General features: G+C 63.7%; 78 protein-coding genes and 1 riboswitch. Of the genes, 37 read left to right on the forward strand and 41 right to left on the reverse strand.

Annotated elements, in window-relative coordinates; genetic code table 11:
- Window positions 1–234: 234 nt before the first annotated feature.
- A complete protein-coding gene (locus BMY91_RS15190) occupies window positions 235–1629 on the reverse strand; it encodes a PLP-dependent cysteine synthase family protein (RefSeq protein ID WP_090823327.1) in 1395 nt (464 codons plus the stop codon).
- 193 nt (window positions 1630–1822) lie between these two features.
- Between BMY91_RS15190 and BMY91_RS15195 the strand changes: the two genes are divergently transcribed.
- On the forward strand, window positions 1823–3358 hold the full coding sequence (locus tag BMY91_RS15195) for an MFS transporter (protein ID WP_090823329.1): 1536 nt from the start codon (window positions 1823–1825) through the stop codon (window positions 3356–3358).
- On the opposite strand, the gene BMY91_RS15200 is transcribed toward BMY91_RS15195, so the two are convergent.
- Together BMY91_RS15200 and BMY91_RS15205 are read right to left on the reverse strand one after the other, a co-directional pair.
- Window positions 3322–3774 (reverse strand): rhodanese-like domain-containing protein, encoded by a 453-nt coding sequence (locus tag BMY91_RS15200; protein ID WP_090823331.1) that lies wholly within the window; start codon window positions 3772–3774, stop codon window positions 3322–3324. The two genes, BMY91_RS15195 and BMY91_RS15200, sit on opposite strands and share 37 nt — an antisense overlap.
- Window positions 3775–3815: 41 nt before the next feature.
- The gene (locus BMY91_RS15205) at window positions 3816–4955 is read right to left on the reverse strand and encodes an LLM class flavin-dependent oxidoreductase (RefSeq protein WP_090823333.1); all 1140 of its coding nucleotides are present in this window, start codon (window positions 4953–4955) and stop codon (window positions 3816–3818) included.
- A 222-nt stretch (window positions 4956–5177) separates the two neighbouring features.
- Window positions 5178–5287: riboswitch (SAM riboswitch) on the forward strand.
- Between the two features lie 36 nt (window positions 5288–5323).
- Between BMY91_RS15205 and BMY91_RS15210 the strand changes: the two genes are divergently transcribed.
- The 6 genes from BMY91_RS15210 (at window position 5324) to BMY91_RS15235 (ending at window position 13118) form a co-directional block, all read left to right on the forward strand.
- A complete protein-coding gene (locus BMY91_RS15210) occupies window positions 5324–6421 on the forward strand; it encodes an LLM class flavin-dependent oxidoreductase (protein WP_090823335.1) in 1098 nt (365 codons plus the stop codon).
- Between the two features lie 64 nt (window positions 6422–6485).
- Entirely contained in the window at window positions 6486–7901 is a 1416-nt protein-coding gene (locus BMY91_RS15215; protein WP_090823337.1) for an NtaA/DmoA family FMN-dependent monooxygenase, read from the forward strand.
- Complete coding sequence (locus tag BMY91_RS15220; RefSeq protein WP_090823340.1) at window positions 7898–9535, forward strand: ABC transporter substrate-binding protein; 1638 nt, start codon at window positions 7898–7900, stop codon at window positions 9533–9535. The genes BMY91_RS15215 and BMY91_RS15220 overlap by 4 nt, the downstream gene beginning before the upstream one ends.
- 7 nt (window positions 9536–9542) lie before the next feature.
- Window positions 9543–10490 (forward strand): ABC transporter permease, encoded by a 948-nt coding sequence (locus BMY91_RS15225; RefSeq protein ID WP_090823343.1) that lies wholly within the window; start codon window positions 9543–9545, stop codon window positions 10488–10490.
- A 10-nt stretch (window positions 10491–10500) separates the two neighbouring features.
- On the forward strand, window positions 10501–11454 hold the full coding sequence (locus BMY91_RS15230; RefSeq protein WP_090823345.1) for an ABC transporter permease: 954 nt from the start codon (window positions 10501–10503) through the stop codon (window positions 11452–11454).
- Window positions 11451–13118, forward strand: a complete 1668-nt coding sequence (locus BMY91_RS15235; RefSeq protein ID WP_090823347.1) for a dipeptide ABC transporter ATP-binding protein — start codon at window positions 11451–11453, stop codon at window positions 13116–13118. The genes BMY91_RS15230 and BMY91_RS15235 overlap by 4 nt, the downstream gene beginning before the upstream one ends.
- Window positions 13119–13274: 156 nt before the next feature.
- Here BMY91_RS15235 and BMY91_RS15240 read toward each other — a convergent pair whose 3' ends face one another.
- Genes BMY91_RS15240 through BMY91_RS15250 form a run of 3 tightly spaced genes read right to left on the reverse strand, consistent with a single transcriptional unit; the run spans window position 13275 to window position 16418 of the window.
- Entirely contained in the window at window positions 13275–14516 is a 1242-nt protein-coding gene (locus BMY91_RS15240) for a metal-dependent hydrolase family protein (protein WP_090823349.1), read from the reverse strand.
- Between the two features lies 1 nt (window position 14517).
- Window positions 14518–15012, reverse strand: a complete 495-nt coding sequence (locus tag BMY91_RS15245; RefSeq protein ID WP_256212764.1) for a GAF domain-containing protein — start codon at window positions 15010–15012, stop codon at window positions 14518–14520.
- A gap of 11 nt (window positions 15013–15023) precedes the next feature.
- The gene (locus BMY91_RS15250; RefSeq protein ID WP_090823353.1) at window positions 15024–16418 is read right to left on the reverse strand and encodes an MFS transporter; all 1395 of its coding nucleotides are present in this window, start codon (window positions 16416–16418) and stop codon (window positions 15024–15026) included.
- Window positions 16419–16526: 108 nt separating this feature from the next.
- Between BMY91_RS15250 and BMY91_RS15255 the strand changes: the two genes are divergently transcribed.
- A complete protein-coding gene (locus BMY91_RS15255; protein ID WP_090823355.1) occupies window positions 16527–17405 on the forward strand; it encodes a MurR/RpiR family transcriptional regulator in 879 nt (292 codons plus the stop codon).
- Window positions 17406–17426: 21 nt separating this feature from the next.
- On the opposite strand, the gene BMY91_RS15260 is transcribed toward BMY91_RS15255, so the two are convergent.
- Window positions 17427–20084, reverse strand: coding sequence for an exo-rhamnogalacturonan lyase family protein (locus BMY91_RS15260; RefSeq protein WP_090823508.1), 2658 nt, complete (start codon window positions 20082–20084; stop codon window positions 17427–17429).
- Between the two features lie 147 nt (window positions 20085–20231).
- Here BMY91_RS15260 and BMY91_RS15265 point away from each other — a divergent pair, with 147 nt between their 5' ends.
- The 3 genes from BMY91_RS15265 (at window position 20232) to BMY91_RS15275 (ending at window position 21772) form a co-directional block, all read left to right on the forward strand.
- Window positions 20232–20597 (forward strand): ArsR/SmtB family transcription factor, encoded by a 366-nt coding sequence (locus BMY91_RS15265; RefSeq protein WP_090823357.1) that lies wholly within the window; start codon window positions 20232–20234, stop codon window positions 20595–20597.
- Entirely contained in the window at window positions 20594–21091 is a 498-nt protein-coding gene (locus tag BMY91_RS15270) for an SRPBCC family protein (RefSeq protein WP_090823359.1), read from the forward strand. Before BMY91_RS15265 ends, BMY91_RS15270 begins: the two co-directional genes overlap by 4 nt.
- A gap of 102 nt (window positions 21092–21193) precedes the next feature.
- Window positions 21194–21772 carry an adenylate kinase gene (locus tag BMY91_RS15275; RefSeq protein WP_090823361.1) on the forward strand — a complete coding sequence of 193 codons (579 nt, stop codon included), beginning with the start codon at window positions 21194–21196 and terminating at the stop codon, window positions 21770–21772.
- Here BMY91_RS15275 and BMY91_RS15280 read toward each other — a convergent pair.
- The 4 genes from BMY91_RS15280 to BMY91_RS15295 all read right to left on the reverse strand — a co-directional run bounded on the left by BMY91_RS15280 (window position 21769) and on the right by BMY91_RS15295 (window position 26244).
- Window positions 21769–22509 (reverse strand): glycosyltransferase family 2 protein, encoded by a 741-nt coding sequence (locus BMY91_RS15280; RefSeq protein WP_090823510.1) that lies wholly within the window; start codon window positions 22507–22509, stop codon window positions 21769–21771. The genes BMY91_RS15275 and BMY91_RS15280 overlap by 4 nt on opposite strands.
- A gap of 2 nt (window positions 22510–22511) precedes the next feature.
- Entirely contained in the window at window positions 22512–23870 is a 1359-nt protein-coding gene (locus BMY91_RS15285) for a bifunctional PIG-L family deacetylase/class I SAM-dependent methyltransferase (protein ID WP_090823363.1), read from the reverse strand.
- Window positions 23864–25000, reverse strand: a complete 1137-nt coding sequence (locus BMY91_RS15290; protein WP_090823365.1) for an acyl-CoA dehydrogenase family protein — start codon at window positions 24998–25000, stop codon at window positions 23864–23866. The genes BMY91_RS15285 and BMY91_RS15290 overlap by 7 nt, the downstream gene beginning before the upstream one ends.
- Window positions 25001–25182: 182 nt before the next feature.
- Window positions 25183–26244, reverse strand: a complete 1062-nt coding sequence (locus tag BMY91_RS15295; protein WP_090823367.1) for a glutathione S-transferase family protein — start codon at window positions 26242–26244, stop codon at window positions 25183–25185.
- Between the two features lie 212 nt (window positions 26245–26456).
- On the opposite strand from BMY91_RS15295, the gene BMY91_RS15300 reads away from it, so the two are divergent.
- Together BMY91_RS15300 and BMY91_RS15305 are read left to right on the forward strand one after the other, a co-directional pair.
- The gene (locus BMY91_RS15300) at window positions 26457–28754 is read left to right on the forward strand and encodes a SulP family inorganic anion transporter (RefSeq protein WP_090823370.1); all 2298 of its coding nucleotides are present in this window, start codon (window positions 26457–26459) and stop codon (window positions 28752–28754) included.
- Window positions 28755–29010: 256 nt separating this feature from the next.
- Window positions 29011–29607, forward strand: a complete 597-nt coding sequence (locus BMY91_RS15305) for a DnaJ family domain-containing protein (protein WP_090823372.1) — start codon at window positions 29011–29013, stop codon at window positions 29605–29607.
- Between the two features lie 166 nt (window positions 29608–29773).
- Here the strand turns inward: BMY91_RS15305 and BMY91_RS15310 are convergent, their stop codons facing one another.
- Together BMY91_RS15310 and BMY91_RS15315 are read right to left on the reverse strand one after the other, a co-directional pair.
- Window positions 29774–31114, reverse strand: a complete 1341-nt coding sequence (locus tag BMY91_RS15310) for an ammonium transporter (protein WP_090823374.1) — start codon at window positions 31112–31114, stop codon at window positions 29774–29776.
- 175 nt (window positions 31115–31289) lie between these two features.
- Window positions 31290–32516 carry an MFS transporter gene (locus BMY91_RS15315; protein ID WP_090823512.1) on the reverse strand — a complete coding sequence of 409 codons (1227 nt, stop codon included), beginning with the start codon at window positions 32514–32516 and terminating at the stop codon, window positions 31290–31292.
- 174 nt (window positions 32517–32690) lie between these two features.
- On the opposite strand from BMY91_RS15315, the gene BMY91_RS15320 reads away from it, so the two are divergent.
- Window positions 32691–33422 carry a glutamine amidotransferase gene (locus BMY91_RS15320; RefSeq protein ID WP_090823376.1) on the forward strand — a complete coding sequence of 244 codons (732 nt, stop codon included), beginning with the start codon at window positions 32691–32693 and terminating at the stop codon, window positions 33420–33422.
- 713 nt (window positions 33423–34135) lie between these two features.
- Here the strand turns inward: BMY91_RS15320 and BMY91_RS15325 are convergent.
- The 4 genes from BMY91_RS15325 to BMY91_RS15340 all read right to left on the reverse strand — a co-directional run bounded on the left by BMY91_RS15325 (window position 34136) and on the right by BMY91_RS15340 (window position 38160).
- Entirely contained in the window at window positions 34136–35764 is a 1629-nt protein-coding gene (locus tag BMY91_RS15325) for an FAD-dependent oxidoreductase (protein WP_090823379.1), read from the reverse strand.
- A complete protein-coding gene (locus tag BMY91_RS15330) occupies window positions 35761–36810 on the reverse strand; it encodes an alcohol dehydrogenase catalytic domain-containing protein (protein WP_090823381.1) in 1050 nt (349 codons plus the stop codon). Before BMY91_RS15330 ends, BMY91_RS15325 begins: the two co-directional genes overlap by 4 nt.
- A gap of 9 nt (window positions 36811–36819) precedes the next feature.
- Window positions 36820–37152 (reverse strand): YciI family protein, encoded by a 333-nt coding sequence (locus tag BMY91_RS15335; RefSeq protein ID WP_090823383.1) that lies wholly within the window; start codon window positions 37150–37152, stop codon window positions 36820–36822.
- 111 nt (window positions 37153–37263) lie between these two features.
- A complete protein-coding gene (locus BMY91_RS15340; protein WP_090823385.1) occupies window positions 37264–38160 on the reverse strand; it encodes a LysR family transcriptional regulator in 897 nt (298 codons plus the stop codon).
- Window positions 38161–38290: 130 nt separating this feature from the next.
- On the opposite strand from BMY91_RS15340, the gene BMY91_RS15345 reads away from it, so the two are divergent.
- The 6 genes from BMY91_RS15345 (at window position 38291) to BMY91_RS15370 (ending at window position 46856) form a co-directional block, all read left to right on the forward strand.
- Window positions 38291–39097, forward strand: a complete 807-nt coding sequence (locus tag BMY91_RS15345; RefSeq protein WP_090823387.1) for an IclR family transcriptional regulator — start codon at window positions 38291–38293, stop codon at window positions 39095–39097.
- A 234-nt stretch (window positions 39098–39331) separates the two neighbouring features.
- On the forward strand, window positions 39332–40696 hold the full coding sequence (locus tag BMY91_RS15350; RefSeq protein ID WP_090823389.1) for an MFS transporter: 1365 nt from the start codon (window positions 39332–39334) through the stop codon (window positions 40694–40696).
- Between the two features lie 169 nt (window positions 40697–40865).
- Window positions 40866–42005 (forward strand): Gfo/Idh/MocA family protein, encoded by a 1140-nt coding sequence (locus BMY91_RS15355; RefSeq protein WP_090823391.1) that lies wholly within the window; start codon window positions 40866–40868, stop codon window positions 42003–42005.
- Window positions 42006–42007: 2 nt separating this feature from the next.
- Complete coding sequence (locus tag BMY91_RS15360) at window positions 42008–44233, forward strand: oxidoreductase (RefSeq protein ID WP_090823393.1); 2226 nt, start codon at window positions 42008–42010, stop codon at window positions 44231–44233.
- The gene (locus tag BMY91_RS15365) at window positions 44230–45090 is read left to right on the forward strand and encodes a sugar phosphate isomerase/epimerase family protein (RefSeq protein WP_090823394.1); all 861 of its coding nucleotides are present in this window, start codon (window positions 44230–44232) and stop codon (window positions 45088–45090) included. The genes BMY91_RS15360 and BMY91_RS15365 overlap by 4 nt, the downstream gene beginning before the upstream one ends.
- Window positions 45087–46856 carry an FAD-dependent oxidoreductase gene (locus tag BMY91_RS15370; protein ID WP_090823396.1) on the forward strand — a complete coding sequence of 590 codons (1770 nt, stop codon included), beginning with the start codon at window positions 45087–45089 and terminating at the stop codon, window positions 46854–46856. Before BMY91_RS15365 ends, BMY91_RS15370 begins: the two co-directional genes overlap by 4 nt.
- Here BMY91_RS15370 and BMY91_RS15375 read toward each other — a convergent pair.
- From BMY91_RS15375 to BMY91_RS15415, 9 genes are all read right to left on the reverse strand, one after another.
- Window positions 46825–49011, reverse strand: coding sequence for a transglycosylase domain-containing protein (locus BMY91_RS15375; protein ID WP_090823398.1), 2187 nt, complete (start codon window positions 49009–49011; stop codon window positions 46825–46827). The genes BMY91_RS15370 and BMY91_RS15375 overlap by 32 nt on opposite strands.
- A gap of 106 nt (window positions 49012–49117) precedes the next feature.
- On the reverse strand, window positions 49118–49618 hold the full coding sequence (locus BMY91_RS15380; protein WP_254779823.1) for a sensor histidine kinase: 501 nt from the start codon (window positions 49616–49618) through the stop codon (window positions 49118–49120).
- A gap of 121 nt (window positions 49619–49739) precedes the next feature.
- The gene (locus tag BMY91_RS15385) at window positions 49740–50693 is read right to left on the reverse strand and encodes a family 43 glycosylhydrolase (protein WP_090823400.1); all 954 of its coding nucleotides are present in this window, start codon (window positions 50691–50693) and stop codon (window positions 49740–49742) included.
- Between the two features lie 200 nt (window positions 50694–50893).
- Entirely contained in the window at window positions 50894–52468 is a 1575-nt protein-coding gene (locus BMY91_RS15390; protein ID WP_090823402.1) for a carbohydrate-binding domain-containing protein, read from the reverse strand.
- A gap of 56 nt (window positions 52469–52524) precedes the next feature.
- The gene (locus BMY91_RS15395; RefSeq protein ID WP_090823404.1) at window positions 52525–53313 is read right to left on the reverse strand and encodes a polyphosphate polymerase domain-containing protein; all 789 of its coding nucleotides are present in this window, start codon (window positions 53311–53313) and stop codon (window positions 52525–52527) included.
- A complete protein-coding gene (locus tag BMY91_RS15400) occupies window positions 53310–54002 on the reverse strand; it encodes a DUF4956 domain-containing protein (RefSeq protein WP_090823406.1) in 693 nt (230 codons plus the stop codon). Before BMY91_RS15400 ends, BMY91_RS15395 begins: the two co-directional genes overlap by 4 nt.
- Window positions 54002–55165 (reverse strand): bifunctional glycosyltransferase family 2/GtrA family protein, encoded by a 1164-nt coding sequence (locus BMY91_RS15405; RefSeq protein ID WP_090823408.1) that lies wholly within the window; start codon window positions 55163–55165, stop codon window positions 54002–54004. The genes BMY91_RS15400 and BMY91_RS15405 overlap by 1 nt, the downstream gene beginning before the upstream one ends.
- Complete coding sequence (locus BMY91_RS15410) at window positions 55162–56142, reverse strand: phosphodiester glycosidase family protein (RefSeq protein ID WP_090823410.1); 981 nt, start codon at window positions 56140–56142, stop codon at window positions 55162–55164. The genes BMY91_RS15405 and BMY91_RS15410 overlap by 4 nt, the downstream gene beginning before the upstream one ends.
- A gap of 65 nt (window positions 56143–56207) precedes the next feature.
- Window positions 56208–56795 carry a DinB family protein gene (locus tag BMY91_RS15415; protein WP_090823412.1) on the reverse strand — a complete coding sequence of 196 codons (588 nt, stop codon included), beginning with the start codon at window positions 56793–56795 and terminating at the stop codon, window positions 56208–56210.
- A gap of 257 nt (window positions 56796–57052) precedes the next feature.
- Between BMY91_RS15415 and BMY91_RS15420 the strand changes: the two genes are divergently transcribed.
- Window positions 57053–59425: a polysaccharide lyase 8 family protein gene (locus BMY91_RS15420; RefSeq protein WP_090823414.1), complete on the forward strand. Its 2373-nt coding sequence runs from the start codon at window positions 57053–57055 to the stop codon at window positions 59423–59425.
- A 71-nt stretch (window positions 59426–59496) separates the two neighbouring features.
- Here the strand turns inward: BMY91_RS15420 and BMY91_RS15425 are convergent, their stop codons facing one another.
- A complete protein-coding gene (locus tag BMY91_RS15425) occupies window positions 59497–60699 on the reverse strand; it encodes a GntR family transcriptional regulator (protein WP_090823417.1) in 1203 nt (400 codons plus the stop codon).
- A 142-nt stretch (window positions 60700–60841) separates the two neighbouring features.
- Here BMY91_RS15425 and BMY91_RS15430 point away from each other — a divergent pair, with 142 nt between their 5' ends.
- Window positions 60842–62473, forward strand: a complete 1632-nt coding sequence (locus BMY91_RS15430) for a sulfatase family protein (RefSeq protein WP_256212765.1) — start codon at window positions 60842–60844, stop codon at window positions 62471–62473.
- Here the strand turns inward: BMY91_RS15430 and BMY91_RS15440 are convergent.
- Window positions 62470–63495 carry a Gfo/Idh/MocA family protein gene (locus BMY91_RS15440; protein WP_090823419.1) on the reverse strand — a complete coding sequence of 342 codons (1026 nt, stop codon included), beginning with the start codon at window positions 63493–63495 and terminating at the stop codon, window positions 62470–62472. The two genes, BMY91_RS15430 and BMY91_RS15440, sit on opposite strands and share 4 nt — an antisense overlap.
- A 258-nt stretch (window positions 63496–63753) precedes the next feature.
- Between BMY91_RS15440 and BMY91_RS15445 the strand changes: the two genes are divergently transcribed.
- Genes BMY91_RS15445 through BMY91_RS15455 form a run of 3 tightly spaced genes read left to right on the forward strand, consistent with a single transcriptional unit; the run spans window position 63754 to window position 67005 of the window.
- Complete coding sequence (locus tag BMY91_RS15445) at window positions 63754–65091, forward strand: ABC transporter substrate-binding protein (protein WP_090823421.1); 1338 nt, start codon at window positions 63754–63756, stop codon at window positions 65089–65091.
- Entirely contained in the window at window positions 65091–66089 is a 999-nt protein-coding gene (locus BMY91_RS15450) for a carbohydrate ABC transporter permease (protein ID WP_090823423.1), read from the forward strand. Before BMY91_RS15445 ends, BMY91_RS15450 begins: the two co-directional genes overlap by 1 nt.
- Before the next feature lie 10 nt (window positions 66090–66099).
- A complete protein-coding gene (locus BMY91_RS15455; protein WP_090823425.1) occupies window positions 66100–67005 on the forward strand; it encodes a carbohydrate ABC transporter permease in 906 nt (301 codons plus the stop codon).
- Window positions 67006–67020: 15 nt separating this feature from the next.
- Here BMY91_RS15455 and BMY91_RS15460 read toward each other — a convergent pair whose 3' ends face one another.
- Entirely contained in the window at window positions 67021–67380 is a 360-nt protein-coding gene (locus BMY91_RS15460) for a VOC family protein (RefSeq protein ID WP_090823428.1), read from the reverse strand.
- Window positions 67381–67450: 70 nt separating this feature from the next.
- Here BMY91_RS15460 and BMY91_RS15465 point away from each other — a divergent pair, with 70 nt between their 5' ends.
- Together BMY91_RS15465 and BMY91_RS15470 are read left to right on the forward strand one after the other, a co-directional pair.
- Complete coding sequence (locus tag BMY91_RS15465) at window positions 67451–67765, forward strand: MmcQ/YjbR family DNA-binding protein (protein ID WP_090823430.1); 315 nt, start codon at window positions 67451–67453, stop codon at window positions 67763–67765.
- A gap of 83 nt (window positions 67766–67848) precedes the next feature.
- Window positions 67849–68163, forward strand: a complete 315-nt coding sequence (locus tag BMY91_RS15470) for a hypothetical protein (RefSeq protein ID WP_090823432.1) — start codon at window positions 67849–67851, stop codon at window positions 68161–68163.
- Window positions 68164–68243: 80 nt separating this feature from the next.
- On the opposite strand, the gene BMY91_RS15475 is transcribed toward BMY91_RS15470, so the two are convergent.
- From BMY91_RS15475 to BMY91_RS15490, 4 genes are read right to left on the reverse strand one after another with little or no spacing between them, the layout of a single operon-like run.
- Window positions 68244–69056, reverse strand: coding sequence for a bifunctional allantoicase/(S)-ureidoglycine aminohydrolase (locus BMY91_RS15475; RefSeq protein ID WP_062071654.1), 813 nt, complete (start codon window positions 69054–69056; stop codon window positions 68244–68246).
- Window positions 69057–69070: 14 nt separating this feature from the next.
- Window positions 69071–70333, reverse strand: coding sequence for a DUF6986 family protein (locus BMY91_RS15480; protein ID WP_090823433.1), 1263 nt, complete (start codon window positions 70331–70333; stop codon window positions 69071–69073).
- 1 nt (window position 70334) lies between these two features.
- Window positions 70335–71948 (reverse strand): malate synthase A, encoded by a 1614-nt coding sequence (gene aceB, locus BMY91_RS15485; protein WP_090823435.1) that lies wholly within the window; start codon window positions 71946–71948, stop codon window positions 70335–70337.
- Between the two features lie 19 nt (window positions 71949–71967).
- Entirely contained in the window at window positions 71968–73368 is a 1401-nt protein-coding gene (locus tag BMY91_RS15490) for an NAD-dependent malic enzyme (protein ID WP_090823437.1), read from the reverse strand.
- Window positions 73369–73589: 221 nt separating this feature from the next.
- On the opposite strand from BMY91_RS15490, the gene BMY91_RS15495 reads away from it, so the two are divergent.
- Window positions 73590–74345, forward strand: coding sequence for an IclR family transcriptional regulator (locus tag BMY91_RS15495; protein WP_011776026.1), 756 nt, complete (start codon window positions 73590–73592; stop codon window positions 74343–74345).
- A 64-nt stretch (window positions 74346–74409) separates the two neighbouring features.
- Here BMY91_RS15495 and BMY91_RS15500 read toward each other — a convergent pair whose 3' ends face one another.
- The 3 genes from BMY91_RS15500 to pucL form a co-directional block, all read right to left on the reverse strand.
- On the reverse strand, window positions 74410–74892 hold the full coding sequence (locus tag BMY91_RS15500) for a DUF2867 domain-containing protein (protein ID WP_090823439.1): 483 nt from the start codon (window positions 74890–74892) through the stop codon (window positions 74410–74412).
- A 172-nt stretch (window positions 74893–75064) separates the two neighbouring features.
- Window positions 75065–76573, reverse strand: coding sequence for a nucleobase:cation symporter-2 family protein (locus tag BMY91_RS15505; RefSeq protein ID WP_090823441.1), 1509 nt, complete (start codon window positions 76571–76573; stop codon window positions 75065–75067).
- A 185-nt stretch (window positions 76574–76758) separates the two neighbouring features.
- Window positions 76759–77673 carry a factor-independent urate hydroxylase gene (pucL, locus tag BMY91_RS15510; RefSeq protein WP_174754456.1) on the reverse strand — a complete coding sequence of 305 codons (915 nt, stop codon included), beginning with the start codon at window positions 77671–77673 and terminating at the stop codon, window positions 76759–76761.
- Window positions 77674–78044: 371 nt separating this feature from the next.
- Between pucL and BMY91_RS23165 the strand changes: the two genes are divergently transcribed.
- Window positions 78045–78221 (forward strand): hypothetical protein, encoded by a 177-nt coding sequence (locus BMY91_RS23165; protein WP_175538651.1) that lies wholly within the window; start codon window positions 78045–78047, stop codon window positions 78219–78221.
- Between the two features lie 181 nt (window positions 78222–78402).
- Here BMY91_RS23165 and BMY91_RS15515 read toward each other — a convergent pair whose 3' ends face one another.
- Entirely contained in the window at window positions 78403–79338 is a 936-nt protein-coding gene (locus BMY91_RS15515; protein ID WP_090823443.1) for a type IV toxin-antitoxin system AbiEi family antitoxin domain-containing protein, read from the reverse strand.
- A gap of 489 nt (window positions 79339–79827) precedes the next feature.
- On the opposite strand from BMY91_RS15515, the gene BMY91_RS23505 reads away from it, so the two are divergent.
- Both BMY91_RS23505 and BMY91_RS15525 read left to right on the forward strand, forming a co-directional pair.
- Window positions 79828–79962, forward strand: coding sequence for a hypothetical protein (locus tag BMY91_RS23505; RefSeq protein WP_256212766.1), 135 nt, complete (start codon window positions 79828–79830; stop codon window positions 79960–79962).
- A 358-nt stretch (window positions 79963–80320) separates the two neighbouring features.
- On the forward strand, window positions 80321–81325 hold the full coding sequence (locus tag BMY91_RS15525) for a hypothetical protein (protein ID WP_256212767.1): 1005 nt from the start codon (window positions 80321–80323) through the stop codon (window positions 81323–81325).
- A gap of 90 nt (window positions 81326–81415) precedes the next feature.
- On the opposite strand, the gene BMY91_RS15530 is transcribed toward BMY91_RS15525, so the two are convergent.
- Window positions 81416–82759: an 8-oxoguanine deaminase gene (locus tag BMY91_RS15530; RefSeq protein WP_090823445.1), complete on the reverse strand. Its 1344-nt coding sequence runs from the start codon at window positions 82757–82759 to the stop codon at window positions 81416–81418.
- Between the two features lie 430 nt (window positions 82760–83189).
- Between BMY91_RS15530 and BMY91_RS15535 the strand changes: the two genes are divergently transcribed.
- The 5 genes from BMY91_RS15535 (at window position 83190) to BMY91_RS15555 (ending at window position 90669) form a co-directional block, all read left to right on the forward strand.
- The gene (locus BMY91_RS15535) at window positions 83190–83684 is read left to right on the forward strand and encodes a nucleoside deaminase (RefSeq protein ID WP_017200639.1); all 495 of its coding nucleotides are present in this window, start codon (window positions 83190–83192) and stop codon (window positions 83682–83684) included.
- Between the two features lie 6 nt (window positions 83685–83690).
- Complete coding sequence (locus BMY91_RS15540; protein ID WP_090823447.1) at window positions 83691–85265, forward strand: NCS2 family permease; 1575 nt, start codon at window positions 83691–83693, stop codon at window positions 85263–85265.
- Between the two features lie 331 nt (window positions 85266–85596).
- A complete protein-coding gene (locus BMY91_RS15545) occupies window positions 85597–86907 on the forward strand; it encodes an XdhC family protein (protein WP_090823449.1) in 1311 nt (436 codons plus the stop codon).
- Complete coding sequence (locus BMY91_RS15550; protein ID WP_090823451.1) at window positions 86898–87836, forward strand: FAD binding domain-containing protein; 939 nt, start codon at window positions 86898–86900, stop codon at window positions 87834–87836. Before BMY91_RS15545 ends, BMY91_RS15550 begins: the two co-directional genes overlap by 10 nt.
- Window positions 87826–90669 carry a molybdopterin-dependent oxidoreductase gene (locus tag BMY91_RS15555; protein WP_090823453.1) on the forward strand — a complete coding sequence of 948 codons (2844 nt, stop codon included), beginning with the start codon at window positions 87826–87828 and terminating at the stop codon, window positions 90667–90669. The genes BMY91_RS15550 and BMY91_RS15555 overlap by 11 nt, the downstream gene beginning before the upstream one ends.
- A gap of 48 nt (window positions 90670–90717) precedes the next feature.
- On the opposite strand, the gene BMY91_RS15560 is transcribed toward BMY91_RS15555, so the two are convergent.
- A complete protein-coding gene (locus BMY91_RS15560) occupies window positions 90718–91185 on the reverse strand; it encodes a GNAT family N-acetyltransferase (protein WP_090823455.1) in 468 nt (155 codons plus the stop codon).
- Between the two features lie 20 nt (window positions 91186–91205).
- Entirely contained in the window at window positions 91206–91844 is a 639-nt protein-coding gene (nboR, locus tag BMY91_RS15565) for a nicotine blue oxidoreductase (RefSeq protein ID WP_090823458.1), read from the reverse strand.
- Between the two features lie 159 nt (window positions 91845–92003).
- Between nboR and BMY91_RS15570 the strand changes: the two genes are divergently transcribed.
- Complete coding sequence (locus BMY91_RS15570) at window positions 92004–92195, forward strand: YegP family protein (RefSeq protein WP_090823460.1); 192 nt, start codon at window positions 92004–92006, stop codon at window positions 92193–92195.
- An 87-nt stretch (window positions 92196–92282) separates the two neighbouring features.
- Here the strand turns inward: BMY91_RS15570 and aceE are convergent.
- A partial coding sequence (gene aceE, locus BMY91_RS15575) for a pyruvate dehydrogenase (acetyl-transferring), homodimeric type (RefSeq protein WP_090823522.1) occupies window positions 92283–94553 on the reverse strand: 2271 nt, incomplete at its 5' end.

Below are 94553 nucleotides of genomic sequence, written 5' to 3' on the forward strand. Positions count from 1 at the left end.
TTGGTGTGTTTTTGGGTGATGCTCTCTCACCTTTGGTGTGTTTTTGGGTGATGCTCTCTCACCTTTGGTGTGTTTTTGGGTGATGCTCTCTCACCCCGGCATCTCAACCCGACCATTTGGTCGTTTGGTGAGAGAGGGTTTGGGTTTTGGGGGTGTTTGGTGAGAGAGGGTTTGGGTTTTGGGGGGTGTTTGGTGAGAGAGGGTTTGGGTTTGGGGGTGTTTGGTGAGAGAGGGTTACGGGATGGTGGCGGCGATTCGGCCGTCCACCAGGACCGCGACCACGTCCAGCTCGCCCACGCGCCTTCCGTCAGCTGTTTCCGACAACCCTAGCCCCGCGGACTGTGATGTCCTTTCCCCAACCGGCAGGCCCGCGGCCACCGTCCGGTAAGGAATACCCGCCGCAACTGCCAGCGAGGCAGGATCAACGGCTTCCAACGAACGCAGGGTTACCACTCCCACCACCTCGCGCGGGTGGACGGTGCCAAAGGTCTCTCCCCGGTCCAGGACCAGAAACACGGGTTCGTCCGGTGCCACGTCCCGGGAGTGAAGTTCGACGACGGCCTCCGCCGCTGTCAGGTCGCTCGCCAAAAGCTGCACTCCGGCAGGCGCACTGGTGAGCAACGAACGGACGGTTCCTTCCGGCGTCGTGGGTTCCAGGAAGCCGAGCGAGGTGAGCCAGTGGTCGTCGAAATAGGTGGACAGGTAGTTCCGGCCTGAGTCCGGCAGGATCACCACGATGGTGCGTTCCTCATCCAAGGTTTCGGCGAGGTTCAATGCGGCCGCCAGGGCCGTCCCGCCGGTGGCGCCGATGAGGAGCCCTTCCTCGCGGGCGGCACGGCGGGCGGTGAAGATGGCATCGCGATCGCTGACGCTGATGAACTTGTCCACCAACGCGGTGTCGAACGCCTCGGGCCAGATGTCCTCCGTCGACGCCGGGTGCAGGGGGTGGCCAGCGCCCTCTGTGTATTTGAGCGAACCGTTGCCCCCTCCGTAGCGGGAATGCTCGGGGTCAGCGGCGATGACCTGCACCCGTCCGTCGCTTGCCTGCTTCAAGTACCGGCCGGTTCCGCTGATGGTTCCGCCGGTTCCGACGCTGGCCACAAAGTGGGTAACCGACCCCGCGGTGTCGGCCCAGATCTCAGGCCCGGTGCTCTCCAGGTGGGCTTGCGGGTTGGCTGGGTTGTCGTACTGCAGCGCGAGCCAGGCACCGGGAGTAGAGGCCGCGAAGGCCGCGGCCTGGTTGGCCAGATGGCCGGGATCGGACCGCGGAACAAAATCGGCCACCAGGTGGACCTCGGCTCCGAAAGCGCGCAGGAGGCGGATCTTTTCAGCAGCCGTGGCCGCCGGAGCGAAGATCACCGAGCGATACCCCAATTGCGCGGCCACCAAACTCAGCCCGATGCCGGTGTTACCGCTGGTCCCTTCCACTACTGTTCCGCCAGGCTCCAACAAACCGGCCCGTTCCGCGGCCCGGATCATGGAAAGTGCGGCCCGGTCCTTCACGCTCCCGCCGATGTTCTGGAACTCGAGCTTCGCGTAGATGCGGGGCCGGACACCTTCGCCCAGCCGCTTCAGCCGAAGCAGGGGAGTGCCGCCGATTGCGTCCAGAATTGATTCATACACGGTCATCCGGCCCACGCTAGGACGCGGACATCGCCCCACAAAAAAGCGTTTCCCGCGGCGTCGCTCCGTGACTGCAGCGTGGTCGAACACGAACCAAAGAGTCATAAACAAGTCACCGGCGGTAACCCGGATTAACGCCCCTTAACCGGGTGTCGCGCGATGCCCGGCCCCCGGGACAATCCGCCTAGAGTCCACAAGCATGGGCCACAGACATCACGCTAAACGATCCGCCCTCTGGCTTTGCCTGGGCGCCGGATTCATCACGCTGCTGGACCAGTCGATGTTCGTGCTGGCGGTTCCTGCGATGTCGGTCTCCCTGCACGCAGATTCCGGGTCCGTGCAGTGGATCCTGGCGAGCTACTCGCTGGCGTTCGGCGTCGCGTTGGTTCCTGCCGGCAGGCTGGGCGACATCGTGGGCCGGCGCACGCTCTTTATCGGTGGTATCGCAGTCTTCGGGGCATCCAGCCTGGTGGGTGGCCTGGCCACCGACCCGTCGCTGGTCATCATCGCCAGGCTCCTGCAAGGACTCGGCGCGGGCACCCTGAACCCACAGGTTCTTGGCCTCCTGCAGGACATCTACAAGGGACACGACCGCGCGAAGGCCTTGGGCGCCTACGCCGCTGCCGGTGGTTCCGCCGCAGTATGCGGACCGCTGATCGGCGGACTCGTCCTCTCACTGGGCGACCCCGCGATCGGATGGCGGATCCTGTTCCTGGCGAACGTTCCCTTGGTGCTGATCCTGGTGCCACTCGCCTTCCGGCTCCTCCCGCGGCCGGCAGGCAAACACCCCGGAAACGCCAAGCCGTCCATCGACATCCTGGGCGCGCTGCTGCTAGGCGGAGTGGTGGTGGCATCACTCATTCCCACCATCTACGGCGCGGGCACCATTGCGGTGACGTCGCTGGCAGTCGGCGCCGGTGCGCTCCTCGCCTTCGCCGGCTGGGAGATCCTGTATCACCGGCGTGGCCGAACCCCGTTGCTCAGTGCCTCGCTGGCGAAATCCAAGGGTTATGCACTGGGCACAGTGGTGGCGCTCTGCCAATTTGGCGTCGGTGCCGGAATGGCGGCCGTGACCGCCTTCTATTTCCTCTCCGGAACCGGGATGGCTCCCTTGGCTGCCGCGGCGATCCTCGCGCCGCAAGCAGCGGGCATGCTGTTGGCGTCCAGTTTCAGTTGGCGTTTCGTGGCCCGGTATGGGCGGGCCGGGATCGTGTACGCGCTTCTCGGCAGTCTGGCTTGCCTGATTGCCAAGGACCTTTTTGTGCAGGGGCTCGACGGCGGAACAGCGGCTCTTGCGGTGGCCGCCGTCGGGCTTCTCCAAGGTGTGTCAACCGGCTTGGTGGTCGCGCCGAACCAGACACTCACCCTGGCCCATGCTCCCGTGGGCGCCGCCGGAGTGGCGGCAGGTTTCTACCAACTCAGCCAGCGGTTCGCTGCGGCGCTGTGCTCCGCCGCGGCAGCAGGAATGTTCCTTCAAGCGCATGGCGCCGCCACCGGCCAAGCGTCCAAGGATGCCTTCCACCTAGGCATCGTCATGTGCTGCATTTTGCTGGGCGTCGCCTTGCTGGCCGGCGGACTCGACTGGTTGCGCGAGGCGCGGGACCGCACAAAGACAAGTGCCGTCGTCGTGACTTCCGGAAGGGAAGCCGCGACGACGGCGGTGGTGCTGACGCCGGAAGGCCCGACGGCGGCAGGTAGTCAGCGCTCGGAAGTCACCGATTCGGTGGACGCCTGAGCCGTTGCGACGGGCGGGGCCGCTTCGACGGGCGGTGCTGCCGGCCCGGTGGTGGGGACGCCGGCGTCGCGGAGGGCCGGGAAGCCCCCGTCCACGTGGACAGCGTTGGCGTAGCCGAGGACCTGGAGCTTCTGCGCGACGGGGCGTGAGCCGTTCACGGACCCGCAGAACACCACGATCTTCTGGTCCGTGCCGGTGACCTGAGCCAGACGGTGGGAGGATTCGGGGCTGAAGTCCTCCTCCACATGCTCGCGGTTGACCACTACGGCACCGGGGACGGCTCCCGTGCTGGCGCGGCCGCCCTCGCTGCGGACGTCGATCAGCAGGGCGCCTTCTTCGATGAGCTTGGCGGCTTCCTCGGCGGTGATCAGCTGGGTGTCCTGGACCGGTTCCTGAACTGTGGTTTCGATGGACATAGTGCTCCCTTAGATAGGTGGTGGTTGGAAAATCGGAAAAGCTAGAGCCCCCATACCTCGGCCAGCAGTTGGTAAGAGTTCTGCCGGTCGGCGGGGTCATGGGCAATGGTGGTGATGAGCAGTTCCTGGGCACCCGTGGCCCGCTGCAAAGTGCGGAGTCCTTCGCTGACCTGGTGGGGGTCGCCCACGAACCGGGTGTCAAGGCGATCCTTGATGAGGTCCCGGGCTTCGGCGGCCAAGGAAAGCTCCAGCGCATCCTCCGGTGACGGGTACGGGATGGCACCCTGGCCGCTGCGGATCCCGTGAACCCACTGGCCGTAGCCGCGGGCCAAGCGCTGGGCCTGGCGTTCGTCCGGGGCTACCAACACGTCCGCTGAGACGATCACATGCGGTTCCCGCAAGGCCGCGGAGGGTACGAAGTGCGCCCTGTACTCGGCAATGGAATCCAGCACGCCCGCCGGTGCCACGTGATAGTTCGCCCCGAAGGGGAGGCCCAACTTGCCAGCCAAACGGGCGCTGGGTCCGGCTGTTGAGCCGTGGACCCAAAACTGGGGCGCCTGGCCGAGGGCGGGTGTAGCCGTGACTTGCTCACCATGTTTGGTCCTGTATTCGCCGGTGAAAAATCCGATGATGTCCTGGATGTCGTTCTCGAAGTTGTCCGTGTCGCCGGGGAAGCGGCCCAGCAGTTCACCCTGCAGCCGAAACTTCCTGGGCAGGACTGCGCCGAAGATGGGGCGCGGCGCAGGAATCAGCAAGCCATCCACCATGCGATCGGTGGGCCCGGAAGAGTCAGCGGGTACCACCCCGGGAGCCGGTTCGCCGGGCGACTTGGGCGGGCCGGAGCGGCCAAAGCCCAAGTCCACACGGTCCGGGAATACCGCAGCGAGCGTTCCGATGCTCTCCGCAATCTGGAGGGGCCGGTAGTTCCCCAACAGGGTGGCCGCAGTTCCCACCCTGATGGTCTTGGTGGCGGAGGCAACCAACCCGGCCAGAATGTGCGGGGCTGACCCGGCAACGCCGGTGTTGAGGTGGTGCTCGGCCAGCCAATACCGCGAGTAGCCGGAAGCCTCGGCAGCGGCGGCAAGGGCAAGGGTGCTCCGCAGGGCATCGCCGGGAGTCTGGCCGGCGGACACCGGGCTCAGGTCAAGAACGGACAGGGGAGTAGCTGGAGGCTTCGGCATGGCACGACACTACGGAGCCCCGTGCAGAGCCCAAAGCCGATTCGTCACCCCGCTCAACCGGACTAAATCCAACGAAATCCGGCGAAACGGGCCGTCACAACCGACCCTTCAGAAGCCCGAAAATGACGATTCCAGCAGCCCTTTGACGTGGTATTTCCCGCCTTGACGCCGCAAGTCCAGCGGTTTGTACATTCCTTGGACAGCCTCCTAGATTCAAGTTCAGGTCAAGAGTCAGCACGCCAAGGACCGGCTCGTGCTGCGGCAACCCTCAGGCATTACGTGGCGGGGTGCTCCGGAAACAGACCAGGCCGCATCTGCGGCAAGTGAATGTCGTCCCAGCCGCTGTGCGGCCTCTGAAAGAGAGAAACATGCCTTCCACACCTGTACCCGAATTCCGCTCCCGCGTCATCGCAGTGGAGCTCGACGGCGATGGCGCCCACCCCGCGTCCTGGCGCAAGGCCCACCATGATCCGCAGGCACTGTTGGGGGGCCAGCGGATCCGTGAAACCGTCCAGGCAGCGGACATCGCCGGCTTCCATGTAGCAACGTTCAAGGACACCCGCGTGGTGGATCCTGGAAGCACCGGGATTGCGGGCCGAATCGACGCGATCCAGCGCGCGGCCTTTGCAGCACCGATCACCCGGTCCATTGGGCTTGTGCCAGAGGCGGGAACGATCTTCACTGAGCCATTCCATGTGGCCACGCAGTTGGCCAGCCTGGACTACTCCTCCTTGGGGAGGGCGGGTTGGCTGGTTAGCGCGGAGAACCGGGAGAAGGAAGCCCGCTCCGTGGGGCGCACGCAGTTGCCGGAAGGCGAGGCCGTCAGCGAAGCCGCAGATGTGGTGCAAGCCAGCCGCCGGCTCTGGGACTCCTGGGAAGACGACGCCGTGATCCGTGACGTTGCCACGGGGCGGTATGTGGATCGGGACAAGCTGCACTATGCCGACTTTGACGGTGAGCGCTTCTCCGTCAAGGGCCCATCCATCATTCCGCGCCCACTCCAAGGGCAGCTCGTGGTGTTCGCGCCCGCTGAGCTGATCCCCGCCGTCGAGGCTGATGTTGCCCTGGTCTCCGCAGACACCACGGACGCCCTACCGCAAGCTGCCCAAGCAGCTGCCGCTGCCGGTGCGCCGAGGACCCTGGTGGAACTGGACGTCATCCTCGATTCCCGTGGACAGACTGCGGAGGACCGTCTGGCCGAGCTGGACTCGTATGAAGAGTGGACGGGCGGGGCTCGCTATGTGGGCAGCGCCGAAGGGCTGGTGGAACTGCTCACCACGCTGTTCGCAGCGGCCGACGGCGTCCGCCTCAAGCCAGCGGTACTGGATGTGGACCTTCCCGAATTGGCCAACAAGGTGCTCCCCGAACTGCACCGAAGCGGGTTGGTGGTGCCGCCGCTTCCGGGCGCCACCCTCCGTGAAACCTTCGGCCTTCCCCGTCCCGCCAACCGCTTTGCCGCGGCCTGACGCCGGCTGACCAACGCCCGCCGCCAAGAGCCCACTCACAGAGCCAGATTCAGAGAGCAGAACCATGACCAACCATCACCGCATCGCAGGCAACGGCCAGATCCAGTTCGGCGTGTTCTTCCAAGGCGTCAACCACACCACCGTGTGGAAGGACGCGCAGAGCGGCTCGCAAACCGACTTCGAGTCATTCCGCCGGGTGGCCCAGACAGCTGAACGGGGACTCTTCTCCGCCTTCTTCCTCGGAGAAGGACTCCGCCTCCGGGAACACCTCGGAAAGATCCACGATCTGGATGTTGTGGGCCGTCCCGACGCGCAGACCGCCCTCGCCGCGCTCGCAGCCATCACCACAAATATCGGGTTGGTTGCCACGCAGAACACTACGTACAACGATCCCGCGGACCTTGCCCACCGCTTGGCCAGCCTGGACCTGCTGTCCGGCGGCCGTGCGGCATGGAACATCGTCACCACGGACAACGCATGGACCGGTGCCAACTTCAGGCGCGGCGGGTTCCTCAAGCACGAGGACCGTTACGTCCGGGCCGAGGCGTTTGTTCAGACGGCCAAGGCCATTTGGGATTCCTGGGCTGACGGCGCAATCGCCGGGTCCCGGAATGATCCACGCTGGCTCCGCGAGGACGCCATCGCCACGGTCAAACGCCAGGATAAGAGTTTCGACGTCGAAATCACCGGCAGGCTGCCGCGCTCCAGCCAGCAGCACCCTGTCCTGTTCCAGGCCGGGGACTCGCCGGACGGCCGCGATTTCGCCGTGCGGAACGCCGACGTGATCTTCTCGGCACACCCGGAACTGGAGGACGCCAAGAAGTTCCGCGACGACATCGTGGCCCGCACCCTCAAGGTCGGACGCCCGGCAGATGATGTGAAGATCTTCCCCGGCCAGGAGTTCATCCTCGGTGCCACCGCGGCAGAGGCCGAGGAAAAGCACCAGTGGGTCCGCTCGCTGCAAGTGGGTCCGGAAACGGCCATCGCCTACTTGGAACAGTTCTGGGGACGCACGCTCACCGAATACGACCCCGACGGTCCGCTGCCGGACATCGACCCCCTGGTGGACGTCACCAACCCCACCCGCGGCAACGCCTTCCACGGGAAGAGCGCCAAGGACCTCGCCGCCCAGTGGCGCGCGGATGCCAAGGAAAACGGCCAGTCGATCCGCCAGTTCGTTGCTGCCCGTTCCCGGCTCAACGGCCGGGGTCTGGTGGGATCCTACGACGTCATTGCGGACAAACTCGCGGAGTACGCCCACACCGGCGCAGTTGATGGCTTCAACATCACCCCGTGGATTGTGCCCGGCGGGCTGGATGACATTGTCAACGAACTGGTTCCCCGCCTCCAGGACCGCGGCGTGTACCGCACCGAATACGAAGGCACCAACCTCCGAGAAAACCTCGGCCTCCGCGCCCCGCTGACCCGCCGCGGATCACTCACCAGCACCCAACTCACTGAAAGCGAAGAAGTCGCATGAGCGTCCCCAACCCAACCGCAGCGCGCAAGCTGCGGAAACCCGCCGCCGTCGTGTCCGTCCTGGGAGCCTTTGCGCTCCTGGCCTCAGCTTGCGCTGGAGGGGCCGACGCCGGCACCCAGCAAAGTGCCGATGCCACCCCGGTTTCCGGTGGCAACCTGAACTTCGCCGTGTCAGTTGACCGCGGCTGCATTGACCCGCAGCAGGTGGGCAACAACGATGCGATCGCGATTGCCCGCCAGACGGTGGCCTCGTTGACGTCGCAGGATCCGACGACGGGCGAGATCGTTCCGTGGCTGGCGGAGAAATTCGAAACCAATACGAACGCCACCAGCTTCACGTTTACCCTCCGCAGCGGTGCCACCTTCGCTGACGGCACTGCGATTGATGCTGCCTCGGTGAAGACCAACTTCGAGGCCATCAAGGCACTCGGTGCCAAAGCCACGCTGGGCTCCACCTACCTGAGCGACGTCAGCGCCATCACCGTGAAGGACCCGCAGACCGTGGTGGTGGACTTCTCCAAGCCGAACGCGCAGTTCCTCCAGGCAACGTCCACGTTCACACTCGGCCTGTTGTCCCCGGCCTCTGCAACTCTTTCCGAAGCTGACCGTTGCGCCGGGAAGTTCTCCGGCTCCGGGCCGTTCAGCGTGAAGAGCTACACCGTGGACAAGGAAGCAGTCCTGGAACGCCGTGCGGGCTATAAGTGGCCCGCCGCCACTAACAGCAACAAGGGCGAGGCCTACCTGGACACTGTCACCTTCAAGATCATTCCTGAGGCAGGGAACCGCACGGGCAGCCTGCAGTCCGGCCAGATCGATGCGACGGCGGCGATCTCCGCTGCTGACATCAGCCTGTTCAACGGCAACGGCTTCTGGAACGAAACCCGGGCCAACCCGGGCGTGGTCTACAACCTGTACGCCAACCAGTCCAACCCCAAGCTCAAGGAAACCGCCGTCCGCCAGGCCATCTCCAAAGCCATCAACCGCGAGGAAATTACCAAGACCCTCCTCACCGAAGCGGACCAGCCGGCCAAGGGCGTTCTCTCCCACACCACTCCGTACTTCAAGGACTACAGCGAACTGCTGAAGAACGATCCCGATGGCGCCAAGAAGCTCCTGGACGATGCCGGCTGGAAGGTTGGCACGGATGGGGTCCGCGAGAAGAACGGCGAGAAACTGTCCTTCAAGGTCACCTACTGGCAGTCACCCAAGGAAGTGCTGGAGCTCGTGCAGCAGCAGCTCAAGGTGATCGGCGTGGACCTGCAGCTGAAGTTCACCACCATCGCGGACGTGACGGCTGCCCAGGCTGACAAGACCTATGACTTCTCCTACGGCAACCTGACCCGCAGTGATCCGGATGTCCTGCGCACCGTCTTCGCCTCCACCACAGCCCGTGGCGGAAACAACCTGCGCGAGAAGCTGCCGGTGGACGATGTCCTGGCTGAGCAGGCCGCTGCGTTAGACAAGGATGCACGCCAGAAGCTGGTGGACGAAGCACAGGAAATCCTGATCAAGGACGCCCACTCCATCCCGCTGTATGAGCTGTCCACTACCATTTCCGCGAGCGACAAAGTCAAGGGCCTTACGTTCGAAGCTTCCAGCCGCCTGGACTTCTACGACGCCTGGCTGAGCAAGTAGGAATCCCATGATCCGCTACATCGGCCAACGGTTGCTGCAAGGCGCGTTCGTCCTCTGGGCCGCCTACACAGTGTCCTTCCTGATCCTGTACTTGCTGCCCGGCGACGCCGTGAGCATCATGGCCAGCGGGGACGAGCAGAACGCAGTGGACCCGGCTCTCGTGGAGAAACTTCGCGCGGAGTACGGATTGGACAGGCCTCTTTACGAGCAATACTTTATTGCCCTGTTCAAGGCGCTCCAGCTGGACTTCGGGCTGTCCATCAAGAATGGTGTCCCGGCAACCCAGACTGTGGCGGAAGTCCTGCCGGAGACCATCAAGTTGGCCGTGGCGGGATTCGCGCTCGCGGTGCTCCTGGGCAGCGCCCTGGCAGTGGTTGCGGCCTTCAGCCGCAACCGCTGGATCCGCCAGGCGTTCTCGTCGCTCCCTCCTTTGGGAATCGCGGTACCCACGTTCTGGATCGGCCTGTTGTTGCTGCAGTTCTTCTCGTTCCGGCTGCGCTTGTTCCCAGCGATAGGGAACGACGGCGGCCAGAGCCTTGTGCTTCCAGCCCTGACTCTGGCCATACCCACCTCAGCCGTGATCGCCCAGCTGCTGACGCGTAGTTTGCATCAGACGTTGGGCGAACCGTACATCGAACAGATCCGGGCCAAGGGAGCCAGCGAAGCGCTGATTAACTTTGGCCATGCCCTCCGGAACGCAGCCATTCCCACACTCACCATGCTGGGCATTCTGGTGGGAAACCTGCTGGCCGGGGCAGTGGTGAGTGAAACAGTGTTCTCCCGTGCAGGCATCGGGCGGCTCACCGTCACGGCCGTCAACAGCCGGGACATCCCCGTAGTTCAGACCCTGGTGGTCCTGGCCGCCGCCATCTTTGTGGTCACCAGCTTGATCGTTGACCTGATCTATCCGCTCGTGGACCCGCGCATCAACACTGCGCGCGGGGCCAAGGCCTAGGAGGGCCATCATGACGCAGCAACTTGTGAGGGAGACGCGCTCCGTAGACCCCGCGGCTGGGCACTCGGCCGCCGCACCCGAGGCGTCAGTTCCCGTCCCGCCAGCCGCCGACCAGGCTTCAGTTACTTGGGCGGGTGCCCGCTGGGCCGGCGCCCGAAGGTTCCTGGCCAAGCCCGGCTTAGTGCTGTCCGTGCTGGTCCTTGCGTTGGTGATCCTGTGGGCGTTGGTTCCCCAGGCCTTTACCCAGTGGCCTCCGGACACGGGTGTTCCGTCGTCGCGGCTCAAACCGCCGTTCGCGGAACACTGGTTCGGAACAGACAGCCTGGGCCGTGATCTCTTCTCCCGTGTGGTCCACGGTTCGGCAACCTCCTTGGCTGCCACGGCAGTGGCTGTCGCCGTCGGCCTGGTTGCGGGATCGGCGCTCGGTTTGCTGGCTGGCTCCATCAGGGGGTGGGTGGATGACGCCATCATGCGCGTCATGGATGTGCTGCTGGCCATTCCGAGCTTGCTGCTGTCCTTGGCTCTCATCACCGTGCTCGGCTTTGGAACCATCAACATTGCCATCGCGGTGGGCATTGCCAGTGTGGCCAACTTCGCCCGGATCATGCGTGCTGAAACCCTTCGGGTGAGCACTGCTGTGTACGTTGAGGCCGCACGGTCCTCGGGTGTCCGGTGGCACTCCATCCTCCTCCGACATGTCCTCCCCAACGCTGCGGGCCCGGTTCTGGCCTTGTCCGCGCTGGAGTTCGGTATGGCAGTCCTGTCGATTTCATCGCTGAGCTTCCTCGGGTTCGGCGCACCACCGCCCTCTGCGGAATGGGGTTCACTCGTGGCCGGAGGCCGCGATTACCTGGTGGCTGCGTGGTGGCTGGTGACGTTGCCGGGTGTGGTGATTGCCGCCGTCGTGCTGTCCACCAACCGAATTTCGCATGCATTCCAGGACTCTGAAAGGAACCGGCCATGAGCTCCCATGCTGAACCGCTGTTGAAGGTGGAGAACCTCCGCGTGGACTATGTGGTGGACGGATCGCCACGCAACGCGGTGGCGGGTGTCAGCTTTGAGGTCCGGGCCGGCGAGGTGGTGGCGATTGTGGGGGAGTCGGGCTCCGGCAAGACCACCACGGCGCACTCCATCATCAACCTGCTCCCCGGCAACGCCCAGATCTCTTCCGGCAGCGTGACCTTCGCCGGCACGGACCTGACGCAGCTGACGCGCAAGGAGTGGCAGGGGGTGCGGGGCAAGGACATCGGGCTGATTCCGCAGGACCCCACGGCGTCGCTGGATCCCCTCCAACGGGTGGGCGAACAGGTGGCGGAAGCGCTCACCATCCACCGAATCCAGCCCAGGAAGGCTGCACGCCAGAGTGCCGTCAGGTTGCTGGAGGAATCCGGGATCCGCGACGCTCCCTCCCGGGCGCGCCAGTTTCCCCATCAGTTCTCCGGTGGCATGCGCCAACGCGTGCTCATAGCCACAGCTCTCGCTGCCCAGCCGAAACTGGTCATCGCCGATGAGCCCACCAGTGCTCTTGATGTGACGGTCCAGCGGCAGATCCTGGACAACATCGCGGCCCTGACCACCGAGCGGGGGACATCCGTCCTGCTGATCACGCACGACCTCGGCGTCGCAGCTGACCGCGCCGACCGCATCATCGTGATGCGCGGCGGCGAAATTGTGGAGGAAGGGTCCGCGACAGCCGTGCTGGGCGACCCGCAGCACAGCTACACGCAGCAACTCATTGCGGCGGCTCCGGGACTCAGCCCGCGCAGACTGCGGCCATCCGTTTCGGTCCCGAGCCCAAGCACGACGCCGGGCGGCGGCGCCGTCCACGTTTCCCCTCTGGTGGAGGCCACGTCGCTCCGCAAGGTGTTCAGCCTGCCCCGGACAGCCGGGGGCGCGAGGACGCTGACCGCCGTCGACGATGTTTCGCTGGACATCCGGCGAGGAGAGACCCTGGCGTTGGTGGGGGAGTCCGGTTCCGGGAAGAGCACGGTTGCCCGCTTGTTGTTGAGGTTGGACAAGCCAACCTCAGGTTCGGTGACGTTCGACGGCGTGGACCTCGCCTCTGTTCGTGGCGAGCGGCTGCGCCAGCTCCGACGCCGGTTCCAAGTGGTGTTCCAGAGCCCTTATGCATCGCTGGATCCGAGGTTCTCTGTGGAGGACATCATCGCCGAGCCACTCAGGGCCTTTGCGGAGGGCACCCCGGCCGAACGAAAGAGCCGGGTGAAGGCGTTGCTTGAGGAAGTCCACCTTCCCGTGGACTACGGAACCCGGCGTCCGGCCGAACTCTCGGGTGGGCAACGGCAACGTATTGCCATCGCCCGTGCCTTGGCGTTGAAGCCCGAGCTCGTGGTGTTGGACGAAGCGGTCTCGGCCCTGGATGTTTCCGTACAGGCGCAGATCCTGACTCTCCTGGCTGAGCTGCAGGTTCAGGAGTCGTTGAGCTACCTCTTCATCTCGCATGACCTCGCAGTGGTGCAGCAGATCTCGGACCGCGTGGCCGTCATGCAGGCGGGGAAATTGGTGGAAATCGGGGAGGCCACCGCTGTCCTCGAAAACCCTGTGGAGGACTACACACGGCAGCTGATCACGGCCATCCCCGGCCGCCAACCCCAACGCTCTCTCACCTAACGGCCCCTTCCGCCCAACGCTCTCTCACCTAACGGCCCCTTCCGCCCAACGCTCTCTCACCCGGTGAGAGAGCGTTGGCGGAAATGGCGCGTTAGGTGAGAGAGCGTCGGCGGAAATGGCGCGTTAGGTGAGAGAGCGTCGGAAGGGAGGGGTGCGCTACTGCACCCCCGGCTGGGCCTGGGAGATCACCCGACCGTTCTGGATGAGGTATTCCAGGTGCTCGGAGATGTCGGCCAGCACAGAAATATCCGCCACGGGGTCAGCTCCAAGGACCAGGAGGTCCGCGTCAGCGCCGGGTGCGATCACGCCAAGTTCACCTTCGCGCTCAAGCAGCAGGGCCGCCGTCGTGGTTGCTGAACGGATGGCGTCGATAGCCGGCTGGACCTTGCCGAGCAGCCTGAACTGTTCATTCTGATGCCGGTGCATGCCGCCCAAGAGGTCCGAGCCGAAGGCCATTTTCACGCCGGCTTGGTGAGCGCGGGCGATCGCTTCGAGGCCACTGGTCAGCACCGAATCCACCTTGGCCCACATTTCCTCGGTGAGGCCGAACTCCTTGCCCTCTTCCTTCAGCGCCCAATACGTAACCAGCGTGGGGACCAGGAAGGCGTCCTTTTCGAGGAACAGCTTCAGGCTTTCGTCGTCCAGGAGGTTACCGTGTTCGATCGAGCGGACACCCGCTTCAAGAGCTCGGTTGATGGCCCGGGCAGTGTAGGCGTGGGCGGCAACGTAGCGATTGGCGGCTTGGGCCTCCTCCACCGCTGCGCGCATTTCCTCCATGGAGTACTGGGTGGAATCGATGCGGTCAGTGGGGGAGGAAACACCTCCGGACGCCATGATCTTGATGTGGTGGGCGCCCTTGCGGATCTCGTCGCGGGCAGCGGCGCGCACCGCGTCCACGCCGTCGGCTACACGCCCGATCCCACAGCATCCGCGACCATTGGGATCGTGATCCTCGCCGGGCAGGCGCATGTCTCCATGGCCGCCCGTCTGGCTCAGGGCATGACCGCAGAAGTGGATCTTCGGACCCTCCAGCAGCCCCTCTTCCTGTGCCATGGCCAGGCCAAAGTCGGCGCCGGAGAGGTCGCGGACAGTGGTGAAGCCACGGCGCAGCATCTCGCCCATGATCCGGGCCGTCTGGGCGTAGACATAGGAGGCCGGCGTGTAGGTGAGCGAGCGGAAGTCCGCGCTGGACGCCACCACGTGGACGTGGGCATCGATCAGGCCCGGGATGACAAACTTACCGGTGCCATCGATGACCCGTGCGTCGGAAGGCGCTTCGACGTCCGGACCGACGCTGCTGATCTTCCCGTCAACGCTCACGACGTCGGCGATCGCGTAGGTTCCCGCGTCAACGTCCAGGACGCTCGCGTTGCGGATGACAAGTGGGGTGGTGCTCATACTAAACAGTGTCCTTCGCAGGTGCTTCGGGTGATTCGGGTGCTTCGGTGGGATGGGCTTCAAAGGCCTGAACAAGGCTGGCGAGGTTCTGTTGAATGACGCCGACGGCGGTTTCCACACTCTGCTGCGTGTACTTGCCTTCTGCGTCCAGGAGGGCGAGGACGCCAACCACGTTTCCTTGAGCGTCGAGGACCGGCACGTTGATGACGGCCCCGCAGCCCAGCTGCTGGATGAGTTCGGAGTCTGTAAAGACTTCCCGGAGCGCTTTCAGGTCCGGGGCAAGGAACGGTTTCTTGTCCTCAATGACCGTGCCCAGCCAGCCTGGGGAGATCTCCACCGTTTTCTCGCCGCCCACCGGATATTCGGCCGGGTGACTGGTGAAAAGCCGCTTGAGGCTGGAGCGCTGCGGGATCCATTGCAGTGCCGTAAAGAGGATGACGCCGGGCTCTTGCTGCAGAGCGTCGAGCGCAGCTTGGAACGTGGTGTCGGTTTTCATGAAGTCTCCGCTCATTTGCTGGTGGTCCCTGCCGCTGCAGGATCGTGCTCTGCACGGGCGTTGATGTCCTCCAAGGACTTGCCTGCCGTGGACGCTCCGAAGATCACCACACCCAGGACTCCGATGGTCAGCACCACGGTGGTCATGGTGAACACTCCGCCGAAGCCGAGGGAAGCGGCGAAGATGCCGATGATGGACGGTGCCAGGATGCTGCCGATGCGGCCCACTGCGCTGGCCAGGCCAACACCCGTGGCACGCATCCAGGTGGGGAAGAGCTCCGGGGTGTAGGCGTAGACGCCGGCGTAGGTGCCGTTGAAGAAGAAGGACAACGTGGCGGCGGCCAGCAGGATCATGCCGGAATCGTTGGATTGGCTCAGCCAGAACGCGCTGATGGCCGATCCTGCGAGGTACAGCGCGATGGTGTTCTTGCGATCGATCCGGTCACACAACCACGCGGCGGAGAAGTAGCCGGGGATCTGCGCCAGGTAGATCAGGATGGAGAACTCGAAGCTCTTGGTGATGGTGATTCCACGGCCCACCAGGAGGGTGGGGATCCAGGAGAAGAAGCCGTAGTAGGAGAAGGTGATCACGAACCAGATCAGCCAGATCACCGCTGTCCGGCGGCGCATTGCCTTGGACCACATGAATTTCAGCGCATTCCAGACGCTGATCTTTTGTTCGTGCTTGGTGATCTCTTCCTCGGCGGCCGGCAGGGGTGCAAGGGGCTTTCCGGTGGCTTTGACGACGCTCTGCTCAAATCGATCCACCACTTCCGTGGCTTCCGCGATGCGGCCACGGCTGATGAGGTAGCGCGGTGATTCGGGCAGGCTTCGGCGCCACCAGAGCAGGAGGAGGATGGGAACTGCGGTGATGACCTGCGCCCAACGCCAGCCGTCCGCGCTCATGGGGACAACGAAGCGTCCGATCAGTGCGGCAGCCACGAAGCCAAAGGAGAAGAATCCTGCCAGGGTTCCGATGAACCAGCCGCGGCGCTTCGGGGGGATGAACTCGGACAGGAACGGTGCGATGATCACGCTTTCAGCGCCTGCTCCCAATCCTGCAAAGATCCGTGCAATCAGGAAGATTTCGAAGTTGGGGGCCATGGCCGCGACCACCGACATGAGGCAGTAGAAGGCCAGAGCCCACAGCATGACCTTCTTTCGGCCGAAGCGGTCGCCCATCCACCCTGCCAGGATTGCGCCGAAGAAGAAGCCGAACGGGGCCGCCGAGCCTACCAATCCCAGGCTGGCGGTGCTGAGGCCCCACAGTTCCTGGATGCGGGGGAGCAGGAAGGCGACCACTGCTCCGTCCATACCGTCGAACGAGTAGCCGAGGCCTCCAATGAGGAGAAGCTTGTAGTGTGGTCGACTGAGAGCCAGACGATCCAGGCGTGCTGTGAGAGACATGGTGATTCCTGCCAAAGTGGGCCAAGTTGTACATTTTGAGGAATATGCACAAGTCTGTGCAGATGCGATGTATTGAAGTTAAGGCCAAAGTGTGAGGTAGGTCAATAGGTGGAAGAAGATTTCAACTCGTCAACGTTGACTGAGTGGCTGGACAGCCGTGTCCAGGGACGGAAGCTCGCGGCGCGCCAAATGCAGGTGATTGGCATCCTCCGATCCCAGCCCCGGCTTGCGTCCTACGGCTCGGTCAGCGACATCGCTGCCGTGGCCGCATCCAACGCCTCCACCGTCACCAGAACCGCGCAAACACTGGGATTCAAGGGGTGGGCCGACTTCCAATTTGAGCTGCGTTCACGGTTCTTGGCATCACTGAGCGCTGTGGAAGTGGCAGCTGAACACAACGGCCACATCAGCAGTCCTGCACAGGCTGCGGTGTCCACGGACCGTGCCAATTTGGCCCATTTTGAGCGCACTTTGGACACCGACGCCGTCCACAATATTGCGACGGCGATTGCCGGTGCGCGGCAGACGTTCATCGTCGCGGCAGGCAGTTACGCCATCCCCGGAAAGGCGCTGGAGCACAACGCCATCATCGCCGGATACAACGTCCGGCTCCTTGATGCCGACGTCGCTGCCCTCACCAACGCCATTGCACGGCTTGGTGCAGAAGACCTGGTGATCGCCATCAGTCTCTGGCGGGTATACGACAGCACCATGCGCGCCGTGGAGATCGCCCACAACCTGGGCACGCCCATTGTGTCCATCACGGACAGCGCCGGCTCGCCCGTAGCAGTGCACGCTGAACACAGGATTGTGGTGCCCACAGAAGGCGCGGGTTTCTTCCCGTCCCTGACGGGTGCCGTTGCCGCGGTCCAGGCGATCGCCGTCGAGCTTGCTTCCCTGGACCGCGAACGCTCCAACCAAAACATTGCTGCCTCGGAGCGGACGTGGGACCAGATGCGGATCATGCACCCGCGTTCGACGTCCTAGAGGGTCACGAGGCAACGCAAATTACGACGCCGGCACCTCCTGGGTGGGCAAGTCACCGCCGATGAGGGCCAGGTTTTGGATGACGGCCAGGCCGAACTGGGCAGTGTCATTGGTGGACACTGTGGGAGCCTCGTCCACGGGCTGGAGCACATAGGGCGGCAGGATGGTCCTCACAGTGAAAGCCTCGGCGTGGTTCAGGTTTTCGCCACCTTCGGCAAAGCTTTCCCACGCCAAACCTGCAAGCTCCGGAGAACCCAGCCGGGCGGCAGCGTAGGCCGTGAGCCTGCTGTGCGCCTGGGTGAGGTAGATCCCCGCCAGCGGCTGCCCAACCTCCGCGATCTGTTCCGTCGGGGTGGCCAGGAACAGCCGGCAATACTGCATCCAGGCTTCTTCGAAGTGCTTGTCGTCCACCAAGCTGATGAGTTCGCTGCAGATTTCCACCAAGCCGAACACGGCGCTCAGGTGCGAGACGCTGATGACTTCCCTGCCGACGTCGAACCTTCCCTTATCCAGGTCGTAAAGCGCCTCGCCGGTGAGGAACCCGTACTTCAGCGCTCCAATGTCTGCCATGGTTCCCAGCAGCCGATCGCGGGAGCGGGGGTTGCCGGTGCGTTCCCAATCAGTGAGCCAGGTGGCAGCGAGCGAACCCCAGTCAGTACCGAGCCCCACACCCAAGGCGCCCCGGTCCGGACGGTAGGTGTCGGCGTCGGGACGTACCTTGCGGACGGGGTCCAGTCCCAGGAAGTTCTGGTCGCTGTCCACCAGCTCGGTGAGGAGATCGCCCGTGCGCTCATCCGCCGTGAGGTAATAGTAGAACCGCCGGTAGGCCGGGGTGCTGATGCGCAATTGCTTTGCACTGCAGCCCCAGTGCTGCACATTGTGTCGGGAACCCAGGCCGCGCCAGGGGCCCAGATGGTAGACGTCCACCTCTCCGGTGTGGCGGGTCATGGCCTCGGCATAGCGGAACACATCTGCGCGGCCGCTGCGCAGGTACATGTACCACAGCCAGAGGTCCGGCGAGAGTTCGGAGTTGTCCCACGCGTAGCCGCCAACGTCGTAGCGCCACACGTGCCGGTCGGTGTCGTAGGTGTGCATCACATCGCCGTAGTTCCAGAACCCGTACCAGCGGCGCTGCTCCGTTTGGCCTTGGTAGAAGTGGAACAGGAAGTCCAGCTTGTCTTCCAGCTCCGCCCGCGCGGGGGTGCTTCGGTCCACCGGAGCCCAATCGCCGAAGACTCCGGCCGCGTGCAGGTACTCCGGCGAGGGCTGCAGCAGCGGGGGAGTGGACGCAGCTTTCGCGTCCGCAGCGAGGCATTCCGTGCTGGGAGTGGCCTCGTAGGCGAACAGCGTCAGCTCATGCGTCCGCGCGATCCCGGTGGGGTTCCCGAAGCCCGGTTCGTAGTCCTCATACGTGATTTCCAGACCCTCAAGCTGGTCCTCGAACGTGTCCTGGCCCAGGCCGTCGTGGTAGAACCGGAGATCCATGGGCTGAGCTTCGGGGGAGTACAGCCACGCCGTCATTGTCGCTTCCGAGGTGGCTGCACCGCGGATGTCCAGCTGGCCGGGATGTGACTGCCAGAAATCCCGAATGCCAATGCCCAGCCCGCCTCCCAGATCACTCACCGAGCAGAAACCGGCCGATCTGGTGCCGCCGGAAATGCCTACCCAGCCGTGGCCCGGGGCGGTCCGTTTGCGCAGCTCAAAGCCGTCTGCGGTCAGTTGAGTGAGCGTGTAATCGTTCCAGCTGGGGATGAGGTGGAGGCGCTCGGAGACCAGCGGGCTCCATTCCTCGAGCGGCGGCGTGGGCCGGCCAGCGATCTGCGCCGCACGAACAGCATCGCCAGGGTCGCGCCGCAATCCGGTCAGCCCTCGAACAGCCTCAACCAGGAAGCCCCCGTCCGCGCCTGCGATCCGGACATGCCGATCATGCAACCCGCTGGCCAGTGGGACAGTGAATTGGACGCCCAGCCCTGCCAGGTAATCCTGTTCAGCGTCGCCATCCCAGATGAACGAGTGCATCATCCTCACGCTGCGGGCGCCGGCGAAGAAATAGAAGCGGACGGTGAAGGGAAGCCATTCGCGCTCGCCGGCGTCGGCTCGGTGGCGCCCTTCCACCCTGACCACCACGCGAACCGGGCCGCGCTGTTCCACGGTGACGCTGGAGATCCGGCTGGTGAACGCGTCACGGGTGGTGCTGCCGGCGCCCTCGGTCTGGCCGCGCTGCAGCAGGCTGACCAACCGGGCGTCCTTGGCCACCACGGAACCATCGCGGGTCAGTTTGCTGAACAGGTTTGCGCCCGAACGCTGCAGGACCATGTCCAGGGACCCGGTGGAGACAGTTACGGTTTGCTCCGTCTCGGTGACCGTCACTTCCGGGTGTTCGACGGCGGATGCTGGGCCGGCGTCGCGGGTTTCCGTTGCATGGGGCGTGACGGTATACGCCGACGCAGGCTGATCCGTAGCACCCAACGCGATGCCCGCCCACTTGAGGGAGCCATCCGGCCAGGTGGCGAGCGGCCAGGTCTGGGCGGGGACGGTGCTGCCGCTGGCGTCGTGGACTTTGAGGGCGGCTGCATCTGGAACGGTGCCGCGCTGGAACGGCATCCCCCATGTGGTGCCGCCGCTGAGTCCTGCGGGCGGTTCGCCATCGATCCACCTGATCGGGGCGTGCTGAGTCATGATCGAGTCCACCTAAGGAGTTGGGAAAACGCTTTCTTGAGACGTTTCAATAACCTACCCGCGTGTGCCGCGGCCCGCAAGGGGTGCTCGAACCCTGGTCCGAAAAGTCGTTGACACTCACCATGCCCAGCGGTATCGTACAACCAAATGGTTGTAGATCAGCTCAGTCGCTCACCCGAAAAAGACGTCGCCTTGGACCGCCTGTTCCAGGCGTTGGCCGACGCCACCCGCAGGGACATCGTTGCCCGGGTGACGGCAGGGGAGTACTCGGTCTCCGGGCTGGCTGCGCTCTACACCATGAGTTTCGCGGCCGTACAGAAGCATGTTGCGGTCCTGGAACGGGCCTCCCTGGTGACCAAGGAGAAGCGTGGGAGGGAACAGATCGTGCGGGGAAACCATGATGGATTGCAAAAAGCCCGGCATCTGTTGGACCACTTCGAAATGATCTGGCGGCAACGAGCCAGCCGGATCGCGGACATACTCGCTGAAGACGACGAAAGGGATCTGCCATGACTGTGGTCAGCGTAAACAAGGACGTTGCGGCACTGAGCTTCACCATTGTTGCTGAATTCGACGCAGACGTGAAGCGCGTCTGGAGGATCTGGGAAGACCCCCGGCAACTCGAACGCTGGTGGGGGCCACCCACCTGGCCCGCCACTTTTGAGACCCACGAGTTCAGCGCCGGTGGCAAGGCCGCCTATTACATGACAGGCCCAGATGGGACCAAGGCCCGTGGTTGGTGGAAATTCACCACCATCAATGCCCCGGACCACTTGGAGTTCGACGACGGTTTCGCCGACGAGCACGGCGAGCCCGTGGACGAGCTGGGCATCACCCACGCCATCGTGAAGCTCGAACCTGTTGGTGACCGCACCCGGATGACCCTCACCTCCAGCTTTGAGTCCGAGGAGCAGATGCAGAAGATGGCGGACATGGGCATGGAAGAAGGAATGCGCGAGGCGATCGAGCAGATCGATGCCGTACTTGCGGAGCCGGCCAACGCCTGACGACTGAACCAAAAGCAAAAAGAAGCCGACGACGGCGGGTGCCTCCCGCCGTCGTCGGCGTATGGTTTAAGTCCCGGCCGCCTCTCGAAACGGACCAGTGTCATGGCGCGATTGATCATCATGGGGCCTCCGGGTTCCGGCAAGGGCACCCAAGCCGAGCACATCGCGAGGCATTTCGGCATCCCCGCCATCTCCACGGGTGACCTGTTCCGCGCCCATGTGAGGGACAAAACGGAACTCGGCCTGGAAGCAGGCGAGTATATGGATCGCGGTGAGTTCGTGCCGGACCACGTCACCACGGACATGCTGAAGCAGCGCATGGAAGAAGCCGATGCCGCCGACGGGTTTCTGTTGGACGGCTATCCCCGGACGGTGATCCAGATCGGCGCCTTGGACGAGATGCTTGCGGTTCGCGGAAAGCCCCTGGAAGTTGTCCTCGCGCTGACTGCCTCGGATGACGAACTGGTTGCCCGGATGCTCCGGCGAGCCCGGGAACAAGGCAGGAGTGACGACAACGAGACCGTGATTCAGCGCAGGTTGGAGTTGTATCGGGACGAGACACAGCCCGTGGTGATGGCTTACTCCCAGCGCGGGATCCTGCTGACCGTGGAGGGGTCCGGCGAGAGGGAAGCGATCACCGCGGCTGCGATTGCGGCCGTCGAAAAAGTCTTGGCGCCCTAGCCGGTTGCTGCCGGAAGTTCGGCGCCCAAGGCGCGGAGATATGCCGCGAATCCCTCCGGTGCCCGGGCCTGCAGCCGCCCGGAGGTCACCACGCGGGTAGTGTCCGTTGCAGTGACGGCGAAACCGTGGCTACGTAGCCGATCCACCAGGACGTGGTCCTCATGGGCCCGCAATGTGGGAAAGCCACCCACAGCGAGATAGGCGGAGGCGCGGATGCCCAGGTTTGCCCCATAAATGTGGGGATGGTCCTCGACGAACGGGTGCAGTTCAAGCCACCTGCGCAGAATGGCAGGCTCCACGTCCCCGGGGTCGGGCTCAACGGATCCGAGGATGGCATCGGCTCCGGCGTTGGCGAGCTCCACCTGACGCACCAGCCACTGCTCCGGCACGGTGGAATCTGAGTCCGTGGTGGCCAGCCAGATCTTCGCGGTCTCCTCTGCGGGCAGGCCGTCCAGGGAGGCGCGAATGCCAAAGTCGCGGCTGGCGCCCGTGCTTCGCAGTTCCACATTGACGGCCCCGAACCGGGAGTCACCCGCGACGTAAGCGGCGGTGATGTCCGCCGAGCGGTCCGTGCAGCTGTCCAGGACTACTGAAACTGAAACCGGTACTTCCGGGTGCTCCTGCTGCAGGGCATCGGCGGCCGTCTTCAGTGCCACGAGTGCCGAGCCGATGTGCCGGTCCTCGTTGTGGGCCGGCATCACCACCGCAACGCTCATGATGGTGCGTGGATCCGGCATGGTCATGGTGCCTCGTCCGGAGCAACAAGGACCTCCAGGATGAAGTCCTTCTCCCGGTACAGTCCACGCGTGGGCCACGCGAGTTGCCTGCGGGCCATGGTGTGGACCGCCTCGGCATCGAGCGTCCAGCCGGAGATCGGGTGCCGCCAATGGCACAGCAGCAGCGTCCCTCCCGGACGGGTGGATGTTTGAATCCGTGCCAGGAGTTCGGTGAGTTCTTCCGGTGAAAGGTAGTAGCCCGTCTCGGACAACACCACGAGGTCGAAAGTGCCATCGGGCCACTCATGCGGCATCGTCAGATGTTGTACCTCTGCCGACGGGAACGTCGCGAGCCGCCGTTGCGCGTGAACCAGGGCCGCGGTGCTGGCATCCACTCCGAGGAAATGCCGGCAACGCTGGGCGAGTTCTTCGCTGAGTGTGCCGATGGAACAGCCCAGTTCCAGCCCTGACTCATAGGATTCGTCAGGGAGGGCCGCCAGGGTCAGTGCCCTTTTGCGTCGCTCGTACCAGCTGGTGGCATAGTTCCAAGGATCCTCTTCCCTGGAGTGGACCTCGTCAAAAATCCGCCCGGCATCTGCTGAGGTGTTGGAGCCAGCCTTTGGAGGATGCCAGGCGAACGTTTCCCAAGGCCTTTCGAAGTGCTGCAGGAACGTCTCCGACAACAGCGTTTCGTCGCCCGGATGCTCTGACAACGGCTCTGTTTGGGAGGCGTGCGCGCGCATGGCGGCCGCCTTGGCTTGCTGAACTTCCTGGCTCAGGGGCACGCGAACCCAGTCTTTCCACGTGTTGTCCCCCGGTCCTGCCCACAGCCAGTACCAAATGGGGTATTCCAGCAGGCCATGGCCGCCTTCTGTTGCGACTTCCGCGGCGACAGTGCCAAGGGCGTCGTGATCCGTGTGGCCATCCGAACGGTAGGGGGCCACGATCACCACGTCCTCGGCCCGCTGCCCCGACGCCGCCTCGCGCACCGCGTCAGCGATGCTCGCCGAATGTGCCGCCAGTTGCCCGTCCGGCAGTTCCAGGAAGCGCCACGTGGAGCCCGGAACCAGCCCGGACACTGCCGAGTGGAACTCCTCGAGCCGCACAGCGGCAAGTTGTTCCGGCGTCGTGGTTTTCGAGTCCGGGTGCGAGGCCTCACCTGCCGTGCACAGCAGCACTTTCACTGTGGCTCCGGCCGAGTTCAGCGTGGCGAGGAAGCCGCCGGCCCCCAGGGTCTCATCGTCGGGGTGTGCGGCCAGCACAACAAAGGTCATGGCACGCAGCTCGCTCGTGTCCAGCGGTAACTCCGGAAGGGCGGTCACGTCGGAAGCGGCCCATGCCGTCTCGGCCGTACCCGTGTCCGTGTGCGAGAACGTCACCATCTCCGGTCTCCCTTCAGAGTCAGCGCACCCAGTTGGGCGTCATCCCGCATGGCGTGGTGCTGCCGGATGTACAGCGACAGGTCAGCCATGCGTTTTCCGTACACCTCGTTGAAAGCCAGGGGTCCAGGACCCAGATTCCTGGTCACCACCGTTTGGACGCGCTCGACGGCGGCGGCAACAGTGCCGCGGACGCGCAGGGCTTCGCTCCAGGCGCTGGAGCTCTCCGGCGCTGATCCGTCCGGGCTGGAGCCGTCCACGCTGGAGCCGTCGACACTGGAGCTTTTCGCGCTGGAGCCGGACAGCTCCCCGGCGTCGATCCGTTCTGCTGTTTGGGCGAGATATCCGGCGACGGACGTGATGATCCTGTCCACCTCGCCGAGGGAAGCAAGGGCGATCTGGTCCGGTTCCCTGCCGTTTTCTGCAGCTTTCGCCAGCGCGGCCCTGAAGTCGCGTGCCACGGCCACGGCTCCGCCCAGCCAGCATGCTGCCACGCCCATGCCTCCCCATGCGAAGCCTGGGCGCTCAAAATACCAGGCGGCGCCGCCAACGGGTGTCGCTGGAACATGGTCGAAGTGAACGGTACCGCTGGGGATTTCCCGCAGCCCCCGGCTTGTCCATGGCGGAGTTTCGCAGGAGACCCCGGAGTCTTTCAGGTTGACGGCGAAAGCGGTCCTGCTGTTGTCCTCGGGCACGTGGGCCGTGATCACGGCACCCTGCAAATGTGAAGCGAGCGAGCACCACGGCTTGGACCCGTTGAGCAGGTAATTGCCGGCGTGGTCCCGCTTGGCTTCAAGTTTCAGCCCAGGGCCCTCCGCGGCGAAAACTCCCCAAGCCCCTTCTGGGTTCGTCCCTATGCCCGATTGGGCGAGAATCGCCACCGCGTCCAGATGTGGTTCAAGCACCCGTCCCGCGGCCACATCCACGGCCGTGACGGAGGCCAGGAGTTCCCAGAGCTTGCCGGTGCTGCCCTCGCCAGGATGCGGAGCTGTGTGGCCGATGTCCTCGGAGATGGCCAGCAGTGCCGGCACGTCGCCTACTGCTGCCCGCACTCTTTCAAGGACGGGCTCGAGCGCTTGCAGTTGGACGGGTTCGGAAGAGATGCGGACGGGCTGGGGTGCGGTGTCGCTCATGAAGCCAAGCCTAAACTAAGGAGCCTTAGTGTGTGCGCACCAATGGCGAACAGACGACGGCAGGAGGGGGCGTCGTCGTACCTTTTGGCTGTTCGCTGAAGCGGTGTGCGGCCGTTGTACCGGGCCTGCGGCCAGTGAGGCAGCGTGCGGCCGTTGTGCCGGGGGAGGTGCGGCTGGTTCTTTCAGGCAGCGCCGTGCCCGGCAGGTACTTCCTCTCCGGCCTTCACAGGTCCCGGCGGAGTGCCGTCGCCAAACGGTCTGCCGCCCAGTGATTCCCGCCCATGCGGGGTCAACCAGCCGGACAAATCCGGGCCGGCGGGGACAATCCGGGTGGGGTTAATATCCTCGTGCACCATATAGTAGTGCTGTTTGATCTGCACAAAATCGATGGTGTCCCCGAAGCCCGGCGTCTGGAACAAGTCCCTCGCGTAGCCCCACAGTTCCGGCATTTCGCTGAGCTTGTTGCGGTTGCACTTGAAGTGTCCGTGGTACACCGCGTCGAAGCGTGCCAGTGTGGTGAAGAGGCGGACGTCGGCTTCGGTGATGGAGTCGCCCACCAGGTAACGCTGCCCGCTGAGCCGTTCCTCAAGCCAGTCCAAGGCGTTCCAGAGCCGGGTGTAGGCGGCGTCGTAGGCTTCCTGTGATCCGGCGAAACCGCACCGGTAGACGCCGTTGTTGACCTCGGTGAAGACGCGCTTGTTAACCTGGTCGATCTCCTCGCGCAGGTGTTCCGGGTACAACTGCGGTGCCCCGGGGCGGTGGAATGCGGTCCATTCTGTAGAGAAATCCAGGGTGATCTGGGGGAAATTGTTGGTCACTACTGCCCCGCTGGGGACGTCTACGATTGCGGGAACCGTAATACCGCGCGGGTAGTCCGGGAACCGGCGGAAGAAGGCTTCCTGCAGCCGTTCGATGCCCAGCACGGGATCCTTGCCGTCGGCATCCAGATCAAAAGTCCAAGACCGTGCATCATGGGTGGGACCGGGCTGGCCCAGGCTGATGACGTCCTCCAGGCCAAGGAGCCTGCGGACAATAACGGTCCGGTTGGCCCACGGACATGCCCGGGCAGCGATCAGCCGGTAACGCCCGGCCTCCACCGGCCAGCCGGGCTCGCCCTGCGGTCCTGGTGTGCCGTCGCGGGTGATCCGGTCCTCGATGTAATTGGTGTCCCGGGTGAATTCACTGCCTGTGACGTAGGCGCCCCGGGTGCTGTGCTCTCCGGCCGTGCGGGTTTCCTGGTTCATGGGTTCAGCCTATGTTGCCGGTCCCGCGGACCGCGATCATTGTGGCGGAGCGCCTGTTCCCCAACGCGCTCCACCCCCATGAAAGTTCCCGTAGGTCTCAACATGAAGCGCATCTTCACAGCTTTTGTCATGCTTGTCACATCCTATTGTCATTAACGGTGACAAGTTTCGTAGCTTTGAAGGGTCAGCATTCCCGAGCCCAAGGATCACTCATGCCGCAACCCAATGATTCCGCTACCGTTCCCACCGACTCGCACAGCCCGCCGGGTAAGAACCCGGGAAAAGGTACCTCCAGGCCAAGCTTCCTCAGCAACCTCGGGGCGGACCTTCCCGCCTCCCTTGTAGTTTTCCTCGTCGCACTTCCCCTTTCCCTGGGCATCGCCGCTGCTTCCGGAGCCCCTGTCATGGCCGGGCTCATCGCCGCAGCCGTCGGCGGCATTGTTGCAGGCAGCCTGGGTGGCTCCCCACTGCAGGTGAGTGGCCCCGCCGCCGGCCTGACCGTCGTCGTTGCCGGTCTCGTCGACGAATTCGGCTGGGCGGTAACGTGCGCCATCACGGCCGCTGCCGGCGTCGTGCAATTACTGATGGGTGTCAGCCGCATAGGCCGGGCCGCGCTGGCAGTGTCGCCTGTGGTGGTCAAGGCGATGCTCGCGGGCATCGGTATCACCATCATCCTGCAGCAAATCCACGTGCTGCTCGGCGGCCAGGCTGCTGGGTCCGCCGTCGAAAACCTGACCGCCTTGCCAGCGGCCATTACCAACGTCGAGCTGCACTCGGCGCTGTTGGGCCTGGCCGTGGTGGCGATTCTTCTGGCGTGGAAGTACCTCCCTTCTGCGGTGCGGAAAGTCCCCGGACCGCTGGCCGCCGTCGTCGCGGTAACGGCTGTATCCGTTGCAGTGGCGCCGGGCGTGGAGCGCATCAGTTTCAGCGGCTCCATCTTCGACGCAATCGCCCTGCCAAGCCTGCCCGATGGCAACTGGCGTGCAGCGGGCATGGCCGTCATCACGGTGGCACTCATCGCGAGCATCGAATCGCTCCTGTCAGCGGTCGCCGTCGACAAAATGCACGGCAGCTCGCGCACCAACCTCAACCGTGAACTGGTGGGCCAGGGCTCGGCCAACATGGTATCCGGCATGCTCGGTGGCCTGCCGGTGACCGGCGTGATCGTCCGCAGCGCCACCAATGTTGAAGCGGGTGCCGCCAGCCGAACATCCGCCATCCTCCACGGCGTCTGGGTGCTGGTGTTCTCCGCTCTGTTCGCCGGGCTCATCCAGCTCATTCCCTTATCCGTGCTGGCCGGCCTTCTGCTGGTCATCGGGGCAAAGCTCATCAAGGTTGCCGATATCCGCACCAGCCTCCGCACCGGCGAGCTCCTGGTTTACAGCGTCACCCTGGTGTGCGTGGTGGTCCTGAACCTGCTGGAAGGCGTGATGATTGGCCTGGCGCTCGCGGCCCTCTGCGTGCTGTGGCGCGTGCTCCGGACGCAGATCCACGCGCATGCGCCCGCTGGCCCGGGTCTCCCGTGGCGCGTCACCATCGCCGGATCATGCAGCTTCTTCGCGCTGCCCCGGCTCAACCGCGTCCTCCACTCCGTTCCCGAAGGCCAGGACGCTGTAGTGGAACTCAACGCCGACTACCTTGACCATGCCTTCCGCGAAGCGTTGGTCGCCTGGCAGAAGCAGCACCGCAACACCGGCGCCTCGGTGGTTCTGGAAGAGCACGGAACCACCGCATTCACGGACGCCGAGGACAACACCCCGCAGCGACAGGACCCGCGCGAATTCCCGCTTCCGCCGCGCACGTCCTGGTTACCGTCCAGTGACCGCCCAACAGCGGACGACGACGGCGGGCAGCTGCCACTGCGCTCGATCCTCCTGGGCATCGACAAATACCATCGCCGGCACGCGGACAAGGTCCGCCCCCTGGTACAGGACCTCACCGAAAGCCAGAACCCGGACACGCTGTTCGTGGCCTGCGTCGACTCCCGGGTCAACCCAAACCTCATCACCAGCAGTGGCCCCGGTGATCTCCTGACCCTCAGGAACATCGGCAATGTGGTGTGCAGCGATGGCCGCGATGCGTCGATCGACTCTGCGCTGTCCTTTGCGGTCAAGGCACTGTCCGTGGATTCGATCGTGATCTGTGGCCACTCAAACTGCGGTGCGATGAAGGCCGTGATTGCTGACGCCCAAGGTTCTGCACCCGCCCTTGGTGCCGGCTTCGATTCCTGGCTTGAGCATGCGCGGCCAAGCCACTCCGCTTTGCTGGCAGGCCATCCTGTGGCTTTGGCCGCTGAAGCCCAGGGATACAGCAACCTGGATCAGCTCAGCATGGTGAATGTTGCGCTGCAGCTCCGGAAGCTGGAAGAGCACCCTGTCACGGGACCGGCCCTTGCCTCCGGTCGGGTACAGGCCACCGGTCTGTTCTACGACATCGCCTCGGCACGGGTGGTCCTGGTGACTCCGGAGGGCATCGAGCATTTGGATCCGAGCATGGCGCTTCGCTCCTAGTCCCGCCCGGGCCGCCGCCACCAACTGTGGGTGGCCGCCACCCACTGTGGGCGGCCGTCACCGACTGTGGGCCGCCGCCACCCACTATGGGGGGGACAACAGCCCCGACACTCCTCTTTGACGGCGTGTCGGGGCTGTTTCATTCTTAAAGTGGGTGGTGGAGGCCCGGGACCCACGTGGAGCAACGCGCGGATACCCGGATTCACAACCACGATGTCCGGCAGGCGCGTGCTGAGGTGCGAGGAGGTGGCGGAACATGAATGCCGGGAACAACGCCTTCAGGCGCAGGCTTGAACGCGGTGCCGAACTGCGGGCAGTGCGGTCTTGGGGCGGGAGTGCGGAAGAAGACGCTGAGCTTGAGGCCGCGGACGCCGAAGAGCGGGAAAAGCGCCGCAAAGTGGACGACGCCGCCCGTGTTGAATACCTGATCCGCGATGCCATGAACCAGGGCAAGTTCGACAACCTCAAATACGCCGGAAAACCCATCCCCGGGCTGGGGGAACACTACGACCCCGACTGGTGGGTCAAGGGCCTCATCCAGCGCGAACGCCTCAGCGGCATCGGCCCACCTGCCATCCTGCTCAGAATCGAAGACGCCGACCTCGATGCCAAGCTGGACCAGCAATACACCGATAAACAGGTCAGGGACATCCTTGAGGACTTCAACAAACGCGTGATCGAGGCGCGTCGGCAATTACAAGGCGGCCCACCCGTGATCACCAAACTTCGTGACGTGGACGCAGAGCTGGAACGGTGGCGCAATCGCAGGTCCGCCGCGGCTCCACCTGAGCCAGAAACCGGACCGGTGGCCAAGCGGACGTGGTGGCAGCGGATCTGGAACGGCACGGGATGACAAATTCTGCTGGATCATCGGCCACCTCGTCACCGGAAAACCCCGCCATCCAGAGGGTTGGAATTGCTGGGCGCGCGGATGATCCAGCAGAATTTGGCCGCAACATAACAGCAGCCGACGGTGGGACTATCGATCCACCGTCGGCTGCTCTGGTTTTGGGGTGATGTCAGGCGAAGCTGTCTTCCTTGGCGCTGGACCGGGCTTCCTCGGAAGTGGAAGGGGCAGGCTTCCTGCTGATCAGCGAGGAAAGGTGCGCCTGCTGCTGCCGGAAGTGCCCGTGGGCGGTGAGCCCGAACTCGTAGGCCGACTCCGCATGCTGGGTGAGGTCCACACCAGTGACTTCGTGCTCGTGAGTGACGCGGAAACCGATGGTCTTGTGGATGGCACGGCCTATGACCAGGGTGCCCAGGCCGGACAATGCGATGGTCACCAGCACGGCAACGGTCTGTGCGATGAGCTGCTGCGGGCCTCCACCGTAGAGAAGACCACCGGCAACACCCTCCTGGGGGAACGCGATGAAGCCGAGGGACAGCGTGCCGATGACGCCGGCGCCGAAGTGCACGCCCACCACATCCAGGGAATCGTCGAAACCGAACTTGTACTTGAGGTCCACGAACACTGCGCAGGCAGCGCCGGCAACCAGCCCCAGGCCCAGTGCGGCGAGCGGGGTGATGTTGGCGCAGGACGGAGTGATGGCAACCAGGCCGGCAACCACACCGGACGCTGCACCCAGCGACGTGGGGTGTCCGTGGCGGACCTTCTCCACCACCAGCCAGCTGAGCATGGCCGCTGCGGGAGTAACCAGGGTGTTGACCCAGATGAGGCCGGCCTGCTCAGCCGTTGTGGCGGCGCCACCGTTGAAACCGAACCAACCGAACCACAGGATTGCCGCGCCGATCATGATGAACGGGACATTATGCGGACGGTGGTTGGGGTCCTTGGCGAATCCGTGACGCTTTCCCACGATCAATGCGAGGACAAAAGCGGCGGTTCCGGAACTGACTTCAACCACAGCGCCACCGGCAAAGTCGATGACCTGTCCGAAGATCTCGGTGAGCGCGCCACCGGCACTCATGAGCCCGCCGCCCCAGACCATGTAGGCCAGCGGGCAGTAGACAACGGTGACCCAGATGGGGACGAACACTGCCCAGGCGCCGAACTTGGCGCGGTCGGCGATTGCGCCGCTGATCAGGGCAACGGTGATGATGGCGAACGTTGCCGCGAAGCCTGCCTTGATCAGGTCCGGTGAACCGATGAGATCCTGCAGGCCGAAGTGGGCAAAGGGGTTGCCGAACAGGCCGAGGAAGCCGTCGCCGGTGGTCATCGAGTAGCCCCACAGGACCCACACGACGCCGACGATGCCCGCCGAGATGAAGCTCATCATGATCATGTTGAGCGCAGCCTTGGCGCGGGTCATGCCGCCGTAGAACAGGCCGAGGCCCGGGGTCATGAATAGCACCATTGCCGATGACAACATCAGCCAGACGTGTTGCGCAGAGATCTCCACCTGCGTTCCCTTCTGATCAAGCCTGTCCGAAACGGGCCTGGATATGTCCGGCCCTCGCTAGCCCCCCGATCAATATTCGGTGAGCTATGTTTCCGACTCAGAAGAGCTAAGTTGCAGGAAAGTTACAGAAATCCCTGGTTCGTGAAGATCACGTCACTGGCGTGTTTCGGGAATGTTAACGGCGCTTCTCCCGGGGTCCAGCAGGGTAACCGCCGCGCCTGCTGGCAATGATGATCACCAGCGCGATCGCCGTGGGGATTGCGGCCGCCAGCGGCACCAGTTGTGCCCCGACTGTGGTGAGGGCAAAGGCACCGTACACTGCTCCGACAGCAATGCCCAGCTGGATGGTGACCACCGTGAGGCCATTGGCAGCATCCTTGTGCTCACCTCCGGCACGGAGAATGGCCGCTTGGTTGTAGATCCCCACGGCACCGAACGCGATTCCCCACAGGGTCATCAGCGCGAACGCGCCCACCCACGTGCCGCCCAGCGCGGGCAGCAGGGCAAAGGCAAGCGTCAAGAGCACGACGGCGGCAATCACCGACGCACGTGGACGGGAATCCGCGGTCATGCCCGCAATCCAGATGCCCACCAAGGAAGCGATGCCCACCACCGACAGGGAGATGCTGGTGGCGGATTCCGGCAACCCGGACGCGAGCAGGAACGGCGCTACGTAGGTGAACAGCGTGAAGTGGGCCAGCAGCAACAGCGGCCAGGCAATGGCCACAGCGATCACTCCGGGCAGCTTCATGGCTGCGCGCAGGGATGGAGTCTTCTGGCTGGCATGGTCGTGCGCTCCGGGCAGCAGCCAGAAAGCCAACACAGCCAGCAGCGCACCCACACCGGCAAGGACAAGGAACGATGCACGCCAGGTCATGAGGGAGCCCATCAACGTACCAATGGGCGCTCCCACGGCCAGTGCGATGCTGTTGCCGCTGAACACCACAGCCATGGCTTTGCCCACGGAGTGCGCGGGAACAATGCGTGCCACATAGGGTGCCATGCTGGACCACAACATGCCGTGAGCAATTCCGCCAAGGAGCCTTGCCCCAATCGCCCAGCCCAACGTGGGGCTCAGGGCAAGCAGGACGTTACTGAGGGCAAAGGCGAGCACCGTCGCGATCAGGAGCGTCTTCCGGGGAACCCGTCCGGCCAGGAAGCGGGACAACGGCAGGGCGGTGAAGACGATGATGGCCGCGTAGACCGCCGTCAGCGAACCCACCGCCGACTCTTCAACTCCAAGGTCACGGCTGATTTGTGGGAGCAGCCCCGAGGGCAGGAGCTCGGTGGTCACCGCAGTGAAGCCCGCGGCGGCCAGGACAAGAAGCCCGCCCCACGGGATCTTCTTCGGTTGCTGCGTTTGGGCAGGCGTCGCCTCGGGTGATGGTGTTCCGACGACCAAAGGGTCCGGCTTCAAAGATTGCTCCTCAGGGATGGGTCATGCTCGGGGGGTGCTGTTTAAGGGGGTTCATACAACGCTAAGTGGCCACGGCGGCGGGAGGGAGTCTCTGTCAGAAACCCCCTCCCGCTAGCAACACACTTTGTACGCCAGCCATTCCTCGCGCAGACTGGGCCTGTGAAGCCCTTCCTCTTGCTGGCCACCCGCGCCGAAGACGCCGCAGCCGATGACGAGTACCAGGCCTACCTCCGGTACTGCGGCCTGAAACCGGAGGAGCTGGTCCGTTTGCGGCTGGAATCCGAGCCTCTGCCGCCCCTTGAGCTGTCCGACTACTCCGGCGTGATCGTCGGCGGCAGCCCCTACACCTCCAGCGATCCTGTGGAGGAAAAGAGCGCAGACCAGATCCGCGTTGAGGCGGAACTCTCAGGGCTGCTGGACCGGATCGTGGCTCAGGACTTCCCGTTCCTGGGCGCCTGCTACGGCGTCGGGACCTTGGGCGTGCATCAGGGAGCGGTCATTGACCGCCGTTTTGGTGAGCCCGTGGGGGCAACCGACATCATGTTGACCTCGGACGGGCAGCGCGACCCGTTGCTGCAGGGCGTCCCGCCCACGTTCGAGGCCTTCGTCGGACACAAAGAGGCATGCAGCCAATTGCCCCCGAACGCGGTGCTGTTGGCGAGTTCGGCGGCATGCCCGGTTCACATGTTCCGGATCAAGGAGAACCTGTACGCAACACAGTTCCACCCCGAACTGGATGCCGACGGTCTCATCACGCGCATCAACATCTACAAGAACGCCGGCTACTTCCCTCCGCACACAGCTGACGACCTCATCGAGACCGCCCGTCAATCATCCGTGACGGAGCCCATGCGTGTGCTCAGGAACTTCACGGAACGCTACGCCCGCTAGCCCCCTCGTTGTGGGGCCCGCTTTGCGCGCCAGGCGCTCGAAATAGGGCGCAGAGTGGGCCTGGCATTGTGGGGGTGTGTGTTGTGGGGCCTGGTTTGCGCCCCTGGCGCTCGAAATAGGGCGCAGAGTGGGCCTGGCATTGTGGGGGTGTGTGTTGTGGGGCCTGGTTTGCGCCCCTGGCGCTCGAAATAGGGCGCAGAGTGGGCCTGGCATTGTGGGGGTGTGTGTTGTGGGGCCTGGTTTGCGCCCCTGGCGCTCGAAATAGGGCGCAGAGTGGGCCTGGCAACGTGGGGTGGGTTTGTTGTGGGGCCCGCTTTGCGCGCCAGGCGCTCGAAATAGGGCGCGGAGTGGGCCTGGCATTGTGGGGTGGGTTTGTTGTGGGGCCCGCTTTGCGCCCCCGGCGCTCGAAATAGGGCGCAGAGTGGGCCTGGCATTGTGGGGGTGGGTTTGTTGTGGGGCCTGGTGCGCGGGCCTGGTGCTTGAAATGGGGCGCGGAGTGGGCCTGGCATTGTGGGGTGGGTTTGTTGTGGGGCCTGGTGTGCGCGCCTGGTGCTTGAAATGGGGCGCGGAGTGGGCCTGGCATTGTGGGGGTGGGTTTGTTGTGGGGCCTGGTGTGCGGGCCTGGCGCTTGAATTAGGGCGCGGAGTGGGCCTGGCAACGCGAACGCCCGACGGCGGAAGTCGCCGTCGGGCGTTCGTGCCCGCAAGGTGCGGCTACGTGAGCCGGGCCGCCAGGTCCTCGCCCACCGCGAAGGCACGCGTGATCGCCGAGCCCAGGGTTGCGCCGCCGCCGGGATAGTTGTTGCGGAAGACCCCGGCTGAAACGTTGCCCGCCGCATAGAGTCCCGGAATCACCTGTTGCCGATGGTCCAGCACGCGCCCGTCGAAGTCCGTAGCCAGCCCGCCGGACGTGCCCAGCACCCCGGCATGGATGGGAACGGCGTAGAACGGTGCCGCCATCAGGGGCGCCAGGCAAGGGTTGGGGGTGTTCCCGGCATCGCCCAAGAAGCAGTCCTGCGGAGTGGCACCCCTGCCGAACTCGGTGTCCACGCCCACTGCGGCGTCGGCGTTGAACCGGGCAACCGTGCCAGCGAGTCCGGCCGGATTGATGCCCACTTCCTGGGCCAACAGCTCCAACGTGGGCGCGGACACCATCCACTCGGATGCCAAGCCCGGCGTCGAACCGGCCACCGGGTACTTGCCGAGGTACTTCGCGTCGAACACCAACCACGCAGGATTGTTCTGCTGCCTGCCGGTGTGTGGATTGATGGACGCGAAGACCCTGCTGGCATCGTGATAGTTGAGGGCCTCGTTCACAAAACGGCGCCCGTCGCTGTTCACTGTGATGGACCCAGGAAGCGTCATCTCCACGTTCCCCATACGGCCCGACCGCCGCTCGTCGTACTGATGGGCCGCCGTCGAAATAACGGGGACACCCCACACTGCGGACATGTCCTCCACAGCCGCGCCGGCTGTGAGTCCGAGTTCCAGGCCGTCGCCTTCGTTGGACGGTGCACTGATGGGCGTCACAGGGTGGGGGAGGAAAGCTTTGCGGAGCCGCGGGTTCCATTCGAAGCCGCCGGAGGAAATCACGACGGCGGTCGCGGCCACGTGCGCTCCGGCCGCGGTTCCGCCGAGGGTCAACTGCCATCCAGCATCCGTGCGCCACAATTCCTCCACAGGACTGGCCGCAACGATGTGAACGCCACGGTCCACAGCGCTCGCGAGGAGGCTCCCGACGAGTGCACCACCCATGGTCCGGATACCTGTGGAGGCCCGGCGTTCCAGCAACGATGGGTCGGCAGCGCGACCGTTGAGTTCATCGCGCTCGGTCATGGTGAGCAGCGGGAAATAGGACGATGGCCGGATCAGCTCAGAGAGGCCGGGGTATGCACGCGGATCGAACGCGCTATTGTCCAGACCCCTGCCACCGTTCGCGGCCCCCTTCCATTCCATGTGGTAGTCCGGCCGCGCGATGGGAATCATGGACACCTTGGTGTTCACGTTGAGGAACTCCACGGCCCGCGGCGCTGTGGACACGTACCATTCGATCTCCCCGGCGGTCATCACGTGCCCGGCCGCCTCCGAGAGGTAAGCGACGGCGTCGGCATGGCTGTCCTGGTACCCTGCAGCCTGGGCGAGGTGGTTGTTTGGTGCCCACATGACGCCGCCGCCGGCCGCCGTCGTGCCACCCAGCAGGGCCGCCTTTTCAACAACCAAGACGCTGAGTCCGGCATCAGCTGCGCGGACGGCAGCAACCAGCCCTGCTGCGCCACTGCCCATGATCACGACGTCGTAGCTCGCGTTGAGTTGCTCGGGTGCGGTGAGGATAGGGGTGCTCATGCGGTGGTTCCTGCCGGCATCCCGATGAGGATCTTGCCGATTTTCTCCGTGCGTCCTTGCATCAGACGGAAGGCCTGCTGAAGATCGGCGAAGGCGAAACGGTGGGTCATGAGAGCACGGGCCTGCCCGGGGTGGCGCGCCAGCAATGCGAGGCCGTCCGGGATGAGGTTCAGGCTCATGCGGCTGCCCATGATGTCCAGTTCCTTGTAAGGGATGTCCTTCATGGAAACGTTCGCCTGCCTGGGCGAAATGCCTACTTGGACGATCCTTCCCGCACTGGCCACCAGCCTGATGGCATTCTCCAACGAGGACGGAACGCCCGTGGCCTCGATGACCAGCTGGGGCCCGTAGCCATCGGTGAGTGCAGCCAACCGAGGTCCTTGATGTGTGTCCGGGAAGTCTGTGCCAGGGGTGACCAGCAGGGTCTCAGTGGCGCCGAATTCGACGGCGAGGTCCAAGCGGTGCTGCTCGGTATCGGCGCAGACCACGGTGACTCCGAGTTCTGCCAGATACAGCGTGGCTAACAAACCGATGGGACCGCTGCCCAGCACCAGCGCGGTTTCCCCGGCCTGGGGCCGTCCGCGGTTGACTGCCTGCATGGCGATGGACGCGGGTTCTCCCATGGCAGCGATGTCCAGCGGAAGCTCGTCCGGCACCGGGCAGAGCTTGTCCAGGGGGACGCTGATCAGTTCAGTGAGTGCCCCGTCCGAGTAGCATCCCAGGCAACCCACGTTTTGGCAGACGTTATAGCGGCCCGTCAGGCACGGGCGGCACTTGCCGCAAAAGATGATGGGATTGACTGACACCCGGGAACCGACGCTGAAATGATGGGCATCCTCTGGTGCGAGTGCCTCCACGATGCCGGAAAATTCATGCCCTTGGATGAGCGGCAAATCGGTGGGGTAGTCGTCCTCCCAGATGTGGAGGTCGGTGCCGCAGAGGGTGACGTTGTGGACCCGGACCAGGGCGTGGCCTGGTTGAAGGGTGGGCGCAGGGGAGTCCCGGAATTCAATGGTTTCTTTGGAGACGGTGACAGCGGACAGCATTCCGGGACCTCAGACCTGCGCCGTAGCTTGGCCCGCGGGCTGAGCGTCCTGCACCACAGGCTCGGCACCGAAGAAGATGTTCCACTGGCGCACAGTGCGTTCCTGGATGAGCCCGGCCTCATGGAACGGGTCCTGGTCCATGAGCGCTTCGACGTCGGCCTTGGAATCCCCGGCAATGATCAACAGGGCGCCGGGAGTTTCCTCCGGACCGAAAGGTCCGCTCTTGAGGAGGCGACCGCCGTCGAACTGGGCTTTGAGGAACTCGACATGAGACGGGCGGACCGTGTCCCGCCGCGCGGACGTGGATTCTGAATAGGCGTAGGTAACAGCGAAAGTGGCCATGAGGTTGTCCTCTTCATTGAGTGGGTGGGGCTCTCCTCAATGCTGGGCACGCAATTAGATCTTGTCCAATACTTAGTTGGTCAAAAACTATGTGCCAAATTCACATAATGACTAGATGGCGGGCGTGGGTAGCACTTCTTCGGCCAGCAGCAGTGCTGCCCGGAGCGCCGGGGTCAAAGCTCCCGGGTTCCAAGCCAGTCCGGAGAGCAGCAGGACGTCGTCGCCGTCGAGCGGCAGAAAAACGGTGCCGGCGGGCATGATTCCCTCGATCGATGCCGGCATGAGACTGATCCCCACGCCGCTGGCCACCAAGGAGAGCGCTGTGTACGGGTCGGCTACTTCCTGGCTGATCCTCGGGCGGAAACCGGCGGCAGCACAGGCCGATAGGGTGACTTCCCGCAGGGTGGATCCCTGGGCAGCGGGCATGGTGATGAAGGGGTCCCCGGCAAGCTCGCTGATGTCCACCGAAGACCGGGCCGCAAGCGGGTGATCCGTTGGCAAAGTGACGCCCAAACGTTCGGTCGCGATCCGACGGGTGGCCAAGGACGGGGCGTCCACCGGCAGACCGATGAAGGCAAGGTCCAGTGCGCCGTTGCCCAGTTGCTGAAGAGCTTCCTGGGTCAGTAATCCGCCGTGCAAGCTCACCTCCAGCTGCGGGTACTGCTGGCGTAAAGCGCGGGTCAGCGGTGGGAGCGTGGTGTGGTTCAACGCCCCGGAAAAACCGATGGCGAGCTTGCCATAGACAGTCCCGGAACCAGCACTCACCGCCCTCTGCGCCAGGTCCACTTCTTCAAGGATTCTGCGGGCATGCGGCAGGAGTGAATGGCCTGCCGTGGTGAGGGTGACGGATCTGGTGTTGCGTTCAAAGAGCGCCGCACCCAGGCCCTTTTCGAGCTTCTTGATGGTCTGGCTGAGTGGCGATTGCGCCATCCGGAGCCGCTCCGCTGCACGGCCGAAATGCAATTCCTCGGCCACAGCCAGGAAGGCCTCAATTTGCCGCAGTTCCACGTTGCCTCCCAGATTTTCCGAGTCCAGTGCAAGGCTATATTGGGTTTCACGCCGGGGTGGCCGGGGTGGCCGTGGCGGCCGGGAGGTCCGGGTGGCCGGGGCAAGAGCCGGGGGATCAAAAGGAGGCATCGTGGCAAACTCGGCGTCGGGGGAGTCCGTCATTGAGCGGGTTGTAAAAATCATGGATGCGTTCTCCAAGGGTCAGCCTTGGCTTCCGCTCAAGGAGCTGGTCCGGATGACCGGGATGTCCAGCAGTACCGTGCACCGGCTGGCCATGGACCTGGCGGCCAACGGCCTCCTGGAACGCAACGCGTCGGGTGAATTCGGCGTTGGCATGAAAATGTGGGAGCTGGCCTCTCGAAGCAATCCGCTGGAGGAGTTCAGGCGCCGGGGGCTGCCCTTCCTGGAGGGTGTCCATGCGGCGGTCCGGGAGCATGTGGCTCTGTCAATTCCGGATGTGGAAACCGGCAGCGTGCTGTACCTGGAGCGTCTGGACAGGCACGGAACCGTCATGAACCTGGCCGAGGTAGCCGGCCGCCTGGACATCCACACCACCTCCTCCGGGATGGCCATGATGGCGCACATGCCGGGCTGGGTCCAGGACCGCTTCCTGGCCAGGCAGTTGGAAAAGACCACGCCCGCCGCGGAAACGGATCCCGCGAAGATCCGCAGCCACCTCGCCTTGATCCGCGAGCGTGGCTACGCCCGGCTGGTAGGGGTCCTTGTTGCGGAGAACACGGCCTATTCCGTGCCCGTGTTTGGCCAGGGTCAAGCCGTCATAGGTGCCATTTCCGTCGTCGTGCCTTCTGTGGATGAAGACGCGGGGCTGATTTTGCCCGTGCTGGTGGCCGCAGGCCGCGGCCTCTCACGCACCATGGGAGCTGAACGCCGTCCGTACGGCTCGCGTCCGTGGTTGTCTCCGGCCGGGCCTGCTTAGTCCAATATCCCGTTCAACGGGAAGAGTCCCCTCAGCGTGTGACCTGAGTCCTACAGTCGATCCCAGAGGAACAATCGCCTGTGATCTGGAGCACATATCCCGGAGTCGTTATCAACGGCCACCGGATGGGCTGCACAACAAAGCGGCAGCCGGCGATCCGGGCCTCATCTAATTCTTTGCCGGGCAAGGCACCATGGCGGTGCCCCTTCCCGCGGCACTCAATGAGGAGACAGTATGGGATACGTGCAGCAGCACTCGCCCTCCGACGTCAACAACACGGCAGCGCCGGTTGAACACGTCAAAATGCCGAAGAAGGCGGCACTCGCCTCCTTCCTCGGATCCACCTTGGAGTACTACGACTTCTTCATCTATGGCACGGCCGCAGCGCTGATCTTCCCCAAGATCTTCTTCCCGGGCGGCGACCCCGTGGTAGCGCTGCTTGGAGCCATGGCTACGTTCGGTGTCGGCTACCTCGCCCGGCCTCTGGGTGGGCTCGTGATGAGCCACTACGGCGACAAGATTGGCCGTAAGCAGGCACTGATGGTGACTCTGGTGATCATGGGCGTCGCCTCGATTGGCATCGGTTTCCTCCCCACCTATGGGCAGATTGGCTACTGGGCAACGGCGTTGTTGCTGGTGGGCCGGCTGGCACAGGGATTCTCCGCCGGAGCCGAAGCTGCCGGCGCCTCGACGCTCACCATGGAGCATTCGCCGGAAGGCCGCCGTGCCTTCTTCACCAGCTTCGTCATGACTGGTTACGCCTCGGGAATGGTGCTCTCCACCATCGTCTTTATTCCGTTGGCGGCTCTGCCGGAGGAACAGCTTCTGAGCTGGGGCTGGCGTGTACCGTTCTGGCTCTCGGTAGTGGTCCTCGCCGTGGCTTACTGGATCCGGACCCGCCTGGATGAGCCCCCGGTCTTCGAAGAGATCGTGGAGCACAACAAACCCAAAGCGATCCCCGCCGTCGCAGTGTTGAAGACGCAATGGCGCGACGTCCTGCGTGTTGGCGTGGTGATGCTCTTTTCGGTTATGCAGACCACTTTCACGGTGTACGCCCTGGCCTACGCCACCGGACCGGCCGTGGGCATCGACCGAACCCTCATGCTTACCGTCAACGCTGTGACCATCGGCCTCTCCATGGTGACCATTCCCATCTCCGCAATGATCTCGGACCGCATCGGCCGGAAGAAGGTCCTGCTGGTGGGAGCCCTGGGCTGCGCACTGACCACCGTCGGATACTTCTGGGCCATCAGTGAGCAGAACATCGCCTTGATCTTCCTGTTCGGCTTCCTGAACATGACGGTCTTCTACTCCTGCTGGAACGGTGTGTGGACTGTGTTCTTCCCGGAGATGTTCCCGGCCGCGGTCCGCTACTCCGGGATGGCGATCGGCAGCCAGATCGGCCTGATCCTGGCCGGCTTCGCACCGGCCATCGCAACGCTGCTGGCACAGCCCGGTCCCAACGGCTGGATGCCCGTGGCCGGCTTCACCATCCTCTGCCTGGCGGCTTCTGCGATCGCCATCATGACAGCCCGCGAGACCTACAACGTCCCGCTGGAGGACCTCGGTAAGCCGCGCAGCGCGCAGGTAAACAGCTAAAGCACGACGCCGGGCGGCACCTCCCAGCCGCCCGGCACCTGGCCGGCACCCACTTCGAGCCGCCAGCACCCTGCCGTCCACCAGCCCTCAAGCAAGACCCAGCACTCGAGCAAGACCCAGCAACCAAGCAAGACCCAGCAACCACCCAGTCCGAAAGTTGGATACCCCCATGACTCCCTCAGCTCCGGCAACCCGTATTTTCCGCGTTGGAATCGCGGGCTGCGGCGCCATTTCCCGCAACCACCTGGAGGCTTTCCGGGCCTTGGATAATGTCCGGATCATAGGCGTGTGCGACGTCGACCCGGACAAGGCGCAAGCCACAGCCACGGCTTGGGGAGTGCCGCACGCGGTAACAAGCGTGGAGGAGCTCCTGAACCTGGGCCTGGACATTGTTTCCGTCTGCACTCCGCATCCCACGCACGAGGATGTGGTGCTGAAAGCTGCTGCGGCGGGGGTGAATGTACTCTGCGAGAAGCCCATCGCCACCAGGCTGGAGTCGGCCGAGCGCATGGTGGCGGCCTGCGAGGAGGCCGGGGTGCAGCTGGGGGTACTTTTCCAGCGCCGCTTCTGGCCTGCCTCGCAAAAGATCCGCACCGCCATCGACGACGGCACGCTGGGCAAGGCGATCATGGCCCAGTGTTCGGTGATGCTGCACCGCGCCCCGGACTACTACAACCGGGATGCTTGGCGTGGCACGTGGGAGAGCGACGGCGGAGGGGTCCTGATGTCCCAGGCCGTCCACCAGATAGACCTGCTCCAGTGGTATCTGGGGGACGTCGCCGAGGTCTACGGCAAGGTCCACACCTACCGACACGGCGATTACATAGAAGTAGAGGATTCGGCGACGGCGGTGATCACCTTCGCGTCCGGAGCCATGGCGACGCTGGAGGCCTCCACCGCGGTGTCACCCAACCTCGGGATCCAGCTCCGCATCACCGGCGAAACAGGGGCTTCGGCTTCCCTCACGGAGTTTCCAGAAGGCAGCGACGGCCGGCTGGACCTGTGGGCAGTAGGCGAGCGAATCGTCGTCGAGCCTGTCCACCCGGAAGGCGTGGAACCGAACGTCGATCTGTCCATCATTAACGGCCAGCTGATCCCGTTCCACAAACTGCAGGTGCAGGACTTTGTGCAGGCACTGGAACACGGGACGGAACCGGCCATTACGGGCAAGGATGCCCTCAGATCCCTGCGGATACTGCTCGCCGTCTACGAGTCCTCACGAACCGGGGAACCCGTGCGTTTCGCACCCGTTCAGCCCGCACACGCAGCTATTGCCGAGCTGCGGAGCCGCGAGAAAGTGGCAGGCTAACCATGAACCCTTCAGCAGCAACTCCACTGACCCTGGGTCGCAACGGACGTACCCCCAAGACCCTCCGCAACCGCCTCGCTTCAGCCCCGATGGAACGCAACTACGGCACCACGGATGGCTTTATCACCGAGCAATACACCGATTACCTCGTCACCCGCGCCAAGGCCGGCCTCGGCATGGTCACCACGGAGGCCACCTACGTCCGCGCCGATGGTAAGGGGCGCACCCACCAACTCGGCCTGCACACCGATGACATGATCCCCGGTCTCCGCCGACTCACCGATGCACTGCACGCAGAAGGTGCGCTCGCCGCCGTCGAACTTAATCACGGCGGTCGTACCGCCCAAGCGGCAGTTTCGGGCTTCAAGAACCTCGCGCCGTCGCCGGTTCCATGCCCGACGGCGGGTGGTGAGGTTCCGCGGGAACTCACCGCCGCCGAGTGCTACGAACTCGTGGAAGCTTATGGGGCTGCGGCCCGCCGCGCGGTTGCCGCCGGATTCGACGTCATCAACCTGCACGGTGCCCACGGATACCTGATCCACCAGTTCATGTCGCCCATTTCGAACCACCGAACGGACGAGTTCGCGGCGCCGGAGTTCTTCATGAACCTGGTCATCGACGCCGTTCGGCAGGCTGTTCCGGACACGATCGTGGGCATGCGTGTCTCGGTAGTGGAAGGCCCGGCAGACGGCATCAGCGCTGAGCAGCAAGTGGCCATCATCGCCAAAGCCCACCTGGAGAAGCTCGACTTCCTGGACATTTCCGCGGGCAGCTACGACGCTGGCGAATGGATCGTCCAGTCAGGGGAGTGGAAGCCCGGGATCCTTGCAGACTACGCCAAGGCCTACCGCCAGTTCGGACTCCCGCTGGGTATGGCCGGACGGCTCAACAGCCCCGAAATCATCGAGGAAGTCCTGTCCCAGGGCACCTGCGACTTCGTCAGCCTGGCCCGCGCCATCCACGCGGACCCCGCTTTTGTTGGTGGCGTTCTGCGCGGCGACCGCTACCGGCCGTGCATCGCGTGCAACGTGTGCATAGACAACCTTGGCCTCGGTCAGGTCACCTGCACCGTCAACCCGGCGGTTGGGCGTTCACGAGTCCCGGTTCCCACGCCAGCCGTTCGCCCGGCATCTCGGGTACTCGTGGTGGGTGCAGGCCCGGCCGGCCTCACCGCCGCGCGAGAACTCGCCGAAGCCGGTGCACGCGTGACGCTGATGGACCACGGCGTCCGGCCCGGTGGGCAGTTCGCCCTGGCCGAGCGCATGAACTCGACGCCGGACTTCCACCGCTTCGCCGAGTGGTCTGGGGCTGAAAACGAACGCCTGGGTGTGGAGGTCCGGTTGGCGGCCCACGGTGATACGTCCGACGCCGGCAAGCTGGCCCGTGACTTCACCGCGGACGCAGTGGTCATTGCGACAGGTGGCCGCAGGCCCTCTCCAGGGTTCATAGGCGGCGACTCACCCCGCGTCTCTGACATCCGGGACTGGCTCACCGCCCACCCGGAGGTTCTGGAAGTGCATCCGGAAAATCTCGACGCCGGCCCGCCCGGTTCCGTGGGCAGTGTGCCGGAGGCTGCGGCCAGTGTGCCGGCAGCTGTGACAATTTGGGGTGCTGATTCGGTGGCCATGAGCGTGGCCGACACCCTTGCTGCACGAGGTACTGCTGTGCTGATTGTCGGGCCGCAGGAAGCCCTGGCTCCGGAGTCCGGACGCCGGGCCAAGATCCTCGCGGTACCCCGGCTTGAAGCCAACCCGAAGGTACGGATCTTCCTGTCCAGCACCATCGAGGAGTTTGACGGAGCTGGGGAGTCTGACGGTTCCGGGGAGTTTGGGTGCAGCAGGGTCCGGATCAGTCAGGCGGGTGTTGAGGACCAGTGGGTTGAAGCGCCGGGGGAGTTGCTGGTGTCACGATCAGTGCTTCCCTTGGACGGTCCGCTCACGCTGGAGCAAAGGGAAGCTGAGCTCAGCGTCGCCGCGTCGGTGCCCGTCGCACTGGCCGGGACCGTCGTCGATACCACAGCTGCCATCGTGTCCAACGCGGTCAAGAGCGGGTACGACGCTGCCCAACGTATCGCAGCGGCCCTGGCCCTCACCCCCGCTTCCGACCTCCCCGCCGCCGAGTTCGCGGGAACGGTGTCAGACCGCCCGAGAGTTCCGGCGAACTCGCAGCATTCCAGCGACCTCGCCGACACCCAGCATGACTTCACCCTGAACGGAGCCCGAAAGTGACCACTCAAAAGCGACGGCTCGGCATCGCCCAGCTCTCCCTCGTCGGAACCGCACCGCCGGATTTGGTGGGCATCGCGGCACAGGCGGGCTTCGACTTCATCGGAGCACGCGTCCGTCCTGTCACCACCACCGAGCGGCCATACAACCTCCAGCCTGGCTCTCCGATGCTCAAGGAAACTCTGGAACGGATGGCCGATACAGGCATCACGGTGGAAGACATCGAGTTCCTTCTCTTGGACGGTACTGGCCTGCAGAACGGGCAGGATCAGCGCGAAGCCTGGCTGCACATGATGGAGGCGGGTCAAGCGTTGGGGGCATCAAGCCTTACCGTGGCCTGCGCAGATCCGGACCTTGGCCGATTCGAAGAGCACCTCGCGCAGATGACACAGGACGGCAAGGCATACGGCATCATGCCTACCTTGGAACCCATCGCCTACCAAACCGTCCGCTCGGTCCCTGAAGCACTGAAGTTGGCCCAGCGGGCGGGCTGCAGGATTGTTGTTGACGCCCTCCATGTCAACCGTTTCGGCGGCACTGCAGCTGAACTCGAAGCTGCTGCGGACCTGGTCCCCTTGATCCAACTCTGCGATGGGCCTGCCGCCGCGCCTGCAAGCAGGGAGGCCTTGATCACCGAATCCCGATCGGAACGGGGTGTGCCGGGGGAAGGCGAATTCGGCCTCGCAGCCCTCGTGGCGGCATTCCCTGCGGACATCCCCGTCAGCGTCGAAACACCGTCAAACAGCAGAGCGGCCGCACGTGGCGAACTGGCGTGGGCCAAACACCTCAAAGCGGCGGCGGATTCCGTCCTTGTAACATCAGCAAACAACGCCGCAGCACTTACCGGGAGCAACCGATGACCAGCACTTCACCACTTCCCACCGCGGACTGCGACGTCCTGGTAGTTGGCTCAGGAGCCGGAGGTCTCGCAGCTGCAGTGACTGCGGCTTACCACGGCCTGAAAGTCATCGTCGTGGAGAAGGCCAGTGTGTGCGGCGGCGCCACCTCCTGGTCCGGCGGCTGGGCGTGGGCCCCGGGTAACCCATTGGCGAAAGCCGAGGGTGTCAGCGAGGACAAAGATACCTTCCGGACGTACCTTCGCGAGGTCCTCGGCGACCACTACCAGGCCGACAAAGTGGATGCTTTCCTCGAAGCTGCCCCACACATGGTGGGTTTCTTCCATGAAAAGACGTCCCTGCAATTCGTACCCGGCAGCAAGATCAACGACATCTACGGCAAGCTTCCCGGAGCCGGCACGGGCAACCGTTCCGTGGGCCCCAAACCGCTGAACGCCCGCAGCATCAGGCCAGCCGTGCGCGCCAGAATGCGCCACCAGCTCTACGAAACCTCGTTCCTGGGGATGGGGATCATGGCCGGCCCGGACCTCAGCAAGTTCCTGTCGGCGTCGCAAGGCAACCTCAAAGGACTCTTCCATGCGGGCTGGCGCTTCGGATTCCACCTCCTGGACGTACTGGTCCACCGCCGCAATATGCAGCTGGTCAACGGCACCGCCCTCACCGGCCGGCTCCTGAAATCCGCGGACCATCTCGGAGTGGACATCCGCGTTTCCACGCCGGCCACAGCATTGCTCAAGGACGAAAACGGCAAGGTGACAGGCGCCGTCGTGCGTTCCCCGGAAGGGGACCTGCAGATCAACGCGAGCCGCGGAGTAGTGCTGGCCTCTGGCGGCTTCCCCAACGATGTGCAGCGCCGCAAGGAGCTGTTCCCCAAGACGCCCACGGGCCGTGAGCACTGGACCCTGGCGCCGGGGGAGACAAACGGCGACGGCATCACCCTGGCCCAATCCGTGGGTGCACGCTTTACCACCGCAGTGAAGTCACCGGCCGCATGGTGCCCGGTATCGCTGGTGCCTTACCGCGATGGCAGCACCGGGGTGTTCCCGCACATCATGGACCGCGCGAAACCGGGCAGCATCGGCGTCCGGGCGGATGGGAAGCGGTTCGTGAACGAGGCAAACGGTTACTACGACTATGTTGAGGCACTCCTGGCCGCCACACCTGAGGGCGAAACCGTGGAATCCTGGCAAATCGCGGACAGCCGTTTTGTCCGCAGCTTCCCCCTGGGGATGGCCAAGCCGCTGCCCGTTCCGCTGTTCCCCTACCTTCGCTCCGGTTACCTGATCAAGGGCCGGACTCTCGAGGAACTGGCCGCGAAATGTGGCATCGATCCGGCTGGGTTGCGCCACACCGTGGCGAGGTTCAATGCCAACGCACGTGCCGGCGTCGACCCCGACTTCGGCCGTGGTGAGACCGCCTTCAACCGCTACGGCGGGGACGCGCGGCACCAGCCGAACCCGTCGTTGGGCCCCATCGAAAAAGGGCCGTTCTACGCAGTGCGTGTGGTTCCAGGCAGCTTCGGGACGTTCGCCGGGCTGGATACCGACGGCCGCGGCAGGGCCCTTAACCACGACGGCGAGGTGATAGGCGGTCTGTACGTCGCCGGCAATGACCAAGCCAACGTCATGGGCGGCCACTACCCGGCAGGCGGCATCAACCTCGGCCCGGCGCTGACGTTCGGCTACATCGCGGGAAGGGATCTCGCAGGCGTGTCCACCTACGAGGATGACCACACGGCTACCGCCGAGGCACAGCAGGTGCGGGTGTGACCGGGGCCGGTGCTGGCGGCGGAGCAGGAGCGGCGAAAGGCCCGCTGGGGTAAAGGGCCGTAGCTTCCATCATGTAATTAGCCCACTGCGGGCCGGCGATCATGTAGCCGTCCAAGGACTTGTAGAACCTCCCGTTGATGGTGACGTTCTGACCGGCCCGCTGCTGTCCCGCCGTCGTGTCTCCAAAGAACGACGCCGTGGCCAGGGTTGTGGTGTAGCCGGCAACCCACGTGGCCCCGTTGTTATTGGACGTACCGGTCTTGGCGGCCACAGGGACCTGGCTCTGGACTTTGGGGTTGATGTAGACGCCGGAGCCCATCTTGAGGACGTCCTGCAGGACGGCGTTCACGCCGCGGGCCACGGCCGGTTTCACGGCGTCCCGGCACTCCGGCTTTTGGGCCTCGAATTGCCTGCCTTGGGAATCCTTGATCTCCGTAATGGCAATCGGTGCACAGTACGTGCCGTCGTTTGCGAAGGTTGCGTAGGCGCTCGCGAGGATCAGTGGGGCCACGCCGATGGAACCGAGCAAGTTGCCGATCTGATGCATGTTCACCGGAGCGTTGTCCAGGCCGCTGTGCAGGCCCACGGTATCCACCATTTTTTGGATGCCGCAGAAGTCCAGCTGGGCTGCCGTGGCGAATGTTGCGGTGTTAATGGAGTTGTAGAGGCCGTAGTTGATGGGCATGGCGCGGTAATACCCGGCATCGTTGTTTTGCAGGTCGTCGTCAGCGCCCAAATTGGCGTTCTTCTGGGCGGTGCTGTAGCCGCCCAATACCCTGCCGCAGCTATCACGCCATGGAAAGCCAACCGGGTAGACCCTTCGCGAGGCATCCACCACCGCGGTTGGATTTTTGCCTTCGTTGAGCCATTCGGCGTAGATGAAGGGCTTCATGGTGGATCCGGGCTGGAATCCTCCGGCTCCGTTGAGGTCGTAACCGTTTGCGTCCTTGGCATCCACATTGAAGTTCAGCTGAGTGTCGTACTTCCCTTCCTGGGGTACGAAGACGGTGTTCTGGGCCATCGCCAGGATCTTGCCCGAGCCCGGTTGAACTGTGGTCATGGCGGCTCCCCATTTGTCCGGGTTATCCCCGGCCGAGGCATCCACCTGGGCCTGCGCTGCGGCCTGAAGCCTGCTGTCCAGTGTGGTGGTGATGGTCAGCCCACCACGGTAGAGCAGCCGCTCACGTTCATTGAGCGTTGAGCCGTACCTGTCGTCATTGAGAATCAGGTGGGAGACGTAATCACAAAAATAGGTGGCAATGGCGGCGCCCGCGCAACCCTGCAAGGACGGGGTGATGTTCAGTTCAATGGGCGTTGCCACCGCAACCCCATGGTCCACAGCGGTGATCTTTCCCTGTTCCAGCATCCGGTCCAGCACAAGATTGCGACGGTTGAGCGCCCCCTCAGGAGCCACCGTCGGATCGTAGATGCTCGGCCCATTGACCAGGCCGGCAAGGAGCGCCGCTTGAGGAAGGGTCAGGTCCTTCGCGGACGTGCTGAAGAAGTACCTGGATGCGGCCTCGATACCGTAAGCATTGCGGTTGAAGAACACGATGTTCAGGTAGCCCTCAAGGATCTGGTCCTTGCTGAAACGCTTTTCCAGTTCCAAGGCGAGCTTGACCTCGCGAAGCTTGTCTCCCATGGTTTTTTGGCCACTGAGCACAACATCCTCGGGGCGCCCCTCGGAAAGGCGGGACTCGTTGAGCACGTTGGTGACGTACTGCTGCGTCAGCGTGGAGGCGCCCTGCCGCGTTCCTTTGGTCAGGTTGGAACTCAGCGCGCGGATGATGCCCTGCGCATCCACGCCCGCGTGATCGTAGAAGCGGTTGTCCTCGATTGCTACGATTGCCTCGCGGATAAAGTGAGACATCTGCTCAAGTGGAACCTTCACCCGGTTCTCGGCGTAGAACGTGGCGATGTGCTGGCCGTCCGCTGTAACTACGGTGCTGGAAAGTGACGGGGAATCGACGTTCAGCTGGCTCGGCAGGCTCTCATAGAATCCGATTGAGCCGCCCACAGTGGTGCTGGTGAATGCAACAACAGGCACCACCAGTCCGGAGATCAGCACCCCGCAGAGAATGCTGATGAAAAAGTACCCGAAGACCCGTAGAAGGACCTTGCCGAGACCAAGCTTGGGACCCTTGTTGTGCGCCATTTTCGTGCCATTCCGTCGGGATGTCAGGCTGAAAAGTAGCTACAGAATACGTCTGGCTGCGCGGTTGGGCCATGGTTCGAAGCCCAAATAAGGTCCCAAATCGGACTCAATCCAGCGGCAGAGTCACCCTCACACTGGTGCCCTGTCCAACCGCAGAGTCGATGTCAACGGTCCCGCCGGCGTCGTGCACTGCAATGGACATCAGCAACAGCCCAAAGCCATGCCGCCTGCCGCTGGGGGCCGCGTGGATTTCAAAGCCGTCGCCGTCATCCGCGATGGTCAGTTGGATACCGTGGTAAACGGCGTTAAGCCGGACGGTGAGTTCGCTGGCGTTGGCGTAGTTGAGGGTGTTGCTGAACGTCTCCTGCGCCACGTGATACAGCAGCGCGGCGGCCGAGGATGAGATCTCGATGCCGTGATGCGGGGTGTGCCAGTGCACTTTCACTCCGTTGAGGCGGAGCGGTGCAGCGAGCCGGTCGATGCATCCTGCGACGCCCAGTGCGTAGAAATCCACGGGGTGCTGGTCCTGGATGATGCCCTTAACGGACACCACCTCGGTTAATGCTGATGACTGCTCCATTGCGTCCCCCACATCGATGTCTTTCATACTTGAGATTCGTTGCCGAAGCCCCTCGGTATTGGTCCTTCGACTGCTTCCAGCGTCGCGCCGCTATATCAAGGAACCTTTTCGATTTGCTCAAGTTCGCATCAAGTTTGGGGGAGCTTGCCTACGATGGTTGGCCCAGGACCAGCCGGGTGTCCGCGTCCCGATCGCAGTGCAGGACCCCGTCAGTGACAGTAAGCCCGGCCACGAGGATCGACGACCGCCGGCTTTGGACTGTCGGATGGCTCCCGTCCGTGCGGTCCGGGTGGGTGAAGTAGAAGATCCATGCCCGGCCCTGATTGACCACCACATCGGCATGGAGGCCCGGACCAACGTCGTCGCTCCGGCGGAAGGTTTCTCCAATAGCCCCGGCCAGGATGGTTCCCTGCTGCTCCCACGAGTCGAGGTCCCCGGAACGGTACACCGCCTGCCCGGCCCACGTGTCCACGATCATCCAGTACCAACCGCCCAGCTGGAACACATTGGGTCCTTCGTGGCCAGTGGGAGTGGTCAGGAGGTGCCCGCGAACGGTCCAGTCATGGAGGTCTGCGCTGTCCGCCGCCCAGGTTTCGGAGCCGTGCACTTCGTCCTTGAACCACATGCGGAAGCCACCGCCGGGGAGTTGGTGCACGCACGCATCGATGACCCGGTTGGAACTCAGGGGAACTACGCCATGGTGGGTCCAAGCCAGGAGATCCGGGCTGGTGTAGTGGTGGATCTCCATGGAATGCGGGTTGCCGTGGGCAGGGATGCCGCGGATGTAGCTGACGTACATGTGGAAGGTTCCTGCGTGTTCAAAGATTTCCGGCGCCCAGAAAGTGTTGTGCCCCCACTCAAAATCGAGGCCCTGAACAGTTCCGCGGTAGTCCCAGTGCGTGCCGTCAACGGAGGAAGCGACTCCCAGTTTTGAACCGTACAGCCAGCTGAGGCCGTCCTCGAACGGCACGGTGGTGCGGCGGTTGGTGTAGATCATCCACCACGCTTGCTCGTGCGGGTTGTAGATCACGGTGGGATCCGCGGCGCCGTCCTCGATCGGATCCCGGAAGATGGGGGACTTGGCGGGCACAGCGTGGCTCATGAATGATCCCTCGGGGTTTTGTTAGCGCTAACAAGCAGAAAGCCTAGGAACCAGAAGCCGGGTGTGTCAACGAAGTTCCCCTCCTGTGGCGAAATTCTGCTGGATCATCCGCCTGCTCCCTCTTGAAGATCCCTGGATTTCCGAGGTCTCCTTCGAGTGAACTGGGCGATGATCCAGCAGAATTTCGTCTGCCACAAAATTTAGCGGCGTCCGGGACCCTGAGCCTGGCTGTACTGGCCCGCAGTGACTGTTCCCTGTTCCTCTGCACCATCGATGGAACCGGCGGTGACGCCCGCCTTCGCCTCAGCACTGCCCCCTGTGTACACGGTGTACGTTGCCCCGTCGGCGATGGCTGACGACGAGTACACCAGGGACGCGATGCTCTTAGTGGTCACGAACGTTGCAACCACAGTTCCCGACGAGTCAACGATGTGCACCGGAGTGCCTGCCGAAACGGACGAGTTGAAGGTCAGCTGAACGCCCGACTGCGTAGACGAGGTTCCGGGTGTCACCGCCATGCCGGCGCTCCCTGCCGCTGCAACCGTTCCGCCTGTGACTGTGAGATCACCGTTCACATCGAGTGCACCGTTGCCATCATTGGTAGGACCGTTGACCACCACGGTGCCTCCGGAGATGGTGGCGTTTCCGTTGGAGTCCAGGCCGTCGCCCTCGGAATTGATGGTGAGCGTTCCGCCGGAGACGTCCACTGTGTAGTCGCCCACCGTATCGCCACCACCCATCCCGCCACCGCCGGGCCCGCCCATGCCAGCGGCAGCGCCCGTATCCGCAGAAGTGGAGGAACCGCCGGAGGCATTCACACCGTCGTCGTGGGAGGTGACAGTGACGTCTCCGCCGGTGATGGCAATGTGCTGTGCTTCCAATCCTTCTTCAGATTCGGCCACGGTGACTGTCCCGCCACTGACGGTCAGCGTATTGAAGGCTTTCACTCCGTCATCCCCGGCGTTGACCGTCAGGGATCCGCCGCTGACCAGCAGCCATCCCCGGCCCTCGTCAGTGTCATTGTCAGCTTTCACGCCATCCCCGCCAGCAGTAACTTGGTAGGCGCCATCCAACAGCACCGTGTAGTCCTTGCCGCGGATGCCGTCATCCACAGCGTCCACGGTGACCTTGCCGGCGGCCATCACCAGGCCGTCCTTGGAAACGATGCCGTCGTTGGATTTCCCGTTGACAGTCAGGGAACCGGAGCCGGCGATGGTCAGGTCGGCCATGGAGTAGAGCGCTGCGTTGGGAGCGTCGTCGCCCTGGTCGGCATAGGTGGTGGCGTCAGTCAGGGTGTTGGTGCTGCCATCTTGCAAATACACGATCGCCTCGTCCGCGCTCTTCACCACGAACGGTGAGCCAGACGAGTTGCCCAATTCCACGCCGTCCAGGATGATCCGGACGGTATCGGATTCGCCGGCGGCCACCACGATCTGCCCGTCTGCCAGTGAGCCGCTGAGGCGGTACGTTCCGGCGGCGCTGATAGTGACGGTGTTGCCGTCAACGGCCACACCGGTGGAGGACGACGACGTCACTTTGCTGCCGCCGTCGGCCAGGCTGATGGCCACTTCATCAGCGGTATCCCACGTGAGGTCGTCGCTGTCGTAGTGGGTGTCTTCCTCAATGGTGGCGGCGGTGACGGCCTGCTGGGTGGAGGTGGTGGTGCTGGACGTGGTGCCGGTGGAGGTTGAGCTGGTGGCAGCCGTGGAGCAGCCGGCAAGGGAGATCGCCAAGGCGACGGCGGCAACGGAAAGGGACGTGCGGAAGGAGCGCATGGTTGATTCCTTGGTCTGTGGAGGGAGTCTTTGGAGGGAAAGTCAGCGGAGGGAAGTCAGTGCAGGGGGCGAAGGGGCATCCTGCGCCGAAGGGTTTGGTTCCAGCGGTTGGCCGGCAGCTCGGGGTGGAGGGCGGCCATGCCGGTGGCGAACTTGGAGATGCGGCACGGCCGGACCCCGTGCGCCCACAAATGCCGGTCCAAGGGGCCGGGGGCGGAGCCGGATTTCGTCTCCACCACCACCGCATTGTCCAGAACCCACGGCTGGCCGTCAGGAGCCTGCCAGGTGACGTCGGAGTCGATGGTGGCGCGGCTCCCGGATTCGGGGAGGTACAGGGTGGTGCGGTCGTAGCGGGTGGACAGGACCGGCTCCAGCGGACCGAACGCGACATCGCCGATGGTGGCCGCGAGGGTCTCGTTGACGTAGGCCAAGCCTTCGTCGGTCAAGCGGTCGCGGTCGCACAACTCGTAGGGGATGCGTTCCTTGACCGTGGCCTCACGGGCGCCTTCGGTCTTGACCTCCAAAAAGCTCACGGCACTGTCCACATAGGTTCGTGTGCGGATCTTGAACCGACGGCGCCGGCCATGGGCGGCCAGCATGTAACTGTCCAAACCGGGGGTGTCGAAGTAAACGGAGTCGTAGTCGAAGGTCCGCTTCCCTTCCATTTCCAGGACCCGGGCTTCGGCGCCGAAAGTGGTGAGTATCCGCCGTGCCGTGGCCGACGGAACAAGATACTTGCGGTCCACACGGGTCAGCAGTGCGGCCTCCGTGGTGAGTTCTTCAAGTCCGACGGCGGGTAGCTGGCTCAGCTGCGGGATGATCGGTTGGGCGTCGATGCGGCTCATGCGACACCGGCCGAGGTAGGCACTGACTGCTGTGGTGCTGGCTGCGCGGACTGGGTGGGCAGTTCCTGCGGGGCCGGGGACAGTGCGCCGGCGGGTTGGTCGAAGCCAAGCTGTGCGTGCCGTGGCTGGGACAGATCCTGGTGGGCGGGGCGGACTGCGTACCGGACATCAACAATCGTCTTGTCGTTGACCATGTCCAACTCCTGGATAGTGGCGGAGTGGACCGTGCCGTTGAGGACTTCCTCCAGCCGGGCATAGAGCTCGGGCTCGTTGTTGATGGCCCGGTCCAGCACCACGGTCTGGTGACGGTAGGCCGGGAGGACCCGGGGGTTGTCGCCCACGAACATCACCAGCAGGACCAAGGCCATCAGGGACAGCGTCAGCCAGAGCGGCTCGACTCCGATGCCCGCGATCAGGCCCAGCGCCAACGCCGAGAAGTAATAGGCAACTTCGTGCTGGGCGAGTTCCGTGGACCGGAGCCGGATGATGGAGAGAACACCGAACAAGCCAAGTCCCAAGCCAACACCCGCGGCCGAACCGGACAGCGCCGTGGCAACGGCCAGGACGCCGACGTTCATGCCAAGGTAGGAAACCACCAGGTCACGGCGCCGGTGCCGGCGGAGGTAGAGGGCCAGCGTCAAAATGGTGATGGCGGCCAGGTCTGCCGCGATGAGGATGATGGTGTTCATCAGTTACTCCGGAATCTCTTGGGGGATTGATCTCCACTTTTCCCGGTGAGGCTGTGTTGAAACTGTGCCGGGACCAAGGCTGGGATGTGTGTTTCGACGGCGGCCGGTTCAGTTGGCAGGGGCCGCTCCGTTGACGCGTCATGTCCCTTGCGGACGAACAGGAACCGGTGCTGCACGGCGTAGCTGACTCCCAACAGGGCCACCTCAGTGACGAGCTTGGCCAACAAGTCGGGGACGGCCAAGGAAGTGAGGGTCCACATCGCGGCGTAGTTGGCAGTCAACAGGACCAGCACCAACGCCACATATCCAGTAGCAGCTGCCCGGAACGAGGTGTCCTTGCCATGCTCGAACACCAGGCGCCGGTTGACCATGAAGTTCACGGACGCACTGACCACGCGGGCACCAAGTACTGCAATCAGCAGGGAATCTGTGGAGGCAAGGAGGACCAGGAACATCACCGTGTCCACCGCGAACGCTGACAAGGACGAGCCAAGGAACTTCAGCAGCGGCGCGTAGATTCTGATCGAGTCGGCCACGGGGCGGAAATGTGATCCCGAGTTATCGTCCAGGTAGACGGTGGCGATCTCAATGCTGTGGATCCCGTAGCCGGCCTGTTTCGCCTCCAACAGCAGGTTGAGCTCGTATTCGTAGCGCTGACCGCGAACCGACAGCAGCCAGGGGATCATGTCCGCCCTGTACCCGCGGAGCCCGGTCTGCGTGTCCGTGATCCGCTGGCCCGTGGCAAGCCTGAACAACCACCGCGTCACCGTGTTGCCGAACCGGCTCCGGGCAGGGACGTCACCGGTAAAGTTCCGGCAGCCCAGGACCATCGATGCCGTCACATGGCGGACACGGTCGGCAACGGCAAGGATGTCGGCCACGCCATGCTGTCCGTCGCTGTCAGCGCAGACCACGTCATGGCCGGGGAAGCGCTCAGCGATGAACGCGAAGCCGCTCTTCAGCGCGTGGCCCTTGCCGCCGTTCACGTCGTAACTGAGGACATGGCACCCAAGCCGTGCGGCGTCGTCGAACGTGTCCTGGTAGTCAGGCCCGGAGCCGTCGTCCACCACAACGATGGTGAGCCACGGATCAGCTTCCTGAAGATTCTGAATGAGGGTGATGAGCTGGTGGTCCGGCTCGTACGCCGGTATGAGGATGATCATGACTGGGCGATGTAGAGGATGTCTGATGTGCCGCGCTCTTTGTTGTCGCCGAGCGGGTTATTCACCAGGGAACCGTTGAAGTACATGGTGGAGGAGCCGCCGCCATCGATGTTGTACGCGGTGGTGGCGCCCAGATCCTTCATGATCTGCGCCAGGCCGGTCATGGTGACGCCGGCGCTGTAACCAGGGCTGCGGCCGTCCACCACCACGAACACCAAGTGGTTCTCATCGATCACGCCCACGGCCGTGCGCGGCTGCTCGCCCTGGATGGAGTGGTTGCCGAAGTTGGTATCGACCTCCACGTCCTCGATGCCGGAGGCGATCTGGCCGTTGTCCAACAACGACGGTCCGAAGGAGAGCGTGTTCCACACACCGTCCGCAATGAGCTGGTCAGCAGTGGTGGTTGTCTCGTCGTACACCTTGACGGTGCCGTCCTTGTAGAAGGCGAGTCCCTGGCGGGCGCCCTCGTCCCGGTACACCACACCGTTGCGGATCACGATTCCGGTGTCCCGGAAGCCGTAGTAGTCGCCGTTGATGGCAAAGACTGCGTTGTGGTCTTCGGCGATCGCGGAGGTGTTCTCCGTGATGTTCTCGCCGAACGTGTCCTCGGCGAACGCCGACTTCAGGGTGGTGGCGTCGTCAAGCACGACGTCGGCAACGTAGTAGGTGACGGTGTCGTCGCCGCTGCCGGTGGTCACCGTGGAGATGGTGACACCAGTGTCGCCCGAGGTGTAGGAGGTATCGGTGACCACGGCGCTCGCCGCTGTGTCAGCGGACGTCTCATCCGTGGTCGTGGTTGTTCCGGCCTGGCTGGCTTCGTATTCCGAGACATTGGTGATCTGCGCGTGCGGAATGACGAATCGGTCGAGGGCCCAGGCTGCGGCACCCCCGGCAGAGAGAGTGACCGCCAGAACGGCGGAGACGACGACGCGCCGTGTCCGGCCGCCCTTACGGTGTTCAGTCTGTGGAGGAGTCATTCCTCATTTCTACGGAGCAAGGCTACGCCGGAGGTTTGCCCAACATATGCGTGGGCTGTGAAGGTTCAGTAGTGGCGGCGATCGGCCTCGCGGGCTGCTTCCTCGATGCGATACCGGTGGGCTGCCCATTCTTCGGAGTTGCGGCTGGGGATGTTCGGATCGCCGGGTCTCTGTCCCGCGGAACCGTCGATGAGCTCCCGGATGATGTCTGCATGCCCCGCATGGCGGGCTGTCTCGACGCACATGTGAACCAGGATCTGGTGAAGCGTGACGTTCTTCTTTTCCTCAGACCACCAGGGCACCACACCCGGCGCATCCAAGGGGAGGGATTCGATGGTCTCGTCGCTGTGCTTGGCCGAGAAATGGTGCAGCTCCAGGATCTGTTTGCGGGTCTCAGTGACCGGCACCCACATATCGGAATCCGGTTCAGCATCATCGGCCAACCACGGCAGATCGAGTCCACTGGGCCGGCCGAAGGTCTCCCCGAAATACCCCAACTCCACGCTTGCCACGTGCTTCACCAAGCCCAACAGGTTGGTGCCTGTGGGCGTCAGGGGCCTGCGGGCGTCGTACTCGCCCAGGCCGTCCAGTTTTCCGAGCAGGTCCGCCCTGCGGAGCCGCAAATAGCCGAGCAACATCGCTTTGTCATCCATGCTCAGCACTCTACCCAAGGGGCAAGGCGAAGGGCCCCGGGCGCCGAGTTCGCGGGAAACGTGCCAATACCCCCGGTCACCACCAGCGATCTCGCAGCATTCCCGCGGTCTCGCCTAAGCCCCGCGCAGCCGTGGACGTAACAAGGTACTGCTTTATTCCTCCCTTCCATCTCGCGTTGACTACAACGCAAGCCAGTGGAGGACCCCGGCCAAAAGACGCCGGACCAGGTCCGTCCACGAGTGTTAGGAGCAACTCCTTGTCACTTCAATTTCCCCGCAGGACCCTGCTTCAGGGCGCCGGTGCCCTGTCCCTCGCAGCAGTGGTCAGCTCCATGTTTGCCCAGAATGCCTGGGCCGAAACCGCACCGGATGCCGCGGAGTTCGCAGCGTTGCGCAGCCGCTGGGTGGACCAGATTACGGGCCGGAATGTCATCCAATCAGGCGACGCAGATTTCGCCGCGGCGATCACCGCCCTGAACAACAAAGCCGCTGACTCCCTGGCAAAGCTCAACAGGGCACCCGGCCGCGCATCGGTGTTCACGGATCTGTCCTTCGCCAAGGACGCGGAGATGGTTACCACGTATACGCGTCTGTCCCAGCTTGCTACGGCCTGGGCCACACCCACAGCCGCTGTGTTTGGGGATGCCTCAGTACTGGCGGACATCAAAGTCGGCCTCGCTGATGCCAACACCCTTTGCTACAACCACACCAAGGAAGAAGTGGGCAACTGGTGGTCGTGGGAAATCGGTGTGCCCCGGGCTTTGGCCGACGCCATGGTCCTGCTTCATGCCGAGCTCTCCGCCGCTGAGATCCAGGCCTACTCCGCAGCCATCGATCATTTTGTCCCTGATCCGTGGCTGCAGTTCCCGCCCAAGCGCGGCAAGATCACCTCGGTGGGGGCAAACCGCGTGGATTTGTGCCAGGGAATCATCATCCGGTCCTTGGCCGGAGAGGACACTCCCAAGCTCCAGCACGCCATCGCCGGCCTCAGCCAAGTGTGGCAATACGTCACCAGCGGCGACGGGATCTTCCGGGATGGCTCGTTCATCCAGCACAGCACCACGCCGTACACCGGCTCTTATGGGGTTGTGCTGCTGAACGGCCTGTCCAAGCTGTTTGCACTGCTTGGCGGCACAGGCTTCGAGGTCTCCGACCCATCCCGCAGCATCTTCTTCGACGCCGTAGAGGGATCGTTTGCGCCGCTCATCATCAACGGAGCCATGGCCGATTCGGTGCGCGGCCGGAGCGTCAGCCGCGAGGCCAACACGGGTTATGACCTCGCCGCCACCAGTATTGAAGCCATCCTGCTCCTGGCCCGAGCCATGGACAGCGCCACGGCAATCCGCTGGCGGGGCCTCTGCGCGGGCTGGATCACGCGCAACACTTACCGCCCCATCCTGTCCGGGGCGAGCGTTCCCCGGACAGCTTTGGTCAAAGAACTGCTGGCGGCCGGCGTTGCGCCTGTGCCGGAGTCCGCGGGCCACCGCCTCTTCCCGGCCATGGACCGCACTATTCATCGCGGGAGCGGCTGGGCGTTGTCCTTGTCCATGGCCAGCAACCGCATCGCCTGGTACGAATGCGGCAACGGCGAGAACAACCGTGGGTATCACACAGGTTCAGGCATGACCTACTTCCACACCGCGGACCTCGGCCAGTACGACGACGCCTTTTGGGCCACCGTCAACTACAACCGCCTCCCCGGCACCACCGTGGACACCACGCCTTTGCCGGACAAGGTGGAAGGTGAATGGGGCGCGGCCGTGCCGGCCAACGAGTGGACCGGCTCTGCCGCGCTCGGTGAGGTTGCCGCCGTCGGGCAGCACCTGGTGGGTCCCGGCCGAACCGGCCTGTCGGCGCGGAAGTCCTGGTTTGTCAGCGGCGATGTCACCGTCTGCCTCGGTGCGGACATAGCCACTGCTTCCGGAGCCAGGGTGGAAACAATCGTCGACCACCGCAATCTCCACCAAGGCACCAATGCACTCACGACGGCGTCGGGCACCATCGCGGAAACGGCCGGTAACGCTTTTGTGCTGAGTGACGATCGCTGGGTCCACCTGGAAGGATTCGGTGGCTACGCCGTACTGGATTCCTCCCCATTGACGGTGCTCCGGGAGAGCCGCTCCGGAAGCTGGTCGGGAGTAAACATCAACGGCAGTACCACCGTGCAGCAACGGAACTTCGCCACCATCTACGTGGATCACGGTGCGGGTGGAGGGCCACAAAGCTACGCGTACTTGGTGGCCCCCGGGGTCTCGGCCAAGGAGTGCAGCAAGCTGGCGAAGGGGAACAAGCACGTGGTGATCCGCAACGATGCCACGGCGCAGTCGGTGGAGTTCACGGCAGAGAAAACTACGGCGGCAACGTTCTGGAAGCCCGGAACGGCAGGCGACCTTGCCGCATCGGGCCCCGCGTGCGTGGTGTTCTCCCGGCACGGCAACGTCCTCACCCTGGCTGTCAGCGAGCCAACGCAAAAGGCTGCCAGCCTCACGTTGACGCTGCCTGAGGGCACTTGGTCCAGCGTGCTGGAAGGTGCGGGCACGCTGGGAACGGACGCCGCGGGCAAAACTACCCTGACGTTGGACATGGCCGGACTCAGTGGTCAGGCCAGGGTGGTGAAACTCCGCCGCTAGACCTCCCGTTGTGGGGCCCGTTCTGCGCGCTATCCCGGGTGTTGGGGGCGTAGAGCGGGCCTCACAACGCGCTAGACAGGGCTGACCACCTTGGCCCCGCAGGAATCACGGACCACAATCCTTGGCCGCAAACGGATCTGATATAGGGGACAGGCATCGCCCTCGGTCAACCGGCGCAGCAGGACGTCGGCCGCCATGACGCCCAGCCGATGCTTGGCGGGGGAGACTGCCGTGAGGGGGATCTGAGCGAGGTCCGCCATTTCGTCGTCGTAGGAAACCAAAGCAAGGTCCTCCGGCACCCGGATGCCTCGCCTCGCGGCGGCCCCTTCCAACAGCGCAGCTTCCCGGTCACCGAAGACCAAAGCCGCTGTCGCGCCGCTGCCCGCGAGGAGCTGGAACATGTGCTCGGCCTGGTCAGCTTCCCACTCCGGCTTGGTGGCGCTGAACGCCATGCGGTGATGCCCGCCGCTGTTCAACCGCAAAGAGGTGTCCAGCCCCAAAGCCTCGACGGCGGCCGCATAGCCGGCGATCACCGCGGCCTGAGTGGGGTTGCTGCTGCGCGCGGCCTCGTTCGCCCGCGTGAGCAGCCCAATCTTGCGGTGACCCAAGCGGTGAAGGTGCATCACGGCGTCGTAAGCGCCGCCTTGGTGATCCGAGCAGACGTGTTCGGTCCTGTCGCCGGGCCCCAGATCATCCAGGCTACGCTCCAGCAGCACCACAGGAACGGGCAGGGCCATGAGCTCGGCCACCCGCTGCTGGGGATTGTCCAAACCGGTCAGTGTCGGCACCAGGATGAGCCCGTCCACACCGGCATCCAGGAGAAATTCGATGCTGGCGTTTTCCCGGGTGAAGTCATAGTGGTACGTGGAGAGCTGCAGGCTCGCACCGCGGGAGGACAGGTGTTCCTCGATGCCTTGCAGTACCTGTGGGTAGTAAAGCTGGGTGTCCGGCAGCAGGACACCAATCACGTATCGGGAGCGCTTTTGCGAGCGCTGCGGCGCGGCGACAAAGCTCCCGGCACCCTGCCGCCGGACCACCAGCCCCTTGTCCACCAGATCCTCGAACGCCCGCCGCACCGTGGTCAGGGACAGCCCGGTGTCCAGGGACAGTTGCTGCTCGGTGGGCAGCTTGGTTCCCACGGCCCACGTCCCTGCCAGGATGCCTCGGCGCAGGTTGTCGCTGAGGTTTTGGAACTTCAGGTTTTGCTTGGCGGTATCGCGGACGGTCGCCGAGGCAGGCTCAGCATGGACGGTCTGCGGGTTCTTCCTTGGCATGATCAAACTCCACCTGTGAACGGACGATTACTCCCATCCTGTACCAAAGTCTAGGGAGTATTTAGATACTAATTTCCTGCATATGCAAGGTATTGGGGAATGCTCATTGATTCCTCGCTTCGGGGCTGGATAGCAATGAAGGGTGTTCAATGAAAAGCCAAACATCATCTTCATCCTGAGTGACGACCAAGGCGCCTGGGCGCTGGGATGCGCCGGAAACACGGAGATCCAGACTCCAAATCTGGATGCCCTCGCGGCCCGGGGAACGCGTTTGGAGAACTTCTTTTGCGTGTCGCCCGTCTGCTCGCCGGCACGCGCCAGCCTGATGACAGGAAATATCCCCTCCCGCCACGGCGTCCACGACTACCTGGCCGGCATTGAAACGGGACCGGGAGCCGTGGACTACCTGCAGGGGCAACCCCTGTTCACGGATGCCCTGGCTGATGCCGGCTACCGTTTGGGTCTTTCCGGCAAATGGCATCTCGGAGCGAACGATGTTCCCAGGAAAGGCTTCACCCATTGGTTTGCGCTGGAGGGTGGCGGCAGTCCCTATGACCGGTCCGTGATGTACAGGTTCGACGACGGCACCAGCCACCGGGAGTTGGTCACCGAGTACTTGACGGACGCGATCACCCACGACGCCTTGGACTTCCTGGACGAAGCTTCGAAGGAACCCGAGCCCTTCTTCCTTGCCCTCAACTACACCGCACCCCACAAACCGTGGAAGGGCCAGCATCCGCCCGAATTCGAGGATCTCTACCGCGACTGCACCTTCAGCAGCTGTCCCCAGGAGCCACTCCACCCCTGGACCCCCACCGTGGATGGTGTGCCGATCGGCGGCGAGGGTGACGTGCGCGCGGCCCTGCTGGGGTACTTCGCGGCGGTGAGCGCCATGGATGCAGGGATTGGTGACGTCCTGCGGCGACTGGAAGAACTGGGCATCGACGACCACACGCTGGTGATCTTCAGCAGCGACAACGGCTTCAACTGCGGCCACCACGGAATCTGGGGCAAGGGTAATGGGACTTTCCCGCAGAACGTTTACGACTCCTCCGTCAAAGTCCCCGCGATCTTCGCGCTCCCTGGACGCATCCAGCAGGGGACTGTCCTCACGGAACTGCTGTCTGCCTATGATGCGGCCGCCACGGTCCTGGAACTCGCGGGCCTGGACGCGCGGCCCTTCGAACGCGGCCCCGGGCGCTCCTTCGCGGAGCTGTTGAGCGTGGTTCCGGTCGATGCGCGTCATGGCGCCGCTAAGAACCCCGACGCCGGCCGCCGGCCCTCCGCCGCCGGCGACGGGACTGGTGAGTACCCCGACGGGGGTGGAGCGCTGGACGCTGCGGGCGACAGGACTGGTGAGTACCCCGACGGCTGTGAGGCGCCGGACGCTGCGGGGGAACGCGCCGTCGTGGTCTTTGACGAATACGGCCCGGTCCGCATGATCCGAAGCGCGGAATGGAAGTACGTGCACCGCTACCCGCACGGTCCCCACGAACTTTACGGCCTTGTGGCGGACCCGGATGAACGCGTCAACCTCGTCAATGAACCCGCGCACGCGGTCCGTGTTTCCGGCATGAGGGCCCAACTTCAGCAGTGGTTCCATCGTCATGCGGCCCCCGGACTGGAGGGAAGCTGGCTTCCCGTGGCCGGGGCAGGCCAGACTGCTACCGTGCTGGATGATCCCTTGGGGGCCTTCACCCCACCCAACTGGGACGGCACGGCCACAGCCGGCCCTGCCGCAGACGGTCCCGGCGCAGCCGGCCCCGCCTCCTAGGGGACCTCGCTCAGGACCCGTTCGGCGCGGGTGGCATCGCCGGACGGGTCGAGGGCCACAGGATTGCCGCGCTTGGCTGCCTCGTAGGACGCCAGGACTACTTCCACGATGTGGCGGGCGTGTTCCACGCTGACTTTTGGAGTTCCGCCGTCCAACACTTTGATGAAGTCCCGCAGTTGCAGGTAGAAGCCCTCTTGGATGTCCTCCGGCTGTGGCTCCCAGACCGTGCGGGTGGTGCCATTGCTGCGCACCAGCGTTCCGTGATGGGGGCTGCAGGAAATGGTGCCGTGTTCGCACACGATCAGGACCTCGTCCATGCGCTGGGTGGCGTCGGATACCACTACAACGCTGACGTGGACGCCGTTGCGGAGCATCAGCGAGATGGTGCCGTCCGTTTCCACCGGAACGCCGAAGCGTTTGAGGGTGGAGGCGTGGAGGGATTCCACCGGTGCGCCGCCGAACCAGAGGGAACGGTCCAGGCAATGGCCACCGATGTTCATCAGTGCCCCGCCGCCGGCCATGGCTTCGCTGAAGAACCACTCCGGACGGGTGCCGGGACGGTAATCGGTTGTCCTGTAGTCGCGGATCATCAAGACCCGGCCAAGCTCGCCGCCGGCCAGCACGTCCTCGGCGGCGAGCTTCTCCGGCAGGAAATGCTGGATCTGTCCGATCACCAAGGCCACCCCGGCGTCGCGGCAGGCCTGGATCATGCGCTCGCAGTCGGCCACAGTGGTGGCCATGGGCTTTTCCACCAGGACGTGCAGTCCGTGTTCTGCTGCTGCAAGCACCATCTCCAAATGCAGCGCGTGCGGGGTATTGATGATCACTGCGTCCAGTCCGGCCTCGCGGAACATCGCCGCATAGTCGGTATAGACCTGGGCAGCCCAGTGCGAGGCAACCCCCTCGGCCGCTTCCTGTCGCAGGTCGCAGACGGCGGCCAGTTGGACGTTGCTGATCCGTCCGGCGGATTCAGCATGGAAGTGTGCCACGGCACCGGCGCCAATGATTCCCAGTCGTATCAATTTCCCTCTTTAGCTCGGAGCCGAAGCGCGGACACTGCCTGCCCGCGCGGATCACCTTGATTGTTGGGGAGCGTCAGGGAAGGAATAAATGCCTAATCGGGGTGAACTGTGGGCTCGGCCTTAGACACCCCGCCCGGGGGTGGGAAACCGATGGCGACTCATTCGGAAGTACTCATTGAATCCTGCTTTCACGGGCTGTGAGAGTCGTCTCACTGAACCGCATCCGGCCGGTTCCCCCTCACTTGAAAGGTGATTCCCATGGGCAAAACAGCCCGTCATCTTCGCCCGCTGGCCGCCCTGTTGGGTGCAGCACTTGCCCTGTCCACCACAGCATGCGGTGGAGCCACAGACGCCTCCACTGCTGCCGAGGCCGTGGACATTTCAGGCTCCATTTCGGGGCAAACCATCAACTACTGGTCCATGTGGAAAGACGGTGAGCCTCAGCAGAAGGTCATCGCCGCTGCCATCGCCGATTTCGAAAAAGAGACCGGAGCCACCGTCAGCGTTCAATGGCAGGGCCGCAGCAACACGGAGAAACTGGTTCCCGCGCTGAACACCAACAACGTCCCGGACCTGGTGGACGGCACCTTCGCAAAGCTTGCGCCCGTGATCGGGGAGACCGGACAGGCCAGCCCGCTCACGTCCGTGTACTCCTACGAGGTTGACGGCAAAGCGGTCAGCTCGGTGATCCCGGAGAAGTTCACCAGCAATGGTGTTTTCAAGGGCGAAGATGGGCAGCCGTGGATGGTTCCCTACAGCGTCAGCTCGGATGGCATCTGGTTTGATGCTGCCAAGCACCCTGAACTCAAAGCCAAACCACCGGCCACGTGGGATGAATTCATTGAAGTCCTGGACAAGCTGAAGGCCAGTGGATCGGCTCCCATCGCGGCGGACGGTGACATTGCCGGCTACAACTCCACCTGGTTTGTGACAGCGCTGCTTCGGCTCAAGGGTGCCGGCAGTTTCAAGGCTCTTGTTGAGGACAAGTCCGGTGAAGGATGGGACGATCCCGCGGTGCTCGAGGCAGCCCGGAAGGTGGAAACCCTGGTCAAGGGTGGATACCTCAACAGCGGCTACAACGCGAGCAAGTTCCCTGCCCAGCAGCAGCTTTGGGCGAACGGCGACGCTGCCCTCATTCTCAACGGATCATGGACCCCAACCGAAACCGGCTCCTATGCGGCCCCCGGATTCGAGTACTCGTCCTTCCAATTCCCGGCAATGGGAGACAATCCAGCCAGCGCCCGTGTGGACTTCATCGGTTTTGCAGTACCGGCAAAGTCCAAGAACCAGGTCCCCGCACAGCGCCTCGCAGCATTCATGCTGAATTCCAAGTATCAGAATGCCCTGGGAACGGAAGCCAAAGTGCTGCCGGTACGGCCGGACGCACCGGTTGCTCCCGCCGTCGAGTCCGTCAAAGCTGCCATTGACGCGGCTCCGGCAACGCACCTGCAAAACGACGGAGTGACCTTCCCCGGCTTCATGGAGAAGGTGTTCTTCCCCAAGGATGACGAGCTGTTTCTCGGGAAGACCTCTGCCGACGAGTTCATCGGGAAGATGAAGGCTGCCCAGATCCAGTACTGGAAGGACAACAGCTGATGACCCTCCACCTGACGGAGCCCCGGACGGGCGGTGCGCCCGTCCACAGTCCGGAGTCCCGGAAGCCGGTGCCTCGTAAGTCGCAGCGCGGCAGCCGTCCTGGAGGGAGCTCCATCGACGTGCAGCGCAAGAAGCTGCTGATCCCGTTCGTCGGTCCGGCTTTCGTCCTGTACACGGTCCTGTTCATCGTGCCCGCGCTGGGAGCCGTATGGATCAGCCTGCACAAATGGGCGGGCTCGGGTCCCATGAAGTTCGTTGGGCTGGACAACTACGGCCGGATCTTCCGGGATCAGTTGTTCCTGTCGTCATTCGGCAACACCCTGCTTCTGCTCTTCGTGGTGGGGACCGCGATCTTCGTCCTGGCTTTTGCCTTGACGCTGGTGCTCAGGGACATGGCCGGTAAGAAGATTGCCCGCAACGTCATCTTCTTCCCCCACCTCATCAACGCGCTGGTGTTCGGTGTCCTGGCCGGTTTCATCTTCAATCCAGGAGGAATGGTCAACACCCTCCTGGCGCCCCTTGGAGTGACCGATCCGCCCAAGTGGCTGGCGCAGGACAACATCTTCCCGCTCATCATGGTCACCCTGGTCTGTACCACCACCGGTTACTTCACCACCATCCTGATGGCCGGCGTCGACCGTATTCCGCCCTACTACTACGAAGACTGCGCCCTGGCCGGGGCATCCGCTTTTCAACGGTTGCGCTACGTGATCCTGCCGCTGACGTGGGACGTTTTTGGCACCTGCGCCGTATTGTGGACCATTTCGTCAGTGAAGATCTTCGAGATCGTCTGGGTCTTCGGTGGCAGTTCAGGTGCCGGCGTGCCGCCAACGCAGAGCTGGACCGCAGCCGTGTACACCTACGTCAACGCCTTCTCGGGACAATCAACGCCGGCCTACGGGGCTGCGACAGCCTCTGCCGTATTGTCCCTGGCGCTGATCTCCGTCCTGGTTGTCCTGCTGCGCCGCGCCATGCGTCGCGACGCCGTCGAGTTCTAAAGGAAAAGTCATGAGCGAACACAAACTGCTGGCACCCCTGACCACCCGCAGGAGGGCAGGACGCGGCGTCAGCCCTGCACTGCGCGGCGAGCGCAGCATCCTCCGGGGGATTGGGGTGACGCTGCTGTGGATGGTGGTGGCGATCAGCATCGCAGCCCTGGTCTGGATGGTGGCCCAGGCTTTCAGGGATACCCGGGCAATTCTCGATGACCCTTGGGGCGTCCCGACGTCGCTGGATTTTGAAAACTTTGTCCGTGCCTGGACAGTGGGGGACTTCGCCGTCGCAACATGGAATAGCCTGCTGACCACGGTGGTTTCCTCGGTCCTGACGGTAGCCATCGCCGCGCCGTGCTCCTACTACTTGAGCCGCGTGGACAACAAGCTGACGCAAGGACTCAGCCTGTACTTCATCCTGGGCCTGGGGATTCCGGCGCAGGTCATCCTGATCCCGCTGTTCGTGATGCTCAACAAGGTGTACCTGACGGACAGCATCATCGGGCTCAACCTGGTGTACATCGGCGTCTCCATGCCCTTCACGGTCTTCCTGTTGACCGCGTTCTTCCGTTCCCTTCCCCTGGAAATGGAAGAAGCCGCGGCGCTGGATGGAACCACGGCGTTCGGCACGTTCTGGCGTATCACGTTGCCGCTGGCCAAGGGCGGAATCCTCACCGCCTTCATCCTCCAGGTCATCTCGCACTGGAACGAGACACTGCTGGCCCTGACGCTCCTTCAGTCCACCGAGAAATACACCTTGCCCGTGGCCCTGATTTCCTTCGTACAGCAGCAGACCTACTCGGGAGCCGACTGGGGTGGACTGTTCGCAGGGCTGGTGATCGTGGTCCTGCCGATGCTCATCATCTACGTATGGCTGGGCCGCCGCCTGACCGAGGGACTGACGCTCGGCATGGGCAAGTAGCCCCCGACGGCGGTGCTACCGCGGACCCTTGTCGATCACGCAGAAGCGCTTGCCGTCAGGGTCCGCGAGGACCACGAAGTCCGGCTCCTCGGGGTACATGTCCCAGTCGACGTGCCGGGCACCGAGGGCGATAAGCCGTTCCACCTCAGCGTCCTGATCGTCCGCATAGAGGTCCAGATGAATGCGGGGATGTTCCTGGGCGGGTGTTTCACTCAGCATGAGGGCGAGCTGCGGGCCGGGACCGGACGCCGGAACGAGGATCACCCAGGTGTCGTCGCCCGGCTCGCGGGGAACATAGCCCAGCGCTTCATGCCAGAAACTGGTGGCGCGGGCAATGTCATTGACGCCCAGGACAGTGCTGCCGATGGTCAACATTGGCCCAGCCTAGCGGCGGGCTGCCCGGCATGTCTTGTTCTTGGCGGCTGGCCAATGCCACAGTGAATCCATGGCCACCGAAGAGGACGTCCGGAGAATCTGCCTGGGCATGCCCGGCGTGACTGAGCGGCCCAGTTGGGGGCAGCCCGCGTGGTTCGCCAAGTCCCTTATGGCACGCATGTGGGAGGAAGGCGTGGGGACCGTGAAAACCGACGAACGCGAAGCGCTCGCAGCCATGGAACCGGACACGTTCTTCTGGACGCCGCATCACGATCAGTCCCCGAAACTGATGCTCATCCGGCTGGAGAAGATCGACGTGGAAGAGCTCGACGAGCTGCTGCAGGAGTCGTACAGAATCGCCGGCGGGCCCGGCAAACCCAAGTAGCTCGCAGATCAAGCCGTTTTGACGCCTGGGAACGGCCTGATCTGCTACTCAGTTGGGTGGACCCGCAGGTTAGACTCGGCCGCATGGGGGAACACAACGCATCAGGGAATCAGAACGCATCCGGGGAACACAGCACACCCAAGCCAGCACGGAAACCGGCAGCCGTCGTCGTGCCTTTGCTGGGCCTGATCGCCGTGATAGTGGGCGTGATCGTGGCTTGGACCAACCAGAGCACGGACTTCGGCTTCTTCGCCTATGCGCCGCTGAGCGACACGGTATTCATGGGGAACGGTGTGACCATGGTCAGCCAAGGGACGCAGCTCGGGCTCGCCGTGACGGTCCTTGGCCTGCTGGTCCTCGCGTTCTGGGCGGGACTCGCTGTGGGCCGCCGCCGCTGAGTTCGCCGGAAAACGACGAAATCGCCGGATAGCTCCAGCGAACTGGCAGCTTTCCGGCGATTTCGGCGCAAGCAACAGACCTAGGTGAGCTTCACCTGGCGGTTCATGTCCTTGTACAGCAGGTAACGGAACTCGCCCGGACCACCGGCGTAGCAAGCCTGCGGGCAGAACGCGCGCAGCCACATGAAGTCGCCGGCTTCCACCTCAACCCAGTCGTTGTTGAGCAAGTACATGGCCTTGCCTTCCAGGACGTACAGGCCGTGCTCCATGACGTGGGTCTCCGGGAAGGGGATTACGCCGCCGGGCTGGAAGGTAACAATGTTGACCTGCATGTCGTGGGCGAGGTCGCTGGAGTCCGTGAAGCGCGTGGTCTTCCAAACGTCGTCGGTGTCCGGCATGGAGGTGGGCTCCACGTCCTTCTCGTTGGTGACGAAGGACTTTGCTTCGAACCCTTCGAGGCGCTCGTAGGCCTTGCGGATCCAGTGGAAGGAGACGATGTCGTCGGAGACGTTCTCCAGGCCCCACTCTGCTCCGGCGGCAAGGTAGGCGTAGCCGCCCTCTTCGAGGTGGTGCAGCTCGCCGTCGAGTGTCAGGTTGACCTGGCCCTTGGTGACGAAGATGACGCCTTCAACGCCGGATTCGAACTCGGCCTTGGGTGCCCCGCCGCCCGGTGCGATCTCCACGATCAGCTGGGAGAACGTGGTGGCGAAGCCGGAGATCGGCCGCGCGATGATCCACGAGCGCGTGTTGGAAAAGCCCGGCAGGTTGCTGGTGACGATGTCCGTCATGACGCCCTTGGGGATCACCGTGTAAGCCTCGGTGACGATGGCCCGCTCGGTGGTCAGCTGGGTCTGCGGCGGCAGGCCGCCCTGTGGGTAGTAGTACTTGCCCATGCGAAATGCTCCTATCAGTGGGAAGTCGGTTGCGCGAGCCGCGGGTGCGCCAGTGCGGTCAGCTGTGAAAGTTCGACGCCGGCAAGCGCCTTGACCTCGTCGGTCCCCACTGCGCCGCACTGGACGCCGCGGAGGACGAACCCGGCAAGCGCGCGGGCGGTGGCGGGCTCGTCCATGACGCCACCTTCGGTGCGCTCAACATAGTTGCGGAGGCGCAGGGCCGCGGCGGGCAGGCCTTCGCGGTAGAAAGCGTACGACGCCGAGAAACGGCTGGGGAGCTGGGCGGCGTGGAGATCCCAGCCCTGGTAGTAGCCGTTCTCCAGGGAGCGACGAACCAAGCGGCCGTGAAGCTTCCATGCGTCTTCCACAGCATCGCCCACGGGGATGATGTTGGTGGAACCGTCGGAGAGACGGATGCCCGTTCCGGCGACAGCGAGCTGCATGACTTCCTTGGCAAAGTCGGCCACCGGGTGCTCCATGGACTGGTATTCCGCGGAGATTCCGAGCGAGGCGCTGTAATCGTAGGTCCCGTAGTGCAGGGCGCTGATGCGGCCCGGGACGACGTGGGGGAGTTGCGCCACTGGCGAGGTTCCGTCAGCACCGATGATGAGCTGCGGGGTTTCCACCTGCACCTCAAAACGAAGCCGGCCGGCGGGAAGACCGTGGACTTCCTCAAGCCGGGACACGGCGAAGTCCATGGCCTGTACCTGGGCCACCGTGGTGACCTTGGGCAGCGTGAGGATCAGTCCTGCCGGGAGTTCGCCGGCTTCAGCCAACGTGGAGACAAACAGATCCAACGTCTTCAGGCCGCGGGCCCGGGTAGGGGCTTCGAAGCACTTGAAGCGGATGCCGATGAACGGCGGGGCGGTTCCGGCAGCTACTGCAGCGGCAACAGCGTTGGCGGCAGCAACGGCGTCGGCGTCTTCTGCCTCGTCGCCGCGGTCACCGTAGCCGTCTTCGAAGTCCAAACGCAGGTCCTCGATCGGTTCCGCGGAGAGCTTCGCGGCCACACGCTCGGCAACAGCGGCGGCCAGGTGAGACTCCTGGCCCAGCAGCTGACCGAGCTTCTCCAGGCCACCGTGCGCCTCTGCCGTGGCGAGTGCCTGCGCGCCCCAATCTGCCACAAAGGTGGGTGTGAAGCGGTCAGCCGGGATGTAGACGGTGTGGATGGGCTGGCGTGAGCCGTCGTCGCCGGGGTAGTTGCGGTCCAGCAACTGGTCGGTCGCCGCAAGCTGGGACTCGATGTGAGCCAAATCAGATGAAGAGAATGAACCCATCTCAGCCCACCAGCTCATACGCAGGCGTGGTGAGGAAGTCCGTGTAATCGTCGGACAGACAGATGTCCTCGATCAGCTTGGACGCCGGCTCGTAGTACGCCTTGAAGTTCTCATCGCCGAACTCGATGCGAAGGCGCTCGGTCTCTTCGCCCAGGATTCGGGTGACGAGTTCGCGGGTCACGGTGTTGCCCGTGTCCGCGAGGACGGACTTGTTGCGGATCTGCTGCCATACCTGCGAGCGGGAGATTTCCGCAGTGGCGGCGTCTTCCATGAGGTTGTGAATGGCAACGGCACCGCTGCCGGAGATCCAGACGCCCGTGTAGGCGACCGCGACGTACAGGTTCAGGCGCAGGCCTGCTTCGGTGACGTGGCCTTCGGCGGAGGCGACGTCGATGAGCTGTTCGGCGGTGACGTTCACCTCGGGGCGCTGCTTGTCCAGCTGGTTCTTCTTACCGCCGTTGGCAGGGTCGCCCAGCACGGAGTCGAACACTTCGCGGCAGGTGGAGACCAGGTCCGGGTGTGCCACCCAGGAGCCGTCGAAGCCATCGTTCGCTTCGCGGGTCTTGTCGGCGCGGACCTTGTCGAAGGCTGCGGCGGTGACATCCGGCTGCTTGCGGTTGGGAATGACGGCGGCCATGCCACCCATGGCGAAGGCGCCGCGCTTGTGGCAGGTCTTGACCAGGAGTTCGGTGTAGGCGCGCATGAACGGTGCCGTCATGGCCACGGTTGCGCGGTCCGGGAGGACGAACTCTTCGCCGGCATCACGGAAGTACTTGATGATGCTGAAGAGGTAGTCCCAGCGTCCGGCGTTCAGGCCTGAAGCGTGATCGCGCAGTTCGTAGAGGATCTCGTCCATTTCGAACGCGGCCGGGATGGTCTCGATGAGAACCGTGCCGCGGATGCTGCCCTGCGGGATGCCCAGGAAGTCCTGTGCGAAGACGAAGACGTCGTTCCAGAGGCGTGCCTCCAGGTGGCTCTCCATCTTGGGCAGGTAGTAGTACGGGCCGTGCCCGTTCAGGAGGAGCTGCTTGGCGATGTGGAAGAAGTGCAGGCCGAAGTCCACCAGCGCACCCACGGCGGGTTCGTCGTCGATCAGCAGGTGCCGTTCCTCCATGTGCCAGCCACGGGGGCGGGCCACTACAACGGCCAACGGAGCGTCCGTGCGGAGGCGGTATTCCTTGCCTTCAGGCGAGGTGTAGCTCAGGGTTCCCTGGGCGGCGTCGCGGAGGTTGAGGATGGCGTCGATGACGTTGGGCCACGTGGGTGTGCTGGCGTCTTCGAGGTCTGCCAGCCACACCTTGGCGCCGGAGTTCAGGGCGTTGATGGCCATCTTGGCCGGGGTTGCCGGGCCGGTCATCTCAACGCGGCGGTCCTGCAAAGCTGCCGGTGCCTCGGCGACTTTCCAGTCGCCGTCGCGGATTTCCTGGGTCTCCGGGAGGAAGTCCAGGCGGCTGGTGTCGGCAACCTTCTGGCGTTTGACCTTACGGGCTTCAAGGAGCTCGTTGCGGGTTCCGGCGAAGCGCTTGTGCAGTTCCTCGATGAAGGCCAGTGCCTTGGGGGTGAGGATTTCCTCGGCGCGATCGATCGGCCGGGGATCGGTGACTGTAATAGCCATGTGAGCGGATTCCTTTGTTCTAGAGTGCGCTGGCGGCGTTGGCGTGCGCAGCTGCTGCTACGGCACTGGCCACATCGGCGGCAACATGGGGATCGAAGACGCTGGGGATAATGTAACTCGCGTTGAGCTCATCGTCAGCCACCCGGTTGGCAATTGCCTCGGCTGCGGCCACCAGCATGTTCGGCGTGATGTCCGATGCTCCGGCGTCCAGCAGGCCCCGGAAGAAGCCCGGGAATGCCAGCACGTTGTTGATCTGGTTCGGGAAGTCGCTGCGGCCTGTAGCAACCACTGCTGCGTGCTTGGAAGCGACAACAGGATCGATTTCCGGGGTGGGGTTGGCCATGGCGAAGACGATCGCGTCCTCAGCCATCGAAGCAACCTGCTCCTCGCCGATCACGTGCGGGGCGCTGACGCCGATGAAGACGTCGGCTCCCTTGAGGGCGTCGTGCAGTGTGCCGGAGAAGCCTTCCTCGTTGGTGTTCGCGGCGATCCAGCTGCGGTGCTCGTCACCGTATTCTTCGCCGGAGTGGATGGCGCCGGAGCGGCCTGCGGCGATGATGTGCTGCGCGCCCTGGGCCTTGAGGAGCTGGATGATGGCCGAGCCGGCAGCGCCGACGCCCGAAACAACAATCTTGACCTCGGAGAGCTTCTTGTCCACCACGCGCAGGGCGTTGACCAGGGCAGCGAGCGTGACGATTGCGGTGCCGTGCTGGTCATCGTGGAAGACCGGGATGTCCAGTTCTTCGCGGAGGCGGTTCTCGATTTCGAAGCAGCGCGGTGCGGCGATGTCCTCGAGGTTGATGCCACCGTAGACCGGGGCCATGGCCTTGGCGATCATGATGATTTCTTCGGTGTCCTGGGTGTCCAGGCAGACCGGCCAGGCGTCAACGTTGGCGAACTGCTTGAACAGCGCGGCCTTGCCTTCCATTACGGGAAGGGCAGCGGCGGGGCCGATGTTGCCCAGGCCCAGGACGGCCGAGCCGTCGGTGAGGACGGCGATGGTGTTGCGCTTGACCGTGAGGTTGCGGGCAGCGGCCGGGTCTTCAGCGATGGCCAGGCAAACACGGGCGACGCCGGGAGTGTAGGCACGCGAGAGGTCGTCACGGTTGCGCAGGGCTACTTTGGGGACAACTTCGAGCTTGCCGCCGAGGTGCATGAGGAAGGTGCGGTCCGAGACGTGCTGGACGGTGACGCCGTCGAGGGCGTTGAGCGCGTCCTTGACGCGGGCCGCGTGGTCGTCGTCGGTGGTGTTGCAGGTGACGTCAACAACGATCGTCTCGTGGTGGGATTCCGTGACGTCCAGCGCGGTGATTGCTGCACCGGCTGCGCCGACGGCTGCTGCCAGTTCGCTGGTAGCGGTGAAGCTCGACGGTGCGGCGACGCGCAGGGTGATCGAGTTTCCGGGGCTCGGATTCGCCATTGAAATTCCTCCTGTTAGGCCCGTTCCCGGGCCGCCGTTCCAAACTGAATGTTTTCGTATTATGGATATTATTATCTACAAAGTGGAAACACAACCCCTTGCTTGGTCATGTTTGGCGTCATCGCGCAGGTGCGGGTTGTGCTGTATGTTGGGTGTTCTAAGCAATTCTTTTCACGATGCGGATAAGAGTTGTCGGAATCTGAGTCATTGGAGACAAGGGAATGGCTGAAAAAGCCTCCGGAGGCGTGCAGTCCGTTGAGCGCGTCTTTGAACTGCTGGAACTGATCACGGACGCGGGTGGCGACGTCACTTTGAGCGAGCTCTCGTCGTCCACTGACCTCCCCTTGCCCACTATCCATCGCTTGCTTCGCACGTTGGTATCGCTGGGTTACATCCGTCAGCTGCCCAACCGCCGCTACGCCCTGGGCCCCCGCCTGATCCGCCTCGGTGAAGGTGCCAGCAAACAGCTCGGTGCCGTAGCGCGTCCGCAGCTGAAGACCCTGGTGGAACGCCTCGGGGAGACTTCCAACATGGCCGTCCTCGACTCCGACATGGTTATCTACGTGGCCCAGGTCCCGTCCATGCACTCCATGCGCATGTTCACCGAGGTGGGACGCCGCGCCCACACGCACGATACCGGCGTGGGCAAAGCCATCCTTGCCCAGTTGGACGACGAGGTTGTCCGCGGCATCGTGGCCCGCACCGGCATGCCCACTCCCACCGCCAAGAGCATCGGGGACATCGACTCCCTGCTGGCAGACCTCAAGCTCATCCGCGAACGCGGGTACTCCATTGACGAGGAAGAGCAGGAGCTCGGCGTACGCTGCTTCGCCATGGCGGTGCCCAACGCTCCCACCCCCACGGCGATCTCCGTCTCCGGCCCGATTACCCGCGTTGACCAGAGCTTCGCCGACCGCGCCGTGCCTATGCTGCGTGAAGCAGCCATGGCGATCTCCGCGGAGCTCAACCAGAACTAGCTCTTCTGTTCGCTTCCGCCCAGTTGGCACTTAGCGCCCATGTCTTAGGACATGGGCGTTTCTGCTACCTCGGCGCAGGCTTTGAGCGCGTGGCCTTCTTCAGCATCGCGTTCACCACCATCGGGTGAACGGGCCGCGCCACGGCAAAGTACAGTTTCCCGCGCCACCCTTTAAGCTCGACGGCGGTAGTCACCCTGATCAGTCGGCTCACCGGATCAACGCCGACGGCGGCCGCGAAGTTCAAGTGCTTGTCCCGGACGAAGATCAGCGCTTCCTCACCTGACTGGGCCGTCACTTTGAAGGTGTCCCGAGGCGCCTTGGGAATGCCGATCAAGGGCACCAGTGCCTGACGCAAGCCCATTGCCCCGGCCACCCAGCGGGGCATGGACTCCAAAGAGAACAGCCGCTCCGCCCATTCCGTGGGGTCCGTGCCAGCCCCCTCCGGGAGGATGGCAAGGCAAACGTCCGCATAGTCCGGCTTCGGGATCTCGCCGAAGGCCAGTGAGTGGAAGCAAGGCACGTGGTTGGACATGGGCTGTTCCGTCATGGCCTGATCCTACGGCGGCTCCTGATACTGGGGGCGCACCAGGGTAACCGCACGCGCGAAGGTGAGTGCCGGCGTCGTACATTCCCCGGTGGGGCGAGCATTCCGCCCCAGGCGACAAAAGGCGGCAGTGTCCCCCAAGGAAACACTGCCGCCTGTCATGTGCGGAAGGGTGCTAGTGCTCTGACGCGCTGGAGGTCTTGAGCGGAACTTCCTTGCCGTCGGCGTCGATCAGCTTGCCGTTTTCGAAGCGGTCGCCTTCGCTGAGGCACTTGATGTCCTCTTCGCTGACGATCCGGTCGGTACCGGCGACGAATACGGACTGGTTGTCCGAGTTACCGGCTTTGAAGTGGTTGAAGAGGATGTTCAGCAGGATGGCCATGACGGCCGCCGAGCTGATGCCGGAGTGGAAGATCGTGGCGAACCAGGACGGGAACTGGTCGTAGAACTTCGGGGCGGCGATGGGGATCATGCCGAAGCCGATCGAGGCCGCCACGATGATCAGGTTCATGTTGTTCTTGTACTCAACCTTGGCCAGGGTGCGGATACCGCTGGCTGCCACCGTACCGAAGAGCACGACGCCGGCGCCGCCCAGGACGGGCGTCGGAACCGCTGCCACAACGCGGCCCAGGATCGGCAGGAGACCAAGGATTACCAGGATGAGGCCGCCGGCGCTGACCACGAAGCGGCTCTTGATGCCCGTGATGGCCACGAGGCCTACGTTCTGGGCGAAGGCGCTCTGCGTGAAGGAGTTGAACAGCGGGGAGATGGCACTGGAGAGCATATCTGCGCGGAGGCCGTCGCCGATGCGGCGGGAGTCCACTTTGGTGTCCACGATCTCGCCCACGGCAATGATGTCGGCCGAGGTCTCGGTCAGGGTCACCAGGATGACGATGAGCATGGAGATGATCGCGGCGATCTCGAAGGTCGGAGCGCCGAAAGCGAAGGGCGTGGGGAAGGCGACGATGTCGCCCTGGCCAACCTTGGAGAAGTCAGCCATACCGGCAATCAAGGCGATGATGGTGCCAATGACCATGGCCAGCAGGATCGAGAGCCGGGAGATGGCTGCGTTGCCAACCTTGCTCAGGAGGAGGACAACACCCATGGTTGCCGCTGCGAGTCCGATGTTGGCCATGCTGCCGTAGTTGTCGGCCTTGGCGTTGCCACCCATGGCCCAGTTAGCGGCCACCGGCATCAGCGTCAGGCCGATGGTGGTGATCACGGTGCCGGTAACCACCGGTGGGAAGAATTTGATGATTTTGGAGAACAGGGGAGTGATCGCCAAACCTATCAGCGATGCCACAATGACTGAGCCGAACACCGCCTGGATTCCGCCGCCACCCTGGACGATCGCCACCATGGTGGAAACGCCGGCGAAGGAAACACCCTGGACCAGGGGCAACTGCGAGCCGAAGAACGGGATACCAACCGTCTGCAGGATGGTGGCCAGGCCACCCACAAACAAACAAGCGGCAATGAGGAGACCGATGTCCTGCGAGGACATGCCCGCGGCTGCTCCGATGATCAGCGGCGGGGCAATGATTCCGCCGTACATGGTGAGGACGTGCTGGAAGCCGTAGGCGAAGGTGCTTCCGATGGAAAGCCGTTTATCCTCGGGCCGCTCCGACTGATGCTTCTGGGGCGAGGTGGTATTCGCAGGACGGGATTTCTTCTTGATGTTCATGGCAGACTTTCTGGGTTCATGGCAGACGTCTTCGTCTGGCTAACTGTGTCTGGCTAACAAATCTTTAGGTTGTTTTGGGTTGGGTTTGTGTGCAGGTCCGGCCTTTACGGGGCGCCGTTGGGGGGACCTGCACACAAACCCTTGAGGTGGTGCGGGTTTAGTGCGGTTTAGTGCTGTGGGGCGGCTTAGCAGAAGCCGGCGATGCCGCTCCAGGCAACCGGTGCAGCGTCGATGTTCTCGCGCTGGACCGTGGCTTCGATGAGGCCGTACGGGCGGTCAGCCGCGAAGAAGACCTCGTTGGGGTTGTCCAGGCCGAACGGGCTCAGGTCAACCAGGAAGTGGTGCTTGTTGGGCATGGAGAACTTGATCTCGTCCACTTCGCTGTGTGCTTCGAGGACCTTCTTGCCCATGTCGAACAGCGTCTGCTGGAGTGCATGGGAGTAGTTCTCGGTGAAGCCTTCCAGGAGAAGGGCCTTGATGTCCTCGTAGCTCTTGTTGAAGTCCGTGCCGGCGAAGTCCAGGTTGGTGTTGTAGCGCCAGCGGGCGGATACATCGGTAGCCAGGATGCGGTCGGTGGTCTCCGGCAAGGTGGTGTACTTGTCGCGCGGGTAGCCGACAAAGCCGGACTGAGTGGTCTTCAGGACGGTCAGGTCCTTGAGGCCGGAAATCAGGTGCGTGGTTGCGCCATCACGGACGACGACGGCGGTACGTACCTCTTGTCCGTTGCGGACGAAGCTGTGGTCGTGTCCCTCGCCGTGGGCCTGGATGCGGTCCCAGCTGTAGGCCTCGGCTTCCCAGCGGCCGCCGGTAACCCAGTCGAACCCGCCGGTGAAGTGGTCTGCGAGGCGCAGGAGGAAGGACTCGGGTGAGCCGACGCCTTCACGAGCGAACGCGTAGACGGTGTTCTTCTGGGTGTCGGTGGCAACGACGTGGCCGTTGTCGCCTTCGAGGTGTGCGGCCTGGAAGTCGCCGCGCAGCTGCGAGGTAACGTTCAGGTCTTCGATGTGGTGGCGGTCCGTATCCCGAGTGACCTTGACGACGCGGACTTCTGCTTTGCCGTACTGGTTTTCGCCGAGGACGATGTTGTTGCTCATGGTCATATCCCAACTTCTGTGAGGTGGAACCTACGTTCCATCAATGAAATTAAGCGCGTGTTTCCACTGCGTTTCTGGTGGAGCTGACCCAACAAAAAAGAGCCAGCATCCATGGATGCCAGCTCATTACGACCCTGCCTGCTGCTCTCAGGTTACGTGACCTACGCCACGAACTCATTCGAGAGTAGCGCATGGTTTCGGCTTATGTATACGGGTTCCCAAGGATCGTTATGAACCATCCAAATGTGACCGGGGCAACTCGTTTTGCTCTGACGGAGGTCTTGACGCTTCGTTTCTGAGCTGCCTACACTTTCCACATAACAATAAAAGTTTTCCGAAGTACGGAAACTGACTGCACTAGAAAGAGGAGGAAACAGATGGACTCGAAGGATACGAACAAGGTCGTGGAATTCCCGGCACCGGGTCAGGAGCTGTACCTGCCGTTCGGTGCAACAGATCCGGACTTCTACATTCCGGCCGACTGCGACCGCAAGGCCGGCGGGTTCTCCCGTTGGCTGCGCGCGCTCCCGGTGTTCGGCCGGCAGCGCCCCTAAGACCCTGCATCAAAGGGGCGCGGACTCTGCGCAACAGAGCCAACGAGGCGGGTGACACCTGGGGAGGTGTTGCCCGCCTTTCCGCTTTCTCGGCGCGTCCGCCCTGGCGCCCATTTCGACGCCTCGCTGCACCCAATGCCGTGCGCGCGGCACTTCACGCGGCGAGACCCCGAAATGGGGACTACTCTGCGCTCCGCAAGACCCGCAGCACACTCGTCTTGAAGTCCTGCTCCCTGATCAGGTGCTGCCAGTTGATCCGGATAAACTTCCAGCCCTGCGCCATGAGTGCCTTCTCGCGCTGCCTTTCCTGGTAGATCACCTCGGTGGCGGGCGCGTAGTCGAAGTACTTCACTTTCCCATCGAACTCCAAGGCCACCCTCTTTTCCCGCCAAGCAAAATCCAGCCTGTACTGCCCCTCCGTCGTCGATACCTCCACTTGGAGCTCGGGGGGTTCCATGTTCAAGCGCTGGAGCAGCTCACGGGTCAGGGTTTCACCGGGTGACTCGGATCGCGCGTCCGCATTCTCCAGGGCCCGGCGGAGCGTGAGAACTCCGTTGCGTCCGGCCAAAGACCCGCAGATCTGCCGGATCACTCCCGCGTCGGCCCCCAAGCGAAGGGCGTGGTCCATCAGCACCAAGGACTGTTTGTAGTTCAGCATGAGGCAGCAGTCCACAACGGTACGTTCAAGGGAGGTGCACGGCATGCCGTCCACGTATGTCAGTTCACCGGGCGCCAGTGCGCGCGTGTGTGGAACGACATCGAGGCCGTGGGAGGTAGGTGACGCCGTGGAAACTGTGGTGACGTGTACCCGGTCATCTACTTCCCAAAGAAACAGCCCGTGGAGGCGTGCGGCTGAGGTGTGGCTGTAGATCAATCCGCCGGCCGACGTCGCCAGCGTTCCGTGGGCATGAGCCGCAATTAGTTGCCGACTGCGGACCCAGGGCTTTTGGGCCATCCACGTGCTGCCGCGGATGTAGCAGCCTCGACGCAGTCGGACCAGCTGGCCTTCTCGGATCAGGGCCGCAATCTTTCTGTCATTGAAGCCGAGTTCATGGAGCTCGCTGGTCCGCCATAAATTCATTCCCGCGGGGAGCTTGCCCCGGTTGCTGTTCACCATGGTTTAAGCCTCGGTTGGGACGTGACGCAGGAGAAGGCGGGGAATGGCCTATGTGGAGAAAACCGATTCGGGGGCTTGCTGCAAGCTGTGCCGTGCCATCGGCCTAACCCGCAGTAAGTCGTCGAAATGGCCAAAATGTGACCTACGTAACAAACGGTAGGGTGCTTACGGCTTCACGTAAGCTGGGCAAGCGGCCACCCTCCGGGTCTTCAAGGGCCGCTGCGGCCCTGACCGGACACGGGCTGCGCCTTCTCGCTCGACGAACGCCGTCTACAGGCGGTGCACCGGAACTGAACGGGAATCCGACGCGTATCGCCGCGTCGTGCCAGGCAATGTCCTGGCTGGAACCCTGCATATGCGGGTGACGGAAGAACTGGTCTGGGGGCCGGTACCGCAGCAGCTCTCATTTCGCTGCTACCCCAAAGGAACACATGCTATGAAACTCAAGGTCTCAACTCTTGGGGCGGTGATCGCGTTGGCTCTAGCCGGGTGCACAACGCCGACACCCCAGCCGACGCCGTCGGAAACTGTCACAGCACCAACGCCCACGCCGACTGCAACAACGGCAAGTCCTACGCCAACGGCTACAAGTACTGCGACGCCGACGCGGACGCCGAGTGCTAGTCCGACGGCGACCCCAACCCCGACGCCGACGCGGACGCCGAGTGCAACACCGACGCCCACGCCTACGTCGACGGCGACCCCAACCCCGACGCCGACGCGGACGCCGAGTGCTAGTCCGACGGCGACCCCAACCCCAACGCCAACCCCGACGCCCACGCCTACGTCGACGGCGACCCCAACCCCCACGCCACCTCCGAGCACGGGCACCCTCACCAACCTGGCCAGGATCCCTTGGGATGGCGGGCCTGCCTACTGGGCAAAGTTCCCTGGAGCGGCAAGGCTCAACAACCCCAACCTGTTCCCGGTCAGTGTCTATTACGGCAAACCTGAGCATGCCGCCCAGTTGAAGGACATTGGCGTGAACGTTTACCAGAACGCCGAACACGACGGTTCAACGATGGCGTCCATTACCAACACGGGCATGCTGGTCATCGCCGGCACGGAGTGGTCACGTACCGAAGTGGGCAGTAACACCGGCGTGGTCGGCTGGGACACCTACGACGAGTGCGACATGCTCGGGCTGGGCTGCAATGGCTCCACGTACGCGGCAAACCTTCAGCAGATGACGAGCAAGGTGGCGCAGATCCGCGGGTTCAACGATGGCAGGTTCGCTTTCGCCAACTATTCCAAGGGCATCCTTGGCACGTACTGGGCGCCGGGACTCATGGATGAGTTCATGGCGGCCGTTGATGCTGCATCCGTGGACAACTACATGTACACACGGGCTGATCTCCAGGATGAGTTGAACCGGACTCCGTCATGGCCGCAGGGCGCAAAGACGGCCACGTCAGCGGCCTACGGCTGGCAGTTGGATCAGATGCGGACGTTCCAGTCGGCACCGGGCATCCACCCGAACTGGATTTTCGTTGAGTCCGCCAGGCCGTTCCTGAACGCCTCCAATGACCGGACCATCACGCCCGAGCAGATGGAGGGCGCCATGTGGTCCGGCATCATCCATGAGGCGCGCGGGATCAGCATCTTCCAGCACAACAACAACGGCCAGTCGGGGTTCGGGACGTATTCCTTGGTGCAGGCGCCGGCTGACCGCAAGGCGAAGATCAAGGCCGCCCTCGCTGGTATCCAGGCTCTGGCACCTGTCCTCAACACGCAGAGCTATGTGTGGAATGCAGGCGCCGCAGGAACCGACACCATGTTGAAAGCCAAGGATGGCAGTGCATACCTCTTTGCGGGCATCGGATTGAACGGTTCTACGGGTTCGAAGACCTTCACGCTTCCTGCTGGGATCACTGGCACGCAAGTGGAGGTTGTTGGGGAGAACCGGACCATCGCCGTGCAGAACGGTAAGTTCACGGACTCGTTCGCCAACGAGTACACGCACCACGTTTACAAGATCGCGATCTAAGGCGACCAGATAGCCGGAACAGTGCGAATTCGCCGGAACGTTCCCTGTGAAATGGGCGCGTTCCGGCGATTTCGCGAAGGAGGGCTGAACCTACCCAGCCACCAGCTTCCGCGCGGCGGCGGAGTGCTCGGCGATCAGCCCGGCCACGTCCAGCCCCGGAATCGCACCATCCACTACCCTCCAGTCGCCGCCAACCATCACACGGTCGGCACGGTCGGCGCCGCAGAGCAGCAATGCAGCTACGGGGTCGTGGCTGCCGGAGAAACGCAGCTCGTCAGGCTTGAAAAGTGCCAGATCGGCCTGCATCCCCGGAGCCAGTTGCCCGATGTCAGAACGCCCCAAAACCGCAGCGGATCCACGCGTCGCCCAACCCAGCGCCCGCTCCACGGGAACGGATGCGCCGTAGCGGAGCCGCTGCAAATACAGTGCCTGCCGTGCCTCGAGGATCATGTTGGAAGCATCGTTTGACGCCGATCCGTCCACCCCGAGTCCCACGGGCACACCCGCTGCCTCAAGTTCCAGGACGCGCGCGGTCCCGGATGCAAGCCGCATGTTGGAGGTGGGGCAGTGTGCGACGGCGGTGCCCGCGGCTCCCAGCCTGGCAATCTCCTCGTCGTTGAAGTGGATGCCGTGGCCCAGCCAGGTGCGGGATCCGAGCCAGCCCACCGATTCAAGGTAGTCCACGGTCCGCAACCCGAACATGGACTGGCAGAAGTCTTCTTCGTCGATGGTTTCGGCAAGATGGGTATGGAGCCGGACGTCGAAGCGTTCGGCCATGGCGGCGCTCTCGGCCATGATTTCCTTGGTCACCGAGAATGGCGAACACGGGGCAAGCGCGATCTGAACAACTGCCCCGTCACCGGTTTCGTGATACTTGCGGATGAGCCGCTCGCTGTCCGCAAGGATCGCTTCAGGCGACTGGACCGTGGTCCTGGGCGGCAGCCCGCCGTCGTCCTCTCCCAGCGTCATGGAACCGCGGGTCAACGTGGCCCGCATCCCCATCTGGCGGACTGCGGCTACCTCGATGTCAATGGCGTCTTCCATGCCGTCGGGGAAGAGATAGTGGTGGTCGGCGGCCGTGGTGCAGCCGGAAAGCAGCAATTCTGCAAGCGCAACCTGCACCGCAAGTTCCAGGCTCCGGGGCGTCAATCGTGCCCACACAGGGTAGAGATTCTGCAGCCAGGGGAACAACGGCGCGTTGGCCACCGGTCCCCAGGCGCGGGTGAGCGTTTGGTAGAAGTGGTGGTGCGTGTTGATGAGCCCGGGGAGAACCACATGCCCGGACGCGTCAAAAACGGTTGCGGGAGAAGTGGGCTGCCCGCCCGAAGGCACCAGCTCCACTATTTTTCCGTCAGCAACAACCAGGCCGCCGCCGGCGTCGAGGTCGTTTGCGGTGAAGATACCCAGCGGGTTCTTGATCCAAAGAGGGGTCATGACAGGTTCCTTGTCTGGTCGGCGTGTACGCGTTCCAGCTCAGTTAGGCCCTGTCTGCTGATCCAGGTTGCCGGTACACCTGAGGCGTCCGGTGCAAAAAGCGTAAAATGCTCGACGGCGGCAGTCAACGCCTGCAGGCGCATCCCGGTCACATTTGGCATCAGTCCGGTGCCGGTTCAAGATCGTCCTGCTGAATTAACTAATTTCGTATGACGAAATTAAATTTTCAAAAAACTATGGCGCGGCTCACAATCGTGGTGCTACGCTCTAACTGCCAAAGGCGGGCACCCGGACCTCGGGAAGCTATCTACCAGGCGCAACTTAACCTTCATCGCACATGCTGAAGCCTGGTAACCAAGCTAACTGGAGCTCCTTTTTGTAGCGCCCCCGAACGGTCACCTGGCTTCCACAGCACTAAGGAAGTCGCAACATGAGTACAACCGTCACGGCCGAGCAATTCCTGGCCACCTCCATTGAGCTGGCAACAGCCAATGTCCTCAACAGTGGTGGCCCTTTCGGCGCCGTCATTGTCACCGCGGACGGACGAGCCTTCGAAGGCGTCAACCGCGTTACCGCCACGAACGATCCCACGGCACACGCAGAAGTCACGGCCATCCGTAACGCCTGCCGCGAACTGGGAACCTTCGATCTCAGCGGAGCAACCCTTTACACCAGCTGCGAGCCGTGCCCCATGTGCCTGGCCTCCGCACTCTGGGCACGCGTTGACCGCGTGTTCTTTGCCGCAGACCGTCACGATGCCGCATCCGTCGGCTTCGACGACGCCGTCTTCTACGAGTACTTCGAGAACGACAACCGGGACGCGCTGATGCCGGTAGCCAAGCTGGAACTGGGCGACCCCCAGGCTCCGGCGGCCCTCCAGCCGTTCAACACATGGAACACGCTTGATTCCAGGATTGATTACTAGGGCCCGGTGGCTGACATGACAATCCTGGACAATTCCGCTGAAAAGCAGGCTGCACTCCTCCCCAATGGCGGAAAGAGTGCAGAGCCCACAGCGGCACAAGCAAAGCACACGGCAACGGGCCTGGCCGATGGCAACAAAAAGCCCCCGGCGTCGAATTCCTTCCTGGATAAGTTCTTCCAGATCTCCAAGCGTGGCTCCACCTTGGCCCGCGAATTCCGCGGCGGCCTGGTCACGTTCTTCACCATGGCGTACATCGTCATCCTGAACCCACTCATTCTGGGTGGATTCTCGGCAGACAACGCTCCGGTTGACGTGGCGGGCGGCTGGCTTTCCGCAGCACAGGTGGGTGCCGTTACGGGCCTCACCGCCGGCGTCATGACCATCGTATTCGGCCTCGTGGCCAATCTGCCCTTCGGCCTCGCCGCCGGCCTGGGCATCAACTCCTTCCTCGCCGTGGCGGTCATCCAGGAAGTCACGTGGCCAGAAGCCATGGGCCTGGTGGTCATCAACGGCATCCTGATTGTCCTCTTCGGTGCCACCGGCGCCCGGACGGCGATTTTCAAGGCAGTACCCAAGGAGCTCAAGGCCGCCATTACCGTAGGCATCGGCCTCTTCATCGCCTTCATCGGCTTTGTGGACTCCGGCTTTGTCCGCCCCACAGCAGGCGGCCCGCCGGTTCAGCTCGGCAACGATGGTTCCATCACCTCCATCCCCACGCTCGTCTTCATCGTCGGACTGCTGACCATGGGTATCCTCGTGGCACGCAAGATCCAGGGCGGCCTGCTGATCGGCATCGTCGCCACCACCGTCCTTGCCGCAGTCGTCGAGGCAGTGTTCCACATCGGCCCCGGCAGCGCCCAGAACCCCGGCGGCTGGCACCTCAACGTGCCCATCCTGTCGAGCCAGCTGGTGTCTGTTCCGGACCTCAGCCTGGTGGGCCAGTTCGATCTCTTCGGCTCATTCGCCAGGATCGGTGGATTGGCGGCCACCATGTTGGTCTTCACGCTGGTGTTCACCAACTTCTTTGACGCCATGGGCACCATGACCGGCCTGGCCAAGAGCGCAGGCGTGGCTCACAAGGACGGTACGTTCCCCAAGCTGAAGTCCGCTTTCATTGTTGAAGGCATGGGCGCAGTGGTGGGTGGCGCAACGTCCGGTTCGTCCAACACCGTGTACATCGACTCCGCGGCAGGCATCGGCGAAGGAGCCCGCACCGGTTTGGCTTCAGTGGTCACCGGCTTGCTGTTCCTGGGCTCGATGTTCTTCACCCCGCTCACCTCGGTGGTGCCTTTGGAAGTAGCTGCGGCAGCACTGGTGGTGGTGGGCGCGATGATGATGGCGCAGATCCGCGAGATCAAGTTCACCAAGTTCTCCATCGCGCTCCCTGCGTTCCTCACCATTGTCACCATGCCGTTGACCTACTCCATCGCCAACGGCATCGGCGTCGGGTTCATCTCCTTCGCCGTCATCAGCGCAGCGTCGGGCAAGGCCAAGAAGGTACACCCGCTCATGTGGGTGGTCACGGTGGGCTTCATCATCTACTTCGCCCGGGGCCCCATCAACGCCCTGATGGGCGTCTAGCCCGGAGCCCCACCCCGCGCCGGCGGGATCACAACCGGCACTCCGATCGACGGTCCGTCGGAACCCACCGCACGAATAGGCGTCCGCCGTCGTCGTCCCTTGTGAACAGGCACGACGGCGGGCGGCGGCTGGGTCCTTGCGCTCCGTCAGGGAACGGGGGCAGGGAGATGAAGCCCTTGCCCCCGTTCCTATGAACTCTTAGCCATTGAACTTTTACTGATAAGCCGCGACTACCCCTCAACAACCTCTGGAAATGAGAATATGAGGCAAGATCGCGCACTGCTCCGGCCGGGCCACCTGGCCGGGACACCTGGAATAAGGATGTGTTGCCATGCTGGATCTGATGCCTTCACTGGGCAGCTGGCGGCCTGCGGTCTCTGGCCAACTGTGTGCCGTGGCCACGATCGTAGGGACCGGCGGCTCTGTGCCCCGGCCCATGGGGACCTCCATGATGGTCTCCGAACATGGCGAAATCCTGGGTAGCTTGTCCGGAGGCTGCGTGGAAGGCGCCGTCGTTGAGGCGGCACTGGAAGCCATGCGCGACGGCGGCCCGCGCCTTGAGTCGTTCGGCTTCAGTGCCGAGGACGCGTTCGCCGTCGGACTCACCTGTGGAGGGGAACTGGAAGTCCATATCCAGCCGCTGGGCGCTGGATCGCCTGAGCTTTCCCTTTTTACTGGACAGCCGCCCACCAAGGACCAGGCCCAAGCCCCCGCGGCTGTGGCACTTATCCGCAGGCTGGGTGCCGGTGGAGGAGTAGTTGTCATCAATGATCCTGTGCGGTTCCGCGCCATGGAATCAGAGGAGCTGGCCAAATTGGTGGGGGACCACCCCGCCACCCTCTTCGCCGCCGCTGCCCAGGTTGAACCGCTGCTCCAAGGCGGACGTGCAGGGCTGGTCCGGCTGGCCCCGCCGGAGGAATGCATTGATGGTTGGGTCACCACCGACAGGTGGGCTGCCGAGAGCCAGGAAGATGAAACCCAGCCCGAGCCCATCACCTTGTTTGTTGAGAGCCGCTTGCCGGCCGCACGGATGCTGATCTTTGGCGCCAACGACTTTGGTGCCGCGTTGCTCCCCGCCGGGAAACTCCTCGGCTACAACGTCACCCTCTGCGATGCCCGGCCCGCTTTCGCACAGCAAAGCCGCTTCGCCGGGGCCGATCAGGTGGTCACCGACTGGCCCCACCGCTACCTGGAGGCTGAGGCAGCAGCACGCCGCATCGATAACAGAACAGTGGTGTGCGTCCTCACCCATGACCCCAAGTTCGACATCCCGTTGCTGGAAACAGCTTTGCGCTTCAACCTCGCGTACGTCGGCGCCATGGGATCGCGTCGCAGCCACCGTCAACGGGTTGATGCCCTGCTTGCCGCCGGGACAACTCCGGAAGCGCTGGAACGGTTGCATTCGCCGATCGGCCTGGACCTCGGAGCCGTGACACCGGCCGAGGTAGCAGTTTCCATCACGGCCGAAATCGTGGCGGAGCGCGGCGCGGCCGGTATCAAGGCAGGTACCAAAGCTGGTTCCAAAGTCGAACCCACCATCATCGGCGGCTTCCCCTCCCTCAAAGACACCACCGGCCCCATTCATCCAGCGCCGGTCCAACAAGTACCCCAATACCTCACTCAGGAGGACCCATGGACATGAACACCATCGAGGCCGTGGTGCCCACCACGGACCCTGCCCTTTGGCGCGACGGCGACGCCTGGCTCGCTGGAGGCACAGTCCTTTTCTCCTACGGAAGCACCGTCCTCAAGCGCCTCCTGGACCTGGGCGAGGCCAACTGGCCCGCCATCACCGTGACAGATGACGGCCTTGAACTCGCCGCCACCTGCACCGTCGCCGAGCTTTACGCCTTGCCACAAACCAACGAAGCAGCCACCCGCGAATGGCCCGGGCTGGCTCTGATCCGCCCGTGTTGCGACTCGTTCGTGGCCTCGTTCAAGATCTGGAACATGTCCACGGTGGGCGGCAATATCTGCACCGGCCTCCCGGCTGGACCCATGACCTCACTCTGCGCAGGACTCGACGGCGTGGCTACCATCTTCAGCCCGGACGGAAGCAGCCGGACAGTCCAGGTGGCGGACGTCGTCACTGGCGATATGCAGACTGCCCTTGCACCCGGGGATTTGCTCCGCAGTATCCACCTGCCAGCCACCGCGCTATCCGCAAGGGTCGCCTTCCGGCGCTTGTCCCTGAGCAACCTGGGACGCTCCGGCGTGCTGCTGATCGGGCGCCTCGATCCCGACGGTACCTTGGTCATCACGGTGACCGCGTCCACCAAAAGGCCCGTGCAGCTGAGGTTCCCCGCGGGGCAGGTTCCCGACGCCGGGACGCTGGCTGACGCCGTCGGCGATTCCATTCCCTGGCCGCTGTACCACGACGACATCCATGGGCTCCCGGCATGGCGCCGCGATATGACGTTCAAGCTGGCCGAGGAGATCAGGGCGGAGCTGCTGGGTGAGTCCATGCACGTGTCCGGCGATTTCTGGCCGCCTCACGCCACGTCGCCGCAACCGTCCGCGCAGCCAGAACCATCAAACATCCAGCAGAAGGAGGCCCCGAATGGCAATTGAGATCAACGGAGCTGCCTCGCAGGCCACGCCCCGCCCCGGGCAGTGCCTCCGCACATTCCTCCGCGAAGAGGGCAACTTCGGCGTTAAGAAGGGCTGCGATGGCGGCGACTGCGGAGCCTGCACCGTCCACGTCGACGGCAAGCCCGTCCACAGCTGCATCTACCCCGCCGTCCGCGCCGAGGGCAAAGCCGTCACCACCATCGAAGGACTTTCCAAGGATGGGGAACTCCACCCTGTGCAGGAACAGTTCAGCGAGGGCCAGGGTTTCCAGTGTGGCTTCTGCACGGCCGGAATGATGATGACGGCCGCCACGTTCGACGACGAGCAACGCGCCAACCTGCCCCGCAACCTCAAGGGCAACCTGTGCCGCTGCACCGGCTACCGCTCCATCGCGGACGCCGTCTGTGGCCATGGCAGCAGTCACCAGCACGACGCCGGAGCTGACGTTTCCGGGGCGCAGTCACAGGCCGTTGTGGGAACCCCGAGCGCAGCCGCTGAAACGCCTGCCGTGGAAGCCACCCCCGGCCAGCTCGGCGACAACGTACCCGCCCTCGCCAGCAATGCCGTGGTGACCGGAACCGCCCGGTACACCCTGGACGTTCCAGCGGAGCAACTTCCTGGCTTATTGCATTTGAAGCTCCTGCGTTCGCCGCATGCGCATGCCCGGATCGTGTCCATCGACAAGGCGCCGGCGCTTGCTGTGCCTGGCGTGGTTGCGGTGTTCACGCACGAGGATGCACCGCAGCAATTGTTCTCCACTGCCCAGCACGAGAACTACACGGACGATCCCGATGACACCCGGGTCCTGGACAACGTGGTGCGCTTCATCGGGCAGCGGGTTGCAGCAATCGTGGCCGAATCCGTCGGTGCAGCGGAGGCCGGAGCCCGGGCATTGGCGGTCCAGTACGAACTTCTGGAACCGGTATTCACTCCGCAAGAGGCCATCCTTCCGGGAGCCCCGGCAATTCACGGTGAGAAGGACGGCGAAGCGTCCAGGATTTCCAGGCCGCTCCAGAACGTGGTTGCAGAAGTGCATGCGGAGCTGGGTAGCGTTGCCGATGGCTTTGCTGCCTCCGACTTCATCCACGAGCACACGTATCAGACACAACGTGTGCAGCACGTCGCTATGGAAACCCACGCCTCCATTGCCTGGCTGGACGAGGACGGTCGGCTGATTGTCCGTTCCTCCACCCAGGTGCCGTTCCTGGTGAAGCGGACGCTGAGCCGGTTGTTCAACCTTCCGCCGGAGACCGTCCGCGTTGTGGCCGGCCGGGTTGGCGGCGGCTTCGGTGGCAAGCAGGAGGTCCTCACAGAGGATCTGGTGGCCCTCGCAGCACTGAAACTCCGCCGCCCGGTACAGGTGGAGTTCACCCGCACGGAGCAGTTCATTGCCACAACTACCCGTCACCCCTTCACCATCAAGCTCAAGGCGGGCGCCACCAAGGATGGCTATCTCGCGGCGCTGCAATTGGATGTCCTGACCAACACCGGCGCGTACGGAAACCACGCTCCCGGCGTGATGTTCCATGGCTGCGGCGAGTCGTTGGCTGTGTACAAATGCGTGAACAAGAAGGTGGACGCCCACGCCGTCTACACCAACACTGTTCCGGCCGGCGCTTTCCGCGGTTACGGGTTGAGTCAGATGATCTTCGCGATCGAGTCAGCCATTGACGAGCTGGCGGTGGGTATCGGCATGGACCCGTTGGAGTTCCGGCTCAAGAACATGGTCCGTCCCGGGGATCACATGCTCTCCACCACGCCCGAGCCCGAGGAAGACGTACACTACGGAAGCTATGGCCTGGACCAGTGCGTGGCCCTGGTGCGCGATGCTCTGGCCCGTGGCAAGGAGCGGTACCGTGCCGCCGGACTGGACGATCTTGGGCCTGATTGGGTCGTGGGGGAGGGCTCGGCCCTGTCCATGATCGACACCGTCCCGCCGCGTGGCCACTTCGCCTATACCCGGGTGAGCCTGGAATCGGACGGAAGGTTCGCCGTCGACGTCGGAACGGCCGAATTCGGGAACGGCACCACCACGGTGCACGCGCAGTTGGCCGCCACTGCGTTGGCTACCACTGCGTCCAAGGTGACTGTGCGCCAGTCGGATACCGACCTCGTAGAGCATGACACCGGTGCCTTCGGTTCGGCCGGAACCGTGGTGGCCGGCAAGGCGACCCTGGGTGCGGCGCTGGAGCTCGCCACCCGGATACAGACGGTCGCTGCCTCCCTGACGGGAGCCGCCTTGGCGGACTGCCGTTTGGTGGACGGAGCTGTCCAGTGCGGCGATCGCACAGTGAAGCTGACGGACATCGTCGACGCCGCCCGGCTCCAAGGCGTGCGGCTCGCCACTGATGGGAACTGGGGAGGAACGCCGCGGTCTGTGGCGTTCAACGTCCACGGTTTCCGGGTCGCCGTGAACACGGGGACGGGCGAGTTGCGAATACTGCAAAGCGTGCAGGCTGCCGATGCCGGCGTGGTGGTCAACCCGCGGCAGTGCCGTGGGCAGATCGAGGGCGGCATTGCGCAGGCGCTGGGTGCGGTGCTGTACGAGGAAGTGAAAGTGGACAACACCGGGCGGGTCACCACGGATATCCTGCGGCAATACCACATTCCTTCCTTTGCGGACGTGCCCAGGAGCGAGGTCTATTTCGCCACCACCAACGACTCCACCGGACCGCTGGGTGCCAAGTCCATGAGTGAGAGCCCGTTCAATCCCGTGGCACCTGCGCTGGCCAACGCCATCCGCAACGCGACAGGCATCCGCTTTGGCGAGCTGCCCATCGCACGGGACAAGATCTACCTGGCCCTCCGGGACCGCACCCTCATCCCCAACTGACTCGCATTAGTGGTTGTTCCCAGCCCTGGGAACAACCACTAATGCCAGCTACTTGGGTGAAACCGTGAGCTCCATGAACACGCTGTTTGGGTCCAGCGTGTAGTCGGCAAACGGCGGGCATTCCGTGAATCCGTGCCGTGCATACAGGCGGCGTGCGGGAGCGAAGTAGTCTTCGGTGCCCGTTTCCAGGCTCAGGCGCCCGTAACCAAGCCGGGCGGCCTCGGCCACGATGTGTTCAAGCATCAGAGTTGCCACGCCACGTCCACGCGCGCTGGTTGTTGTGCGCATCGACTTGATCTCGGCATGACCACTGGAGATCTTCTTCAGTGCTCCGCATCCCAACAGAACCCCGTCCTCGCGTGCTGTCCAGAACGTGATCGACTCGTGGGACAAAGCGGAGTGGTCCAAGGCGTGTACGCTCTCGGCCGGAGAGGTTGCGAACATGTCGGCCAAGTGCTCGCTGAGGAGCTGGTGGACATCAGGGCGTGCGGGATCATCAAGTGCGATGCGGATCATGGACCCTAATGTACCCGCCGTTATCCGTCCAAAAGATGCAGTTGATCCTTGGTGTCCAGGTCTTCGCCGGAGCAAAGGTCGCTGCAGTCCACCAGATCAACCAGCCCCGGATGCGCTTTGAGGAACGAACGCGCTCCGGTGTCGCCATTGGCCGCTGCGGCCGCTTCGGATCGAAGCCCGACGTCGAAAATCACCGGGTGCCGGCGCTTCAGGTGGCCTGACTCGTCAGGGTAGGCGGCCGCCGTGACCCGACCGGGGTGGTGGCTGCCCAGCAGCCTGCTGACCGCCGTCGGGGTTAAACCCGGTTGGTCCACCAAGGCCACCATGATGCTGTTGCCCGGTGCTGCGGCGTCGATTCCGGCGCGGAAGGAGCCAGCCATTCCTTTGGCCCACTTTTCGTTCTCCACCACCACGTGCGTGCCCAGGTCCGTGACGCTTCGAACATGTTCGGCCTCGGCTCCCAGCACCACCACAACCTCGCGGCAGCCGCCGTCGAAGAGCGTATCGGCCAGGACCTCCACCAGGGTGCGGCCGCGGAAGGGGAGCAGCGCCTTGGGGCCGCGGCCCAAGCGGGTGCCGGCGCCCGCAGCAAGCAGCACGCCCGTCACTGGGGCCATGCCGGAGTCAGTCATATCCTCACGATACGCGCGGGGTTCCATGCGGTCTCTAGCTCCTTGGATGCTTTCGAAGAGATCTACCGATATCGGTTGTAAATTACCGATCAGTAGGGCTTTTGGTGTCCCTCAATGGCCGTTAGGGTCGGTGTGGGAGTTATGCAGTCAGCTCGGGTACGCAACGACGCGTGAGGACAGGGGAAAATGGCGGGTAGTTTCGAGATTCTCAAAGCAGGTAGTAACTCATTCCGATTCCGGCTTACGGCCGAGGACGGCACGGTTGTGGCAGTGTCGCCACAGTTCCCGAATTTGAAGGCCGTTGTGGCCGGCATCAACGCAGTCCGCGAGAATGCGGCAACAGGCTTCGTGGTCGACAGGCGGAACCTGGGCACCTGATGCCCGTTCAGCGAAACCCAGCGAAATGACAGTTGGCGGCAGTGTTCTTCACGAACACTGCCGCCAACTGTCGTTTGTGCGGGTTGTTTAGGCGTCTCCGCCTGCTCCGCCGGTGGTGCCGGCGTTCACGTCCAGCAGCTTGTAGCGGTCAATGGCGTACGACGGCGCGCCCTCCTCCACTTCGCCCCTCGCCGCCAGCAACTGGAGGGTTTTGGCGACGATGGAGTGGGTGTCGTTTTTGAAGTAGCGGCGTGCGGCTTGGCGGGTGTCGGAGAAGCCGAAGCCGTCTGCTCCGAGGGAGGCGAAGTCGTTGGGGATGAATTGGCGGATTTGGTCGGGGACGGCTTTCATGTAGTCGGACACGGCGATGACGGGTCCGGTGGTGTCTTTGAGTTGTTCGGTGATGAACGGGGTGCGGGCGGGTTGGCCGGGGTTGAGGAAGGCGTGTTCTTCGGCGGCGAGTCCGTCGCGTCGTAGTTCGTTCCAGGAGGTCACGGAGAAGACGTCGGCGGCGACTCCCCAGTCCTCGTTGAGGATCCGTGCTGCTTCGAGGGCCCAGGGTACGGACACGCCGGAGGCGAGGATGTTCGCGGTGGGTCGGTTGGCCTCTCCCGTGGGGGCGTCTGCGAGTTTGTAGATGCCTTTGAGGAGTCCGTTGAGGTCGAGGTTTTCCGGTTCCGCGGGTTGGGTGATGGGTTCGTTGTAGACGGTGAGGTAGTACATGACATTTCTGTCATCGTCAGCGTCTGGTCCGTACATTTGTTCGAGGCCGTGGCGGATGATGTGGCCGATTTCGTAGCCGTAGGCGGGGTCGTAGGTTTTCACGGCGGGGTTGGTGGAGGCCAGGATGGGGGAGTGTCCGTCGGCGTGTTGGAGTCCTTCGCCGGTGAGGGTGGTCCGTCCTGCGGTGGCGCCGATGATGAAGCCGCGGGTCATTTGGTCCGCTGCTGCCCAGAAGGAATCTCCGGTGCGTTGGAAGCCGAACATGGAGTAGAACACGTAGATCGGGACCAGGGGTTCGCCGTGGGTGGCGTAGGCGGTCCCGGCGGCGGTGAACGCTGCGACGGCGCCGGCTTCGTTGATGCCGGGGTGGATCAGTTGGCCTGCGGGGGATTCTTTGTAGGCCAGGACGAGGTCGCGGTCCACGGAGAGGTAGTTCTGGCCTTTGGGGTTGTAGATTTTCGCGGTCGGGAAGAACGCGTCCATCCCGAAGGTGCGTGATTCGTCGGGGACGACGGGCACGAACCGGGCGCCGAAGTTTTTGTCCCGCATGAGGTCTTTGAGGAGCCGGACGAAGGCCATGGTGGTGGCGGCTTGTTGTTTCCCGGAGCCGCGTTTGGCTACTTCGTAGGATTTGGTCTCGGGCAGGACTACCTCGGTGTGTTTGCGGCGCCGTTCGGGTACGAATCCGCCCAGTTCCGCGCGGCGTTCCATGAGGTATTTGATTTCCGGGGCGTCCATGCCGGGGTGGTAGTACGGGGGCCGGTAGAGGTCCGCGTCGAGTTGGTCATCGCTGATGGGGATGCGGAGGTGGTCACGGAAGGCTTTGAGGTCTTCCATGGTCAGTTTCTTCATCTGGTGGGTCGCGTTGCGGCCCTCGAAGTGCGGGCCCAGGCCGTAGCCCTTGACCGTTTTGGCCAGGATCACGGTGGGTTTGCCCTTGAATTCGGTCGCGGCCTTGTACGCGGCGTAGACCTTGCGGTAGTCGTGCCCGCCGCGTTTGAGGCCCCAGATCTGCTCGTCGTTCAAGTCCGCGACCATGTCTTTGGTCTGCGGGGACTTACCGAAGAAGTGTTCCCGCACGAACCCGCCGGATTCGGCCTTGTAGGTCTGGTAGTCACCATCGGGGGTTTCGTTCATGATGTTCACCAACGCCCCGTCGGTGTCGTTCTCCAGCAGGGTGTCCCATTCCCGGCCCCAGACGACCTTGATCACGTTCCAGCCCGCGCCGCGGAAGAACGCTTCGAGTTCCTGCATGATCTTGCCGTTACCGCGCACCGGCCCGTCCAGGCGCTGGAGGTTGCAGTTGATCACGAAGTTCAGGTTGTCCAGGTTCTCGTTCGCGGCGAGCTGGAGCAGGCCACGGGACTCGGGCTCGTCCATTTCCCCGTCACCCAGGAACGCCCAGACCTGCTGGTCACTGGTGTCCTTGATGCCACGGTTCTGCAGATACCGGTTGGACTGGGCCTGGTAGATCGCGTTCATCGGGCCGATACCCATCGACACGGTCGGGAATTCCCAGAAGTCCGGCATCAGCCGCGGGTGCGGGTACGAGGACAGGGCGTGGCCTTCCTTGGACTTTTCCTGACGGAACCCGTCCAAATCCTCCTCACTCAACCGGCCTTCCATGAACGCCCT

Origin of the sequence: Arthrobacter sp. yr096, from assembly GCF_900108925.1 — a bacterium.
In the GTDB taxonomy this organism is placed as follows: Bacteria; Actinomycetota; Actinomycetes; order Actinomycetales; family Micrococcaceae; genus Arthrobacter.

Excerpts from the sequence above, each read along its gene's own strand:
- BMY91_RS15190 (WP_090823327.1), bottom strand. The coding sequence starts at position 1,629 with ATGACCGTGTATGAATCAATTCTGGACGCAATCGGCGGCACTCCCCTG.
- BMY91_RS15195 (WP_090823329.1), top strand. The coding sequence starts at position 1,823 with ATGGGCCACAGACATCACGCTAAACGATCCGCCCTCTGGCTTTGCCTG.
- BMY91_RS15200 (WP_090823331.1), bottom strand. The coding sequence starts at position 3,774 with ATGTCCATCGAAACCACAGTTCAGGAACCGGTCCAGGACACCCAGCTG.
- BMY91_RS15205 (WP_090823333.1), bottom strand. The coding sequence starts at position 4,955 with ATGCCGAAGCCTCCAGCTACTCCCCTGTCCGTTCTTGACCTGAGCCCG.
- BMY91_RS15210 (WP_090823335.1), top strand. The coding sequence starts at position 5,324 with ATGCCTTCCACACCTGTACCCGAATTCCGCTCCCGCGTCATCGCAGTG.
- BMY91_RS15215 (WP_090823337.1), top strand. The coding sequence starts at position 6,486 with ATGACCAACCATCACCGCATCGCAGGCAACGGCCAGATCCAGTTCGGC.
- BMY91_RS15220 (WP_090823340.1), top strand. The coding sequence starts at position 7,898 with ATGAGCGTCCCCAACCCAACCGCAGCGCGCAAGCTGCGGAAACCCGCC.
- BMY91_RS15225 (WP_090823343.1), top strand. The coding sequence starts at position 9,543 with ATGATCCGCTACATCGGCCAACGGTTGCTGCAAGGCGCGTTCGTCCTC.
- BMY91_RS15230 (WP_090823345.1), top strand. The coding sequence starts at position 10,501 with ATGACGCAGCAACTTGTGAGGGAGACGCGCTCCGTAGACCCCGCGGCT.
- BMY91_RS15235 (WP_090823347.1), top strand. The coding sequence starts at position 11,451 with ATGAGCTCCCATGCTGAACCGCTGTTGAAGGTGGAGAACCTCCGCGTG.
- BMY91_RS15240 (WP_090823349.1), bottom strand. The coding sequence starts at position 14,516 with ATGAGCACCACCCCACTTGTCATCCGCAACGCGAGCGTCCTGGACGTT.
- BMY91_RS15245 (WP_256212764.1), bottom strand. The coding sequence starts at position 15,012 with ATGAAAACCGACACCACGTTCCAAGCTGCGCTCGACGCTCTGCAGCAA.
- BMY91_RS15250 (WP_090823353.1), bottom strand. The coding sequence starts at position 16,418 with ATGTCTCTCACAGCACGCCTGGATCGTCTGGCTCTCAGTCGACCACAC.
- BMY91_RS15260 (WP_090823508.1), bottom strand. The coding sequence starts at position 20,084 with ATGACTCAGCACGCCCCGATCAGGTGGATCGATGGCGAACCGCCCGCA.
- BMY91_RS15265 (WP_090823357.1), top strand. The coding sequence starts at position 20,232 with ATGGTTGTAGATCAGCTCAGTCGCTCACCCGAAAAAGACGTCGCCTTG.
- BMY91_RS15270 (WP_090823359.1), top strand. The coding sequence starts at position 20,594 with ATGACTGTGGTCAGCGTAAACAAGGACGTTGCGGCACTGAGCTTCACC.
- BMY91_RS15275 (WP_090823361.1), top strand. The coding sequence starts at position 21,194 with ATGGCGCGATTGATCATCATGGGGCCTCCGGGTTCCGGCAAGGGCACC.
- BMY91_RS15280 (WP_090823510.1), bottom strand. The coding sequence starts at position 22,509 with ATGCCGGATCCACGCACCATCATGAGCGTTGCGGTGGTGATGCCGGCC.
- BMY91_RS15285 (WP_090823363.1), bottom strand. The coding sequence starts at position 23,870 with ATGGTGACGTTCTCGCACACGGACACGGGTACGGCCGAGACGGCATGG.
- BMY91_RS15290 (WP_090823365.1), bottom strand. The coding sequence starts at position 25,000 with ATGAGCGACACCGCACCCCAGCCCGTCCGCATCTCTTCCGAACCCGTC.
- BMY91_RS15295 (WP_090823367.1), bottom strand. The coding sequence starts at position 26,244 with ATGAACCAGGAAACCCGCACGGCCGGAGAGCACAGCACCCGGGGCGCC.
- BMY91_RS15300 (WP_090823370.1), top strand. The coding sequence starts at position 26,457 with ATGCCGCAACCCAATGATTCCGCTACCGTTCCCACCGACTCGCACAGC.
- BMY91_RS15305 (WP_090823372.1), top strand. The coding sequence starts at position 29,011 with ATGAATGCCGGGAACAACGCCTTCAGGCGCAGGCTTGAACGCGGTGCC.
- BMY91_RS15325 (WP_090823379.1), bottom strand. The coding sequence starts at position 35,764 with ATGAGCACCCCTATCCTCACCGCACCCGAGCAACTCAACGCGAGCTAC.
- BMY91_RS15330 (WP_090823381.1), bottom strand. The coding sequence starts at position 36,810 with ATGCTGTCCGCTGTCACCGTCTCCAAAGAAACCATTGAATTCCGGGAC.
- BMY91_RS15335 (WP_090823383.1), bottom strand. The coding sequence starts at position 37,152 with ATGGCCACTTTCGCTGTTACCTACGCCTATTCAGAATCCACGTCCGCG.
- BMY91_RS15350 (WP_090823389.1), top strand. The coding sequence starts at position 39,332 with ATGGGATACGTGCAGCAGCACTCGCCCTCCGACGTCAACAACACGGCA.
- BMY91_RS15355 (WP_090823391.1), top strand. The coding sequence starts at position 40,866 with ATGACTCCCTCAGCTCCGGCAACCCGTATTTTCCGCGTTGGAATCGCG.
- BMY91_RS15360 (WP_090823393.1), top strand. The coding sequence starts at position 42,008 with ATGAACCCTTCAGCAGCAACTCCACTGACCCTGGGTCGCAACGGACGT.
- BMY91_RS15370 (WP_090823396.1), top strand. The coding sequence starts at position 45,087 with ATGACCAGCACTTCACCACTTCCCACCGCGGACTGCGACGTCCTGGTA.
- BMY91_RS15375 (WP_090823398.1), bottom strand. The coding sequence starts at position 49,011 with ATGGCGCACAACAAGGGTCCCAAGCTTGGTCTCGGCAAGGTCCTTCTA.
- BMY91_RS15380 (WP_254779823.1), bottom strand. The coding sequence starts at position 49,618 with ATGAAAGACATCGATGTGGGGGACGCAATGGAGCAGTCATCAGCATTA.
- BMY91_RS15385 (WP_090823400.1), bottom strand. The coding sequence starts at position 50,693 with ATGAGCCACGCTGTGCCCGCCAAGTCCCCCATCTTCCGGGATCCGATC.
- BMY91_RS15390 (WP_090823402.1), bottom strand. The coding sequence starts at position 52,468 with ATGCGCTCCTTCCGCACGTCCCTTTCCGTTGCCGCCGTCGCCTTGGCG.
- BMY91_RS15395 (WP_090823404.1), bottom strand. The coding sequence starts at position 53,313 with ATGAGCCGCATCGACGCCCAACCGATCATCCCGCAGCTGAGCCAGCTA.
- BMY91_RS15400 (WP_090823406.1), bottom strand. The coding sequence starts at position 54,002 with ATGAACACCATCATCCTCATCGCGGCAGACCTGGCCGCCATCACCATT.
- BMY91_RS15405 (WP_090823408.1), bottom strand. The coding sequence starts at position 55,165 with ATGATCATCCTCATACCGGCGTACGAGCCGGACCACCAGCTCATCACC.
- BMY91_RS15410 (WP_090823410.1), bottom strand. The coding sequence starts at position 56,142 with ATGACTCCTCCACAGACTGAACACCGTAAGGGCGGCCGGACACGGCGC.
- BMY91_RS15415 (WP_090823412.1), bottom strand. The coding sequence starts at position 56,795 with ATGGATGACAAAGCGATGTTGCTCGGCTATTTGCGGCTCCGCAGGGCG.
- BMY91_RS15425 (WP_090823417.1), bottom strand. The coding sequence starts at position 60,699 with ATGCCAAGGAAGAACCCGCAGACCGTCCATGCTGAGCCTGCCTCGGCG.
- BMY91_RS15445 (WP_090823421.1), top strand. The coding sequence starts at position 63,754 with ATGGGCAAAACAGCCCGTCATCTTCGCCCGCTGGCCGCCCTGTTGGGT.
- BMY91_RS15450 (WP_090823423.1), top strand. The coding sequence starts at position 65,091 with ATGACCCTCCACCTGACGGAGCCCCGGACGGGCGGTGCGCCCGTCCAC.
- BMY91_RS15455 (WP_090823425.1), top strand. The coding sequence starts at position 66,100 with ATGAGCGAACACAAACTGCTGGCACCCCTGACCACCCGCAGGAGGGCA.
- BMY91_RS15460 (WP_090823428.1), bottom strand. The coding sequence starts at position 67,380 with ATGTTGACCATCGGCAGCACTGTCCTGGGCGTCAATGACATTGCCCGC.
- BMY91_RS15465 (WP_090823430.1), top strand. The coding sequence starts at position 67,451 with ATGGCCACCGAAGAGGACGTCCGGAGAATCTGCCTGGGCATGCCCGGC.
- BMY91_RS15470 (WP_090823432.1), top strand. The coding sequence starts at position 67,849 with ATGGGGGAACACAACGCATCAGGGAATCAGAACGCATCCGGGGAACAC.
- BMY91_RS15475 (WP_062071654.1), bottom strand. The coding sequence starts at position 69,056 with ATGGGCAAGTACTACTACCCACAGGGCGGCCTGCCGCCGCAGACCCAG.
- BMY91_RS15480 (WP_090823433.1), bottom strand. The coding sequence starts at position 70,333 with ATGGGTTCATTCTCTTCATCTGATTTGGCTCACATCGAGTCCCAGCTT.
- aceB (WP_090823435.1), bottom strand. The coding sequence starts at position 71,948 with ATGGCTATTACAGTCACCGATCCCCGGCCGATCGATCGCGCCGAGGAA.
- BMY91_RS15490 (WP_090823437.1), bottom strand. The coding sequence starts at position 73,368 with ATGGCGAATCCGAGCCCCGGAAACTCGATCACCCTGCGCGTCGCCGCA.
- BMY91_RS15495 (WP_011776026.1), top strand. The coding sequence starts at position 73,590 with ATGGCTGAAAAAGCCTCCGGAGGCGTGCAGTCCGTTGAGCGCGTCTTT.
- BMY91_RS15500 (WP_090823439.1), bottom strand. The coding sequence starts at position 74,892 with ATGACGGAACAGCCCATGTCCAACCACGTGCCTTGCTTCCACTCACTG.
- BMY91_RS15505 (WP_090823441.1), bottom strand. The coding sequence starts at position 76,573 with ATGAACATCAAGAAGAAATCCCGTCCTGCGAATACCACCTCGCCCCAG.
- pucL (WP_174754456.1), bottom strand. The coding sequence starts at position 77,673 with ATGACCATGAGCAACAACATCGTCCTCGGCGAAAACCAGTACGGCAAA.
- BMY91_RS23165 (WP_175538651.1), top strand. The coding sequence starts at position 78,045 with ATGGACTCGAAGGATACGAACAAGGTCGTGGAATTCCCGGCACCGGGT.
- BMY91_RS15515 (WP_090823443.1), bottom strand. The coding sequence starts at position 79,338 with ATGGTGAACAGCAACCGGGGCAAGCTCCCCGCGGGAATGAATTTATGG.
- BMY91_RS15530 (WP_090823445.1), bottom strand. The coding sequence starts at position 82,759 with ATGACCCCTCTTTGGATCAAGAACCCGCTGGGTATCTTCACCGCAAAC.
- BMY91_RS15535 (WP_017200639.1), top strand. The coding sequence starts at position 83,190 with ATGAGTACAACCGTCACGGCCGAGCAATTCCTGGCCACCTCCATTGAG.
- BMY91_RS15545 (WP_090823449.1), top strand. The coding sequence starts at position 85,597 with ATGCTGGATCTGATGCCTTCACTGGGCAGCTGGCGGCCTGCGGTCTCT.
- BMY91_RS15550 (WP_090823451.1), top strand. The coding sequence starts at position 86,898 with ATGGACATGAACACCATCGAGGCCGTGGTGCCCACCACGGACCCTGCC.
- BMY91_RS15555 (WP_090823453.1), top strand. The coding sequence starts at position 87,826 with ATGGCAATTGAGATCAACGGAGCTGCCTCGCAGGCCACGCCCCGCCCC.
- BMY91_RS15560 (WP_090823455.1), bottom strand. The coding sequence starts at position 91,185 with ATGATCCGCATCGCACTTGATGATCCCGCACGCCCTGATGTCCACCAG.
- nboR (WP_090823458.1), bottom strand. The coding sequence starts at position 91,844 with ATGGAACCCCGCGCGTATCGTGAGGATATGACTGACTCCGGCATGGCC.
- BMY91_RS15570 (WP_090823460.1), top strand. The coding sequence starts at position 92,004 with ATGGCGGGTAGTTTCGAGATTCTCAAAGCAGGTAGTAACTCATTCCGA.